Here is a 113,461-nt window from a genome sequence, read left to right as displayed (position 1 = left end):
CTGCCGGAGCTTGCTGCTTCTCCTGAGACGGTCGTCACAAACGCGAGAGGGGTCTTCGATCAGCCCATCGCCGAATACGTGGCGGGCCTCGTTCTAGCCATGGCCAAGGATTTCCGGGGCAGCTGGGAATTGCAGCGGCAACGTCGATGGAAGCACCGGGAGACAAAAAGGGTAAGCGGCTCCCGAGCCGTTGTCGTAGGGTCTGGACCAATTGGAAGAACTGTCGGCCGCACGCTCCAGGCGCTCGGCGTCTCCGTCGACCTCGTCGGCCGTACGGAACGTGCCCAGGACCCGGATTTCGGACGCGTCCACGGCAACGGCGCGCTGGACGGGCTGCTCGGCGAGGCCGACTGGGTCGTGTGCGTCGCACCGCTCACCGAGTCCACCCGCGGGCTCTTCGACGCCTCGGCCTTCGCGCGCATGAAGCCGGGCGCGCACTTCATCAACGTCGGGCGCGGACAGCACGTCGTCGAGCGGGACCTGGTGGCCGCGCTCACCGGCCGCCGGATCGCGGGTGCGGCGCTGGACGTCTTCGCCCAGGAGCCGCTCGACGGGGACAGCGAACTGTGGGACGTGCCCGGGCTGCTGGTCTCCCCGCACATGAGCGGGGACACGATCGGGTGGCGGGACGACCTCGCCGAGCAGTTCCTCGACAACTTCGACCGCTGGGAGGCAGGGGAGCCCCTGCTGAACGTGGTCGACAAGGACCTCGGCTACGTCCCCTCGACCTGAGCGCCCCGGCCGCGCACCCTGATCGAACCGTCCCGCTCCCCCGACCTCTCCTCGCCTCGGCCTCTCCTCTCCCTGACCTCGCCTCGCCCGACCTCTCACTTTCCCTGACCTCTCAGTGGCGTCCCATGACGGCCCCGAGGGCCCCGGCGGTCCTCGCGGTACCGCCCGCCGGTTCCGCGAGGGCCGCCTCTCCTCTCCCGATCCGTCCGACGGGCACCGCGGCGGCGTCCACGCCGCGGGACCCGCCGGCCATCCGGCAACCCCGGCCATCCGGCCACGACTTGAAAGGCACCCATGTCGGATCTCAGCAGCCTCACCGCCGTACGGCTCCTCGACGGATTCAGCAGCGGAGACCTCTCCCCCGTCGAGGCCACCCGCGCCGCGCTGGAACAGGCCGAGAAGGTGCAGCCCCATGTCAACGCCTTCGTACGGATCGACCACGACACCGCGCTCGCCCAGGCCCACGAGTCCGCGGAGCGCTGGCGCCGTGGCGAACCGCAGGGCCCGCTCGAAGGCGTGCCGGTGACGGTGAAGGACATCCTGCTGCTGCGCGGCGGTCCCACGCTCCGCGGCTCCTGGTCCTCCTCGGCGGACGGCCCTTGGGAGGAGGACGCCCCGTCGGTCGCGCGCATGCGGGAGGCGGGGGCAGTCTTCGTCGGCAAGACCACGACGCCCGAGTTCGGCTGGAAGGGCGTGACGGACAGCCCCCGGCACGGCGTGACCCGCAATCCGTACGACGTCTCCCGTACGGCCGGGGGCTCCAGCGGCGGCGGCTCGGCCGCGGTGGCGCTCGGCGCGGGCCCGCTCACCCTCGGCACGGACGCGGGCGGTTCGGTGCGCATCCCCGCCGCCTTCTGCGGGATCTTCGCCCTCAAGCCGACGTACGGCAGGGTGCCGATCTATCCCGCGAGCGCCTTCGGCACCCTCGCGCACGTGGGCCCGATGACCCGGGACGCGGCGGACGCGGCGCTGCTGATGGATGTGATCTCGGCGCCGGACGCCCGCGACTGGTCGCAACTCGCGCCGCCGCAAGGCAGTTTCCGCGAGGCGGTGAAGGACGGGGTGCGCGGGCTGCGCGTCGCGTACTCGCCGGACTTCGGCGGCCGGGTCGAGGTCGAGCCCGCGGTCGCCGCCGCGGTGCGGCGCTCGGTGGAGCGGCTGGAGGAGTTGGGTGCGGTGGTCGAGGAGACCGACCCCGGCTTCGACGACCCGATCGAGGCCTTCCACTCCCTGTGGTTCGCGGGAGCCGCGCGCGTCACCCAGCACTTCACCGAGGAGCAGCGCGAGGCCATGGACCCGGGTCTGCGGGAGGTCTCGGAGGACGGGGCCGCGCGCAGCGCCCTCGACTATCTGGCCGCCGTGGACGTACGGATGGCGCTGGGCAAGCGCATGGGCCTCTTCCACGAGACGTACGACCTGCTGGTGACGCCGACCATTCCGCGCACGGCGTTCGAGGCCGGCGTGGAGGTGCCGGAGGGCTCCGGGTACCGGCGGTGGACGCAGTGGACGCCGTTCACCTACCCGTTCAACCTGACGCAGCAGCCCGCCGCGTCGGTGCCCTGCGGGCTGGACGGGGACGGGCTGCCGATGGGCGTGCAGCTGGTGGCCGCACGCCACCGGGACGACCTCGTGCTGCGGGCCTCGCACGCGCTGTACGAGGCGGGGGCCGCGGACCTGCCGGCCCCCGCCCTCGCCGGGTCGGAGTGACCGCGGCCGGCCCCGGCGGACCGGGCGGTCCGGCGGGGCCGGCATGGCGCGTGGGTTCGGCCCGGCCGGGCCGAACCCCCCTACACCCTGCGGAAGTTGAGGGTCTCGCCGAGCGCGCCAGCCCGCCACAGGTCCTGGCAGGCCTCGGCCATCGCGTCGAGGCCCTCGACGATCGAGCCCCAGACGATGCCGGGCACCCAGCCGGCGTCGCCGTTGATGAGCAGGTTGTTGCGCTCGTAGAAGAGCGCCAGGTCGATCACGGTGGACCGGGTGGCGTGGGCGGCCTCGCTGCCCCGCTGCTCGGCCGCCGCCTCATAGCCGTACGAGGACGTGCTCAACTGCGTGTCGGTGAAGGTGAAATAGCACAGATCGCCCGGAATCGGGGTGATCGTCGGGTTCTCGAGGGGCGGCTCCTCGGGAGCGAACGGCGGGATCAGCGCATAGATCTCGTTGCGGGCATACTTCGCGTGGTAGACGTCGCCGCCGAGCGGCAGCGCGTTCCACACGGCCTCGCAGGTGATCGGGGCGCGGTCGTCGAGCAGCTTCGCCGTGCAGCTCACTCCCCGCTTGTCCAACGACACTTCAATGAACCGCTCGGCCATCGTGCCTCCGGGTCGTGCAGTGGTGGTTCGTACGTGTCAATGGTGGCGCAGCGGTCAAGCCCACAACGAGCAGGTCAAGGGCTGAAAACGATCCGCATATCTTCCGAATGCCTGGGTAGCTGCGCGCCCATGGCTCCACCACGAGGGAAAAACACCGGAAATGCCGGGAATACCGGCAGAAGTCTGGGACGCCGTTCGATGCTCGCGGGTGCGGCATCGCTGGCGGCTCTCGGAACGCTGGGCACCACCACGGCGTGCAGCCGCGTGGCCAGCGCCAAAGCCGGAAACGGGGGCGGTCTGCTGGAGAGACTGCGGGCACAAGGAAACGTCAGGCTCGGCATCGCCGGGGAGCAGCCGTACAGCTACATCGACGAGAACGGTGAGCTGACCGGTTCCTCCCCGGCCATCGCGCGGATCATCTTCAAGCGCCTCGGCATCGAGAACGTGCAGCCGCTGCCCACCGAGTTCAACTCGCTCATCCCGGGCCTCAACTCCCAGCAGTTCGACGTGGTCGCCGCCGGCATGTACATCAACCCGGACCGGTGCCAGCAGGTGATCTTCGCCGACCCCGAGTACGAGATGCGGGACGCCTTCATCGTGCGCAAGGGCAACCCCAAGGGCCTGCACAGCTACAAGGACATCGCCGAGAAGGGCGCCAAGCTCGCCACCGGCGTCGGCTATGCGGAGATCGACTACGCGGTGGACGCCGGGGTCAAGAAGAGCGGGATCAAGCTGCTTCCGGACCAGCTGGCGGGTCTGCTGGAGGTCCAGGGAGGCCGCGCGGACGTCTTCGCGGGCACCGCGATCACCGTCCGGAACGTGGTGAAGCAGTCCAAGAGCGGAAAGACGGAGTACACCGACGACTTCGTGCCGACTCTGGACGGCAAGCCCGACCTCGGCACGGGAGCCTTCGCCTTCCGCAAGAGCGAGAGCAATCTCCGCGACGCCTTCAACGAAGAGCTCCACAAGATGAAGAAGAGCGGCGAGCTCTTCCGCGTCATGAAGCCCTTCGGCTTCGTCGAGCGGGAGATGACGACCAAGACCGCGAAGGAGCGCTGCAAATGACGGACCTTACCTGGGGTCTGTGGGAGCTCCTGCTGAAGGGCGTCTGGCTGACGGTCCAGCTGACCGTCTTCAGCGCCCTCCTCGGCGCCGCCGTGGCGTTCGTGGTCGGAGTCGCCCGCACCCACCGGCTGCGTGCCGTGCGCTTCATCTCCGGTGCCTATATGGAGATCTTCCGCGGCACCTCGGCCCTGGTGCTGATGTTCTGGATCTTCTTCGTGCTGCCGGTCGCCTTCGGCTGGCAGCTCGTCCCGATGTGGGCGGCGATCCTGGCGCTCGGCCTGTCGTACGGCGCGTACGGATCGGAGATCGTGCGCGGCGCGCTGGCGGCCGTGGCACCGGCGCAGCAGGAGGCGGGCATCGCGCTCAGCTTCAGCCCGTGGCAGCGGCTCACCAAGATCGTGCTGCCGCAGGCGTGGCCCGAGATGATCCCGCCCGCGAACAACCTGCTGATCGAGCTGCTCAAGGGCACCGCCCTCGTCTCGATCATGGGCGTCGCGGACATCACCTTCGGCGCCTCGCTGGTGCGCAACGCGACCGGGCAGAGCGCCCCCGTCTACACGATCATCCTGGTGATGTACTTCGTACTCGCCTTCGTCCTCACCCGCGGCATGCGCGTACTGGAGCGCCATGCGAAGGCGGGCATCGGCCAGGCCCCGGCCGGCAGGAGCCCCGGTGCGCGGCGCGGGGCCGCCGTGCCGCGCCAGGCCGACGCCTCCCGTGACGTTCCCACCGCCGGAGGTGCCTCATGACTTGGGACTGGTCCGCAGTCAGCGATTTCATGCCGCGCCTGTGGGACGGCGTGGTGCTCACGCTCGACGCGCTGGTGCTGGGTTCGCTCATGGCCTTCGCGCTCGGTCTGGTCTGGGCGCTCGCCCAGCGGTCGAGCCTGAAGATCGTGACCTGGCCCGTGACCGCGATCACGGAGTTCATCCGCAACACCCCGCTGCTGGTGCAGCTGTTCTTCCTCTACTTCGTCATGCCCGAGTGGGGAGTCACCCTCACCTCTCTGACGGCCGGCGTCATCGGTCTGGGGCTGCACTACTCGACGTACACGGCGGAGGTATACCGCGCAGGCATCGACGGCGTGCCCGTCGGCCAGTGGGAGGCGTGCACGGCGCTCAGCCTGCCGCGCACCCGCACCTGGAGCGCGGTGATCCTGCCGCAGGCGATCCGCCGCGTGGTGCCCGCACTGGGCAACTACGTCATCGCGATGCTGAAGGACTCGCCGATGATCGCGATCATCGGCGCGCTCGAAATGCTGGGCCAGGCCCGTCAGTTCAGCGCCGAGACCTTCCAGCCGACCGAGCCGGTCACGGTCATCGGCATCGTCTTCATCCTGATCGCATACCCGGCATCCCTGCTGATGAGAGCTCTGGAGCGTCGACTTGTCCACTGAGAGCAGCACTTCGAAAGAGACCAAGAACCCGAGCGTCGACGGCAGTGAGCTGATCCAGTTCAAGGACGTCACCAAGCGGTTCGGAAGCAACGTCGTACTCGACAACCTGTGTTTCGACGTCTCGTCCGGCAAGCACGTCACCCTCATCGGCCCCTCGGGATCGGGGAAGACCACGATCCTGCGGCTGCTGATGACGCTGGTGAAGCCGGAGGAAGGCACGATCAAGGTCGCCGGCGAGTACCTCACCCACGAGGAGAAGAACGGGAAGCTGGTGCCCGCGGGCGAGGCGCACTCGCGCGAGGTGCGCAAGAAGATCGGCATGGTCTTCCAGCAGTTCAACCTCTTCCCCAACATGAAGGTGCTGCGGAACATCACCGAGGCGCCGGTGCACGTGCTCGGCCTGTCCAAGGACGAGGCGGAGCAGCGTGCCCGCGAGCTGCTCGAACTCGTCGGCCTGACCGAGCACATCGACAAGTACCCGAGCCAGCTCTCCGGCGGCCAGCAGCAGCGCGTGGCCATCGCCCGCGCGCTGGCGATGCGTCCGCAGGTGCTGCTGCTGGACGAGGTCACCTCGGCGCTCGACCCCGAGTTGGTGGCGGGCGTGCTCGACGTGCTGCGGGACATCGCGCACACCACGGACATCACCATGCTGTGCGTCACGCACGAGATGAACTTCGCCCGCGACATCTCCGACGACGTGCTGATGTTCGACGCGGGCCGGGTCATCGAATCGGGCCCGCCTGCCCAGATCTTCAGCGATCCGGAGCACGAGCGGACGCGGGAGTTCCTTAGCGCCGTGCTGTAGCGCCGGCGGCGCGGACGAGCCGACGCGGGGCCGTACCCGGGATGCCGGGTACGGCCCCGCGCGCGTGCCCGCTCCGCGGCCGTGACACATGCCCGCCCCCGGCCGTAAGGGGAAGGCGGCGCGCACCGGGGCGCCGCCCGCGGCGCAGGCGGAAACGCGGCACGCACCGCACGTCCGGCACCTCCCCGCGTACGCCAGAACGCATATGCCAAATAGCGTCAACGAGCCCCTGCCGACGACCCGTTGACCGCTATCGTGAGAAGCGGACGTGACCGGACGCGACGGTCACGACGCAAACGGTCACACCTCCAGGGAGGTCCGTCGTGGCGCTGAGGCCGGAGCAAACCGCGCCGTTCCACTCGGTGCGGTACGCGCTGCGGGTGCTCGAGGCGATCGCCGCGCACCGCGACGGCGTCACGGAAGCGGACCTCTCCCAGGAGACCGGGCTGCCGCCGGGCCATCTCGCGCATCTGCTCGCCATGCTCTGCCGTGAGAACTACGCGGAGCGGCTCTCGGACGGCGGCTACGTCGTGGGCGAGTCGCTGGTGCTGCTCGGCTCGGGCGGCGACCGCGAACGCGCCCTGGACGAACGCCTTCAGCGCACTCTCGCCGATCTGCGCGACACGGTCGGCGCGGCGGTCTACCTCAGCCGCTACAAGGACGGCGAGCTGGAGGTCACGGGGCACGCGGACTCCCCGGCGACGCCCGCGGTCAACGAGTGGGTCGACTTCCGTTCGGCGCTGCACGCGACCGCGATCGGCAAGTGCCTTCTGGGGCAGCTCGATCACAACGGGCGCAAGGACCATCTCGCCCGCCACAGAACCGCACGGCTCACCTCTCGTACGATCACCGACGAGAGGCTGCTGCTCAACACGCTGGACAGACAGCCCCCGACGGTCCCCGTGCTGGACCTACAGGAGTACGCGGTGGGCACGGTGTGCGCGGCGGTTCCGGTGACCGCCGGTTCGTCGGTGGGATGTCTCGCGCTGTCGCTGCCCGTCGAGCACGCGCACAGGCTGCGTCAGGCGGCGGAGACGCTGAGCCGGAAGGCGGCTCCGGTCATGCTGTCGCTGGCCATCTGAGTCCTGACCGTGCTCGGTCATCAGCACCCCGGCGGAGGGGGTAGTATTTCTCTCGCCGGTCTGCGAAGGCCGAGCAGGCGCCGTTAGCTCAGTTGGTTAGAGCAGCTGACTCTTAATCAGCGGGTCCGGGGTTCGAGTCCCTGACGGCGTACCGGGTTCGTCGTCGTACGAACACCAACCTCCTTGGCCCTGACCGGCGTTGGTAATCCGCCGGTCAGGGCCACGTGTGTGTCTGCCCCGCCCCGGGCGTCCCGCGGGCCTCCCGGACCGGAGCCGCTCAGGCGGTGAATCCCCCGTCGACCGGCAGCACCACACCGCTGATGTGGCTTGCGCGATCGCTCAGCAGGAAGGCCGCGGTCTCCGCGACCTCCGGTCCCGTCCCGGCCTTGCGCAGCGGCGTCGCCGCGATCCGCGCCTCAACGCCTCCGGGGATCGCCCGTCGCGTCTCGGCGAGCATCGGGGTCTCGGTCGGGCCGGGAGCCAGTACGTTCACGCGGATTCCGAGCGGCCCGAAGTCGTGGGCCGCGGTGCGGGTCAGGCCGATCACCGCGTGCTTCGTGGCCTGGTAGGCGCCCATGCCGGAGCTGCCGCGCAGCCCGCCGATGCTGCTGACGTTGACGATCGAGCCGAAGCCCTGACGCTCCATGACGCGTATCTCCTCGCGGATGCACAGCCAGGTGCCCTTCACGTTCACGGCCATGATCCGGTCGAACTCCGCCTCGGTGACCGCGTCGAGGCGTCCGCCCTGTGTCGTGGCGGCGTTGTTGAACGCGCCGTCGAGCCGCCCGAACCGCGCGACGGTCGCGTCGGTGAAAGCGGCGACGCTCGCCGCGTCGGAGACGTCGCCGGCCGTGAACGCCACGTCGTGCCCGGCGGCGGTGAGTTCGTCGGTGAGCGCGGCGAGCGGCTCCTTGCTTCGTGCGACGAGCATGAGGGCGGCCCCGTTCTCGGCGAGGACGCGCGCCGCGTCGGCGCCGATGCCGGCGCTGGCGCCGACGAGGAGGACGACCTTGCCGTCGAGCGGCGGAGTGCTCATGAGACCCGGCTCCTGTCTGTGCTCTCTGTGTTCTCTGTGCTGTCCCGGCTGCCCCTGCTGTCCTTGCTGTCCCTGCTGTTCACGTCGGCCCTGCCCGCCGTGCCCGCCGTGCCCGCCGTGCCGTCGGTACCGGACGGGTGCGCGGCGCCCCGCAGCGCGAGCATCGCGCGTGCTTCGTCCGGTGCGGCGATCTGCTTGTCCAGGCCCTCGACGAGGGCGCGGATCTTCCTGACCTGCTGGGCGTTGCTCTCCGCGAGCCGTCCCCTGCCGATCCACAGGCTGTCCTCCAGCCCGACCCGAACATGGCCGCCGAGCAGGGCGCTGTGCGTGGCGAACTGCATCTGGTCGCGTCCGGCGGCGAAGGCGGAGAAGGCGTAGTCGTCACCGAAGAGCCTGTCGGCGATGCGCACCATGTGCTCCAGGTTCTCGTGGTGGGCCCCGATGCCGCCGAGTACGCCGAAGACGCCCTGGATCAGCAACGGCGGCTTCGCCAGGCCCCGTTCGAGGAAGTGGGCGAGGGAGTAGAGGTGCCCGATGTCGTAGCACTCGTACTCGAACCGCGTGCCGAAGGCGCCGAGGGTGCGCAGGATGTGCTCGATCGAGTCGAAGGTGTTGATGAACGGCTGGGAGTAGGTGTTGAGCACGTAGGGGCGCTCCCAGTCGTGCTTCCAGTGGGTCACCCTGTCGGCGATGCCCGAGTACACGAAGTTCATCGAGCCCATGTTCAGCGAGGCCAGCTCGGGCCGCAGCCGTACGGGGGCCGCCAGCCGCTGCTCCATCGTCATCGACGGCGAACCTCCGGTGGTGATGTTCACGACGGCGTCGGTCCGCTCCGTGATGTGCCGGACGATCTCCTCGAAGACGTCGGGCTCGAACGTGGGCCGCCCGTCCGGGCGCCGGGCATGCAGGTGCACGACGGCGGACCCGGCCTCGACCGCGCCGAGCGCCGCCTCGGCCACCTGCTCCGCGGACAGCGGGAGATAGGGGCTCTGGGACGGCACGTTCACGGAACCGGTCACCGCGGTGGTGATGACCACCTTCCCGGCCGCGCGCATCAGTCCGCCTCCCCGGCGGCGGCCGGTCCGCGCACGTCCGCTTCCCGGAAGGCCGCGACCAGGCCGCGTGCGGCCTCCGCCAGCATCGACGTGTCGTTGCCGAGCAGCACGAAGTCGCAGCCGTCGCGCACCGCTTGGGCGGCCCGCCCGGGTGCGCCGCCGAACGCGAGCCCGCAGCGCTTCCCCGCGGCGTGCGCCGCGTCCTGCGCCGAGCCGATCAGCTTCAGCACCTCCGGAGCGGAAGGCGTCGACCCCATCGACATCGACAGGTCCGCGGCGCCCACGAAGACCGCGTCGACGGAGTCGAGAGCGAGTATCCGCGATGCGGCACCGACCGCCTCCACGCTCTCCAACTGCGGTATGCACAGCACGTCGTCGTTGCCCGTGGCGAGATAGTCGGCGTTCGGGCGCAGCCCCCACGCGCCGGCACGGCTGGTGCCGCCGGCGCCGCGCACGCCGTGCGGCGGGAACCGGCAGGCCCGCCCGACGGCGTCGGCCTCCTCGACGGTGTCGACGTGCGGCACGAGGACGCCCATGGCGCCCGCGTCGAGGATCTTCTGGATCGTCGACGCGGTCTTGTCCGGCACCCGGACGAGGGGCGTCATTCCCAGCGCGGCGGCCGAGTTGATCAGCCGGTACGCGGTCTGGAGGTCGAGCGGTGCGTGCTCCAGGTCGATCACGACGAAGTCGAACCCGGCGAAGGCCATGATCTCGGCGGGCTCCCCGGAGGCGATCTTCAGCCATGTCCCGAGCGGTGTGGTGGCACGGTCCGGCGCGAACAGCCCGCCGCCCGTGCGTCGTCGGCCGCTCACGGCATCGGGTAGTCGTCGGCGTTGAGCACCCAGCCCGGCTTCTGCGAGAAGTCCCTGCGCGGCGGGCTGAAGATGTCGATCAGCTGGTTCACGCCGGGATCGCTCGCCTCGGAGGTGTGCACGGTGGGCGGCGGGATCACCGCGAGGGACGGGCTGCCGAGCCGTACGTGCTCGTCGTCGCGCCAGGCCGTCGAGTCGTTCAGCCAGGGGGTGCGGATGTGGTGTACGTACTGGCCCTGCACCGCGAGCGAGAGCTGCTCGAAGTCGTCGTGGGTGTGCGGTGAGAGCTTCTGCGGGTCGCGCGGACCGGCCGTCTCCGGAAGGAAGTTGACCATGAAGGACCGGGTGCGGAAGATGCGCCCGAACCGCGCGGGGTCGTCCGGCACGGCGGCGAGCGGATAGAACCGCACGCCGGGCGCACCAACGGGCTCCGGCCACCGCTCCAGCAGCGCGACGCGCGGGTGGTCCTGCGCGTAGGCACCGGCGTTGACGGCCCGGTCGCGCCATTCCGGTTCGCCGGCCTCGGCCAGCCGGACGAGCGGCCCGTCGCCGTGCACGGTGAGCCGCGAGGCACCGGGCGGTACGACGACGAGGCCGGGCGACTCCACGAGCGTGGCGCCGTCGCCGGTGAGCACCGTGAAGGCGGGAGACGCGGCGGTGACCAGCACGGCCAGCTCGCCGTCGAGCGTCCCGTTGTCGAGGTCGTCGCCGTCGCGTGCCTCGGTGTGGGCGAGGACCACGTTCTGGGCGCGGACGACGACGGTACGGGCGTCGGGTCCTGAGGAGCCGGATGCCGAGGAGCCGGATGCCGAGGAACGGGGTCCCGAGGAGCCGGGCGCCGCAATCCCCGCTGCGGACGGGGCGGTTGAGCCGTCGGCCGAGGCGCCGGTTGAGCCGTCGGCCGACGCGCCTGTCGAGCCGTCGGCCGAGGCGAGGCGGTGCAGGTCGAAGTACTGCGCGGCCGCTATCGCCGCTCCGCCGTCGGGCGGTGGCGCGGCCGTCGCGGTCGCCGTCGCGAGCGAGGAACGGGGGTCGTCCTTTTCGTACACGGTGCTGTCCTTTCGCTCAGGCGTCGAGGTCGAGCAGGTAGGCGGGGTTGTCGCGGACCATGAGCCGCAGGTCCTTCTCCGGCAGGCCGAGGTCGAGCAGCGCACCGGCGACCCGCAGCCACGCGTCCACCGGCCTGGGGTTGGCCGCCTGCCCGAAGTCCGAAGCCAGCACGATGTGTTCGGGCCCGAGCGTCTCTATCCACGTCAGCAGCTGCTTCGGATCCCACTTCTGGAGGCCCTCGGGGTCGTACATCCCGACCTCGTGCTCGACGAACGCGCCGAGCCCCACGAGCTCGCGGCACAGGCCGGGTTCGGCGCCGATGACGAAGTCGGGGTGACTGACGACCATCCGCTTCAGGCCGCGCTCCTTGGCGGCCTGGAAGAGCGTGCGGATGTACTCCGGGTACATGTGGCCGCCGTTGACGACGGCCCCCTGCTCCTTGATCTCGTCGAGGATCGCGGCGGCCTCGGGCTTGAGCGCGCCGCTGTCGTCGACGATGTCGATGCGCTCCAGGGTCAGCGGCACGGTGGTGGTCGGGAACGCACCGTCCTCGGGGTGGCAGTCGATGTGCCGGCCCGAGGAGATGGTCGGGAACCACACGACCTTGCCGCCCATGCGCAGGCACATCCGCACCGCGTGGACGTTGAGCCCGCCGACGGTGCTGTTGAGCGCGATGCCTCCGTAGGCGGAGGCGGCGACCTCCTTGAGGCGTCCCTTCATCGCCAGGATGTCCATCTGGGTGTTGTGGTGATGGGACTTGGCGACCATGGCGCGCATCCCGATCCTGGCGCCGTCCTGCGCTGCCTCGACGTGGTCGAAGCGGCGGGGGAACGGGCTGGGCCCGGAGTGGACGTGCATGTCGACCAGGCCGTTCAGCACGGAGGCGATGGCGGGACTCTCGCTCATGGAACCACCTTGGATCGTATTGTGAATTCGTTGTTCACTATAAGAGCAGTGTCAACCCGTTACCAGAGTCTTGTGCGGTACTGGGCACATGTTTAAGGTGTGGGCGTTTCACTTCGTGAACATGCAGTTCGAAGACACCGGAGTGGCACCGGCCCAAGAGCTGCGGTGGCCATCAACCCGACCCGGGAGGACGACGATGTCCGCACTGCCCCCCGCGGAGCCGCGCTCAGCAGCCTTGGACGCTCCCCGCCCGAAGCCCTCGCACGGTCCGGATCCCGCCAAGGTGCGCGCCGCCGTGCGCGGCGGGACGCTCGCCTACTTCGTCGACCAGTTCGACATCTACCTGCCGATCGTCGTGCTCGCCCCGGCGACGGTCTACTTCCAGTCGGTGAACCTGAGCGCGAGCACGACGGCCATGCTGTCGTCGCTGGTCTTCGCGTCGACGCTCATCGGCCGCCCGCTCGGTGCGGTCATCTTCGGTCACTTCGCCGACACCGTCGGGCGCAAGCGCACCACCCTGGTCGCCGTCGGCGGCTTCGGCGCGACCACGCTGGCGATCGCCTGCCTTCCCGGGCACGAGACGATCGGCACGTGGTCGGTGGGCCTGCTGATCGCGCTGAGGTTCGTCGACGGGATCTTCCTCGGCGGCGAGTACACGACCGCGGTACCGCTGGCGATGGAATGGAGCCCGCGGCACAAGCGCGGCCTGTACGCGTCGATCATCACCTCGACCTCCCCCGCCGCGTACGCGGTGATCGCCGCGATCACGCTGCTTCTGCTCCAGCAGCTCCCGGCCGTGGGACCGCACAGCAGCTACGTGCAGTGGGGCTGGCGGGTGCCCTTCGTCATCGGCGCGCTGCTGGCGGCCGCGCTGTTCCGCTACTACCTCACGCAGGTGCACGAGCCGCCGAGGGAGGTCACCGGCGAGCGGCACAGGCTCCCCCTCGTACGGCTGGTGGCGCGCTATCCGAAGTCGCTGGCCCAGGTGTTCGTGCTGATGACGGGCACCTGGCTCGCGACCAACATGGAGGCCGCCGTGACGCCCGCGCAGTTGAAGGAGCATCTGCGGCTGTCGAGCGAGCAGGTCACGCTGACCATGCTCGTGATCAACGCCTCGGCGGCGCTGTCCTATCCGCTCTTCGGCCTGCTGTCCCAGCGCATCGGCAGGCGGCGCTTCTACATCGGCTACGGCCTGGCGGTCATGGTGATCGGCGCCGGCTCCTACTCCCTGCTGATGGAGTCCGACGGCGGCCCGGTCGCGACGCTGTCCTGGGCCGTCATGATCGGCGTCTTCACCGTGGGCACCTTCGGACCGATCGCCGCGTACCTCACCGAGCGCTTCCCGGCGAGCATCCGTTCCACGGGGTACGGCGTCGGATACAGCCTCGCGCTGATCGCTCCGGCGTTCTACCAGTTCTATCTCCAGCAGTTCGACGGCCACGTGCCCGCGCACCTCGCCCCGGGCGTCCTGTTCGCGCTCGCCGGGGCGCTGATCAGCCTCGGCGGGTTCCTCGGCCCGGAGACGAAGGACGTCGACATGGCCGACGACAGGACGATCCCGGCACTGTCCTGACGGGTTCTCTCCTGACCGGTACGGCCTGAACCGGCCGTCGGATACCGGCCGAGGGATACCGGACGCGCTGCCCGGCGGCCCTACGCCTGCCGCTCGTCGAGGTCGTCGGGCCGGTAGTGGCCGCCGAGTTCGTGGGTCAGCTCCCGCGCGGTGCCGACGACGACTCGCAGTTCGGGGGTGTCGTCGGACATCGACAGGGTGTTGTCCGGGCCGACGATCGCGATCGTGGCGCAGATGCCGTACTCGTCGAACACCGGCGCCGCCACCGCCACGACGCCGGGGGTGCTCATCGCGGAGCAGTGACCGGTGGCGCGCACCCGCTCGACGTCGGCGCGCAGCTCCTCGCGTGCCTGCCCGGGAAGGTTCGCCATCAGCCGCTCCATGGACAGCTGGTCGGCGTGGTAGGCGAGGAATACCTTGCTCTGCGCCGTGTCCAGCGGCAGGTGGCTGCCGACCCGTACGGACACCACGACCACGGCGGAGACGTTCTCCTCGACCCGGGAGACCACGGGCCCGGTGAGGCCCCAGAGGCTGAGCACGGTGCTCGACTGCGTGGCGCGCGCGAGCGCCTTCATGTGCCGCGCGGCCAGGTCGATCACGCGGCGGCGGCCGATGGCGAAGGCGCCGAGTTGCAGGAGCAGGCCGCCGGGCACGTAGCCGCCATCGGCGCTGCGCTCCAGCAGGCCCGCCGCGACGAGAGACGTGCAGTACCGGTACGCGGTGGTGCGGTTGAAGCCGAGCCGCTCGGCGACCTCGCCGGCCGTCACCTCCGGGGTGGCCGGCTCGAAGAGCGACAGGATCTGGCTGACCCGGCTCACCGCCTGGATGTCGGCCTGGTCGCCACGGTCCGCGCGCGGGGCGTCGGACGACCGCGTCGCCTTGGTCACGGGAGCCTCCGCCGGATGGTGATCGAGGGCCTGACTGCCGAATCTGACGGCCCTGTTCACGAAGTGAACAGGGCCGTCAGATTACCCGAGCCCGATTCGGCCCGCCGCCGCCGAGGTCGACTCCGCCGGGCTCCACGGTCCGCCCCGGTGGCCGGTCCGGACTGCCGCCGCTTCCGCGCTGCTCAGCGCCCGATGCGTCTCCCTTACCCATCCCGTACGCAAAATTGGTCTGGACATGACCGGTTGGGCGCGCTACATTCGCGGCCTGGTCTAGACCGTTGAACGTCATGTGCGCACTCCGCCCCCCACGATCACCTGGAGAGACATGCGCAAGAGGATCACAGCGGCCGTCATAGGACTGGGACTTGGCGGTGCGGCCATGTTCCTGACCGGCGGGCCCGCACAGGGCCACGGCTTCAGCACCGACCCCGCGAGCCGCCAGGCGAACTGCGCCGACGGCAAGGTCACCGGCTGCGGCGCCATCGAGAACGAGCCACAGAGCGTCGAGGGCCCCAAGGGCTTCCCGGAGGCCGGGCCCAAGGACGGATCCATCTGTTCCGCCGACAACGCGAGCTTCAAGGAACTCGACGACCCGCGCGGCGGCGACTGGCCGGCCACACAGCTGAAGGCGGGCGCGAACCACACCTTCAAGTGGTCGATGACGGCACAGCACTCGACGACGGACTTCAAGTTCTATGTCACCAAGGACGGTTGGGACCCGAGCAAGAAGCTCACCCGCGCCGACCTGGAGTCCAAGCCCTTCCTGACCGTCGACATGGGCGGCAAGAAGCCACCGGCCGAGTGGACGGGCGAGGGCAAGCTGCCGGAGGGCAAGTCGGGCAGGCACCTGATCCTCGGCGTGTGGACGATCGCCGACACGGCGAACGCGTTCTACTCCTGCTCCGACGTGAAGTTCTGAGCCGGCGCCCGGAGTTGTGAACCCGCACATGCGGTTCGTGCGGTTCGCACGTCTCCTGCGCTGAAGTTCTCCCGGACCACGGGTGTCCACTCGTCCCCGGCGGGCACCCGTACGAACCCGGCCGAGGGCGGCCTCGTCGCAGACCTCGTCGCAGACGGGGCCGCCGCCGGCTTCCGCAGGACCCACGGGGGAGAACGGGACCCGAATTCCCGTGACGGCCCCGCAGGGAGGGGTCCCGGCCCGGTCGCATACCCGCAGCGGCCGGGCCGGCCCCCGTCCGGGCCACGGGCACGGCGCGTACCGGCGGCCGTCGCCGTGCGGCCTTCCCGGTGCGCCTCCGCCGGTGCCCCGACGTGCACGCCTGCCACGCGGACGCGCCACGGGGCTCATCCGCGTGGCGCGTCCGCGTGGCGGGCCCCCGGTCGATCCGACAGACTCCCCCCATGCAGCCCGCCACCCTCACCGCCAGGGCGCTCGGCCGTGCCCTCGTCTCGCGTCAACTCCTCGCCGCGCGGGAGGGGATGACCGCGCTGGAAGCGGTCGAGCATCTGGTCGGCATGCAGGCGCAGGCGCCCAGGCCGCCCTACTTCGGGCTGTGGTCACGGCTCGTGGACTTCCGCGCGGCGGAGCTGTCCGGGCTGCTGCGCGACCGTGCGGCCGTACGCGTCAGCGTCATGCGCGGCACCGTGCACCTGGTGAGCGCGGCCGACTGCCTCCAACTGCGCCCGCTGACCCGGGTGTTGTACGAGCGTCTGGTGAGGTCCGACCGGAGCCGCCGGCTGAGGAGCGCGGACCCCTGGGACGTGGCCGCCGCGGCGGACTCCCTCGTACGGCAAGAGCCGCGCATGGCCCGCGAGTTGGGCGGTCTGCTGCACGAACGCTGGCCGGACGAGGAGCCGGAGGCGCTGTCGCGTGCGGCCCGCAGCCTGTGCGACGTGGTGCAGATCCCACCACGCGGCCTCTGGGGACGCTCGGGGCAGCCCTCCTACTCGGCCGTGGAGACCTGGCTGGGACGGCCCGTATCGCCCGAGCCGTGCGTCGAGACCGTACTGCTGCGGTATCTGGGCGCGTTCGGGCCCGCGACCGTGATGGACGCCCAGACCTGGTCGGGGCTGACGCGGCTCGGCGAGGTGATGGAGCGGCTCCGTCCGCAGCTGCGCGTCTTCCGCAGCGAGAGCGGGCGGGAGCTCTTCGACCTGCCCGACGCGCCGCGGCCGGATCCCGAACTGCCGCTGCCGGCACGCTTCGTGGCCGAGTACGACAACCTCGTGCTCTCCCACGCCGACCGCACGCGCGTGATCGGCGACGCCGCCCGCAAGCTCATCGCGAGCCGCAACGGCCAGGTGCCCGGCACCGTGCTGCTGGACGGGCAGGTGCGCGGCACGTGGAAGCTGGAGCGGCCGCGGAAGGGCGCGTCGACGCTCACCGTGACCCCGTTCCTGCGAAGGTTCACGGGCGACGAGGAACGCGAACTGGCCGCCGAGGGCGAGCGGTTGATGGCCTTCGCGCGGCACGGCGGCGCGGGCGCCGGAGGCGGCGCGGACACCGAAGGCGGCGCGGGCGCCGAAGCCCCGGGGGGCGCCGGGGCCGTACCGGGCTCCGGAGGCGTAACGGCTCCGGACGCCGAGGAGTTCGCCGTCGTCTTCGCCGACGCCGCGGTGTGACCGCGCCCTTCGGACGGGCGGCCGGGCCGCGGGGCGGATCGGGTGCGAATGGCACGACGATCGACCGTCCGAGAACTTACTCACAGACCACACACAATGTGTCCATTCCGATGACACCTCCGTCACAGGAAACCCGGCAATCACTCGGCAAACGTGACGAACTGCCCCTTACCGCCCTTGCGTTCGAGCCTGGAGTCGGAGAACCTACCGACGTCTCCAGCCGCCGTGCAGCCCTGCGAATCGACGGCCGGCGAGCGGGCGCGGCCTGGGCGCAAGGGCCGCCTCCGTAGCTCCGCGCGACGGCAGGCCGGGGTCCCTCCCCACGGAACCGGGCGCCGCCCGCGCGCAGTCTCTGTACGAAGCAGCCGACGCCTGCCGCGCCGGGGGCCGCGGGAAAGGACGCGGGAAGTACGACCACCACGCAGCCTGCTGCGTCCAGGGGGAATGACCATGACCTCGACCGGTTCCGGCGGCCGACAGCCGGGACACGTGCAGGCCGCCGACGACGACCCGACACGGACGACCCAGCTGCGCATACCCGCGCACATGAGACAGAGAGCCAGAGGCACACTCGGCCGCGGGCTGCGCTGGACGCCCGAAGAGCTGCCGCGCTACGACTACGAGCACTACAGCCGCCTCGCCGGTCCGCTGACGCAGCCCGCCAAGGACAAGCCCTACCGCGTCGCCTACCGCAGCCTCCTGTCCGAGGAGCCGCACCGAATACGCGCGGCCACGCTGCTCTGCCTCGCGCCGCTGCTCTCCGCCGGACTGCTGCTGTGGCTGATGCAGCCGCAGCACTGGACGCGCCGCGACGACGGCGCCGTCTCCGACCTCGTGCTCAAGCTCGACATCGTGATGCTGGTCTCGATCGGCCTCATCGAGCTGTTCCGCACCCTCAACGTCCTCTCCAACGCCCACGCCACGCTCGTCGCGCGCGACCCGGTTCCCGTGGTGCCCGAGACCGGCACCCGCGTCGCCTTCCTCACCTCCTTCGTCCCCGGCAAGGAGCCGCTGGAGATGGTGACGAAGACCCTCGAAGCGGCCGTGAAGATACGCCACCGCGGCCTGCTGCACGTATGGCTGCTCGACGAGGGCGACGATCCGGAGGTGAAGGAGGTCTGCCGCCGGCTGGGCGTGCACCACTTCACGCGCAAGGGCGTGCCCCGCTGGAACAAGAAGAAGGGCCCGCACCGGGCGAAGACCAAGCACGGCAACTACAACGCCTGGCTGGCGGCGCACGGCGACCAGTACGACTACTTTGCTTCCGTCGACACCGACCACGTGCCGCTGCCCAACTACCTGGAGCGGATGCTCGGTTACTTCCGCGACCCGGACGTCGGATTCGTCATCGGCCCGCAGGTCTACGGCAACTACGACAACTTCGTCACCAAGGCCGCGGAGAGCCAGCAGTTCCTCTTCCACGCGCTCATCCAGCGCGCCGGGAACCGCTACAACGCGCCCATGTTCGTCGGCACCAGCAACGCCGTGCGCATCAAGGCCATCAAGGGCATCGGCGGCCTGTACGACTCCATCACGGAGGACATGGCCACCGGCTTCGAGATGCACCGGCACCGCAACCCGGACACGGGCCGCAAGTGGCGCTCGGTCTACACCCCCGACGTCCTCGCCGTCGGCGAAGGCCCCAACGCCTGGACGGACTTCTTCACACAGCAGCTGCGCTGGTCGCGGGGCACGTACGAGACGATCCTCAAGCAGTACTGGCGCGGCCTGTTCACCATGCCGCCCGGCAAGCTCTTCAACTACACGCTGCTGATGATCTTCTACCCGATCGCGGCGCTCAACTGGATCCTCGCGGCGCTGAGTTGTGCGCTGTTCCTGGGCCTGGGCGCCTCGGGTGTGCAGATCGACCCGACCATCTGGATGGCCCTGTACGGCAACGCGACGGCCCTCCAGATCGGCCTGTACGTGTGGAACCGGCGGCACAACGTCTCACCGCACGAACCGGAGGGCTCCGGCGGCCTCGCCGGGATGCTCATGTCCGCGCTGTCGGCTCCCATCTACGCCCGGTCCCTGTTCGACACGGTGCTGCGCCGCAAGAGCAAGTTCGTGGTCACCCCGAAGGGCAACTCGGCCAGCCCGGACACCCTCTTCGGCACCTTCCGCGTGCACCTCTTCTTCATCCTAGTCTTCGGCGGCTCGCTGGGCGGTTCGTTCTACCTGGGCCATGACCACCCCGCGATGCTCACGTGGGCCGCGCTCGCCCTGCTGATCACCGCGGCGCCGATCGTGGGCTGGCGCGTGACCGTACGGGCCGAGAAGAAACGGCGGAAGCAGCGGCGGCACCGGCACCGTCAGGGCGGCCCGCTGCCCGCACCGTACGAGGCCGAAGGGGGCACGGAGCCCGCTTCCGCGCGCGGGGACGACCGGTACCGGGACGACCGGCACGGGGACGGCGGATACGGGGACGGCGGATACGGCGAGGCGTACGGCGGGACATACGACCCGTACAAGGACGCGTACGAGGACCGCGCGTACGACGACAGTCCGTACGACGACGCTGCGCATGAAGACCGCCCGTACGAAGACCGCCCGCCTGAAGACCGTCCGCCTGAAGACCGCGCGCACGAGGACCCGCAGGGCGACGCCCGCGGGGGTCCGGCACCCGGCACGCAGCAGCCCGTACCACTGCACACCGCCCTTGGGGGACGTGAACGATGAAGTACCGACCGAGCCGACGCACGCGCCGCACAGCGATAGGCGCGACCGTGGTGCTGGTGATCGCGGGATTCAACGGCCCCGCGCTCTACGGCATAGCGTCGGCGAAGTACCACGACTACAAGATCAACCAGCCCGAGTACAAGGCGGCGAACGGCCACTGGAAGATCGTCGACGTTCCCAAGAAGTACCGCGTGAACACGATTCATGCGGCGCTGCTGCACACGGGGAAGGTGCTGCTGGTCGCCGGATCCGGCAACGACGCCAAGCAGTTCAAGGCCAAGTCGTTCCGCACGGTCCTGTGGGACCCGGTCAAGAACACCTTCAAGAACATCCACACGCCCAACGACCTCTTCTGCGCTGGGCACACCCAACTCCCCGACGGGAAGCTGCTCGTGGCGGGCGGCACACGTCGGTACGAGAAGCTCGGCGGCGACGTGAAGAAGGCCGGCGGGCTGATGTTCGTCCACAACGAGAATCCGGACCGTGCCAAGACCGTGAAGGCCGGCACCCGCTTCACCGGCCGCCACAACGGCAAGACCTTCGAGGCCAAGGACAACCTCCTGGTGCCGCGCGCCAAGAAGAAGAAGGACCCGGCCACGGGCAGGGTCAAGGTCACCGGCAGCGTGGCCCGTGTGTATGTGGAGGCCGTCAAGCGGGGCAAGAAGTACCAGACCGGCACCGAGGACAACTACCGCGTCAGCGGGCTGCGCGGGGCAGAGCACAAGAACATCTACGGCATCGCGCAGAAGCTCTCCTTCGACAAGAAGGACTTCCAAGGCATCAAGGACAGCTACGAGTTCGACCCGGTAGCCGAGCGCTACATCACGACGGACTTCATGCACGAGGCCCGCTGGTACCCGACGCTGACCACGCTCGAGGACGGCAAGGTGCTCTCTGTCTCCGGCCTGGACGACATCGGCCAGGTCGTACCCGGGAAGAACGAGATCTACGACCCGAAGACGAAGAAGTGGGAGTACCTCCCCCGCAAGAGGTTCTTCCCCACCTACCCGGCACTGCATCTCACCGACGACAACAAGATCTTCTTCTCCGGTGCCAACGCCGGGTACGGCCCCGCCGACAAGGGGCGCACCCCCGGCATCTGGGACCTCCAGACCAACGGCTTCCGCAAGATCCCCGGCATGAGCGACCCGGACAAGCTGGAGACGGCGATGTCCGTGCCGCTGCCGCCCACCCAGAGCCGCAAGTACATGGTGCTCGGAGGCGGCGGTGTCGGCGAGTCGAAGAAGGCCAGTGAGAAGACCCGCATCGTCGATCTGAAGGACCCCGCGCCGCACTTCCGCGACGGGCCCGACCTGTACGCGAAGGCCCGCTACCCCAGCAGCGTCATCCTCCCCGACGACAAGATCCTCACCACCAACGGCTCCGGCGACTACCGCGGCCGCAGCGACACCAACGTCCTCAAGGCGGAGATCTACGACCCTTCGAGCAACACCAAGAAGCCCGTCGCCGATCCGCTCGTCGGCCGCAACTACCACTCGGGAGCGATGCTGCTGCCCGACGGGCGCGTGATGACCTTCGGCTCCGACTCGCTCTTCGCCGACAAGGCCAACACCAAGCCGGGCAAGTTCCAGCAGGAGATCGACATCTACACGCCGCCGTACCTCCACACGAAGGGCAAGCGGCCAGAGTTGAAGAACGGCGACGGCGCGGACGGGAGCGCGAGCGGAGGCGTGAACGGGGGTTCGGGCGGGGGCGAGCAGACCGTACGGCTGGGCGGCACGACCTCGTTCCGCAGCAAGGACGCCGCGTCCATCAAGAAGATGCGGCTGATCAGGCCGAGCTCCTTCACGCACGTCACCAACGTCGAACAGTCCTCCGTGGCGCTGAAGTTCAAGCGGACCGCGGACGGAGTGACGGTGAAGCTGCCCGAGGATCCCTCGCTGGTGCCGCCCGGTTATTGGATGGTGACGGCCGTCGACGGCAAGGGGAAGCCGTCGAAGTCGGTGTGGGTGAAGGTGCCCCGCTCGGCGACGGCCCAGGCACCCAGGACGACGCCGCTGTCGCCCTAGGAACGCGGGCCCGGCGGCCCGGAGGGCCGGTCTCCGCCCTTCCGCAGCCTCCGGCCCCCCGGGGCTCCGGCCCCGTACCCCGAACCATTCCCCAACCCCCCACCCTGCTCCCGCCGGGCCGCCCAACGGCCCGGCGGGGCACGGGGGTTGATGCGTGGGAAAAGTCCGTGAGGCATGTCGCGGCCCTGCGCTACCGTGCGCGGGTGAGCGCGACGCATATGGCGGATCTGGCCGGCGGCCGCGCCCCGGACGGGAGCCCCGTCAAGAACCCCGTCAAGAACGCCGTCGACGTGCCGGGCCCGCGGTGAGCGGCCCCCTGGTGGTCGCCGGCGCCGGCATCGTCGGCGCCTCGGTGGCCTATCACGCGGCACGGGCCGGTGCCGACGTGACCCTCGTCGACGCCGGGCGGCCCGGCGCGGGCGTGACGGCGAACTCGTTCGCGTGGATCGGGCTCGGGCCGTCCGCCGTGCGCACCGGCCCGGCAGCCGCGCTGCGCGCGACCGCGACGCAGGAGTACCACCGGCTGGAGGCCGAGCTGCCGGGACTCCCGGTGACCTGGTCCGGCTCTCTGTCCTGGGGCGCGGCGGACGGCGTGCCGGAGGCGGGTCCCGGAAGGGAGATCGTGGACGCGGCCGCCGTGGCGGCGCTCGAACCCGCCCTGCGGCAGCCCCCGGAGTGGGCCGTCTGGGCACCCGGTGACGGCGCCGTCGATCCGGTGGGCGTGACCGAGCGCCTGGTCGAGGGTGCCCGCGCACATGGCGCACGGGTCCTTACGGACACCCCGGTCACCGCGCTCCGCCGGGACGCGACGGGCCGGGTCGCCGGGGTCGATACGGCCGCGGGGCCCCTCTCCGGTGCGACCGTGGTGCTCGCGGCAGGGGTGGCCACGGCCGCGCTGGGCGCGCAGCTCGGCGTGCGCGTACCCGTCGGTCCGTCGCCGGCGACGCTCTTCCAGTTCCGCGCTCCGGACGGTCTGGTCCGCACCGTGGTCAACAACCGGGACTTCGATCTACGGCAGTCCGCCACGGACCGGCTGCTGGCCGCCGCGGACTCGCCCGAACCGACTCTCGCCGCCGTCCGGTCCGCCTTCCGCGGCGCCGCGGACGTCGAGCTGCTCGGCACCCGGCTCGGCCTGCGCCCCGTGCCGGCCGACGGGGAGCCGATCGTCGGCCCGGTCGCCGCCGTGCCGGGCCTCTATGTGGCGGTGCTGCACTCCGCGGTCACGCTCGCCCCCGCCGTGGGCCGCCTGGTCGCGCGGGAGCTGGTCGACGGCGCCGTCGAGCCGTCGCTGGCGGGCTGCCGCCTCGACCGCTTCTAGGGCCGGTCGTCAACTCTTCGAAGCCCGGCCCTGGTTGCGCGCCAGCGACAGCGCGTAGGACGGCCACCACTGACCCGCCTTCGGCCCGCCCTTGCACTCGCCGTCGGATTCACCGGGCCGCTTGATCCACAGATAGCCGTCGACGATCTGGTCGCCGGTCCTCGTGGTCGGCGCGGCGCCCAGGGCCCTTCCCTTCGGGTTGCACCAGGCCTCCTCGTCGCCGCCGGCCGCGCCGGAGACCGGGCCGTTGCCGTTCCGGCTGGTGTCGATGACGAACGGCTTGTTGCCGACCATCGGGCTGAACCTCTTGCCGTACGCCTTGTTCGACGCCGTCGTCTGGTAGTTGGAGACGTTCAGCGAGAAGCCGTCGGCGGTGTCGATGCCCGCCCGCTTCATCGGCTCCACGAGGGCGCCCGGATCGCGCACCCAGTCGGGGTTGCCCGCGTCCAGATAGACCCGTGCGTCGGGGAGGCTCTGGAGCTTGCCGACCGCCTCGTTGAGCAACTCGTAGCGCTCGTCGGTGTACTGGTCCGGGGTGCAGCCCTTCATCAGCACGTGCGGGATCGCGTCCGGCTCGACGATCACCGTCGCCGGGCGCTTGCCGATGCCCTTCATCACCTGGGCCAGCCAGGCACGGTAGGCGCCGGCGTCGGCGGCGCCGCCCTTGGAGTACTGGCCGCAGTCGCGGTGCGGCAGGTTGTACAGGACCAGCAGCGCGTCCCGGCCGGCCTTCGCCGCCGCGGTCGTGATCCTCTGCGTCTGCCCCTCGGGGTCGTCTGTGCCGATCCATTCGGCGACGGGCTGCCGCGCGATCTTCCGCATCAGCGACGCCTGCTCGCTCTTGCCGTCCTCGCGGTACGCCTCCGCCTGCCGTGCGGCGTTGCCGTCCGGGTCGACCCAGTACGGCGTGACCGACTTGGGGCGCTGCCCCACGTCACCGCCGCCTCCGGCTCCGCTTCCGCCCTCGTCGCCCGTACCGGATCCGGACGAGCATCCGCCCAGCAGCAGCCCGGCCAGCGCCGCCACCGCACACGCCGCCGCGGCACCGCGACCGAGAACGCAACTGCCCCTGCCGTACATCGACTTCCCCCTCGACGGGCCTTCCCCCTCGGTGCGGCCTGCTCCCTCCGGCAGGCACCCGCAACCGGACGGCCATCGTGTCACAGCGTCCTCACGTGTCGCCCCGGTCCCATAGGGCCGTTACCGTGCCGTTCCACTCGCGTACAGGACGGCCGTTCAGGCGCGCGGGGTCCAGCGGGCCGGCCGTTCCGGGAGCGCGGCGATCAGATGCGTTCGACGAGGTCCGCGATGGAGTCGACGACGCTGGAGGCCCGGTAGGGGAAGCGGTCGACCTCGTCGGGCTTCGTCAGCCCCGTCAGCACCAGGAACGTCTCAAGTCCGGCCTCCATACCGGCCCTTACGTCCGTGTCCATCCGGTCGCCGATCATCGCCGACGTCTCCGAGTGCGCCCCTATCGCGTTCAGTCCGGCGCGCATCATCAGCGGATTGGGCTTGCCCACGAAGTACGGATGCCGGCCGGTCGCCTTGGTGATCAGCGCGGCGACCGACCCGGTGGCGGGCAGCGCGCCCTCCGCCGACGGACCGGTCTCGTCGGGGTTGGTGGCGATGAACCGCGCCCCGTCGTTGATCAGCCGGATCGCCTTCGTCAGCGCCTCGAAGCTGTATGTACGGGTCTCGCCCAGCACCACGTAGTCCGGGTCGGCGTCCGAGAGCACGTACCCGATGTCGTGCAGCGCCGTCGTCAGACCGGCCTCGCCGATCGCGTACGCGGTGCCGCCGGGGCGCTGGTCGTCCAGGAACTGCGCGGTCGCGAGCGCCGACGTCCAGATGTTCTCCGTCGGCACGTCGAGGCCGATGCGCCCGAGGCGGGCGTGCAGATCGCGCGGCGTGTAGATCGAGTTGTTCGTCAGTACGAGAAAGGGGCGGCCCGACTCCTTCAGTCGCTTGATGAACGCGTCCGCTCCGGGAACGGGCACGCCCTCGTGCATCAGCACACCGTCCATGTCGGTGAGCCACGACTCGATGGGCTTTCGCTCTGCCACGTGACGGCTCCTGCCAGGGGTCGGATCGGCCTCGCGGGAAGTGCGGGCGGGCGGCGGCACGCGGGGCGGTCGGTCCCGGTGCCACGTTCAGCCTAACCGGCGGTGGCGGGCGCTCCCGGAGTGCGCCCGAAGAGCGGTGCGAGCACGAGCTGCGCGGCGCCGTCCGCGACCGTGCGGGCGCCTTCGGGGACGACCTCGACCCGTACTCCGGCCGCGCTGCCGGCGCTCGTGGAGGGGGCGCCCGCCCATGAGCCGGGACCGGAGCCGGGCCCGGGTCCTCCCCCGGCGTGGGACCCCGCTCCGGTACGGGCCCCCGGTCCGGCGGCTGATCCCGCTCCGGCACCTGATCCCGCTGTGGCACCTGATCCCGCTGCGGACGCGGCCCGCAGCTGTGCCGCGACCCCGTCGAGGTAGACGTCCGGATCGGCCAGCACCGTACGGCCGCCGAGCAGCACACGGTCCACGTCGAGCAGCCTGACCAGGTTCGCCGCACCCACGCCGAGCACGCGTGCGGCCTCCGCGCTGTCACCGCGCCGTACGGCGTCCAGGCACAGCGCCTCCAGGCAGCCGTTCCTGCCGCAGCGGCACGGCGGGCCGTCCAACTGGACCACCTGGTGGCCGAATTCGCCCGCGCCGTTCCTCCTGCCGCGGTGGATGCGCCCGTCGAGCACGAGGCCCGCGCCCAGCCCCGTACCGAAGTGGAGATACGCCAAGGACTCCTTGCCGCGCAGCGAGAGTCCGAGCGCGGCGGCGTTGGTGTCCTTGTCGACGACGACGGGCATGCCGAGGCGCCGGGCCAGCGCGTCCCGCAGCGGGAAGCCCGCCCACCACGGAAAGCCGGTGACCTGGCGCAGCACACCGCGCACGTGGTCCAGCGGGCCGGGCGCGGCGACACCCACGCCGACGACGCTTCCCCACCGTCCGCCCGCGCCGAACGGCCCGGCGCCCTCGGCGACTTGGGCTGCCTGCCCGGCCGGTACGTGCTCGTCCGGCGCCGTTTCGGCCTCGTCCGCCGGCGGCTGCTCCTCCCAGCGGGCGGACGCCTCCGGCTCCTCCCCCTCACCGGGTTCCGCCGCCTCACCGGGCTCCTCGGCTGCGGCGCTCCCCGCTGCCGCCGCCCCGGCCACCGCGGCCGCCACGTCCTCCTGTTCCGGCTCCGGCTCCGGCTCTCCCTCCCTCCCGGGCTCCGTCTCGCCGCCCGCGTCCTGCCACAGCTCCCCCTCCTCCTCGACGGCCCGCCGCGCGTCCGCCTCCTGGACCGCCGGTTCCACCACGGCCGCGCTCCCCGCGCCCGCCCCCGGATGGCTCGCCGACCACACCTCGCCCTCGGACGCCTGCTGCCACAGCTCGCCGCCCGTGGCTCCCTCCGGTCCCGCGCCGCTCCGCGCACCGGCGCCCAGCGCGGGAAGCCCGGCGCGGATCAGCCCGTGCACCGCCGACTCGACGGCGTCCAGCAGCGACTCGGCGTCCCCGCCCATGTCCAGCGGCGCGGTACGGCCCGCCACGACACCGCCCGACAGATCGACGAGCACCGCCGTCAGCTGGTCGCGATCGAGCTGTATCCCCACCGCGTGCCGCGCGCCCGGCGCCAGCCGCAGCACCGTGCTCGGCTTGCCGCCCGTGGAGGCACGGCGGCCGGCCTCGGTGACCAGCCCGTGCGACCGCAGCCGCGCCGTGATCTTGCTCACCGCCTGCGGAGTGAGCCCGGTGCGCAGCGCCAGTTCACCGCGGTCCGCGCCGTCCGGGCCCGCGAGCCGCAGCAGCCCGAGGACACGGGCCGCGTTCCTGCCGTACGGCACGGACGGTCCCCAGCCTCCGTCGAGGGAGGATGTGCTGCTCGGGGCCGGTTCGCTGCTCATGGGGCCATTGTCCGTGCGGCTTGCGCTTACGCAACCGCGTTGCGAAAGTGGTTTCCATGGACCGTACGGAAGCTGCCCCTCCTCCCCTGCGCGTCGGCCTCATCGGATACGGCCTGGCCGGCTCCGTCTTCCACGGGCCGCTCATCGCCGCCACCCCCGACCTGACGCTCGACACCGTCGTCACCGGACACCCGGAGCGGCGCGCCCAGGTCCACGCCGAGCACGGCAGCGACATGCGTACGCTCGCCACCACCGACGAACTCTTCGCACGCGCCGGCTCCCTCGACCTCGTCGTCGTCGCGTCCCCCAACCGCACCCACGTCCCCCTCGCCCGCCGCGCCCTCGAAGCGGGCCTCCCCGTCGTCGTCGACAAGCCTCTGGCGGCGACCGCGGCGGAGGCACAGCAGCTGGCGTCCCTCGCGGCCGAACAGGGGCTGCTGCTCTCGGTGTTCCACAACCGCCGCTGGGACAACGACTTCCGTACGGTCCGCGCGCTCATGGCCGACGGCGCGCTCGGCGACCGCGTCCACCGCCTCGAGTCCCGCTATGAGCGCTGGCGCCCCGAACTCAAGGGCGGCTGGCGCGAGTCCGGCGACCCCGCCGAAGTGGGCGGCCTCCTCTACGACTTGGGCAGCCACCTCGTCGACCAGGCGCTCACGCTCCTCGGGCCCGTCACGGCCGTCTACGCGGAGGCCGACGTGCGCCGCCACGGGGCCGAAGCCGACGACGACGCCTTCATCGCCCTCACGCACGCCGGCGGCGTCCGCTCCCACCTGTGGATGAGCGCCGTCGCCGCCCAACTCGGGCCGCGCTTCCGGGTGCTGGGCAGCGAAGCGGCCTACGTGAAGGACGGACTCGACCCGCAGGAGGCCGCGCTGCGCGAGGGCGCCCGCCCAACGCCCGGCAGCCGGTGGGGAGTCGAACCCGAGATCGCCTGGGGCACCATCGGCGACCTCGACGCGCGCCGCCCCGTCCCGACCCTGGACGGCGATTACCCCGCCTACTACGAGGGGATCGCCACCGCACTCCGCGAGGGCACCTCGCCACCGGTCACGGCGGCCGAGGCCCTGGCCGTCATCCGCGTCCTGGAAGCGGCCCGCACATCCGCTCGCGAATCCCGGGTCGTGACCACGGGCCTGGCCTGACTCTCGCCCGGGCGCCCGGGCCGCGCCTCTCCTGACCTCACCCGGCCCGAGCGGGGCGCGCCCGCCGTCCGGGCCCCCGGGCCCGGACGCCTGCGTCGTCCCGGGCCGTTGGGGCTGACGGGTCTGACGGGTCTGATGGGGCAGACGGGGCAGACGGGGCCGAGCCCAGGTCGCCGGGGCGGCTATGCCGCGCGCAGCTCCTGCCGCTGCCGCCCCAGCCCGTCGATCTCCAGCTCCATCACGTCACCGGCACGCAGATACGGCTTCGGCTCAGGGAACCCCATGGCGACGCCCGCCGGCGTCCCCGTACTGACCACGTCCCCCGGCCGCAGCGTCATGAACTGGCTGAGATAGCGCACCACTTCGGCGACCGGGAAGATCTGCTCGGCCGTCGTGCCGTCCTGCCTCAGCTCGCCGTTCACCCACAGCCGCAGCCCCAGCGACTGCGGATCGCCGGCCTCGTCCGCCGTCACCAGCCACGGACCCAGCGGGTTGAACGTCTCGCAGTTCTTGCCCTTGTCCCACTGCCCGCCGCGCTCCAGCTGGAAGGCCCGCTCGGAGACGTCGTTGGACACCGCGTACCCGGCGACCGCCGCCAGCGCCTCCTCCTCCGAACCGAGATAGCGCGCCGTACGGCCGATCACCACGGCCAGCTCCACCTCCCAGTCCGTCTTCTCGCTGCCCCGGGGCACCAGCACCGTGTCGTACGGACCGACCACCGTGTCCGGCGCCTTCATGAAGAGGATCGGCTCCTCAGGGATCGCTCCGCCCGTCTCCCGCGCGTGATCGTGGTAGTTCAGCCCGATGCAGACCACCTTGCCGATACCGGCCACGGGCGCACCGACACGCAGCCCCTCCGGCTCCAGGGCAGGAAGCCCGCCGGGCGCCCCGGCGGCCCGACGCACCCGGCCCAGCGCCGCGTCGTCGGCGAGAAGCGCACCGTCGACGTCCGGTACGACATCCGACAGATCCCGCAGCACTCCGGTGCCGTCCAGCAGAGCCGGACGCTCCGCCCCCACCGGTCCGACGCGCAGCAACTTCACGTCCCACTCCACTCCGAGGTCGGGCTCGGCGGACCGCCGGCGGAGGGCCGGCCGTCGCCGAAATGTCTGGATCAGAGCGGCCGATCCTCCAAGAGGGAGTTCAGATACACAACCCCGTGTTCATGTAGTGGACCTCCTGACCCGACGGGCCGACGGAGCGGCGCCCGCACCGGGCACCGTCTCCACCCGTCCCGCGCCCAGAGCGGCCCGCTCCACCGCCGTCCACGTCGTGGTCGTCACCACGTACAGCGCCGCCGCCAGCGGCACCACCGCGACCGTGATCAGCGTCCCGAACGACAGCAGCGGCAGCGCCCGCGCCACGGCGCCACCCGGCGCCGGCGCACCCGAAGTCAGCGTGCGGCCCGCGGCCGTGACCGGGACCGAGGCAGGAGCGGCACCGGCGGTCGCAGCCGCAGTCGCGGTCGCAGCCGGGGCAGCGGCCCTGGCCGCCATGAGCCTGCGCGTACGCACATAAGTCCACGTCGCCACGGCGGCCACCAGCACGAACAACCCCGCGTACACCAGGCACGGGCCGCCCAGGACACCACCCGCCTCCACCGCGTCCCACAGCCGCCCGCCCAGCGGCGCGCCCAGCAACGTATGGCCGAGCAGCGCCTCATCCGTCGTGAAGAGGTGGTACATCGCGAAGAACACCGGCAGCTGCAACAACATCGGCAGACACCCCGCCACCGGCGAGGCCCCCTCCCGCTCCTGCAACCTCTCCAACTCCCGCCGCAGACCCTCCTGATCACCATCATGATCCCGCTTCAGCTCCGCGATACGAGGCGCGAGCCGGGCCCGTACGCGCTCACCCCGTACCGCCGCACGCGCCAGCGGATGCAGCGCCAGACGCACGCACAGCGTGCACGCGACGATCGCGGCAGCCGTCGCCGAAGCGCCGAAGAACGGAGCGAGGAGAGCGGAGAACCGCTCCACGAAAGCAGCGAAAAAGGACATGCTCGAACCCTCCACGGGTCTCGTCGTGCCTGATCGGAAACACCGGTGCGCACGCACCGGCGCGGAAGACAGACCGGCGTGACGAACCGCGCAGACGCAGGCTCGGCCCCGTACCCGCGGTCGCGCCCCGAGCCGGGACCGGCCCGGACCAGGGCGACGACGACACCGCCGCCGCGTCACGAAGGCGGCGGAAGGAGACGGAAGAGGCGGGAGGCGGAAGGAGAAGAACGGAGAGCGAGCGCTACACGGCCGTCGCGATACGACAGCCCGGCGCTCGCGGACGCGGACGCCCCACGGCGTCCGGATCACGCTGCGGAAGAAAAGCCGTGCGCAGCTCACGGTCCCGGATCGCCGTACGGACCCGGCCACGCGGCACCCGCGGCACGGCGACCGCGACAGCGACGGCGGCACCCACGACGGCGCGGCACACCAGCACCACAGTCGCGGCGGTCGCGGCGGCCGTCAGCGCGGACGTGAGACCCGCACCCGAGCACAGGAACCCGAGGACCGGGAACAACGACGCGGAGACGCCCAGGCGCAGACGCATGCGGGGACGCACACGAGAAAGCACGCGGGGGCGCACACGCCGAGCCTCCGGCATCGTGCTCACACCGGCGTCGATCACGCGCTCCGCCACCTCCCCGTCCGTAGCCGTCCCCGTGGCAACTCGCCCTGCCCGTACGAGAGTTCCCGGCGAGAGCCCCGTACGGGAGTTCCGTACTCAGGCCCCGTACGAGAGCCCGGCAGGAGAACTCCGAACAACCGTACCGCCCGCCCGAACCCGGCCGCCCGCCACCGCCGCGGGACCGCGACCGGCCGCCCGCCACCACGCGAACCCCCCGGTGGATAATCGGCCCCATGAGCAGCAGCGCCCAACCTCCGCACGGACGCCCCCCGCACACACGACTGATCCTCGCCACCCGCAACGCGCACAAGGTCACCGAACTCCAGGCCATCCTCACCGACGCCGGCATACAGCTGGAACTCGTCGGCGCCGACGCCTACCCGGACATCCCCGACGTCAAAGAGACCGGCGTGACCTTCGCCGAGAACGCCCTCCTCAAGGCCCGCACCCTCGCCCAGGCCACCGGCCTGCCGGCCGTCGCCGACGACTCCGGCCTCTGCGTCGACGTACTCGGCGGTGCCCCCGGCATCTTCTCCGCCCGCTGGGCCGGACGGCACGGCGACGACAAGGCCAACCTCGACCTGCTGCTCGCCCAGCTCGCCGACATCGACCCCCGGCACCGCGGCGCCCACTTCGCCTGCGCCGCCGCCCTCGCCCTGCCCGACGGCACCGAACGCGTCACCGAAGGCCGCCTCCGCGGCACCCTCCGGCACGCCCCCTCCGGCACCGGCGGCTTCGGCTACGACCCGGTCCTCCAGCCCGACGGCGACACCCGCACGTGCGCGGAGCTGAGCCCCGAGGAGAAGAACGCGATCAGCCACCGCGGCCTCGCCTTCCGCGCCCTGGCGGGGGAGATCCGCGAACTGCTGGGCTGAGCAGGCTCCGGCGGCCCGCCGCGCAGCACCCCACGGAACGAGCCCCACCCCCATGACCAGGGGCGGGGCTCGAATCGTGCGCGAGGAGGGACTCGAACCCTCACGCCCGCAGGCACCGGGACCTAAACCCGGCCCGTCTGCCAGTTCCGGCACTCGCGCTCGCCAGCGCAGTCTACTGCCGCGCGGGACCGGCCGGTCCCGCTCCCCGTCCGCGGTTGCGACCGCACCAGGTGCCGGTCACGGCGTGGCAGTTCGGGCAGAGATAGCGCAGGTTCTCCGGCCGGTTGTCGCGCCAGTCTCCGTTGATGTGGTCGATCTGCAACGTCAGCCGTTCCCCCTGCCAGGAACCGGAGTTGGCGCAGCGGGCGCACTCATACGGCACCCGCAACTCGTCGAGGGCGCGGCGCAGCCGCTCGTGTCTGACGCGCGGGAGGCCCTCCGGACGGATCCGGAGCACGTGCTGAGCGATTCGCTCCGGCGGGCCCGCCCGCCGGGTGCGCCTCGCGGGTCGCCGGAAATGACCGTCGTCCAGGCCGAGCCTGTGAGCACGTCTCCGGACCTTCATGCGATTCGCTTCGTTCACGGGCATGCCCAGCTCCCGCAGCACGTCGGCATAGGAGCCGCACCGTGCCACCGCCGCGCGCAGGGCCGGCTCGGGGACGGCGACGCGCGCGTGGGAGAAGTGGGAGACGTCCGCTCCGGCGTCACGGAGCATCCTGCGCAACGCGGCACGGGAGCGGCCGTCGTCGGGCACGCCGAGGGCGCGTGCGAGGCCGCGCAGGCTCCGTGCCGACCGGGCCGCCGCTCTCAACTCATCGTCCGCGAAGGGCAGTTCGGACGGTGCTCGGTTCAGGCCCGGGAAGTGACTCACGTCCAGGCCCGCCGCCGCGATGCGGCGCCGGATGTGCGACAGCGTCCCGGTGGAGGGAGCCGCGCCCAGCTTGCCGACGACTTCACGGAGCATGGTCGAGGAGGCCACGGCGTCCGCGATCTGCTCGTCCGAGTACCTGGCCCAGGGACTGACCCGCGTGAAGTGGCCGGTGTCCAGCCCGTGTTGCGCCACAGCTCGCTGCAACGTACGGCGGCCGCCTCCGCTGACGTGCACGCCGAGCGCGCGCATCAGCTCCGTCCAGTTCGAGACCGCGGCCACCGCCTCCGCGAGCTCCTCCCGCGTGTACTTACTCCCCCGCATCGCACCCATCGCGCCCCCGTGCTTCCCGCCCGTCGACCGGACCCCGGCCGGACCCCCTGCCGGACCCCGGCCGACGACGTCCGTCGTGCCCTCGTACAGATCGTCGCCGTCTCGCACAGTTCAAGGAGGGAAAGCGGCCGCGGTTACACCGATCGAGGCGCACCCCGTCCCCGCCCGGCGCCCTCCGCGCCCTGGGCGCCTTCGAGGCCCGCACCCCCGGCGGCCGTGTGCACTGCGTACACACACTGTCGCCCTGTGCACTTCCCGCCGCCACCGCGGGGAGCGCACAGGGCGTGACTCGTGCCTTCTGCTGCTCCGGTTCGAGCTACTGCTCCAGTTCGAGGTCCTTGATCAGCTTGGCCACGTGTCCCGTCGCCTTGACGTTGTACAGCGCGCGTTCCACCTTGCCGTCGGCACCGACGATCACGGTGGAGCGGATGACTCCGGTGACGGTCTTCCCGTAGAGCTTCTTCTCGCCGAAGGCGCCGTACGCCTGCATGACCTCCTTCGAGGGGTCTGCGACGAGCGTGACGCCCAGGTTCTCCTTCTCGCGGAACTTGGCGAGCTTCTCGGCCTTGTCCGGGGAGACACCGATGACGTCGTAGCCGGCTCCGGCGAGCAGGTCGAGGTTGTCGGTGAAGTCGCAGGCCTGCTTGGTGCAGCCGGGCGTCATCGCCGCGGGGTAGAAGTAGACGATGACCTTGCGGCCCTTGCGGTCGGCGAGCGAGACCTGCTTGCCGTCCGCGTCCGGCAGTTCGAAGTCGGGGGCGGTGTCGCCGGGCTCCAGTCGCTCACTCATCTGTGCTCCTCGGTGTAGCTGTCGTCGGTCCCGAGAGTAGCCGCAGCCCCGTGTGCCGGGGGTGCCGCGGGGCGGCCGGTGGGCCGAGCTGACAGACTGTACGGCAGGCCTGCCGTACAGCGGCGTGCCCGTACGGCCGGCGCCGCCGGCGCCGCCGGTGCGTGCGGGGCGAGTTCGGCGCGGACGGCACGGGGAACGCGCAGGACTGTGCGTGGCCGTGCGGCCCGGGCGGCGGCCCGACTGCTGTGGTCCGGGCCGTGGTTGGCGGTGCGGGCCGCGTGCGAAGGCAAGGCGTACGGCTGTGCCGTGGTGTGCGGGCCGCCGTGCGGCGGGCAGGAACGACGGATCGATTCGACGGAGGCGGCGCGGTGCCACAAGGCAGGACTCCCGCGGACATCGAGGCGGACATCATCGGCAGGCGGCGCGAACTCGCCGCGACACTCGATGAGATCGCGGTGCGCGTGCACCCCAGGACGATCGCGGGCGACGCGAAGGCGAAGGCGGCCGCCGCGGTCGACCGGACCGCGGGCCGCGCGTATGTGGCGGCGAACCGCGCGGTGGCGGACGTGCGGTCGAAGTTCGTCGACGAGAAGGGTTCGCCCCGCCTGGAGCGGGTGATTCCGGTGGCTTTGGTCGCAGTGGCCGTGGTGGGCGGCCTGTTCGCCCTGTCGGCACGGCGCCGCGGGCGCTGAGGCGCTGATATACGGTCTAGCCGTGAGTTCCGAATCCTCTACCGGTCATGCGGCCCCCGGTGCGGAAGCCGGCGTGGGCTCGGGCATGGCGCGCCACGACAAGCTGCCGATCCGGATGCTGCACGACCGTGTGCTGGTCCGTACGGACATCGAGGAGGGCGAGCGGCGCTCCTCGGGCGGGATCGTGATTCCCGCGACGGCGGCGGTGGGCCGCCGGCTCGCGTGGGCGGAGGTCGTCGCCGTCGGGCAGAACGTCCGTACCGTCGAGCCGGGCGACCGCGTGCTCTTCGATCCGGAGGACCGGGCGGAGGTCGAGGTGCGTGGCGTGGCGTACGTGCTGATGCGGGAGCGCGATCTGCATGCGGTGGCCTCGGAGCGGCTTCAGGGTTCCGAGGATTCGACCGGGCTGTATCTCTGACCCGTCCCTGATCCGTTGTCTGACCCGCCGCGGATCCACCGAACCCTCCGGGCCCGCCGAACCTTCCTGATCCGCCGGCCTCTCCGGGCCCGCTGAGCGCACCGGGTCCACGGCTCGCTCCACCGCTCGCTCCTCAGCCGCTCACACCGCTCAGCCGCTCACACCGTCAGGTCCCGTCCCCTTCGGGCAGCTCCGTCATGCGGGCCGCCGAGGCGGGTCTTCCCGTCGTGTTGCCGCCCTGCCAGCCCTGGTCTCCGCCGGGGCCGCCCGTGTTGCCGTTGTCGGCGCCGCCGTTCTGCCCGTCGGTGTTGCCGCCTTCGAGGCCGCCGGTCGGCGGTGTGCCCGGGTCGGTCGGCGGGTCCGTCGGCGGAGGGGTGGGCGTGCCGCCGTCGGTGGGCGGTGTGGTGGGGCCGGTGGTGGGCGGTCCGGAGGTGCTGGGGCCGCCGTCGGTGGGGGGCGTGCTGGGTTCGTCGCTGTCGGGCGGTGTGGTGCTGGGGATCTCGGCGCCGCCGCCGGTCTTCAGGTCGAAGTCGCGTACGGGCTTTCCTTCGAGGGCGGCCTTGGTGTAGTCGCCCCAGATCTCGGCGGGGAAGCCGCCGCCGTTGACGCGTTCCAGACCGGTGGCTCCGTAGAGGGGCTTCTGCACGCCGGTCTCGGAGTTCTGGCCCATGACGCTGATGACGGTGGCGAGTTCGGGTGTGTAGCCCGCGAACCAGGCGGCCTTGTCCTCCTCCGCGGTGCCGGTCTTGCCCGCCGCGGGCCGCCCGGCGCTCTGTGCCGCGGTGCCGGTGCCGCCCTGAACGACCTTGCGCAGTACGGCCGTTGTGGAGTCGGCGGCGCGGCGTTCGACCTCTTCGGACACGTCGCGGTCGGGCAGTTCGATGACTTCGCCGCCGTGCGTGGCCTTCTCGACGAGGCTGTAGCGGCCGCGCTTGCCGTGGTTGGCGAGTGTCGCGTACGCCTCGGCCATGTCGGTTGTGGAGGCGGTGGCGACGCCGAGGGCGATGGAGCCGTCGTCGGGCATGTTGGGGGTCTTCTCGGGGAGGCCCAGGTCGACGGCGGTCTGCTTGACCTTCTTCGGGCCGACGTCGACTCCCATCTGCGCGAAGACGGAGTTGACGGACTTGTTCATGGCCTTGCTGACGGGGATCTGCCCGTAGGACTTCTTGTCCTCGTTCTCCGGCGCGTAGTCGGTGCCGTGTCCGTCGCTGATCACTTCGCGCTTGTTGGTGCCGTCGTAGACCGTGTCGGCGTTGATGCTGCGGCCGTCCTGCGTCTTGGCGTCGTTCTGGAGGGCCGAGGTGAAGATGAACGGCTTGAAGGTGGAGCCGACCTGGTAGTCGCGGCGCGTGGCGTTGTTGACGTACTGCTGGGTGTAGTCGATGCCGCCGTACATGGCGACGATCTTCCCGGTCTTGGGGTCGACCGAAGTGCCGCCCGCGCGCACGTACTTGTCGACCTTGCGCTTCTTCTTGTCGAGCTTGGACATCAGCCGGTCGTCGACGGCTTCGCTCATCGCCTTCTGCCGCTTCGGGTCGAGCGTGGTGGTGATGCGGAAGCCGCCGGCCGCGAGCCGGCGCTCGTCGATGATCTCGTTGCTTATCAGGTAGTTCTTGACGGCTTCGACGAGATAGCCGCGCTGGCCGGACATTCCGGTGGCGGGCTTGGCGCGTCCGGGCCTGGGGAACTCCATGGAGTCGCGTTCGCCCCTGCTGATCCAGCTCTTCTTGACCATGCCGTCGAGCACGTAGTGCCAGCGGGCGACGGCGCGGCGGTGGTTCTCGGGGTGCGCCTCGGTGTCGTAGGCGTTGGGCGAGTTGACCAGCGCGGCGAGGTAGGCGCCTTGGGCGGTGGACAGGTCGGACACGTCCTTGCCGTAGTAGGCCTGGGCGGCGGCCTGGATGCCGTAGGCGTTGCGGCCGAAGTAGCTGGTGTTGAGGTAGCCCTCGAGGATGTCGCTCTTGCTGACCTCGTTGTCCAGCTTCAGCGCGATGAAGAACTCCTTGGCCTTCCGCGTGAGGGTCTGGTCCTGGTTGAGGTAGTAGTTCTTCACGTACTGCTGAGTGATCGTGGAGCCGGACTGCTTGCCGCCGCCGGTGACCATGTTCCAGCCGGCGCGGAGCATGGCCTTCGGGTCGATGGCCGACTCCTGGTAGAACTCGCGGTCCTCCGCGGCCAGTACGGCCTCCTGCACGCTCTTGGGGACCTGCGCGAGGTCGATGTTCTCCCTGTTGACCTCGCCGTCGCGGGCGATCTGGGAGCCGTCGGAGTAGAGGAAGACGTTGGTCTGCGCGGCGGCCGCCGCGTTCGCCGGGGGGATGCTGACCAGCAGATAGCCGGCGACGAGGACGCCGCAGCCGAGGACGACGAGGATCATCGTCGCGCCCAGCGCCCACCGCCAGGTGGGGACCAGCCGGCGAAGCCCGGTCCTGCCCCCTCCGGCGCTCACCGTCGCTTTCGGCTCGTCGCTCATCTCTTCTGGGACCCCTCGTCCGAATTCGGGCGATCCGGTCGTTACGCCCTTGGTCGTAAGCGCGCCTGGCTCGATCGTCCTGCTCACCGGGGTCGGTCGTACGCGAGCGCGGCCCCGTCACTGTACGTGCCGCCGACCTGCGACCGTGCACGCGGATATTCGTTGGCTGCCCGCTTCCCGGGTGGGCTAGGCTCCCTCGTTTCCCAATCGTGAGAAAGCCGCGGGGAACCACTACTGGGATAGACGGAGAAGGGCTTCAAAAGGATGCGCCTGAGAGGCGTCTATTTCGCGGTGGCGGCGGGCAGTTTCCGCCGCTACGCCACATACCGGGTCGCGACGGCGGCCGGGGTTTTCACCAATACCGTCTTCGGCTTCGTCCTCGCGTACACGTTCACGGCGCTGTGGAGCGAGCGCCCGCACCTCGGGGGCTACACCGAGTCGCAGGCGCTGACCTTCGTGTGGACGGGCCAGGCGATGCTCGCTGCGGCGGCGCTGATCGGCGGCGGCTTCCAGGAGGAGCTACAGGAGCGCATCCGTACGGGAGACGTCGCCATCGACCTCTACCGGCCCGCCGACCTCCAGCTGTGGTGGCTGTCGGCGGACCTCGGCCGCGCCCTGTTCCAGCTGCTGGGCCGCGGCATCGCTCCCATCGCCGTGGCCGCGCTCTGCTTCCGGCTGGCGCTTCCCGCATCGCCGTCGACCTGGGCGGCCTTCCTGGTCGCGGTCGCGCTCGGCGTCGTCACGGGCTTCGCGCTGCGCTATCTCTTCGCGCTGAGCGCCTTCTGGCTGCTGGACGGTACGGGGCTGAACATGCTGAGCACGCTGCTGAGCATGTTCTTCTCGGGGATGCTGCTCCCGCTGACGGTCTTCCCCGGCTCGTTCGGCGAGGTGGTGCGGCTGCTGCCGTGGGCGGCGACGATGCAGGTCCCGGCGGACGTGCTGCTCGGGCAGTACGAGGGGGCGGGGGTGCTGTCGGCGTTCGCCTTCCAGGCGGCGTGGGCGGCGGTGCTGCTGGCGGCGGGCAGGGCGTTGCAGTCGCTGGCCACGCGGAAGGTGGTGGTCCAGGGTGGCTGAGCTTCCGGAGGCGCCGGCGCCGGGGGTGCCGCGGCCCGCGCCCGCGGGGGATGCGCACGCGGGGGCTGCGCACGCAGAGGCCGCCGGTGCCGGCGCCGCGGATGTACGGGCCGGGGACGCGCGGGCCGGAGACACACCGACCGGAGACACACGGGCCGGGAACGCGCGTATCGCGGGCCCGGCGGGCGGCGAGCCGGCGGCCGAGGGTCCGCTCGACCGCCTCTGGTGGGGCGTGCGCGCGTACTGCTTCATCGCCGCGATGTGGGTGCGCTCGACGATGGTCTACCGGGCGTCGTTCGTGATGCTCGCCGTGGGCAGCTTCGCCACCTCGGTGCTCGACTTCGTCGCCATCATGATCATGTTCTCCCACGTGGACGTGCTCGGCGGCTTCGCCTTCCGCGAGGTCGCCCTGCTCTACGCCACGTCCGCGACGTCCCTCGGCCTCGCCGACCTGCTGCTGGGCTCCTTCGACCGCATCGGCACCCGCGTACGCGACGGGACGATGGACACCATGCTCGTCCGGCCCGTACCGGCACTGGCACAGGTGGCCGCGGACCGGTTCGCGCTGCGGCGGCTGGGCCGCATCGGGCAGAGCGTGCTGGTGCTGGGCTGGGCGCTGAGCGGCGTGGAGCTCGCGGGCGGCGCGTGGGCGCCGCTGCTGCTGGCGGTGACGGTGCTGAGCGGCACGGCGATCTTCGGGGCGGTCTATGTCGTGGGCGGCGCCTTCCAGTTCGTCGCGCAGGACGCCGCGGAGGTGCAGAACTCCTTCACGTACGGCGGCGCGACGCTGCTGGAGTACCCGCCGACGGTCTTCGCGAAGGACCTGGTCCGCGGCGTCACGTTCGTGATTCCGCTCGCCTTCGTCAACTGGCTGCCGGTGCTGCGCCTGCTGGGCCGCGACGATCCGCTGCGGCTGCCGGGCTGGGCGGACTTCGCGGGCCCGGCGGTGGCGGCGGCCTGCTGCGCGCTGGCCGGGCTGGCGTGGCGGGCGGGACTGCGCGCGTACCGCAGCACGGGCAGCTGACGGCGGCGCGCGGCGCACGAACGGCGTGCAAGCGGCCTACGGACGGAAACGACCGGCGCCGGAAGAGAACCACAAGGGAACCGGAAGAGGAGGGGCGTCAAGGAGTGTCCATGACCGATGACTTCATCGTGCTGGAGGACCTGGAGAAGGTCTTCCAGGTGCGCCGCAGAAAGGGCAGGCTGCGCCGCGAACGCCACGAGGTGCGCGCCGTGGACGGCATCTCCTTCGCCGTCGCACGCGGCGAGATGGTCGGCTACATCGGCCCGAACGGCGCCGGGAAGTCCACCACGATCAAGATGCTCACCGGCATCCTCACGCCCAGCGGCGGCCGGCTGCGCGTCGCCGGCATCGACCCGTCCCGTGAGCGCACCAGGCTGGCCCGCCGCATCGGCGTCGTCTTCGGCCAGCGCACCACCCTGTGGTGGGACCTGCCGCTGCGCGACTCCTACGCGCTGGTGCGCCGCATGTACCGCATCCCCGAGGCCCGCTACCGCGCCAACCTGGAGCGGTGCGTCGAGCTGCTGGACCTGGGCGGCCTGCTCGAAGTGCCCGTACGGCAGCTGTCGTTGGGGCAGCGCATGCGCGGCGACATCACGGCCGCGCTGCTGCACGACCCGGACGTGCTGTACCTGGACGAGCCGACGATCGGCCTGGACGTCGTCAGCAAGTCGACGGTGCGCCGCTTCCTCGGCGACCTCAACGCCGCCGAGGGCACGACCGTGCTGCTGACGACGCACGACCTCACCGACATCGAGCAGCTGTGCAAGCGCGTGATGGTCATCGACCACGGACGGCTCATGTACGACGGTGCGCTGACGGGCCTGCACGAGGTGGGCGAGAGCGAACGCACGCTGGTGGTCGACCTCGAACGCGAACTGCCGCCCATCGAGGGCGTCGAAGGTGCCCGCACGGTACGGACCGAGGGCCCGCGCCAGTGGCTCGCCTTCCCGGCCTCGGCGAGCGCGGCCCCGATCGTCTCGCAGATCGCCGACGGCTACCCCCTGGTGGACCTGTCGGTACGCGAACCGGCCATCGAGGACGTCATCTCCCGCATGTACGGCGGCAAGTGACGCGCTCCGCGCAACAGGAACGGGGGGGGCACCGGCGCGCACCCGCCACGCAAACCAGAACGGGTGGGCGGGCGGGAAAAACCCCGTACCCAAGAAGGAGGTGCGGCCCGTTACGAACGACGCCCGACCGGCGAGGTCACGTCACGTCAAGTCCTGGCCGGCGACGACCCCTTCAGCAGCTTCAGGTCCAGCGCCTCCGCCATCGCCCGGAACCCGTTGTCGCTCGGGTGCAGATGGTCGCCCGAGTCGTACGCGGGCCGCAGCCGGTTCGGGTTCGCCGGGTCCCGCAGGGCCGCGTCGAAGTCGACGACCTCGTCGAAGACCTTGCCGGAGCGGATCTCCTCGTTCACCCGCTGCCTTATGTCGTCCAGCTGCTTCTGGTAGCCGCGGTGTCCGCCGAAGGGCGTGAGCGTGCCGCCGATGACGCGGAGGTTGCGCGCGTGCGCGTACTTCACCAGCTGCCGCAGACCGTCGGCGATCTTGCGGGGGTCCCGCTGCCGGGGCGGCTTGATGATGTCGTTGAGGCCCATCTCGACGACGACGGACTTGACGCCGGAACGCGACAGCACGTCGCGCTGCATGCGGGTCAGGCCGCTGGGACCGTTGTTGGGCGAGTACCGGGGCCCGTCGACGAGGACGCGGTTTCCGCTGATGCCTCCGTTGAGCACGCTGAAGCGGGGCGCGTTCCGCTCGGTGCGCAGCCGTTCGGCGAGGAAGTCCGTCCAGCGGCGGTTGGCGCCGGGGCTGGAGCTGATGCCGTCGGTGATGGAGTCGCCGAGGACGGCGACGGCGCCGCGCGTCTGGTTGCTCCACACGTCGACCGCCGTGAGGTAACGCCAGTACGGGCTCTGCTCGGTGAAGGCCGTCCCCGAGGTCTCCTCGGCCTTGTCGCCTCGCGCCACGTAGCTGGTCTGGCGTGCGTAGGGGTGGTACGTGACGGGCCCGGACCGCTTCGGGGAGTACGTGGTGACGAGGAGGTCCGCGGCGTGCGGCACGTTGAGCCGCACGGGGTCGCTGGTCGCCTTGCGTCCCGGGGGGATGGTCACCGTACGGGAGTTGGCGAAGGTCAGCCTGCGCATGGTGCCGGTCGCGGCCGTCGGGTTGCTGGGTGCGGCGGCGAGGGCGAGCGTCGCGTGGGAGACGGTGAGGGGTTTGGTGCCGTAGAGGTTGGAGAGGGTGATGCGGGCTCCGGAGCCGCCCACGGAGGTGTGGACGACGTTCCGTATCGACATCTTGGGATAGCCGTCGCGGGTGTTGGGCTCCGCCGCCACCGCGGCGGCGGCCCAGGTGCCGACCCAGTTGCCGGAGGAGGCGGGTGCCGCGTTGTCACGGGTGCCCTGCGTGATTCCGTCGAGGCTGCCGTCGTCGCTGCCCGCGCCGATGAAGACGGCGGTCGATACAAGCACAACGATCGCCGCCAGACCGGCGAGCAGGGCATAACCCATGTTCCTGGTCACGCTCGGTGTGTCTCCTCGGGGCAGGCGGAGCCCGAGGCTCCGAGTGGTCGCGGTCAAATGATCCCACGATCGCGGCGCGACCCCTCCCCCAGGGGCTGCCGGGCCGGGGACGGCCGGATCGGTCGTCCGCAGTGACAGACGCCGAATGTCCGGGCTTCGTTCCACCTGTCAGGCACCTTGGGACACTGTAGGGGGGACCGGCCGAACGGTGGAGTGGATGGATCAGGGAAAAGCGGGCAAGGCCGCCGCAGGCGACCCCGGCGAAGTGAGAGCAATCACAGGCGGCGCGGCGGCGTCGCGTTCCGCGGGCCCCGGCTCCAACGGCCGTACGGGCGGCGGCACTTCGGACCCGCCGGGCACCTCGGACAGCCCGGACGGTTCGGGTTCTCCGCGCACGCCGGACACATACGGGCCTACGGGCGCCCCGGGTTCCGCGCACCGTACGGGCCCCTCCGCGGGCGGCGCCCGGCGTTCTCCCAACCCGGGCCCGCTGGGCACGTTCACCGCCGCCGACGAGGAACGGCAGCGCGGCGTGCGAAGGATGAAGGGCATCGCGGCGGGAGCCCTGCTGCTGATGGCGGTCGTCTTCGTACTCGCCAAGTGGGGACAGCACGAGGGCGCCGGAGCCTGGACGGGATATGTCGCCGCCGCCGCAGAAGCGGGCATGGTGGGCGCGCTCGCCGACTGGTTCGCGGTCACGGCGCTCTTCCGCCATCCCCTCGGCCTGCCCATTCCGCACACCGCGATCATCCCCACCAAGAAGGACCAACTCGGGCACACGCTGGGCGAGTTCGTCGGGGAGAACTTCCTCTCCAGCGACGTCGTACGCACCCGGCTGCGCGCGGTGGGCATCGCCGGCCGCCTCGGCGCGTGGCTCGCGCAGCCGGAGCACGCGGACCGCGTGACCTCCGAACTGTCCACGGCGCTGCGCGGCGCGCTCGCCGTGCTGCGCGACTCCGACGTACGGGCCGTGGTGGGCGAGGCCGTCACGCGCCGCGCCGACGCTCAGGAGATCGCGCCCGGTCTGGGCCGGATGCTGGAGCGGGTCGTCGCCGACCAGGGCCACCGGCGCGTGGTGGATCTGATGTGCGCGCGTGCGGCCGAATGGCTGGAGGAGCACAGCGACTCGGTGATGGAGGCCGTCACCGGCGGCGCCCCGGGCTGGACTCCGCGCTTCGTCGACCGCCGCGTCGGCGACCGCGTCTACCGGGAGCTGCTGCGCTTCGTGACGGAGATGCGGGACATGCCCTCACATCCGGCGCGCGGCGCGATCGACCGGTTCCTCACCGACTTCGCCGCGGACCTGCGGTCGGATCCGCAGACGCGTGAGCGCGTGGAGCGGCTCAAGAGCGACGTGCTCGGCCGCGGCGAGGTGCAGGACCTGATCTCCTCGTCGTGGAACTCCGTACGTTCGATGATCGTCGCCGCCGCGGAGGACGAGCACAGCGAACTGCGCGTACGGGCAAGGGCGTCGCTGCTGTCGCTGGGGCAGCGGGCCGCCGCGGACGGGCGGCTGCGCGGCAAGATCGACGGCTGGATCGAGGACGCCGCGGTGCACGTCGTCACCACCTACCGGGACGAGATCACGTCGCTGATCACGGAGACCGTCGCCGGCTGGGACGCGGAGCACACGTCGAGGAAGATCGAGGCGCACATCGGCCGGGACCTCCAGTTCATCCGGCTCAACGGCACAGTCGTGGGGTCCCTGGCGGGACTTGGGATCTATGCGCTGGTGAACCTGGTCCTGTGAACCGCTGAACCGCTCCTGTGAACCCTGTGAACCGGGTCGGCCGGTGCGGGGAGACGTCAGCCGGTGCACACCTTGGAGAGCTCGTCCGCAGCCTTGCCCACGGGACGCACGTCCGGCTCGCGCCCCTCGTCGACGGCCTTCTGGGCGTCGTCGACTGCGGTGCTCATGTGGTCGACGGCCTTGTTCACATCGGAGTCGCCCGTGCTGTCGTCTATCTTCTTCAGGTTCTTGTCGATGCGGTCGATCGCCTGCCGGGCCTGCTGCGGGTCCTCGGATGCGCCGGAGACGGCCTGCTGGAGATCGTCGGCCGCGTCGGCGACGGTCACGGCGGTGTTGGCGCAGCTGACCGCCTTGTCCAGGGCACTGCACCCGGTCAGCGCGGTGACGGTGAGCGCGGTGGCGCCGAGAACGGCGAGCACGAGGGAACGGCGCACGGGGACCTCTTCTTCTGTGTCGTCGGACGGGCCGCGCGGTATGACCCGCGCGGCCCGTACCCCGTTAGACGCGTAAAGCACACGCAAAGTTCCCCGGCTCCGACTGCCTTTCCCACGCGGCGAGTTGGGCACGTCGCACGCGGCGGTTCCGGCCTCAGCGGCCGAGCGCCTGCTTCTGCTCCCCGTCCAACTGCGCGCAGCCCTTGACCGACAGATCCAGCAGCTCGTTGAGCTCCTCCCGCGCGAACGGCTCGCCCTCGGCGGTCCCCTGCACCTCGACGAAGCGCCCGTCGCCGGTGCAGACCACGTTCATGTCGGTCTCGGCGCGTACGTCCTCCTCGTAGCACAGGTCGAGCAGCGGCTCCCCGCCCACGATGCCGACGCTGACCGCGGCGACCGTGCCGGTCAGCGGCTGCGCCTTGCTCTTGACGAGCTTCTTCTCCTGCGCCCATCCGACCGCGTCGGCCAGCGCCACATAGGCGCCCGTGATGGCGGCGGTCCGGGTGCCGCCGTCGGCCTGTAGCACATCGCAGTCGAGGACGACCGTGTTCTCCCCGAGCGCCTTGTAGTCCACGACCGCCCGCAGGGAACGCCCGATCAGCCGGGAGATCTCGTGGGTCCGGCCGCCGATCTTCCCGCGCACGGACTCACGGTCGCCGCGGGTGTTGGTGGAGCGCGGCAGCATCGCGTACTCGCCCGTGACCCAGCCCTGGCCGGTTCCCTTCCGCCAGCGCGGCACCCCCTCCGTGACGCTCGCGGTGCACAGCACCCGGGTGTCGCCGAAGCAGATCAGAACGGATCCCTCGGCGTGCTTGCTCCAGCCGCGGTCGATGGTGATGGGGCGCAACTGGTCAGCCGTACGGCCGTCGATACGAGTCATGGGGCGAGCCTAGAGGGTGTCCCGCCGGCGGCGGTCGACCAGGGATCGCGGGCGCCAACGCGGGCGCGCCGCAAGGACGTTCACGCTTGCCCGGGCGGAAGCGCCGCACGGCGGGCCTCACATCATGTCCTCGATCTCCCCCGCGATCGGGTCGGCGTCGGTGCCGATGACGATCTGCACGGCCGATCCCATCTTCACGACCCCGTGCGCACCGGCGGCCCGCAGCGCGGCCTCGTCGACGAGCCCGGCGTCGGCGACCTCGGTACGGAGACGAGTGATGCAGCCTTCGATCTCGGAGATGTTGTCCAGCCCGCCGAGCCCGGCGACGATCCGTTCGGCCTTGGTGCTCATGTCCTTCTCCTGCCTCCGCGCCGCCCGCGTGCGGTGCGCCCACGCACACCTCAGGGGCCGGGTCCACACCAGTATGGGCCAGCCGGCGGCACCCGCCCGGCGGGCCACGGGCGCGTGCCCGCGCCGCACCGAAGGGCCTCCGGCGAGGCCGGGCGTGAGACTCCCCATAGCACCGGGTACGTATGCCGCCTTATCCGATCAAACCCCGCATAGCGCCCGCTTTCCGCGCTGCTGCACCCGTGTTACAAGAGGTCTAAACCACTCAAGGGGTCCGCTCCCAACGGTCCGACCTCCCGGAGGCCACTGGAGGAAGTCATGACCACGGCTACCGACGCCCGGACAACGGGCCGGGGCTCGGCCGCGATGGCTGTCGCACAGCGCATCGGCCGGAGCCTCATGCTCCCGATCGCCACACTGCCCGCCGCGGCCCTGATGGTCCGGCTCGGCCAGGCCGACATGCTCGGCCGCCCCGGCTTCCCGGACTTCCTCAACCGCATCGCGCAGTTCCTCGCCAAGGGCGGCGGCGCACTGATCGACAACATGCCGCTGCTGTTCGCGGTCGGCATCGCCGTCGGATTCGCCCGTAAGTCGGACGGATCCACGGCTCTGGCGGCGGTCGTGGGCTACCTGGTCTTCAAGAACGTCCTCGGCGCCTTCAAGGACGGCAACCTGCCCAAGGTCGAGAAGGTCGTCGCCGGAAAGGTCGGCACCGTCGCGCCACCGGTCGACGCGGGCGTGCTCGGCGGCGTGGTCATCGGCATCGTCGTCGCGCTGCTCTACCAGCGCTACTACCGCAAGAAGCTCCCCGACTGGCTGGGCTTCTTCGGCGGCCGGCGCCTCGTGCCGATCCTCTCCGCCTTCGCGGGCCTGCTCATCGGCGTGGTCTTCGGCTACATCTGGCCCGTACTGGGCACGGGCCTGCACGACTTCGGCGCGTGGCTCGTCGGCTCCGGAGCCGCGGGCGCAGGCGTATACGGCGTGGCCAACCGGGCGCTCATCCCGATCGGCATGCACCACCTGCTGAACTCCTTCCCCTGGTTCCAGGCGGGCTCGTTCAAGGGGCAGCACGGCGACATCGCGCGCTTCCTGGCGGGCGACCCCAGCGCCGGGCAGTTCATGACCGGGTTCTTCCCGATCATGATGTTCGCGCTGCCCGCGGCGTGCCTCGCGATGTACCACTGCGCACGGCCCGAGCGCCGCAAGATCGTCGGGGGCCTGATGATCTCCCTCGCGCTGACCGCCTTCGTCACGGGCGTGACGGAGCCGATCGAGTTCTCGTTCATGTTCATCGCGCCGCTGCTGTACGCGATCCACGCCGTGCTGACCGGCGTCTCCATGGCCCTGGTGTGGGCGCTGGGCATGAAGGACGGCTTCGGCTTCTCCGCGGGAGCCATCGACTTCATGCTGAACCTGGGCATCGCCACGAACCCATGGGGCCTGATGCTCGTCGGCCTGGTCTTCGCGGCGATCTACTACACGGTCTTCCGCATCGCGATCGTCAAGTTCGACCTGCCCACGCCCGGCCGCGAGGCGCCGGAGCCCGAGGAGGCGGAACGCGAGCGGGAGCGGGAGGCCACGACCAACAAGGGCCAGGTCGGGGACGGCGTGCCCGCCGCCGTCGCCGTAGCGGACCCGGCCGCCGACAAGGCCATGGACAAGGAGGAACGGCCCCTGTCCCGGGAGAAGGCGGCGCAGAACACGCAGTCGCAGCCGCCCGGTCCGGACTCGGGCCGCGGCCCGGACGACGACGGGGACGACGACCAGGACAGGACGCGCGCCCGGACCTGACCCGGTCCCGTGACGCCCGCGCCCGCAGCCGACAAGGCAGCGGGCGCGGTGCTGTGTGCGCGGGCCCTGCCGGGGTCGGGAGCCCGGGCCGCCCGGGTCAGGAGCCCGAGGCCGGAGCCGGAGGGCGGAGCCGGAGCGTGGCGCGGGCGTCGAAGCGGGGCGCGGGAGCCGGAACGTGGCGCGGGTGTCCGGCCGGGCCGGGGACCGGACCGGCCGGTGCGTTCCCGCTAGAGCTCGTAGACGGCGCCCGGCCTGGCCAGCTCCACGGGGCCTTCGAAGGTCTCCTTCGCGTCCCGCAGATTGACCTTCGGGTCCGTCCACGGCGGTACGTGCGTGAGCACCAGTCGTTCAACGCCGGCCTCCTGAGCGCAGGCCCCCGCCTCACGGCCGTTGAGATGCAGGTCAGGGATGGATTCCTTGCCGTCCGTGAACGACGCCTCACACAGGAAGAGCCCCGCTCCGCGCGCCAGTTCCGTCAGCGCACCGCACGTCCCCGTGTCACCCGAGTAGGCCAGCACCTTGCCGCTTTCGCGGTGCGTGACGCGGAACGCGTAGGACTCCACGGGGTGCGAGACCTCTTCCGTACGGACGGTGAAGGGGCCCGACTCGAAGACGCCGCCCGCCGTCAGCGTGCGGAAGTCGAAGACCTCGCTCATGGCGGAGTCGGAGGGGGTGTCCCCGTACGCGACGGTGAGCCGGCGCTCGGTGCCCTGCGGTCCGTGCACGGGGATCGGCTCGCAACGTCCGCCCTCGTGACGGTAGTAGCGCGCCACGAAGTACCCGCACATGTCGATGCAGTGGTCGGGGTGGAGGTGGCTGAGCGCGATGGCGTCCAGATCGTAGAGACCGCTGTAGCGCTGGAGCTCGCCGAGTGCGCCGTTGCCCATGTCGAGAAGCAGCCGGTGGCCCTCGGCCTCGACGAGATAGCTCGAACAGGCGGACTCCGCCGATGGGAACGACCCGGAGCAGCCGACGACGGTGAGCTTCATGAAGCGGGAACCTCCGTTGGCGGCTGTGGGGTTTTTCGAGCGTAAGCCGCTGGGCGCCGCCTTTGGACTCAAGAGCGTGCTGGTGTGGGCGGAATCACCAGCGCGGGGTACGGTCGGCACTCTGTGCGGTGCCGCCGCGCGCCGGCGCACGGAGCGTACGCAGGTCCGGGAGGCGAGGCGGGCGTGGAGACTTGGTGGTGGCTGGCGCTGGGGGCCGTCGTGGCGTTGTCACTTGTGGCGGCGATGATCGACGGCGGGGCCAGGCTCGGCCGCCCCTTCTCCCGTCTGTACGCGGGCCGTCGACGCCGCGGACGCGGTGTGCGTGACGTGCCGCTGCCGCACCGCGGGCCGCGTCCCGGTGAGATCTGGTGGACGCGCGAGCCGCTGCTGGTCCTGGTGCTGGCCGTGCGCATCGACGGGGCGCGTGTGGCGCGCGTCACCGCGGAACGCCCGTGCCGCGAGGGCGAATACCGGCTGCCGGAGACGGCGGAGGCGAGGCTGGCGCTGCCGCCGGGGACGGTCGCGGACGCGCCGGGGCGGGTGACGGCGCTGTGCACGGACGCCGCGTGGGACGTGGCGCTCCGCGAGTTCGCCAAGCGGGCCGGGGAGATCGACCAGGAGACCTGGGCGAAGGTGCGTCATCTGGCCGACGAGCAGTCCCGCGCCGGGGAATGAGCCGCAGCGGTACGGCGGGACGTCACCACGGGGAGCGCCCGTCCCGGGACGCTTGCCGCTCGGCCCGCCCGTACGGCCTTGCCGCGGGCGGGAGTTGGAGGCCCCGGACGGACCGGTCCGCCGCTCAGGCCCAGAGCTGGCCCTGAAGGGCCTCGACCGCGGCCTCGGTGGATTCGGCGGTGTAGATGCCGGTGGAGAGGTACTTCCAGCCGCCGTCGGCCACGACGAAGACGATGTCGGCGCTCTCGCCCGCCTGTTGGGCCTTGCGTGCGACTCCGGCGGCGGCGTGCAGCGCGGCACCGGACGACACGCCCGCGAAGATGCCCTCCTCGGCGAGGAGTTCACGGGTACGCCGTACCGCGTCCTCGGAGCCGACGGAGAAGCGGCCGGTGAGCACGGACTCGTCGTACAGCTCCGGCACGAAGCCCTCGTCGAGGTTGCGCAGGCCGTAGACCAGGTCGTCGTAGCGCGGTTCGGCGGCGATGATCTGGACGCCCGGGCGCTGTTCGCGCAGATAGCGGCCGGCGCCCATGAGGGTGCCGGTGGTGCCCAGGCCCGCCACGAAGTGGGTGACGGAGGGCAGGTCGGCGAGGATCTCGGGGCCCGTGGAGGTGTAGTGCGCCGCGGAGTTGGCCGGGTTGCCGTACTGGTAGAGCATCACCCAGTCCGGGTTCTGCTCCGCCAGCTCCTTGGCGACGCGTACGGCCGTGTTCGAACCGCCCGCCGCGGGCGAGGAGATGATCTCGGCTCCCCACATGGCGAGCAGCTGGCGCCGCTCCTCGCTGGTGTTCTCCGGCATGACGCACACGATGCGGTAGCCCTTGAGGCGGGCCGCCATCGCGAGGGAGATGCCGGTGTTGCCGGAGGTGGGCTCCAGGATGGTGCAGCCCTGGGTCAACCGGCCTTCCTTCTCGGCCTGTTCGACCATGTACAGGGCGGGGCGGTCCTTCACGGAGCCCGTCGGGTTGCGGTCCTCCAGCTTCGCCCAGATGCGCACGTCCTCCGACGGCGACAGGCGAGGCAGCCGCACGAGCGGGGTGTCACCGACCGCGTCGAGCGGGGAGTCGTAACGCATCAGAGCATTCCCGCGCGGCGACGTGTGCCCGAGCCGCCGGCGACGGCCGGGAGGATCGTCACGTTGTCGCCGTCGCTGAGCTTCGTGCTGATGCCGTCGAGGAAGCGGACGTCCTCGTCGTTGAGGTAGACGTTGACGAAGCGGCGCAGCTCACCGCCGTCGACGAGCCGGTCCTGGATGCCCGCGTGGCGGCTCTCCAGGTCGTCGAAGAGCTCCTTGAGAGTGCCGCCCTCCCCCGTCACGGACTTCTCGCCTTCGGTGTAGGTACGGAGGATGGTCGGGATGCGGACCTCGATGGCCATTGAAGCTCCTGTGGGTGGACGGCTGGCAGGACGATGTGCGGGCGGGTGCGGGACGGGCCCGTGACCGCGTGTGCGTATGTAGGGAAGAGCGGCGGGGCCGGTCCGCCGGGTCCGTGCCGGCCGTGGCGGGGACTGGCCGGCTGCCGCTGTCAGGCGTGGACGTACGCGGGGCGCCGCGGCGCCCCCAGCGCACTGGCGAGACGACAGAGGTCGACGTGCAGGCGCCCGACGAGCAGCATGCCCCGGGTCTTCTCAGAAGCACTCACGTCGTGGACAACCATGGGCTCATCGTAACGATTCCCACCCCGGTGACCGGATGCGGGTCCCAGGATGTGGACCGTACCGTCCCATGATCCGGCACATCCGGTTCGGCCTGCGGAAACGACCCCTCGCGGTGCCTGCCGGGACCGGTCTCAGGCCGGTCCCTCACCGTCCACGATCTCCACGTCCTCCTCGGTGACCTCGCCGTCCACGATGCGGAACGAACGGAAGGAGAAGGGGCCTTCGTCGTTGCCGCTCTCGGCGGTGGAGACGAGCACGTAGTGGGCACCGGGCTCGTTGGCGTAGCCGATGTCGGTGCGCGAGGGATACGCCTCGGTCGCCGTGTGAGAGTGGTAGATGACGACCGGCTCCTCGTCGTTGTCGTCCATCTCGCGGTAGAGACGCAGCAGATCGGCCGACTCGAACTCGTAGAACGTCGGCGAGCGCGCCGCGTTCAGCATCGGGATGAAGCGCTCCGGGCGGTCCGATCCCGCGGGCCCGGCGACGACGCCGCACGCCTCGTCCGGGTGGTCCTTGCGGGCGTGGGCGACGATCTTGTCGTGCAGCTCCTTGGTGATGGTCAGCATGACCGGAAGGATATGCGGGCCCTTCCACGCGCAGACCGGCCGGTCAGGGCTCGTCCGTGCCCCTCGCGGGCGCCGGCTCGCGCACGAAGGTGCCGGGGTCGCGCGCCTTGAGCACGAAGTACGCGACGACGAGACCGGCGGCCCATACCGGCGCCCCGTACAGCGAGACGCGCGAATCGGGGTCGAAACCCATCAGCACGATCACCGCGCCGATGAAGCCCAGGGAGAGCCAGCTGGCGTACGGCGCGCAGGGCGCCCGGAACGACGAGCGCGGCAGCAGCCCGCGGTCCGAGGCGCGGCGGTAGCGGATGTGCGCGGCGAGGATCATGATCCACGCCCACATGCCGGAGATGGTGGCGAAGGAGACGACGTAGTCGAACGCCTTCGACGGCCACTGGTAGTTGATCCACACGCCGGCCGTCATCAGCACCGCGGAGACGGTGGTGCCCAGCAGGGGAAGGCCGTTGCCGGCGAGGCGGGTGAAGTGCCTCGGCCCCTGCCTGTTGAGCGCGAGGTCGCGCAGCATCCGGCCCGTGGAGTACATGCCGGAGTTGCAGGACGACAGGGCGGCGGTGAGCACGACGAAGTTGACGATCGCGGCGCCCGCGGGCAGGCCGATCTTGCCGAACGCCGCCACGAAGGGGCTGGTGCCCGGCTCGAACGCGGTCCAGGACACGACGGACAGGATCACGGTGAGGGCGCCGATGTAGAACAGCGCGATCCGCCAGGGCACGGTGTTTACGGCGCGGGGCAGCGCCTTCTCCGGGTTCACGGACTCCCCCGCCGTGACCCCGACGAGCTCCACCGCGAGGAAGGAGAACATCACGATCTGAAGCGTCATCAGCGTCCCGCCGACGCCCTCCGGGAAGAAGCCGCCGTCCGCCCACAGATGCGCCATGGACGCGCTGTCCCCGGCGTCGGAGAAGCCGAGGGTGAGGACGCCGACGCCGATGAGGATCATGCCGATGATCGCCGTGACCTTGATCATCGAGAACCAGAACTCCAGCTCGCCGAAGATCTTCACGGAGATCAGATTCGCCCCGTACAGCACGAGCGTGAAGACCAGCGCCGAGACCCACTGCGGTACGGACGGCCACCAGAACTGCACGTACGTCGCCGCCGCGGTGACCTCGGTGATGCCGGTGACGACCCAGAAGAGCCAGTACGTCCAGCCCGTCGCGAAGCCGAAGAAGGGGCCGAGGAACTCGCGCGCGTACTCGGAGAAGGAGCCGGAGACCGGCCGGTACATCAGCAGTTCGCCCAGCGCCCGCATGATGAAGTAGATGACGGTGCCCGCCACGGCGTAGGCGAGGATCAGGCTGGGACCGGCCTTGGTGATGGCCTTGCCCGCACCGAGGAAGAGGCCCGTGCCGATCGCGCCGCCGATGGCGATCATCTGGATCTGGCGGCCGCCGAGGCCGCGCCGGTAGCCCTCCTCGGGAGGGGCGCCGCCGCCCGCCGTCTTCGTGGTGCCGCTGCCGGGGCGGGGAGCGCCGCGGTCGTCGACCTGCTCGGAGGCCATGGGTGCGCCTTTCTCCGGGACTTCGGGACTTCCGGTCACCGGGACATCGGACTTCCGGTCTCCGGGACTTCCGGTCAGGGCCGGAGCCAACATCATGTCCACGGCCGGTCGCGGGGCCGGGGCATGGAGAGACGGCGGGCGGCGGATGCCATCCGTTCAGGGGACGGCACGCACGCACCGGCGGCACGGCCCGTGCGTACGGACCGAAGGAGACCGAAGGAGGGGACGGCGCACGGCCGTTGCCGGGCGCGGACCTCAGGGCGCGGGACTCACACTCGCCCGCACCGCGCAGGCATCACCGCGCGGGCGTCACGCGCGGGATTCACACTCGCCCGCACCGCCAGGTGTCAGGGCGTCAGGACGTCAGCGTCTCGACGAGGCTCTCCTGAAGGCCGCCCAGCCACAGATACGCCATCACCATGGGCTTGCGCGGGTCCTCGTCGGGCAGCGCGTACAGCTCGCTGCTGTCGTCGTCCCTGACCTCCAGCCGCGTACCGATCGCCAGCCGCAGGTCGTTGAGGGCGCCGAGCCACTGCTTGGACTCCTCGGGCTTGAGCGTGAGCACCGCGCCCGAGGTGCCGCCCGCCCCTTCGGGCCCGGAGGGCCCAGGGTCGGGGCTGAGGGAGTCCAGGGCGCGCACGACGGCGAGTCCGTCCTCGCGCTTGCGTGCGCGCAGGTCGTTCTCCGTGAAGCGGCGGAACTCGGCGGACGCACGGTGCTCTTCCTCGCCGTTCTCGCCCGGTTCGGCGTTGGGGCCGCCGCCGTAGGCGTCGGGGAAGAGCCGGGCCAGCGCCGCGTCGGACGGCGGCTCGCTGGGGCCCTCGGCGAGAAGGGCGCTCAGCGGGTCCTCGCCGTCGGCGGGTTCGTCGCCCGGCCCGATCAGCTCCAGCAGCTGCACGGCCAAGCTGCGCAGGATCGAGATCTCGACCTCGTCGAGGGCGATGGCGGCGCCCCCGTCGCCGGTGGCCTCGAAGTGACCCGCCATCAGCGGTCCTGCTGAAGGGTGGCCCACAGGCCATAGCCGTGCATCGCCTGCACGTCGCGCTCCATCTCTTCGCGGCTGCCGGTGGAGACGACAGCCCTGCCCTTGTGGTGGACGTCCATCATCAGCTTCTTCGCCTTGTCCTTGGGATAGCCGAAGTAGCTCTGGAAGACGTAGGTCACGTAGCTCATGAGGTTGACCGGGTCGTTGTGCACGATCGTCGCCCAGGGCACGTCGGGCTCGGGCACCTCCAGGGGCGCCTCGGACGACTCGGGCTTCTCGATCTCCGTAGGGGCAACACTCACGGGTCCCATGCTGCCACTCAGAGGCGTCGGGAGGCCAAACGGCGACGACCGATATCGTCACACTGACGAGATCTGTTGTACGCTCGTTGACCGCACCGCCCCTGCCCCAGGGGCTCTCCGAAGCGAGGAGTCAGTAGAAGTGAACCGACAGGGGACCTCGGACGGGGGGCTGCCGGTCAACGTGCCGTCGACGGCCCTCTTCACCGACCAGTACGAACTGACCATGCTCCAGGCCGCGTTGCGTGCCGGCACGGCCGAACGGCGGTGCGCCTTCGAGGTGTTCGCGCGTCGGCTGCCGGAGGGCCGGCGCTACGGGGTCGTCGCCGGGACGGGCCGCGTGCTGGACGCGGTGGAGAACTTCCACTTCGACGACCGGGTGCTCCAGTACCTGCGCGAGCGGCACATAGTCGACGGGCCGACCCTGGAATGGCTCGCGGACTACCGCTTCCGCGGCGACATCCTCGGCTACCCCGAGGGCGAGGTGTACTTCCCCGGCTCCCCCGTGATGCGGGTCGAGGGCAGCTTCGCCGAGTGCGTGCTGCTGGAGACGGTGATCCTCTCGATCCTCAACCACGACTCGGCGGTCGCCGCGGCGGCCTCCCGCATGGCCGTCGCCGCGGGCGGACGGCCGCTGATGGAGATGGGCGCGCGCCGCACCCACGAACTGTCGGCCGTGGCCGCCTCCCGCGCCGCCTACCTCGGCGGCTTCGCCTCCACATCCGACCTCGCGGCCGGCTTCCGCTACGACATCCCCACCGTCGGCACCAGCGCGCACTCCTTCACGCTGCTGCACGACAGCGAGCGCGACGCCTTCACCGCGCAGGTCGACTCGCTCGGCAGCGGCACGACCCTGCTCGTCGACACCTACGACGTGACCGAGGCGGTGCGCAGCGCCGTCGACATCGCCGGGCCTGAACTGGGCGCCGTACGCATCGACTCCGGCGATCTGCTGCTGCTCGCCCACCGGGTGCGGCAGCAGCTGGACGAACTGGGCGCGACCGCCACGAAGATCGTGGTCACCAGCGACCTCGACGAGTACGCCATCGCCTCGCTCGCGGCGGCGCCCGTCGACGCGTACGGGGTCGGCACCCAGCTGGTCACCGGCAGCGGCCACCCCACCTGCGCGATGGTCTACAAGCTGGTCGCGCGCGCCACGTCGGCGGAACGGGACGCGCCGCTCGTGCCCGTGGCGAAGAGGTCGATGGGCGGCAAGACCTCGGCGGGCGGGGCGAAATGGGCCGCGCGCAGGCCCGACGAGGACGGCGTCGCCGCGGCCGAGGTCGTCGGCACGGGGCCGGTGCCGGAGGAGCTGAGGGAGCACCGGCTCCAGGTGCCGCTCGTGCGCGGCGGCGAGACCGTCGCCCGCGAGCCGCTCGACACCGCACGCGAGCGGCACACGCAGGCGCTCGCCGGACTGCCGATGTCGGCGATGCAACTCTCGCGCGGCGAGCCGGTGTTGCCGACGGAGTACGCATGACCGGGGTACGGGCGGCGGCGGTGACGGCGGCGGTCCCGGCGGCCGTGTCGCCGGGGCGCGTGAGGGCCGTGCGCGCGCCGCACGGCCGGGTGCGCGTGGGACCTCCCACGGAAGCGGCTGATTCTCTAGGGTCGTGCCGACCGCGCATCCCCCGACCCGCCGTCCCCCGAAAGGCATCCTCATGCACCGGGCACTGATCGTCGTAGACGTGCAGAACGACTTCTGTGAAGGGGGCAGCCTCGGGGTGAACGGGGGCGCGGACGTGGCCGCCGCCATCACCGATCTCATCGGCGACGCCTCCGCCGGCTACAACCACGTGGTCGCCACCCGGGACCATCACATCGAGCCCGGCGGCCACTTCGCCGAGAACCCCGACTTCGAGCACTCCTGGCCGCCGCACTGCGTCGCCGGGACGGAAGGCATCGGATTCCACCCGAACTTCGCGCCCGCCGTCGCCGCCGGAGCGATCGACGCGGTCTTCAGCAAGGGCTCGTACTCGGCCGCCTACAGCGGCTTCGAGGGCGCGGACGAGAACGGCACGCCGCTCAACGACTGGCTGAAGCAGCGGAACGTGGACCAGGTCGACGTCGTCGGCATCGCCACCGACCACTGCGTACGGGCGACCGCCCTCGACGCGGCCTCCGAGGGCTTCCGCACCCAGGTGCTGCTGAACCTCACGGCGGGTGTCGCACCCGTCACGACTCAGCACGCGCTCGACGAGATGCGCGACGCGGGCATCGAGCTCTCCGGTACGCCGGTCCTGCGGTAGGCGGCCTGCGGTAGCCGGGCCGGCGCCCGGCCCCGGCCCACGCGGGCTCGAGCCCGCGCCGCGTCCCGGCGCGGTCGGACACGACAGCGACAGCCCGGCGGCGAGAGCACGGCGGCCCGACGGCACGAGACGGCCACGCCCGGGACGCCCGCGGCACACCCCCGGCGGCGCCGCACGCGCCCCGCGGGCGCACGCCCGTGGCGCACGCCCGGCAGGGCTCTCCGCGGGGCTACCCCGTGCGGACCCCGCGGTCCGAGGGGCGCAGCAGGGACTCGATCGGGTGCCAGGACTCGCGGTCGTCGCCCGGGCTCGTGCGCCACACCAGCCCGTCGGGATGGTGCAGCACGGCCGTGATCTCGTCGGCGGACGGCGGCTCCGCGTTGCCCCGCAGGTAGACCGCCCGCATGCCCAGGTTCCGCAGCCGGGTCAGGGCGCGGGCCCGGTTGAGCGAGTGCACGAGCACGCGTACGCGCGGCTCGTCGCCGTACCGCCTGGCGGTCACGGCACGCACCGTATGGGCCTCGTCCGCGTGCGCGGACCAGCTCCGCCGCTCCGGCATGAGGCCGTCGTGCGGGCCGCCCCTGCGGCCCTGCCGTACGGGGCCGGGCTGCCGGTCCTCAGCGACCGGTTCCGGGCCCGCGTCCGGGGTCGCCCCCGTGTCCGGCTCCGCGTGCCTGGCTGCGCGCTGGGCCGGGACCGGAAGGGTGAGCGCGACGATCACGCTCCCGTCCGGCAGCTGGACGAATCCGCCTCCAGCCATGATCAACAACACCCCCGCGAGACTGTTCCGGTGGACCTCCGAGGAGGCCCGTCACAGGCATCTAAACGCGATCGGCCGCTGCCCGCCAGGGGGGCAACGGCCGATCATGTTTTGACCTGCAACGATGCAAATTAATTTGTGGAAGGTCTCACTTGGAGGGTGATCGTCTTACCCGAGCGGGGCTGCTTGACGATCTTGAGCTGGGTTCCGGTGTCCGGAACCTTCACTCCCTGTGTCGGGTTCGACTTGTACCAGTACGTCCCGTTGTGATCGTCGAAGACCGATACGGCCTTCTTGGGGCCGACCGTCACCGCTTCTCCGTCGTTGTGAAGCTCGATCCCGCCTGTGGAGTATTTTCCGAAGGGCGAGTCGTACGCCTGCATCCGGTTGCGCAGCGGCTTGCCGTCCGCCCACACCGCCGGTTTCGCATGCGCGTCCACCGGCAGGATCAGGCCCTTGCCCGGGTGGGCCGAGACGTTGTTGTCCAGCTGAGACGTGTCCCAGAGCCAGACGAGCAGACCCTTCTCGTACGCGTAGCGCTCGACCCAGTCGGGCTTCGTGGAGGCCCAACCGAAGTTGTACGGGCCGTAGTTGAGCGCCTTGTCGTACGAGACGTGGTTGCGGTTCTCGGCGATGTAGAACTGCGCGTAGGGCTTCGTGAAGGACTCCCCGATGCGCGAGAACCCCTTCTTCTCCCAGCCGTTGTCGCTGTCGCCCTCGGCGCCGTCCTCGAAGAGCTTCTTACCGTCCGCGGTGACGCTGATCGCGTCCGCGGCAAAGCCCTTCTGAGCCACTCCACCATCCGTCAGATAACGGAAGCGAACATCAATCTTCTTCCCTGCGAACTTGTCGAGAGGGAAGGAGAGATCGCGGTAGGACTTCGAGACACCGGTCAGCCCGGGCTGGTCGCTGCCGTCGTGCGGGAGGGGCTTTCCGTCGGCCGTGCCGTCGATCGGCGTCCAGTTCTCGCCGTCCGTGGAGACCTCGGTGTAGAGGAAGTCGTAGTTCTCCTCGATGTCCCACCAACCCTGAAGGTCCAGCGAGGCCTTGGACTTGCCCGTCAGATCCACGCTGCGGGTCAGGGTGTTGCGCAGGTCGTCGCCGCTGCCGCTCCACCACTGCTTCTCGCCCTCCGCGGGCTTGGTGATGGTGGTGGTGACGTCCTTCTCCGGCAACTCCACGACCAGCGCCTGCTTGTTCTTCGTCTGGTAGGAGTGCGTGCCCAGCGTGTGCTGCGACTTGGTGGCCGCCTTCGCCTTGTCGTAGTCCAGCCAGCCGAGTTGGAGCTTGTCCCACGCGCTCATGTCGCCCGCGGAGTCGCCGATGGCGTCCTTGCCCTTGTTGAGCCAGGAGCCCACGGACATGATCGACCAGAAGCCGACGGAGTTCTCGCCCTCGCCGGTGGTGTCGTAGTGGTCCGGCAGACCGAGGTCGTGGCCGTATTCGTGGACGAAGACGCCGAGTCCGCCGTTCTCGGGCTGCGCGGTGTAGTCGCCGACCCAGATGCCGCTCTTGCCGATCTCGGTGCCGCCGGCCTTGTTGTCCTCGGGGCCGGTCTTGCCGGCGTCGCTGCCGTACGCGTACCAGCGGTGCGCCCAGATGGCGTTCTCGCCCTCGGCTCCGCCGCCCGCCGACTCGTCCTCACCGGCGTGGACGAACTGGAAGTGGTCGATGTAGCCGTCGGGTTCGTTGAAGTTCCCGTCCTCGTCGAAGTCGTAGCGGTCCCACTTGTCGTACTCCGCGACCGCGTCGGCGATCTCCTTGTCGCTCTTGCCGGCCGCCTTCTGGTCCTCGACCCACTTCTCGACACCGTCGCGTATGGCGTCCCACACGGTGGGGCAGTTGGTGTCGCCGCAGTAGTTGGAGCCGTAACGGGCCTCGTTGTAGTCGACCTTGACCCAGTCGGAGACCGTGCCGTCGACGGAGTAGCGGCCGGAGGACTGCTTCTCGTAGTAGCTCTTGACCGAGTCCTCGGTGTCGCCCGAGAAGTAGGTCTTCTGGAAGTGCTCCTTGTCGAAGTCCTTCTTCCAGTAAGTGGAGTTGTCCTTGTCGCGGTCCGGCGCCGGGATCTTGTTGTGCAGGGGGCCGGGGTCGCCGCCGTACTCGTCGTCCACCTTGTCGCCGAACTCGACGAGGATGGTGAATATCTTGTCCGTCTTCTGACGTGCCAGCTCGACGTACTTGCCGTCGTCGAGCTTCACCACCTCGGAGCCCTTGCGCTGGACCTTCTCGGCGTCACCCCGTGCCAACTGCTCCAGGGCCGCCTGGCGTTGGGCATCCTGCTTCTTGTCGAACGGGCCCCTGAGGTTGTCCTCGCTGTGCCCGTCCCGGGCGCCGCCGGGCGCTCCGGGCTGCGCCGCCGCGGACTGCGGCGCAGGGTGTGCCGCCTTCGCCGCGGAACCGGGCGCCTGCTGGGCCTGTGCCGCACTCGCGGGTATCAGTGCGGTCGCGCCGATCGCCGCGACGGCTACCGTCAGCGCCCCCAGCCTCGGTCTTTTGGATCTCCGTCTGCCGTTCACCTCTGCGGTGCCCTCCCCTGTGGAGTGTGATGGACAGAGGTATTGGACAGCAGCGGAGTGAGAAAAGACAGACCCTGATACCACCTCGACACGTGGATTCGCGAACTGGTCCCGTGCCGCCGGACGGGCCGCCCGGCGCACCGCCCAACCGGCCGCCGGTGTCCGCCAGTCGGGACGGACGGGCCGCCGTGCGACTGTGCGCCCCCTGTGCGACTTCGACGTGTGCGGGCTCACGCTTACCGTGGTGTCCGTCCGGGAATCCCGGACCGTAGAGTCGGATGACGGGCACTGCGTGCCTTGTTCGTTCCGGCCCGACCGACGGCCCAACTCCCGACACGTCTCCCCGAGGACGGATCACGCCATGCCGCGTCCGACCCCCGCACAGCTCGCTTATGGTTCGGTCACCGTCGTCTGCTCGACCCTCGCGATGCTCCTGCTCTCCCGGACTCCATCGGGGCCGGGAGTCGCGCTGATCGCCGTGGTCGCACTCGCCGTCGGTGTGCTGGTGGCACTCACCGCTCCGGGAGTGCGGACGGCCCGCCGCGTGCGTACGGACTCGCCGTCGCGCGCCAAGTCCGCGGTCAGGACCGCCCGTACGGCCACGGCCTCCCGCATCCACGCGCGCCACGACGCCGCTTCGGCGGCCGCACGGGCACGGGCGGCACGGCGCGTGGCGGAGCCTTCGCTGCGCTCCTGAAACCGGCACCTGTTCGGGCACGGGCCGACGGGACCGGGACCGGCGGAGTCCCATCGGCCGTCCGGCGTCCGCGCCTTCCCGTGCCGCGGGTCAATCGGCCGCCACGACCACCGTCTTGGCCGCCTTGTCATGCAGGCACTGCTGATACGGCTTGTCCCAGGTGCAGAAGAGCACGTTCGCGAGCCAGAAGACGAAGCCGACGCACGGCACCAGCGGCGGCACGTGGTAGACGAGGGAGCGCAGCCAGCCGGGGGCTCCTCGCGGCACGCTGCCGTCGGCGAGCACCGCGACCCTGATGCGCATCAGCTTCTTGCCCACGGTCTGGCCGGAGTTGGTGAGCATCAGCCCCTCGTAGATCAGGTAGACGAGCGTGTAGACGGCCTGCTGGCCGTAGGCGCGCCCGTCGTCGCCCGTGGCCCAACCCCCTTGCGCGAACGTCATGATGAGGCCGACCGGGATCCCGATGAGCAGGGCGTCGATGATGCGCGCGAGCAGGCGCCTGCCGCGTGAGGCGAGGGGCGGCATGCCGGCGAAGGGGTCGGCGGCTCCGTTGATGTCGCCGTACGGGTTGGAGGCGTAGGGGCCGCGGTCGTACGGGCCGCCGCCCGCGGAGTCGCCGTACCTCGGCGGCTCGCGGCGCTGCCCGGGGGCCTGGCCCCAGGCCCCGTCCGGGTCCTGGTCCTGGCCGGGCGGCTCCTTCTTGCGGAACGGGTCGTCGCCGGGCTGATCCGTACTCATGCGCCGAGTGGACCGCGGCACGGGCCGCCTCGCACCCGGCGTGCGTCATCGGGGTGACGAGGGGTGGGGTGCGCGAGAGCCCCGGGCACAGGGTGTGCGCCGCCCGTGCTCCTGCCGTACGCCTACGGTCATACGGGCTCAGCGGCGGGCCGCGGTCGGAGATCGATCTCGCTCAGCGGCGGACCGCTCCAAGGCCGACCTCCCTCAGCGGCGGGGCTCCCTCAGAGCCGGATCTCGCCCGAGTCCTTGGAGACGAAGGTGCCCGCGAGCTTGTCGTGCCAGCACTGGCGCCAGGGGCGGTCGAAGACGCACCACAGGACGTTGACCACGCCGACCACCAGGGCGGACAGCACACCGTAGGTCAGCCAGCGCGTCAGCGCGCTGCCGAAGCCGGGCTTGTCCTGCTGCTCCATGGTCAGCACCCGCAGCCCGAACAGCTTCTTGCCGAGGGTGCGGCCCCAGCGGCTGGTCGGCAGCACCTCGTAGAGCAGGCCGAACAGGAGGAGGGCGCCGAGGACGAGGGCGAGATAGCCGCCCGTCGTGCCGTCGATCAGCCAGACGGTCCGGGTCTCGCCCGCGTTGCGCACCGCGTCGATCTTCCCCTGCACGTGGTCCACGGCCTCGCCGACGAACGGGAACGCGACTGCTGCGGCCACGGCGCCGGTGAGGACGCCGTCGACGAGGCGGGCGGCGAAGCGCTTGCCGAGCGCGGCGGGACGCGCCTCCATCTGTGCGGACTGGAAGGGGTCCGCGACCGGCGGGCGCCACGGCACCACGCCTTCCTGACCGTGGGCGCCCTGCGGGTCGGGGCCGGCGCCCGGAACGCCGCCGGGACCGCCCTGGCCGCCCTGGCCGCCCGCCAGGTCGTGAACCTGCTGGGCCCACGACGGCTGTGCGGGGCCGGGAGACGGGACGCCGCCCTGCTGCGGTACGGCGGGCGGGGCCTGCGGAGGGGCCGCCTGCTGAGGGGCCTGCTGCTGGGCGGGGGGCTGCTGCGCGGGTGCGCCCTGGTGCGGGACGGAGGGAGCCGAAGGTGCCGAGGGCGTGGAGGGTGCCGCGGCGGACTGCGCCGGGGACGCGGGCGCGGACTGTGACGGTGACTGCGACGGTGGCTGCGACGCGGACGGTCCGGACTGGGCGACCTCCGAGCGCCGCAGGCCGACAGTGTGCTCGGGCTGACAGCTGCCGCCCTGCGCGGCGACGCCGCCGCTCGCGTCGCGGGCCTCCTGCGCCGCCTGCCCGAGCGCCTCGGGGCTCATCGCGCGCATCTGGAACGTGCCGTCACGCTGCGGCGTGCCCGCCGGTCCCGCAGCACCCGCGGGGCCCTGGGGATCCGCCGCGGGAGCCGCCGGGGCAGCGGGGTCCGCGGGCGCGTCCCCGCCGGTGCCCACCTCGTCCCCCGTACGTCCCCAGCCGCCGCGGGGATCGGCCGCCGCGAAACCGGCACCGGCAGCGGGGTCGGCCGCGGGCTCGGCGCCGCTCTCGCCGCGCCCCCACGAGACGCGCTCCTCGCTCTGCCCTGTGAAGCCCGCCTGGTGCGAGGCGTCGGCCTGCCACGCCGACGCCGGCTCGGGACGCTGCCCGTACAGCCGGCTCGGGTCCTCCCAGTCGATGGCTCCGGCTCCGGCCTGTGCGACCTCGCCCCGCGGACGTACTTCGAGCTGTGAGAGGCCGCCGGTGTCCTCGTCGAGGAAGACGGGACCGGTCTCCTCCGCGGGAGCCGGCTCCTCGCGGGTGGGCGGCGCGACCGCCGAGGACGACACCGCCGCCGACGGGGGCGTGGGCATCGCGTCGCCCTCCTGCGGTTCGGGGCGGCTGGTGCCGGGAACCCACGAAGTGCCGTTCCAGTAGCGGATGTAGCCGGGGATGGACGGGTCCGGATAGAAGCCAGGGGCAGGGTTGCCGCCGGACGATCCTGAGAGGGGCGAGCTCATAGTGTCCAGGTCCCGTATCTGTTCGACCGTCGTGTCGTCTTGTGGCTTGTACTTGCTACGCAGTTGACCGGCGCGGCGCAACCGTGAAGCGTAGTGTCCACATCTACCAGACAGGGTCGGCAACTTGCCCACCCGAGCCGGACGCGTACGCCGTTCCCGGAGGAAGTATGACGCCAACACGCGAAACCGGCACGGACTGGGCCCTCTTCAGTGCATGCCAGGACAGGCTGCGCGACTGATCGCGGGATCACGAAAGGGCGGTCCGATGAACGTCGTCGTCGAATGCGAACTCGAGATCCGGTTGGTGCTCTCGCCGGAGCACGGCCTTCCCGTACAAGCGCGCCTCACCTACCGGGCGGACGATCCGTACGCCGCACACATCGCCTTCCACGTCGGCTCCGGCGCCCCCGTCACGTGGACGTTCGCACGTGAACTGCTGGTCGAGGGCGTCTTCCGCCCCTGCGGCGAAGGCGACGTACGGGTGTGGCCCACGAAGGTGCAGGGGCGCGACGTGATCTGTGTGGCGCTCTCCTCACCGGACGGCGACGCCCTGCTGGAGACGCCCGCGGGAGTGGTGTCCGGGTGGCTGGAGCGGACTCTCCGTGCCGTGCCGGCGGGTGCGGAGGGCGAAGTGCTGGGCCTGGAGAGCGCGTTGGCGGAGCTGTTGCGCGGGCAGCACGGCGACGGCGTGTGTCTGACCGACCCGTCACCGTCGGACGAGGCAGTCGACGGCGATGTGTGAGGCTGATTTTCCCTGCGACTTTCACTCGATCCGATGAATCCACGTCGAGCGTGAAAGTCCCACGCACGGAAGGAAGTTGGGAGCGGCCGAGCGCGGGCCGCCCGTCCCTCACGGCCCCGACGTCCACGGAGCCGTCCCCGGGACTGCGCGGGTACCCGAAAGGCGTCAGAGGACCTTGCCGGGGTTGAGCAGGCCCAGCGGATCGAAGACCTGCTTGATGCTGCGCTGCAACTCCAGCTGTTCCGGGCCCAGTTCGCGGGCCAGCCACTCCTTCTTCAGTACGCCCACGCCGTGTTCGCCGGTGATGGTGCCGCCCAGCTCCAGGCCGAGCGCCATCACGGCGTCGAAGGCCTCGTGCGCGCGGCGCGTCTCGTCCTCGTCGTCCGGGTCGAAGCAGACGGTCGGGTGGGTGTTGCCGTCGCCGGCGTGGGCGCACACGCCGATGGTCAGGCCGTACTTCTCGCTGACGGCGGCGGTGCCCTCCAGCATGTCGGCCAGCCTCGTACGGGGCACGCACACGTCGTCGATCATCGTCGTGCCCGGCAGCGCCTCCAGCGCCCAGTGCACGCTGCGCCGGGCCTGCAACAGCAGCTCCGACTCGGCGGGGGTGTCGGCCGGTACGACCTGGCTCGCGCCCGCCGCCTCGCACAGCGCGCCGACCGCCGCGAGGTCGGCGGCGGGATCGTGGGTGTCGAACGCGACGAGCAGCAGCGCCTCGGTGGAGTCGGGAAGTCCCATGTGGGTCAGGTCGTTGACGGCGCGCAGCGTGGTGCGGTCCATCAGCTCCATCAGCGACGGCACATGACCGCTCTCCATGACCCGGGCGACCGCGTCTCCCGCGGCCCGCGCCGAGGGGAACTCGGCCGCCAGCGCCAGCTGTTGCGGCGGCCGCGGCTTCAGCGCGAGCGCGGCGCCCACGACCACGCCGAGACTGCCCTCGGAGCCCACGAACAGCCGCGTCAGGTCGTACCCCGCGACGCCCTTCGCGGTGCGGCGGCCCGTGGAGATCAACCGGCCGTCGGCCAGCACGACGTCGAGGCCCAGCACGTACTCGGCCGTGACCCCGTACTTCACGCAGCACAGTCCGCCCGCGGCCGTGCCGATGTTGCCACCGATGGTGCACTGCTCCCAACTGCTGGGGTCCGGCGGGTAGTTCAGGCCGTATTCGCCGACCGCACGGGAGAGCGCGGCGTTGACCACGCCGGGCTCGACGACGGCGACGCGGTCGGCGGGGCTGATCTCCAGGATGCGGTCCATGCGGAGCAGGGAGAGCACGATGCAGCCGTCGGAGGCGTTCGCCGCCCCGGAGAGTCCGGTCCGGGCGCCCTGCGGTACGACGGGGACGCGAAGAGCCGTCGCCGTAAGCATCACGTGCTGCACCTGCTCGACCGTGCGCGGCAGCACGACGACGGCGGGGGTGCCCGCCTCGCAGAAGTCGGCCATGTCGCGGGCGTAGGAGCCGGTCACGTCGGGGTCGGTGAGTACGGCGTCCTCGGGCAGGCCGTCCCTGAGCCGCTGGGTCAACTCGCTCATGGACAAAGCGTCGCACCTGCTCGCGGCGCCGGGAAGGGCCGGCTGCCGGGCCCTGCGCGGGCGGCGCAGGGGCGGGACCCTCCGGGGGCGCGCCGTGTGCGGTGGCGCGGGTTTCATGTGGGCGATGACGGTCGTCAGGTGTCAGCGGTCAGCGGTCAGCGGTCAGATGACAGGTGACGGATGGCAGACGACGGATGACGGATGACAGGTGACAGGTGACAGATGGCAGTCGTCAGGTGACGGATGACAGATAACGGATGACGGCTGGCAGATAACAGCTGACAGATGACAGATTTCAGAAATTGTCAGCTGCCAGGCGCCTTGGCCCCCGGAGCCAGGACCCCGGACGCGGGGCGCGCCCGCCAGGCCCCGGGGCAGGACTCCGGGGCGGGGTTCCCGGGCGCACCCCGGAGCCCCACCCCGCCAAGGCACGCCCCGCCAAGGCACGCCCCGTCAACGCACGCCCCGCCGGTCGGCACACGTCACCGGCACACGTCAGAGGTTGCCGCGACGCTCCTGCTCCCGCTCGATCGCCTCGAAGAGCGCCTTGAAGTTGCCCTTGCCGAAGCCCATCGAGCCGTGCCGCTCGATCATCTCGAAGAAGACCGTCGGACGGTCCTGAACGGGCTTGGTGAAGATCTGGAGCAGGTAGCCGTCCTCGTCGCGGTCGGCGAGGATCTTCAGCTCGCGCAGCGTCTCCAGCGGCACCCGGGTCTCGCCGACCCACTCGCCGAGGGTGTCGTAGTACGAGTCCGGGGTGTCCAGGAACTGAACACCGGCCTCGCGCATGGCCCGTACGGTCGCGACGATGTCGTTCGTGGCGAGCGCGATGTGCTGCACGCCGGCGCCGCCGAAGAACTCCAGGTACTCGTCGATCTGGGACTTCTTCTTGCCCACCGCGGGCTCGTTGAGCGGGAACTTCACCTTGCGGTGGCCGTCGGCGACGACCTTCGACATCAGCGCGCTGTACTCGGTGGCGATGTCGTCGCCCACGAACTCCTTCATGTTCGTGAAGCCCATGACCTTGTTGTAGAAGGCCACCCACTCGTTCATCCTGCCGAGTTCGACGTTGCCCACGCAGTGGTCGATGGCCTGGAAGTTGCGCTTCCGCGGCTCGACGAGGGGCTTCGCCGCGGCGTAGCCCGGCAGGTAGGCGCCCGAGTAGTCGGAGCGCTCGACGAGGGTGTGGCGGGTCTCGCCGTACGTGGCGATGGCGGCGAGCACCGCGGTGCCGTGCTCGTCCTTCTCCTCGTGCGGCTCGACGAGGCCGGTGGCGCCCTGGGCGACCGCGTGCTCGTACGCGGCGCGCGCGTCGGGGACCTCGATGGCCAGGTCGATGACTCCGTCGCCGTGTGCGGCGACGTGCTCCGTCAGGAAGCGGCCCCAGTCGGTGGAGACCTTGACGACGGAGGTGAAGACGAAGCGGGCGCCGCCGGATTCGAGGACGTAACTGGCGGTCTCGCGGCTGCCGTTCTCCGGTCCGGAGTAGGCGACGAGCTTCATGCCGAACGCCGTGGAGTAGTAGTGGGCCGCCTGCTTGGCGTTGCCGACGGCGAAGACGACCGCGTCCATGCCCTTCACCGGGAAGGGGTCGGCCTGCCGGGCGCCCTCTTGAGGTGTCGCAGCGGGAGTTGCGTGGGTGGTCTCAGTCATGCCTCAAGGCTCCCCCCGTACCACAAGGTGCGCAATACTTTGCGTAATCACTGGTCATGCTGTGCAGTCGTACCCGGCATAGGCCCGACGATCTGTACAAGGTGCTCAGGAAACCGGCCACGGGTCACGGAAACGGCGTCGGGTCAAGGCCCCGGACGGGGGCAGGACAAGCCCCCGGGGACGGGCCAGGGAAGGGCCGGACACGGCCGGGACCGGAAGGGAAGGGGAGGAAAGCTGTGGGGATCGACCGGCTCGACGGACGGCTGCTCGAACTGCTCGCGGAGGAGCCGAGGATCGGCGTGCTGGAGGCGTCGCGGCGGCTCGGCGTCGCGCGCGGCACCGTGCAGGCACGGCTGGAGCGGCTGCGGACCGCGGGCGTGATCCGCGGTTTCGGCCCCGACGTGGACCCGGCCGCGATCGGCTATCCCGTGACCGCCTTCGCCACCCTGGAGATCAAGCAGGGCCAAGGCGCGGACGTACGGGCCCACTTGGACTCCGTCCCCGAAGTGCTGGAGCTGCATACGACGACGGGGCACGGGGATATGCTCTGCCGCCTCGTCGCACGGTCCAACGCTGATCTCCAGCGGGTGATCGACCGCGTCGTGGGCTTCGAGGGCATCGTGCGGGCGTCGACGGCCATCGTCATGGAGAACCCGGTTCCGCTGCGGATCGTGCCGCTGGTCCGCCAGGCTGCGGGGGCCGACGGCCTCGGTCCGCCCCGGTGACCGGAATGCCCGGGCGGGACGGAACGGGACGGTCGGGGCGGAACGGCGGGCCGGGACGGGGCTTCACCGAGTCGTAACGCGTCGTTCAGCGCTCACGGGGCAGAAGAGCCCGCGGTCGCCGTGTGCGGCGGCGATGACCGTACGGAAGCGGCCGCGGACGCAGAGGGACCGTGACGCAGAGGGACTGTGACGCAGAGGGACTGTGACGCAAAGGGACCGTATGGAGCGGAACGGAATGGAACGACGGAAACGGAACGACGGAGAGGCTTCGGTGACGTGACGACGCGAGGGGGAGCGGAGTGAGCTTCTGGGAGTATGTCGGCAACCGCCACATCCAGCTGCTGGCGGATTCCCTCCAGCATGCGAGCGCGGTGTTCCAGTGCATGGTGGTCGCGACGGTGCTCGGCGTCGCGATCGGTGTGCTGACGTACCGCAGCGAGTGGGCTGCGGACCTCGCCAACACGGCCGGGGCGACGATCCTCACGGTGCCGTCGCTGGCCCTGATCGGTCTGCTGATCCCCCTCGTCGGGCTCGGTGTGGCGCCCACGGTCATCGCGCTGGTGCTGTACGGGCTGCTGCCGATCGTCCGTAACGCGATCGTGGGACTGCGCGGCGTCGACCCCGCACTGATCGACGCCGCCCGCGGCATCGGGATGTCACGCACCCGGCAGCTGCTGAAGGTCGAACTGCCGCTGGCCTGGCCGCCGATCCTCACCGGTATCCGCGTCTCCACGCAGATGCTGATGGGCATCGCCGCGATCGCCGCCTTCGCGTCCGGGCCCGGCCTGGGCAACTCCATCTTCCGCGGCGTGGCCTCGCTCGGCAGCGCCAACGCCCTCAACCAAGTGCTCGCCGGGACTCTCGGCATCGTCGTGCTCGCCCTGCTCTTCGACGGCGCGTACGTCGTCGTCGGGCGCCTTACCACCCCGAGGGGGATACGTGCCTGAGACCGCCCCGCAGAGCCCTGGCGCCGAGACGTCCGCCCCGGAGACGTCGGCGTCCGAATCGTCCGCGCCCGAATCGACAGGACCCGAATCGACCGCGGCATCCGCCGGAGCCGCCAGGGCTGCCGGGTCCGCCGGCGCCGGCGGCACCACCGGCGCGACCATCCGCCTGGAGGGCCTCACCAAGCGCTACTCCGGCGCCTCCGCGGCCGCCGTGGACGACGTCAGCCTGGAGATCAAGGCCGGCGAGACCGTCGTACTGGTCGGGCCGTCCGGCTGCGGCAAGTCCACGCTGCTGAAGATGATCAACCGGCTGATCGAGCCCACCTCGGGCCGTATCCGCATCGACGACGAGGACGTCACCGGCATCGACGCGGTCAAGCTGCGCCGCAAGATCGGTTACGCGATCCAGTCGTCGGGCCTCTTCCCGCACATGACGGTCGCGCAGAACATCGCCCAGGTCCCCAGGATGCTCGGCTGGCCGAAGGCGAGGATCCAGGCGCGCGTGGCGGAGATGCTGGACCTGGTCGGCCTCGACCCGGCCGAGTTCCAGGGCCGCTATCCGCGGCGCCTGTCCGGCGGACAGCAGCAACGCGTCGGCGTGGCAAGGGCGTTGGCGGCCGATCCGCCCGTGCTGCTGATGGATGAGCCGTTCGGCGCGGTCGACCCCATAACGCGCGACCACCTTCAGGACGAACTGATCAGGCTCCAGCACGAGTTGCGCAAGACCATCGTCTTCGTCACCCACGACTTCGACGAGGCGATCAAGCTGGGCGACCGCATCGCGGTGCTGCGAGAGCACTCGCACATCGCACAGTTCGACACCCCGGAGGCCATCCTCACCAACCCCGCCGACGACTTCGTCTCCGGCTTCGTCGGGGCGGGCGCGGCGCTGAAGCGGCTCAACCTCACCCGCGTACGGGACGTCGCGGTCGTCGACTTCCCCACCGCGACCGTCGAGGAGCCGGTGGAGCGGATCTCGGAGATGCTCGGCACCGGCACGACCAACGAGGTGCTGCTGCTCGACCCGAAGCAGCGCCCGTACAAGTGGCTGCGGCGCGGCGATCTCACCCACGCCAAGGGCTCGTTGGCGCGTGCGGGCACCCTCGTGCACGACACCGTCACTCGGGACGCGACGCTGCGGGACGCGCTGGAGGCGGTGCTCACCGACAGCGGCGGGCGGGTCGCGGTGACGGGCAGGCGCGGCGAGTACACGGGCGTCGTGGACCTGGAGACCCTGATGAACTGCGTGCACGAACTCCTCGACGCCGACCGGCTGGAGGCCATCGAGCACCGGCACAGCCGCAGCGACGCGGAGGCCAGGCGCACCTACGCGGCGCAGGAGGGCCTCACATCGTGAGCGGCACGCCGACACCGACACACGCAGCGGAAGGGCACGGGCAGCCGGAATCCGACGCTCAGGACGCACGGCCTGACGGCGGCGGCGCCGAACCGGCCCCGGCGGCAGGGCTGTTCGCCGACGAACGGCGCCGCGACCGGCTCACGTGGCAGAAGCTGACGGTGCTGCCGGGCGTGCTCGCGCTCGTACTGCTCGGCACATGGCTGTGGTTCCAGAGCGCCGAACTCGACACCATCGCCCGCAACGCCCTCGCCGGCGGCAACGTCACCCTGCGCCTGCGCGAGCACATCGAGATGACCGTGATCTCCACGTTCTTCGTGCTGATCATCGCCATACCGCTGGGCATCGCCCTCACCCGCCCGAGGCTGCGCAAGGCGACACCCTTCGCCATGGCGGTGGCCAACCTGGGGCAGGCGGTGCCCTCGCTCGGGCTGCTGGTGCTGCTGGTGTTCTGGCTCAGCATCGGGCAGACCACGGCCGTCGTCGGCATGGTCGTCTACGCCGTGCTGCCCGTGCTCGCCAACACCATCACGGGGCTGCGCAACATCGACCCCGGGCTCACGGAGGCCGCCAAGGGCATCGGCATGTCCCCGCTGGGCGTGCTGTCGAAGGTCGAACTGCCCCTGGCCGTACCGCTGATCCTCGCGGGCGTGCGCAACGCCCTCGTGCTCAACGTCGGTACGGCCACGCTCGCCACCTTCATCGGCGGCGGCGGCCTCGGCGACCTCATCTCCTCCGGCATCACCAACCAGCGGATGCCGGTGCTGATGCTCGGCTCGGTACTCACCGTCGCACTGGCCCTGCTGGTCGACTGGATCGCCTCACTCGTCGAACTGCTGCTGCGCCCGCGCGGCCTGGAGGGATCGGACTGATGCTGCGCAGGCACGGGCGTACGCACGCACTAGCCGCCGGGCTCACGTCGCTGGCGCTCACCGGCACGCTCAGCGGCTGCGGACTGGTCAGCGGCAGCCCCATGAGCGACCGGGTGCAGCCGGGGAGCGTGGGAGCCGGGCAGCCCCTCAAGGGTGCCCAACTGACCGTCACCTCCAAGGAGTTCACCGAGCAGATCATCCTCGGCAAGGTCATGGGGCTGGTCTTCCGCGCCGCCGGCGCCGACGTCGTGGACCGCACCGCCGTGCAGGGCTCCATCGGCGCGCGCTCCGCCGTGGAGTCCGGCACGGCAGACGGCATGTACGAGTACACGGGCACCTCCTGGATCACCTACCTCGGCCACACCAAGCCGGTGCCCGATCCGCTGGAGCAGTGGAAGGCCGTGCGGAAGGAGGACCGGGCCAAGGGAGTCGAATGGCTCGCGCCCTCGAAGCTCGACAACACCTACGCGCTCGTCGTCAGCGACAAGCTCCAGAAGAAGTACGGCACGAAGAACCTCTCCGACGTCGCCGAACTGACCCGCAAGAACCCGAACTCGGCGAGCATCTGCGTCGAGAACGAGTTCGCATCCCGCCAGGACGGCCTGAAGGGCATGGCGAAGAAGTACGGCATGCGCTTCCCCACCGGCCAGGTGCACAAGATGGCCGGAGGCGTCGTCTACACCCAGACCGCACGCGGCAAGCCGTGCGTCTTCGGCGCGATCGCCGCGACCGACGGCCGCATACCGGCGCTGAAGCTGAAGATCCTCGGGGACGACAGGAAGTTCTTCCCCAACTACAACGTCGCGCCCGAGATGAACAGCGAGACGATGAAGCAGCACCCGCAGATCGCGAAACTGCTCGCCCCCATCACGAAGGCGCTGGACAACAAGACGGCGCAGAAGCTCAACGCGAAGGTCGACGTGGACGGCCAGGATCCGCACGACGTCGCGAAGGACTGGCTGGTGCGGGAGGGCTTCATCAAGGCGGGCTGAGCGGGGCCGCGACCGCGGCGGGACGGCGGCTGCGGCGGGGCGGCGGCACGGTGGCTGCGGCGGGACGGCGGCTGCGGCGGGACGGCGGCTGCGGCGGGGCGGCGGCTGCGGCGGGGCGGCGGCACGGTGGCTGCGCGGCGCGCGGCGCCGGGGCGGCTGCGCGACGGCTTCGGCGGGGTGACCCGCGGCAGTCGGCGCGCTGGGCGGGGCGCTTCCTCAAGCGGTCGGCAGGCCCTCAGCAGGCGGGCACCCGGCCTCCGCCCTTCAGCGCCCGCAGGGCCTTCACCGCACCGCCGAGCGTGTCGACCGGCACGAGCCGCAGCCCCTTCGGCCGCTCCGCCACGGCGTCGGCGCACTCGGCACGCGGTACGAGGAAGACGCTCGCGCCGTCCCGCTTCGCGGCCTTCGTCTTCAGCGGCACCCCGCCCACGGGGCCCACCGTGCCGTCCGCCTTGATCGTGCCCGTACCGGCGATGACGCGCCCGCCGGTGAGACCGCCACCGGTGCCGCCCCGGCCGCCGTCGCCGCCGCCCAGTTTGTCGATGACGCCGAGCGAGAAGAACAGCCCGGCGCTGGGGCCGCCGACGTCCGCGAGGCGCAGCGTGACCCGTACGTCCCGGGGCGACTTGTGCAGATAGCGAAGGGCCGCCTTGACCGCCGCGTTCTGCGACTCGCGCATCTCGCCCCTGTTGTGCTTCTCGATCTCCTTGAGGTTGTCGCCGACCGGATAGACCGCATCAACCGGCATCGCCGCCCTGTCCGTACGGAACCAGGCCTCCGCGACCTCCGGCAGCCGCACCGTCGCGCCGGGCTGCGTCGCGGCGATCGTCGTCATCAGCAGCTTCCCCTCGCCCGGTCCGGTCTTGCGGCCCTTCTCACCGGAGAGCGTGATGACGGGCTTGTGCTTGCTGTCGCCGATCACGTCGGCCGTCAGGCCCGGCTGCGCGAGCGCGAACGGCAGCGGCGCGAGAGCCACCACCGCGAACAGCGCCGCCAGCGGTACGGCACAGACGAGAAGCGTGCGCTGCCGCCCCGTGAGCCGCCGCGGGCTCAGCCGGCCGAGTACGGCACCGAAGCGGGAGGGCGACGAAGGACCAGGGACCGGTGTGTTCACCCCGGCAACCTAACAACAGCGGGGCCCGGCGGCGGCCGGGCCCCTGAGCCGGAGCGGACGGGCCCCTGAGCCGGAGCGGACGGGCCGCGGGCTCAGCGCAGCGCGTCGGAGACTTCCCGGGCGGCACGCACCACGCGCTCCCCCACCTGCGGCGGCACCGCGTCCGTCAGCATCACCACGCCCACGCTGCCCTCGATGCCCGTCACGCCCCGCACGGGCGCGGCGGCACCTCCGGCTCCGGTCTCCAACTCGCCGTGCGTGAGCACGAATCCGGGCCCCGGCTCGCTGTCGTGCCCGCGCCCCGCGAGGATCGCGCGCCCGGCGGCGCCCTTGTCGAGGGGATGGCGGAAGCCGGTGCGGTACGCGACGTGGTAGTCCGTCCAGCTCGGCTCGACGACCGCCACCGCGAGCGCCTCCGTACCGTCGGCCAGGGTGAGATGCGCGGTCGCCCCGACCTCCTCGGCCAGCGACCGCAGCGCGGGCAGCGCCGCCTCGCGTACGAGCGGATGCACCTGCCGCCCCAGTCTCAGCACACCCAGCCCGACGCGGGCACGTCCGCCCAGGTCACGCCGTACGAGAGCATGCTGTTCGAGCGTGGCGAGCAGCCGGTAGACGACGGTGCGGTTGACGCCCAGCTTGTTCGACAGCTCCGTGACGGTCAGGCCGTGATCGGTGTCGGCGAGCAGCTTGAGGACGCGCAGTCCCCGGTCCAGCGTCTGAGAGGTCTCCGCAGTCACGGACGCGCTCCTCTCCTATGGGTCGGTGGGGGCGGCGGCGCCGGGCAGGAGCGGAGCCAGGGGCGTCGCCAGGGGGCGGCTCGTGGGGGGATCCGGCGTGGGCCGCACCGCAGCCGGTCGGGGGTCCGGCCATGGCGGGGATCACGCTCTGGCCTTGCAACTTAGCGACCGTCTCCGCTGACCGGAAGAGTGCGTCCAGAATCCGGTCACTTCTTCTTTGTGCTCGGCGCTGGGCGCTTCGCGCTTGGCGATTGGCGATTGGCGCGCTGGGTTCCGCTCGGCGCTGGGCGCTGGGCGCTCGACGCTATGCGCTATGCGATTGGCGCTGGGCGCTGGGCGCTGGGCGCTCGATGCTGGGCGCTTGGTGCTTGCTGCTCGGCGCTGTGGGGGTTCGGTTCCGCTCGGCGCTCGGCGCGTTCGGTTCCGCTTGGCGCTCGGCGCTGTACGCGTTCGGTTTCGCTTGTACCTGGGCCTGGGCTTGCGCTGAACGGCGCGCTCGCCACCCGGCCCTCAGGGCCCGGCGCAGCGTTACCGCATGCGCGTGGCCCACTCCCGCACCTTCGCGATGCGCTGCTCGATCTGGCCCGCCGTCGCCTCCGCGCTCGGCGGCCCCCCGCACACCCGCCGCAGCTCGTTGTGGATCACGCCGTGCGGCTTGCCGCTCTGATGGACGTACGCGCCGACGAGGCCGTTCAACTGCTTGCGCAACTCCAGCAGTTCCTTGTGCGTGACGACGGGCCGCCGGTCCGCGGGCAGCTCCAGCAGGTCCGCCTCGTCGTCGGGCTTCTTCCTGCTGTGCGCGATCTGCTTGGCCTGCCGCTTCTGCAACAGCGCCTGCACCTGGTCGGGTTCGAGCAGCCCGGGGATTCCGAGGTAGTCCTGTTCCTCGTCGCTGCCGGGGTGCGCCTGCATGCCGAACTCGGCGCCGTCGTACATGACCCGGTCGAAGACCGCGTCCGACTCCAGCGCCTCGAAGGGGAGTTGGTCCTGCTCGCCGGTGTCCTCGTCCTCTTCGCGTTCGGCTTCCTTGAGGAGGGCGTCCTCCTCCGCGTACGGATCGTCCTCCTCGGCCTTCTTCGGCTTGTCGAGCACATGGTCGCGTTCGACTTCCATCTCGTGCGCGAAGGTCATCAGCATCGGGATGGTCGGCAGGAAGACCGACGCCGTCTCGCCGCGCCGCCGCGACCGTACGAAACGGCCCACCGCCTGCGCGAAGAACAGCGGCGTGGAGATCGTCGTCGCATAGACGCCGACGGCGAGACGCGGCACGTCCACGCCCTCGGAGACCATGCGGACGGCGACCATCCAGCGGTCGTCCGAGGCGCGGAAGTCCTCGATGCGCTGCGAGGCGCCGCTGTCGTCGGACAGCACCACGGTGGGATCGGCGCCCGTGACCTCGCGCAGCAGCCTCGCGTACGCACGCGCGGAATCCTGGTCGCTGGCTATGACCAGCCCGCCCGCGTCCGGCACTGCCCGGCGCACCTCGCTCAGGCGGCGGTCCGCGGCGCCCAGCACGGACGGCATCCACTCGCCGTGCGGGTCGAGGGCGGTGCGCCACGCCTGGGAGACGGCGTCCTTGGTCATGGGCTCGCCGAGGCGCGCCTCGATCTCGTCGCCCGCCTTGGTGCGCCAGCGCATGTTGCCGCTGTAGGAGAGGAAGATGACGGGGCGCACGACGCCGTCGCCGAGGGCGTTCCCGTATCCGTAGGTGTAGTCGGCGACGGAGCGGCGCACGCCGTCGGCGTCCTCCGCGTAGTCCACGAACGGGATCGGGTTGGTGTCGGAGCGGAACGGCGTGCCCGTGAGCGCTAGCCGCCGCGTCGCCGGCTCGAACGCCTCCTGGCACGCCTCGCCCCAGGAGCGGCTGTCGCCGGCGTGGTGGATCTCGTCGAGGATGACGAGGGTCTTGCGCTGCTCGACGCGGTTGCGGTGCAGCATCGGGCGCACGCCGACGCCCGCGTACGTCACCGCGACCCCGTGGTACTCCTTGCTCAGCGGACCCGCGCTGTAGTCCGGGTCGAGCTTGATGCCGATCCGCGAAGCCGCCTCCGCCCACTGCTTCTTGAGGTGCTCCGTCGGCGCCACGACGGTCACCTGCTGCACGACGTGGTGGTGCAGCAGCCAGGAGGCGAGGGTCAGCGCGAAGGTCGTCTTGCCCGCGCCGGGGGTGGCGACCGCGAGGAAGTCCCTCGGCTGCTGCTGGAGATACGCGTCCATCGCCCCTTGCTGCCAGGCGCGCAGCTTGCCGGCCGTGCCCCAGGGGGCGCGGCCGGGGAAGGCGGGCGACAGGTGGTGGCTGGAGGAGGAGGTGCTGGTAGTCACGGTCTCCGGAGGGGTCGGGTGCGTGGTCCTACGCGGGATCGTGCGCATGGTCGTCGTCGTACGCGTCGTACGGGTGCTCGTGGTCGTGCGCGCGATCGTCCGCGGGGCCGCGCGTCGGCGCGAGGCCGTTTCACCCTACCGGCGGCCGGTGACAGCCTCCGCGGGGAGTCCGGTTCCGTACGTATTGCCGCGTACGGAAGGGGAGTTGCGGGGGCGGGGCGGGGCGCGCGGGCGCGGACTAGGTGGGAGGCCCGGACGGGGCGGGGCGCGGGCTTCGCGGCCGCGGGGCTCACGGCCCGAGCGGCTCACGCCTCTCAGGAGGTCAGCAGCACGCCCCCGTACGACACTCCCGCGATGACGATCCACGAGCACAGACCGAGTGCCGCGACCCTGCCCCCCGTACGGGCCAGGGTCGGCAGGTGCACGGCGCTGCCGAGGCCGAACAGGGCTGCGGCGAGCAGCAGTTCCTGAAGCGTGTCGGCCAGGGAGAGGGCGCTCACAGGCAGCACGCCGGTGGTACGTACGGCGACCATCAGCAGGAACCCGGCGACGAACAGCGGGACGAGCGGCGGACGCGAGGTCCGCGCGGCGGCGCCGCCTCCGTTCGCGCTTCTGGTCGCCGTTCCGGTTCCGGTCCCGTTCTCAGTCGCGCTTCCGTTTGCGGTAGCGGTCCCGGTCGTGGCCGTGGTTCCGGGCGTGGCCGTGGTTCCGGGCGTCCCGGGTGCGCCCGCTTGCCGCCGCGCCCGTACGGACAGCACCACCGCCGCCACCAGCGGGGCGAGCAGCGCGACGCGCATCAGCTTCACCAGCACCGCCTGCCCCAGCGCGTGCCCTCCGGCGGTCTGCGCGGTGGCGACGACCTGCCCGACGTCGTGCACTCCGGCGCCGACCCAGCGTCCGAACTGCCCCGCGTCCAGGCCCAACGGGTGGTGCAGCAACGGCAGTACGGCGATGGCGAGCGTTCCGCACAGCGTGACGAGGGCGACTGACGTGGCGACGTCGCGCTCCTCGCTCTCCCGTACCTCGCTGACCGCGCAGATCGCGGACGCGCCGCAGATCGAGTAACCGGTGGCGATGAGGAGCGGCTGATCGCCGGGGAGCCCGAGTCGCTTGCCGAGCCACAGCGTCCCGGAGAAGGTCGCCGCGACGACGACGAGCACCATGGCGACGGTCGCCCAGCCCAGGCCGAGTACGTCGCCGACGCTCAACTTCAGCCCGAGCAGTACGACTCCGAGCCGCATCAGCCGCTTACCGGCCAGCGACAGACCGGGGCGCGCCGCCCCGTTCACCAGAGCGCGCACTCCCGGCAGATGGGCGGCGAGGATGCCCAGCACGACGGCGGCCGTCAGCTTCGGCACGGCGGGGACCGCGAGGTGCACGGCACCGGCCGCGGCGACGCCGAGCGCGGCGAGGGCGAGGCCGGGCAGCTTGCTGACGGGGCGGGCGGACCGGGTGGGCGGAGCCTGCGGAGCGGACCGTGCCCCGGCCCCGGCCACTGAGGCGGCCGCGGAGGCGGGTTGGGGCGCGGGCGCGGATTCGGGCGCGGGTACGGACGGGCGGTGATCAACCGGTGCCGACCGGCGGTGGCCAGCCGACGCGGACGGGCGGTGGTCCCCCAGCAGCGCCATCAGCGGTCCGCCGGCAGCTCGTACACGCGGCGCACGCTGCTGCCGAGGCGTGAGACGTCCGCCCCGTAGATGTGGATCGAAACGGCCTTCTCCTCGCAGCCGTTCCACACCTTGTGTATGTCGCCGGGCGGCGCGAATCCGCAGACCGCGCCCACCGGGTTGATCACGTCCTCGGTGGCGACGAGCCGTGCGCTGCCGCCGGGCTCCTCGGCGGGCAGCAGCCGGTAGCGCCGTTCGTGCTCCTCGCCGCGGTGCACTCCGGTGACGCACCACGAGACGTGGTCGTGCACGGGCGTGCACTGGCCGGGCAGCCAGACCAGCGCGACGAGGGAGAAGCTGCCGTCGGGCTCGGCGTGCAGCAGATGCTGCCGGTAGCGCTCGGGATCGCCCTCGTACTGCTCGGGCGTGAGCAGCGCGTCCGGACCGCCCGCGGTCCCGATCCCGGTCCCGGCGTCGTCGCCGCCCGCGGCGGCACCCGCACCGAGGTGCGGTGCGAGCTTCTCGCCGACGAGATAGGCCGTCACGTCCGGCGCCATGCCACGCGCGACCACTTCACGTACGTCCCGTACGAGCGCGTCGATCCGCGCCGTCGTACGCGGCGCGGCGGTGGCGGCGGGTACGGCGGCGCCCGCAGCGGCGTGCGCGGTGTGATGCTGCGTCGAAGTGGCCATGTCCGCAGCGTGCCGCCGCCGACACATCACGTCCAACGACGGTTTGTTGGCCGCACGCCAACTACTGCTTATGGACGGGAGCCGGGCCGGACCGTCCGGGGCGGTCTCTGGATCAGATGTCAGGTGACCGGACTTCAGGTGACGGAGGTCAAGTGACGGACTTCAGGTGACGGATATCGGCTGGCAGATGTCAGATTTCAGCTGACAGATACCAGCTGACGGATTTCAACTGGCAGGTTTCAGCTGACAGATATCAATGACTGTCAGCTGCCCCCGGCCACCGGCCCCCGGGTCCGACCCCGGACCCACCCCCGGGGGCCGCCGCGCGAACGCGCCTAGCAGCCCACCCTGTTGCCGGCCGCCGTCCTCAACTCGTCCAGCACCAGCGCCGTCGCGGGGATGTCGAGATGCTCGCGCAGCACGTACGCGGAGACCTGCCGCCGCGAGGCCGGGTCCAGCGCCCGCCCCGTGACCTTCTGGTGCACGAGGAACGAGAGCACCAGCCCCGGCATCATCGCGATGCCGAGCCCTTCGGCGACGAGGCTCTGCACGACGAGGATGTCGTCGGTGGTGAAGGCCACGTCCGGCGCGAAGCCCAACTCGGCGCATTCGTGCAGGAAGTTGGCGCGGCAGCGCAGACATCCCGCGATCCACCGCTCGTCCGCCAGCTCCGCGAGCCGCACCGCACGCCGCCGCGCCATGGGATGCCCGGCGGGCAGCAGCACGGTCAACTGGTCCTCCATCAGCGGGATCTCGACCAGTTCGTCCGGCACCTGCTCATGGAGCCCGGGATAGGTGAAGGCGAGGGTGATGTCGCACTCGCCGTCGGCGACGCGGCGCATCGAGTCCGGCGGCTCCGCCTCCTGCAACTCGACCCGTATGCCCGGGTGTTCGGCCGCCAGCCGGGCCAGCGCCTCCGGTACGAGGGTGGCCCCGGCGCTGGGGAAGGCGCACATCCGTACGCGGCCGGACCGCAGTCCGGTGATCGCCGACATCTGCTGCTGCGCCGCGGAGATCCGGTCGAGGATCACGCCCGCGTGCCGTTCCAGGGCCTCCCCGGCCTCGGTGAGCCGCATCCGCCGCCCGACGCGTACGAACAGGGGCGTGCCGACGGACCGTTCGAGCGCCTTCATCTGCTGCGTGATCGCGGGCTGTGTGTAGCCGAGCGCCCGCGCCGCCGCCGAGTACGAACCGGCCCGCACCACTTCGTGGAACGTCCGTATGTGCCGCGAGTCGAACATGGCCGAACCATAAGCGGATTTTGGGTCCCGGCGACATCCCGGCACCGGCGCTTGGAGAACGGCGGGCAGGGCAGGACCGGCGCGCGGCGACAGCTTGCGGGCGGGAGCGGCGGTGGCCTCAGCCGCGCTCCCGCAGCCGCCCCGCGACGCCCACGCCCACCGCGCACACCAGCGCCGACGCCGCGTAGACCGCGACGAAGGCGAGCGGGCGCCCGTCCGTCGCGGACGCCGCAGACGCCGCGACTCCGCCCGCACCACCCGCACCACCCGCTCCGCCAGAACCACCCGCACCGCCGCCCGCAGCGCCACCCGCGCCCACGTGCACCGATCCGCCCCCGCACAGCGCGAACGCGGCGCCCGTGACCGCCAGCAGCACCACGTTCGAGAGGCTGTCGGACATCTGGAGCGCCGCCGAGTTCTTCCCCGCCTCCTCCGGTGCGGACAGCTGGAGCAGCAGCACGCTCGTGGAGGAGATCACCAGACCCATGCCGTAACAGGACACCGCCATCGCGACGGCCAGCGTCCACACCGGCACGGCGGGCGCGAGCGCCAGCGGCGCGTACGCGATGCCGCCCGTCACCAGCACCATCCCCGCCCGCATCAGCCGTTCACGGTACGGGCGGACCCGCGGCCGTGACTGCGTGAAGGAGCCCAGCGCCCAGGTGCCGCCGCCCGCCGCCATCGCCAGCCCGGCCATGGTGACCGACAGCCCGCGCTGGCTGACGAGCATGAGCGGTACGAAGCTCTCCGCGACCACGAAGCCGCCCGCCGCGATGCCGCGCAGCAGCACCACCGCGGGCAGTCCGCGCGCCGCCCGGTACGTCCCGGGGGGCAGCAGCCGCAGCGCCGCCGGTACGAGCAGCGCGGCGCCCGCGACGGCGGGCAGCACCGCGACGAGGGTCAGCCGCTGCCCCGCGTACTGCAACAGCCCGGCGCCGGCGGCCAGCAGCACCGCGTACCGCAGCCGCCGCCGGTCCTCAGGCCCTCCCGCCGTCTTACGGCCGGGCGGCGGACCGGACGCGGAACGCCGCAGCGCAGGCATCATCACCGCGAGCGGCACCGCCACCAGTACGGGAATCCCGAGGAACACCCAGCGCCAGCCCAGGTGCTGCGTCACGGAGCCCGCGATCAGCGGCCCGACCACGGCGGGCACCACCCACGCCGCGGCGAACGACGCCATCACCGTGGGCCGCAACCGCTCCGGATAGGCGCGGCTGACGGTGACGTACAGCGCGACGATGACGAGTCCGCCGCCGACGCCCTGAAGTGCCCGCCCCAGCACGAAGATCCACATGCTGACGGCCGTACCGGAGGCCACGAGTCCCGCCGCGAAGGCCCCGATGCCCGCCGCCACCGGCGGCAGCGGGCCGCGCCGGTCGGACCACTGGCCCGAGACGACCATGCCGAGCAGGGACGTGGTGAAGAGGGCGGAGAAGGCGAAGGCGTAGGCGGACACTCCGTGCAGCTCGTCGGCGGCCACGGGCATCGCCGTGCCGACGGCGGTCGCCTCGAAGGCGATGAGGAAGATCACGGAGACGATGCCGAGGGTCAACGCCCGGTATCCGCAGCTGAGTACCGTCTTCTCGCGGGTACGGGGCGACGGCGACGGCGACGGCGCCCCGAGGGTGGTCTCGGGTGCCGTGGCGGTCAGACCCGTACCGGCTGGGCCCGGAGCGGCGGGCACGGGTTCCGGGTCCGGGACCCGCGCGGGGGCTCCGGCCGTGGCGGGGCCCTGGGCCGGAGCATGGACGGCGGCGGCTGCCGCCGCGTGCGCGGAGGCAGCCGAACGGCCCCCGGGCGGGGGCGAGTTGCCCGACGAGGACGAGTCGTCCGACGAGGGCGAGTTGCCCGACAAGGACGAGTCGGCGGACGAGGGCGAGTCGGCGGACGAGGGCGAGTTGCCGGACGACGGCAGGCCGGCGGTCCCGTCCACCCGGGAGCGGTCCGTCCCGCCGCCCAGCGGGCCGCCGAACGGGCCGTCCACCGGCCCGCGCACCGGCCCGTCGCCGGGGCTGCCCGCCGGGCTCTCCCGCGGCCCGTCCGCCGGTCCCCCGCCCGGCTCGTCCCCTGATGAAGTCATACGGGGCACGCTAAGCCGCAGGGGCCGCCGCGGCACCTGGCTTTCGGCGCTGACGGAGTCGGCCTTTCGCCCTAGGGCACGTCCGGACGTTCACGAGCGAGGCCGGATCGTCAGCGGGCTGCCGAAGGTCCCGCGATGCTCGGCACCGACCGCCGAACTCGGCGGAGGGCTCGGTCGACTGAGAGGACACGAAGACGTGGATGTGTATGACGCCGTGGACAGTCGCAGAGCCGTGCGGGCGTTCAGCGACAAGCCGGTGCCCCGAGAAGTGCTGGAACGAGTGCTGACCGCGGCCACGCGGGCCCCGTCGAGCGGGAACCTCCAGCCGTGGCATGTGTACGTCGTGACCGGCGAGCCCTTGGCCGAACTGAAGGAACGCGCGACGGCCAGGGCGCTGGCGGGAGATCCGGGCGACGAACGGGAGTATCCGATGTATCCGGCCGTGCTGGCGTCGCCGTATCGGGACCGCTTCTCCGCTGCCGCCGCCCAGCGCTACGAGGCGCTGGGAATCGAGCGCGACGCCCAGGACAGGCCCAGGAGGATCGCCGCGTTGAACTCGGAGGCGTTCGGGGCGCCGGTCGTCCTGTTCTGCTATCTCGACCGGAGGATGGGGCCCGGACAGTGGGCCGACGCGGGGATGTACCTACAGACGGTGATGCTGCTGCTGAGGGCGGAAGGGCTGCACAGCTGCCCCCAGGTCATGTGGACCATGTATCGCGAGACCGTCAGCGAGGCGGTCGGAGCGGACGACGGGCTCGTGCTGCTCTGCGGTGTCTCGCTGGGCTTCGAGAAGGAAGGCGTGCCACCGCTGCGTACCGGGCGGGCGGAGATGAAGGAGACGGTGACCTTCCTCGGAATCTGACCGCCGAGCGGTCAGGACCGCCCGGACGCGCACCGCCGGGCCGCACCACCGGGCCGCACCACCGGGCCGCACCGCCGGGCCGAGTGCGAGCGCCCCATGGCACCGGCGCCGAGTCCCGTCCACCCGAACTCCCCACTCCCCGTCGCGCGAACTCCCCGCCATGCCCGAACTCCCCGTCACGGCAGTGCCGTTCCGCTCCGCGGCGGCCCGGCACGTGGCGACGGCCCGACCGTACGCCGACGGCCGTGACCTGCACATACGGCGGCCCTCCTCACTCGGCCCACGGCTCCACATCCCCGGTGGCCGCACGTCCTGACGGCTGCACGCCCCCACTTGGGGCACGCTGAGGGGTATGCCGCACTTCTCCTCGTACGACGGCGCAGAACTGAGCTACCGCCTGCTCGGCGGCGATCCCCCGGGCCGCGAGCGCCCGCCCGTGGTGTGCCTCGCGGGAGGCCCGGCGCGTGACGCGGCGTACCTCGGCGACCTCGGCGGCCTCGGCGCGTACCGGCGTCTGGTGCTGCCCGACGCGCGCGGCACCGGAGACTCCCCGGCCGCCGCCGACCCCGGCGAGTACTCCTTCCCCCGCCTCTCCGAGGACGTCGAAGCCCTCCGCGCCCACCTCGGCCTCGACCGCTTCGCCCTCCTGGCGCACGACGCGGCGACGGCCACCGCCCAGACGTACGCGGCGGCCCACCCGGACCGCCTCACCCACCTCGTGCTGCTCAATCCGGGCTCCCGCCTCCAGGGCGAACTCCCCGACGACGCACGGGAGATCTTCAACTCCCGTGCCCAGGAGGGCGACTGGTGGGCGGAGGCGCACACCGCCGTCCAACTCCTCGACCAAGCGGCCGACTTCGACGAGGTCCGTTCGCTCCTGTTCCGCGCCGCGCCCATGGCGTACGCACGCTGGGACGAGCCCCAGCGCGCCCACGCCGCCGCCGAGGGCGACCAGCTCAACCCGGTTCCACGAGCGGGCTTCTGGCAGGGCGTGGACGAACCTGCCCGCCTCACCGTCCTGGATGCGCTGCGCGACGTCGACGCCCCCGTCCTCGTCGTCACGGGCGACCTCGACGCGGTGACGGGCATGCGCGCGGGCGAGGCGGTCGCGGAGTCCTTCCCGAACGCCCGCCTCCACACCCTGAAGGACACCGGCCACTACCCCTGGATCGACTCCCCGGGCTCTTTGGTCCGCCTCCTCCAGGACTTCCTCCCGGCCTGACTCCCGCCGGGAGAGACGACGCGATCGGAGAGGACAGAGCGATCGGAAAGGACGAAGGCCGGACCTCAAAGACCGGCCGGGTCGGCCGTCAGATCGCGCGCGATGCCCGTGACCGCCGCGGAGATCGCCGCCACCCACACCGGGAGTACGTCCTGGCCGAAGCGTGCCGTAGGGGCGGCGAGGGAGACCGCCGCCACCGGATTGCCGTCCGGGGCGTGCACCGCCATGCCGACGGCCGTCAGACCGGTCTCCGTCAGGCCGTTGTTGACGGCGAAGCCGCGCTTGCGCACGAGGGCCAGTTCGCGGCGCAGCCGCCGGAGACCGCCCTGTGCGGCCGGGAGTTCCGTGGGCTCAGGGGACTCAGGGGACTTCGTCGACTCAGGGGCCGCGGGCTCCGGGGCCGTAGACGCCGCGGAGTCCGGGGCCGCGGAATTTGGGACCGGAGAATCCGGGGCCGTAGAGGCCGGAGAATCCGTGCCCGCGTCGGCCCCGTACAGCCGCTCCAACTCCCCCTCCTCCAGGGCCGCCAGCAGCACCTTCCCCCCGGAGGCCAGGTGTGCGGGCAGTGCGAGGCCCGCGCGGTCGCCGACGCGCAGCACGCGGTCGCATTCGACGGTGGCGAGGAACCGTACTTCCGTGCCGGCGAGCACGACGAGGTTCGCCGTCTCGCCCGTGCGCTCCACCAGCGCGTGCAGGTGCGGCTGGGCGACGCGGCGCAGCAGTGCGACCGGCGCCTCGGAGACCTCGGTGGGGCGCAGCACCGGTCCCGCGCGGTAGCGGCGGTCGTCGATCTGTTCCGCGAAGTCGCGGTAGACGAGCATCGCGAGGAGCCGGTGGGCCGTCGAGCGTGAGACGCCGAGCTGCTCCGCGGCGTCGGTGACGCGCAGCGGGCCCTCCTGCTGGAGCACCTGCGCGAGGTGCAGCGCGTGGTCGACGGAGCCGATGGCGTACGGTGGCTTGTTCTTCACAACAGAAAAGGCTATCCCGCAGAAGAGAACGCCGGGCAGTCTGCCTGGATATGAGCCGCTTCACATCCGGGGCGACCGCTCCCGCTCCCCCGCCCGACGGCCGGCCCGACGCCACGCCCGACGCCGTGCCCGACGCTGTGCCCGCGGCCACCCGCAACGGCGCCGCGCTCGTCACCGTCCTGTGCTGGGTCATCGTCGTCTTCGACGGCTACGACCTGATCGTCTACGGAACGGTGCTGCCCCGTCTCCTCCAGGAGCCGGGCTGGGAGCTGTCCAAGTCCGCCGCGGGGCTGCTTGGTTCGCTCGCCTTCGCGGGGATGCTCGTCGGAGCGGTGCTCGCGGGAAGGTTCGCCGACCAGTACGGAAGGCGCCGCACGATCCTGGCCTGCACCGTGTGGTTCTCCGTGTTCACCGCGCTGTGCGCCCTCGCGCCGGGGCCCGGTGCCTTCGGCGCGCTGCGGCTGCTCGCCGGTGTCGGCCTGGGCGGGCTGGTGCCCAGCGCCAATGCGCTCGCCGCCGAGTACGTACGGGCCCGCAACCGCTCCGTCGCCTCCACGCTGATGATGTCGGGCGTGCCGATCGGCGGGGTCCTCGCGTCGGTCACCGGAATCTTCGTGATGCCGCGCTTCGGCTGGCAGGCGATGTTCCTGATCGCGCTGCTGGGGCTGGCGGTGGTGGTGCCGGTGTGCGTGAGGCTGCTGCCGGAGTCGGCCGTGTGGCTGCGGACGGAGGGCCGTGACGAGGAGGCCCGGGCGCTGGAGAGGCGGTTCGCGCTCCCGCGGGGAGAGGGTCCCGCCCCCGCCGCCGGTCTCCCTGCCGACTCCCCCGCCGGGCCCGCTGCCGACTCTCCTGCCGGACCCGCCACCGACCCCGCCACCGACCCCGCCTCCGACCCCGCGTCCCGGCCGGGGTCCGAACCCGTCTCCGGACCCGCCGCCGGGCGGCCCGGACTCCCGGGCCGCAGGCGCCCGTTGAGGGCGCTGCTGCGCGCCCCGTACACCGCCGCCACGATCGTCTTCTCCCTCGCGACGGTCACCACGCTCTTCGCCTGGTACGGGCTGGCGACCTGGCTTCCGCAGCTGATGGTCGAGTCGGGGTTCGACCTCGGCTCGTCCCTGACCTTCCTCCTCGCGCTCAACCTCGGCGCGGTCACCGGCTCGCTGCTCACCGCCTGGGCGGGCACGCGCCTCGGCCCCGTGCCGACGGCCGTGACCGCGGCCGGGCTCGCGGCGGCCGGGCTCGCCGTGCTGCTGCTTCATCCGGCCACGTGGATCTCGTACGGGGCGCTCGTGCTCGCCGGTGTCGGCACGCACGGAACGCAGTGCCTGATCATCGCCGCGGTCGCCGACCACTATCCGCCGCGGCTGCGCGGCAGCGCCCTCGGGTTCTCGCTGGGCTTCGGCCGCATCGGGGCCGTGCTCGCGCCGCAGACCGGCGGCTGGCTGCTGGCCGCCGGACTCGGCGTCGACTCCGACTTCCTGGTCTTCGCGCTCGGCGCGGCCGTGGCGGCCCTGCTGCTGACCCTGCCGCGCGGTACGGGCGCGACCACCCCAGGCCCCCTGACCGCACCCGCGAACTCCCCGGCCTCATCCCGTACGGCACCCGCACCCGCAACCGCGCCCGCGACCCCGTCGCCCGACGACAGCGAAGGAGCACCGCAATGACCACCGCACCGGTGCGCATCACCGCGACCGAAGGACCCGGCCAGCCCGAACGCACCCCGGAGCTGGAGGAGTTGTACAGCGGCTTCGAGTCGGAGCTGCTCGTGCCGCTGTGGACCGAGATCGGCGACCTGATGCCGAAGGAGCCCAACCCCCGTGCGCTGCCGCACACTTGGCGGTGGCAGAAGCTGCTGCCGCTGGCGGAGCGCGCCGGGCGGCTCGTGCCCGTGGGCCGTGGCGGCGAGCGGCGCGCCATCGCGCTCGCCAATCCGGGCCTGGGCGGCTCCCCGTTCGTCACGCCCACCCTGTGGGCCGCGATCCAGTACCTCGGCCCGCGTGAGGACGCCCCCGTGCACCGGCACACCCAGCACGCCTTCCGCTTCGTCGTCGAGGGCGAGGGGGTCTGGACGGTCGTCGACGGCGACCCGGTGGCCATGCGCCGGGGCGACTTCCTGCTCACGCCGGGCTGGCACTTCCACGGCCACCACAACCAGAGCGACGCCCCGATGGCGTGGCTCGACGGCCTGGACATTCCGCTCTCGCACTACACCGGGTCCACCTTCTTCGAGTTCGGGCCGGACGAGGTCGGCGACCGCGGTACGCCCGAGCGCTCGCGCTCCGAGCATCTGTGGGCGCATCCGGGGCTCACTCCGGTCTCGGCGGCCGGTTCCCCGCAGCCCAGTTCGCCCATCGCGGCGTACCGCTGGGAGCACACCGACCGGGCGCTCAACGACCAACTCGCCCTGGAGAAGGAGGGGTTCGCGGGCGTCGTCGAACCGGGCCACGCCGCCGTCCGCTTCACCAACCCCACCACCGGCGGCGATGTGATGCCCACGATCCGCGCCGAGTTCCACCGGCTGCGCCCCGGCACGGTGACGGCGACGAGGCGCGAGGTGGGTTCGTCCGTCTACCAGGTGTTCGACGGCGGCGGCACGGTACGCGTCGGGGAGCGCGAATGGGACGTCGCACACGGCGACTTGTTCGTGGTGCCGTCCTGGCAGCCGCTGACCGTGGCCGCGGGGACGGGCGGCGACGGGTCGGACGGCGGCGGGCTGGACCTCTTCCGCTTCAGCGACACCCCGGTGTTCGACCGGCTCCACCAGTCCCGGACCCGCATAGAGGACGCACCCGCGTAGCGGCGCGCGCCCCGCACAGAACAGCTCGGGACGCCACGGCCGGTCCGCGTCGGACCGTACGAGTACGGACACCGGCACCCGCACCCGCACCCGCACCCGCACCCGGGACGCGGACGACCACGAGCGAACGAACGCACGGACACCCAGAACGCACGCACACCCGGCAGGAAAAGGAACCACCCTTGAAGCTCGCCACTCTCCGCACAGCGGACCGCCGCACCGAAGCCGTACGCGTCGACGACGACGGCAACTGCACGGGCCTCGGCTTCGCCGACGTCGGCGAACTCCTCGCCGAGGAAGGCTGGCTGGACACCGCGGCGACCGCCGCACCCGCCTCCGGCACGGCGCGCCCCGTACACGAGGCCGACCTGGCACCCGTGGTGCCGCGTCCCGGCAAGGTGATCTGCGTCGGGCTCAACTACCGCAATCACATCCTGGAGATGGGACGCGAACTGCCCGACCACCCCACGCTGTTCGCCAAGTACGCGGACGCCCTCATCGGCCCGCGCGATCCTGTGGAGCTGGCGGAGGAGTCGGAACAGACCGACTGGGAGGCGGAGTTGGCGCTGGTCGTCGGCCGGACGGTGCGCCGCGCGGACGACGCCCGAGCCCGGCGGGCGATAGCCGGGTTCACGGTGCTCAACGACGTCACCATGCGCGACTGGCAGTACCGCACCAAGCAGTGGCTCCAGGGCAAGACCTTCGACAGCACGACGCCGGTGGGCCCGTACCTGGTGACGCCCGACGAACTCCCGGGCGGTACCGCGCCCGCCCTCACCATGACCTGCTCCGTCGACGACGAGCCGATGCAGAAGGCCGACACGTCCGATCTGGTCTTCGGCCCGGTGGAGTTGGTGCGCTACATCTCCACGGTCGTCACCCTGCGCCCCGGCGACATCATCGCCACCGGAACGCCGGGCGGCGTGGGGCACGCACGTAAACCCCCGCGGTATCTCACCGACGGCTCGCGCCTGGTCACGGAGATCAGCGGCATCGGGCGGCTGGACAACACGGCACGGAGGGCCGCGAGTTGAGCGGGCTCCGCACGCCGCCGCAGACACCGCCGGACGCCGTGCGGCGCTGGATGGACGACGGCACGGCGCGCTTCCTCGCCGCCGTCGACGCCCTGCCCGACGCGGAGTTCGCGGCGGCGACGGCCCTTCCCGGCTGGAGCCGCGCCCATCTCGTCGCGCACGTCCACTTCAACGCGGAGGCGCTGCTGCGGCTGCTGCACTGGGCCCGTACGGGCGAGCGCACCCCGATGTACGGGAGTGCCGGTCAGCGCGGCGCCGAGATCGAGGAGGGCGCGGCCCGCTCCCCGTCCCGGCTGCGGGAGCTGGTGCACGCCTCCGCACGCGAACTGGCCGGCGGCGTCGACGGGTTGCCGGACGAGGCGTGGGACAACGAGGTCGTCACCGCTCAGGGCCGCACCGTGCCGGCCCGCGAGGTGCTGTGGATGCGCACACGTGAAGTGGCCGTGCACACCGTCGACTTGGACGTGGGCACGGGCTTCGCGGACCTCCCGGAAGACCTCAACACCGCTCTCGTGGCGGACGCGGCACGCAAGCACAGCACCGCCGGCAGCGAGGCCGCGGCGCTGGCGGCCTGGCTCACGGGCCGTGCGGCGAAGGCGCCTCGCCTGGGGCCGTGGCTGTAGCGGCGGCCGTCGCCGGAGCCGGGGACGGGCGCAGGACCGGCCGCGGCACCGGGCGAAGAGGGCGGGACGAGAGCGGCGAGAGGGCGGGGCAGGCGGAAGAGGTACGGCACATGACGGACGCGGAACACACGGCGGACGCACGTGAGATGGACGCCGGGGACAGGGACGAAGCCGACGTGAACGCGGAGGACCTGGACGTGAACGTGAACGCGCAGGACATCGGCGCCGTGAACGCCGAAGGCGCCGAGGACGTGAACCTGGATGTGGACGCCGAGCACGTGGACGTGAACGTGAACGCCGAAGGCGCCGAGGACGTGGACGTCGTCGTCGCCGGCGGCGGCATCGCCGGCCTGGCCGGCGCCTACGCCCTCGCCACCGCCGGGGACGGCCTCCGCGTACGGGTGCTGGAGCGTGCGCCCGACTTCACCGAGATCGGCGCCGGACTGCAACTCGCCCCCAACGCGACCCGTGTGCTGCGCCGTTGGGGTCTGCTGGACGAGGTCGTCGGACTCGGCGTGCTGCCGCGCCGGCTGGTCTTCCGCGACATGCTCGACGGCACCGAGCTGACCCGTCTCGACCTCGACGACCGCTTCGAGGCCCGCTACGGAGCGCCGTATGTGCTGATCCACCGCAGCGACCTGCTCCAGGTCCTCGTCACGGCCTGCGAACGGGCCGGCGTCGACCTCGTACCCGATCACGACGTGCGGAGCGTGCGTACCGAAGGCGACCGTGCAGTCGTGCACGCGGCCGGTGCCCGCACCCTCCACCGTGCCCAAGTGGCCCTGGCCGCCGACGGGTTGCGCTCCCGTCTGCGCTCCCGCATCAGCGACGACGAGCCGGTGCCCTCCGGCTATGCCGCCTACCGCGGGGCGTTCCCCGTCGCCGAGGTCGCCGACCGGCTCGGCGAGGACGCGCTCCGCGACGTCGTCGTCCACATCGGTCCCGGCTGCCACCTCGTGCAGTACCCGCTGCGCGCCGGGGAGATCTTCAACACCGTCGCCGTCTTCGCCTCGCCCGCCTTCCGCCGCGGCGAGAGCGAATGGGGCGGCCCCGACGAACTCGACGCGGTGTTCGCCGGTGCCTGCGAGGGGGCGCAGCGCGGCGTGAAGTCCCTGTGGCGCGACCGGCGTTGGCCCATGTACGACCGTGAGCCCATCCCGGAGTGGACCGCGGGCCGCCTCGCCCTCACCGGCGACGCGGCGCACCCCATGCTCCAGTACCTCGCCCAGGGTGCGTGCCAGGCGCTGGAGGACGCGGCGTGCCTGGCCGCGGAGACCGTCCGGCACCGTGCGCCCGGGGGCGGCTGCGACTGGCCGCGCGCGCTGCGCTCGTACGAGGCCGCCCGTACGGTCCGTACCGCCGAAGTGCAGTCCGCGGCCCGGGCGTGGGGCGAGACCTGGCACGTCGACGGCTTCGCCCGCACCCTCCGCAACACCCTCTTCCGCGACCGGGATCCGGCCGACTTCCGCCACATCGACTGGCTGTACGGGGCCCAATAGAATCCGCGCATGGCGTTGAACGGGGAGCAACGGCGGATCGAACTGTCCGAGCTGGTACGGCAGTTGCGTACGGAGTTGAAGGCCGCGGCGGCGGAGGGCGCTGAGGCGGGCGAGCGGCTCCAGTTCGAACTGGGCCCGGTGGAGGTCGAGGTGACCGTCGCCGCGGGCCGCGACCGGACGGCGAACGGCAAGGTGCGCTTCTGGGTCGTCGAGGCGGGCGGCGACGCCAGGTTCACCGGCTCGCAGACCCAGCGGATCACGCTCACCCTGCACCCCAGGGACGTAGGACCGGACGGCACGACCCGCTCGCCGCTGATCGGCGGCGACGAGCTCCATGGCGAGCTCTGACGCGGAGAGCGCCGGCGCCACCGCATGGACGGCGCTGCCCAACGGCCGGGTCGCCGAGATCATCGCCGGCAGGCGGGACGCCCCCGGCGGCCGTGGCTCCGGGTATCTGATCGCGCCCGGCCTGGTGTTGACGTGCTCGCACGTCGTCGAGGACGCCTCGGAATTGCGCGTGCGGTTCAACGCCGGCGGGCCGCAGCAGCGGGAGTTCGAAGCGGCGACGGCCTGGCGCCACGAGGGCATCGACGTCGCCGTACTCACCCTCGACGACTCGTGCAGGCAGGAGGTCCGCCCCGAGTCCTTCGCCCGCATCGGCGACCGTACGGAGCGACTGGACTGCGACGCGAAGGGCTTCCCCCTGTTCAAGCTGCGCCGCGACGAGGCGGGCGGGGGACGGTACCGCAACGTCGACCACATGCAGGCCAGGTGCGCACCGCACGCCAACTGGCGTGACCGCACACTGGAGTTGAGGGTGAGCGAGCCGCCCGACCCGTACGCGGACCCGCGCGAGCCGGGCGAGCGGGGCGGCCGGTACGAGCCCTGGGCCGGCATGTCCGGTGCCGTGGTCTTCAGCGCGGGCCGTGTCGTCGGCGTGGTCACCCGGCACCACGCCGCCGAGGGAGGCCGCCTCACGGCCAGCCGCGTCGACAGCTGGCACGAACTCGTCCCCCGTGACCGGCTCCGGCGCCTGGAGACGCTGCTGGGCTGCGGCAGCCTGGACCCCGCCGCCCTGCCGGCCGTGGTGACCGGCGACGACGCCGAGGGCGCCCCGCAGCTCCCCGAGGGCGTCCACACCCACTCGCAGGAGCTGGCCAGGGGCACCAACCAGCGCAAGTACCTGACCAGCGAGCAGGTTCCGTTCGTCAGCCCGGGGACGGACCACCGCGCCGACCCGGACAATCTCCTGGACGACCTGGCCGCACTGTCCGCTGCGGGTTCGAGGCCCGGGGACCTCGGAGTGGTGCTGGTGGGCGCGGCGGGCAGCGGCAAGACGCGCACCTGCTTCGAGGTGGCGGAGAAGGCGGCCGAGGACGGCTGGACCGTGCTGCACCTCGGGCGGGACGCCGCCGTTCCGGCCGAGGAACTGGCCGACGCCGTCGGCGCGTTCCATTCGGCCGGCCGTGACGTCCTGCTCGTCCTGGACTACCTCGACCGCTACACCCCGCTCGACGCCGGCTTCACCGACATGGTCGAGGAACGGCGCACCCGCCGCGCCCGGTTGGCGTGCATCGCCTCCCTCCGCCCGGGCGCGGTGCAGTACGCCGAGGACCGCGAACAGCTGCGGCTCTTCGAGCGGATCGAGGTCTGCCAGGAGGAGTCCCATCAGGAGGCGGTGACCCGCGGCATCGTCGAGAACGCCGCGCCGGCGGCCGTCAAGGCGCTCGGCGCAGCCGAGGTCGCCGCGGTGTGCGGGCCCCGTCCCGTGCTCGCCCTGCTGATCGCGAGAGCGATCGAGTACCGGTTCCTCGACGGCGAGCGGGACGTGCTGCGCCTCGCGGGGCTGCGCAACGACCGTGATCTGTCGTACTGGCTGCGGCAGCGCACCCGCGAGGACTTCTCCGACGGCCGCACGCGGCTGCTGGCCTCCGCCGTCGCCGCCACCGCCTGCCCGCAGGGACGGGACGCCGTGGAGGACGCCGTCGCCGCCTTCCTGGAGCACCACGACGACCGGGGCTTCGAGGACGGCGAGGTCGGCGTCGTCGGGCATCTGAAGGACCTGAGCTGGCTGGTCGGCCCGGACCGCGAACTCGACGTCATGCACGACTTCGTGGCCGACGAGCTGCTTCAGCAGGCGCTGCTGCCGAACAAGACCCGGCTCGAAGGCAACACGGCCGCCAGGATGTTCTCCGCCCTGCTCGTCTCCGTGCGCACCTTCGGCCTCGCCGCCGACCACATACGGCGGTGGAGCACGGACCTCGATCCGGGCAAGCGGGAAGACGTCCGGCGCGTCTGCGACAACTGGCTCACGAGGAAGGGAGCGACCGGACTCGCGGAGCGCCTGGCCGCCGAGGCGGACCCGTCGGAGAGCGCCCGTACGCTGCTGGCTCTGCTGGCGGGCGCGCCATGGCAGTCGGGCGCCGTCGAGGCGTGGGACACGCTCGTGGAACCCTGGCTGGCCAGGGCCGCGGACGAGGCGCCGCATCTCACGCACTCGTTCCTAGCCGCCGCCGTGCGCGACACCTCCGACGCGGTCCCCGAGCGCCTGTCCGCCACGGCCCTCGCCTGGGTCGAGGCGAACCCGGGCATGCGGTACGAGGCCCGGGCGGTGCTCGAAGCGCTGCTGCGGGCGACGGGTCTCTGCGAAGCGCACCGTTCCGCAGCCGCTCGGCTGGCGGCCGGCTGGCTCGGCGAGCACGGCACCGTCCGGGGCAGCCGCCCCCTCGCCCTCACCGAGTCACTGCTCGGCCGCGACGACCTGCCGGCGGACATCGCTCAACAGGCCGTCACGAAGGGCCTGTCCGTGGCCGACTCGCACCTCGCGGTGCCCGCGTCGGCGCATGTGCTCGACGCGCTGCTGCGCCCGTCGCGGCTCGTCCCTCTGGAACCCGGCCCGTATGAGGCGGCGTTGACGCTCGCGTTCAGCTGGCTGAGGCGCCATCCCGATTCGGACGCGGCCTCGTTCGTGCTCGCGCCGCTGCTCCAGCAGACCGGACTGGAGGAGGGGCGGTTGCGGCGGGTCTTCGACCGTTCCCTCAACTGGCTCGCCGGGCGCCGGACTTCGCCGCTCGCCACCTTCGTGCTGCGGCACCTGCTCAAACACCCCGAACTCGACCGGCAGCGCGCCGAGGACGCGGCCCGCATCGCCATGGACTGGCTCGGCACGCGCGGCGACGGCCCGGACGCCACCTATGTGCTGGCCCCCCTACTCCTGCGCCCCGATCACGGGCAGGACCCGGAGCACATCGCCGGCCTCGCACTGCGCTGGCTGGAGGACCATCACCCGTGGCAGGAGGCGCACTTCGTGCTCCGCGGCGTACTGGAGCAGCCCCGCCTCCCGGCAGGGGCACCCGAGCGGATCGCACAGTACGCGCTGTCGTGGCTGCGCACCGGCGCCCACGGCACGGCGGACAGCGCCAAGTCGGCGCTCGCACCGCTGCTCATGCGCCGCGGCCTCCCCCACGGCGACGACTTCTGCTCGGCCGCGGTCCGCTGGCTCGGAGCCGAGTCCAACCTCGGCTCCGAGGAGGCGAGTTTCGTACTGAAGCCGTTGCTGAGGCATCCGGCGCTGGGCCCGCACACGAAGGACGCGGGCGAACTCGCCCTCCGCTGGCTGGAGACGCACCCCCGATCGGAGAACGTGTCGTACGTCCTCGAACCGCTGCTCCTGCTGCGGGACTTCGAGGGCGTGCCCGGCGCCCCGGAGGCCGACGGCCCGGTCGGCATCGCCTTCGAATGGCTGGCGGAGCACGGCACTTCCCGGACGGCACGCTTCGTGCTGGCCCCGCTGCTGCACCCGGCGAGGGCAGGGGTGCGGGCCGTGCCGCAGGCCCTCGCCTGGCTCGGCCCGGCCGGCGGCGGCACGCTCCGCGAGGCGTCGCACGTGCTGGAACCCCTGCTGAAGTGCCCCGGTCTCGACGAGGCGTCCACCGCCGAAGCGGCCGAACGTGCCCTCGAATGGCTGGAGATCCACCACTCGTCGAGCAACGCGGAACATGTCGCCGCGCCGCTGCTCCACGTCCCCCTGCCCGAGGGGACGCTGCGCGCCCGAGTCGTCGGGCGGGTGCTGGAGTGGGCCGACGACGGCCACTTCGCCCTGTCGCACGACATGCTCCGCGCCCTGTGCAGACAGGGGCCGCTGCCCGTCGAGCAGGGCTCGCGCATCGCCGAGCACGTGGCCGAGCAGAGCAGGCAAGCGCCGGGCGTCAGCAACGGCGCCGTCGAACGGCTGGGGGTCGCCCTGCGCCGCCAGGACATCGGGGAGCGGCAACTCGCCCCGCTCGTGGACCTGGCGGACGAGTGGCTGGGCATCGAGCGGCACATGCACTCACGCGGCTCCACGCTGCTCAAGCCCCTGCTGAGCCGCACGGATCTGGACGCCGCGCAGGCCCGCAGGGTCACCGACCGCGCCCTGGAGTGGCTCGGCAAGCGCGGCGACACCACCTTCGCGGGCGTGATCCTCGGGCTGCTGCTCCGCCGCCGGGAGACTCCCGCGCCTGCGAACGACCGTGCTCCGGGGGAGACTTCGGCCTCCGAGCCGGTACAGGCGGCTTTCGCCTGGCTCGCCGCCCACCCGTCGCACGCATACGCCGGCGCCGTGCTGTCGGCGCTTCTTGAACGGCCCGGTCTCCTGACGCGAGCGCAGCAGGAGGAGTGCGCACGCCTGGCCGCCGACTGGCTCCGCACGACGGACCACCCCGACGCGGCTCCCGCCCGTGATCTGGCGGCGCTGCTGGAGGGGCTGCCGGAGGACGCCCGTAGCACGGTCCCGGGGGAACGCGGGACCTGAACCGACGCCGGATCCGGGGCCGGATCCGGGGCCGGATCGGGACTGCCCGCACGGCCGGGACGCGTGGTCGGGACGCGTGGTCAGATCCCCGGGTCGTAGTCGCTCACCAGCCCGCGCGCACGCGTCAGCCGCTCCTCGTCCATCGGGCACGAACGACGCGCCGCAGTGTCGAAGTGGACGCCCGTCAGCACGGTGACGGCCGCGGTCTCGCCCGTGACGACGTTCTCCATCCGGTGGCAGAAGCGGATCACCTTCTCCCGCACCTCCAGCAGCGCCGAACGCACCACGACCACGTCCCCGGCCAGCAACTCCCGCTGATAGCTGATGCGTTGGTCGACGGCGACCATGCCGCGGCCGCTGTCGCGCAGATACCCGGGGGTGACGCCGAAGCTCGCGAAGAGCTGCCAGGTGGCCTCGTCGAACTTCCCGACGTACCACATGACGTTCATGTGCCCCATCTGGTCGCAGTGCCACGGGTAGACCGTCCCGCGGTACGTCTCCGCCCACCCGGCTGCGGCATCGGCGCCCTCGTCGGCGGCCATGGCCTCGTCTCCCTCGCTCGCTCCCGGTGCGCCGTACTCCGCCGCGCCCGTACGTCCGGACACCCGTACGCGGGCACGTCCACGTCCACGTTCCGCACCCGCACCCGCACCCGCACCCGGAACGGAACGCACGGCACGTTAGCCGACGTTAACCGTGCAGGCGAGGCCGCCCGCCCCGGGCCCCGCACGGTGGCCCCGCACGGTGGCCCCGCACGGTGGCCGCGACTCGCAACGCGCCTTGGGCGAGGGGGCGGGTGACGGCCCGTAAAGTCGGGCGCATCCGTCGCCGGCGACGCGGCCCGGCCTCCTCCGCCGCCGCTCCCGGACGGCCTTCTCCAGTGACACGGGACGCGGTGTCCCGGAGCACGGACCGCCGCTGCCGCCGCGGGATCGGAGCGAGAGATGAGACGGTCCCGCGCCCGGGTGCCGGCAGGAGCGACCGCGCGGAGCGACGCCTCCCGTCCGGCCGCTGCCGGCGGCGGCGACCGGGTACGGGGATACGTCGGGACTCCCCCGCTGCCGGACCGTCCCGCCCTGCACGAATCGGACCGGTCCCAGGCCCAGAGGACGCTCGCCCCCTCCCCCGTCCTCGGCCGCGGCCAGCCCCTGGCGGGTCTCGCGGGGCTGACGTTCCTCGTGCCGGTGTTCTTCGTCCTGTCCTTCGGCACGGGCGGGCCCGAGGCGTCGCTCGAAGTCCTCGCTCCCCTCTCCACCTTCGCCCTTCCGGCCATGGCCACCATCGCCTTCTGGTGGGAGGACTGGCCGGGCAGCACGCTGCGGGCGGGCTGGTCGGGCCTGACGGACACCTTGATCGTCATCGCCGCCGGGGTGGGCCTCACCCTCGTCGGCCAGGCCGTCGTCGCGGGAGTCGACACCCGCAGCCTCTTCGACCCGGAACCGGGCGCCGACCATGTGGAGACCTTCCCCCACACCATGAACGTCGCAGCGGGCGTCTTCACCGTGCTGCTCCAGCTGACCCTGGTGTGCGAGGGGTGGCCGTTCCGCCGACTCGGCCGCCTCGCCTCGGGGTTCGCGGCGTTCGTCGTGGCGTGCGTCGCGGGGGCGGGCGCCTACCTGCTGCTGGTGCACCTCGAGACCCCACCGAAGGACGGCCTCCGCGATCCGGGCGGCCCCGTCGCATCCGTCGCCTACGGGGCGTGGCTCACCGCGCTGGGCGCCTGGCAGCTGGTGTTCTACGTGGTGCTGCGCGGATGGCCCTTCACCGCCGTACGCCGCAGAGCCGTACGCCTTCCGGTTGCCAACGCGGCGGTGATCGCCTGCGCCTGGGCCTGCTACCTGCTGATGCGGCACGCGCTGGACATGCCCGACCCGCAGGTGACCGCGGCCTGCGGCTGCGGCGTCGCGGCCGTCCTGCTCGTGGCGATGCTCTTCGACCGCTGGCCGTGGACCCGGCTGAGCATGGTGCCCGGCCGCACCGGCGTGGTGATCACCTCGATCGCCGTGGCGGGGCTGATGTATTGGTCTCTGCGCTCCTACGCGGCGACGTTGGACTGGGGGCGCGCCCACCCGGAGGACTGGGTCGCCTTCAGCGCCCTCAACGCCGTGGCCGTGGGAGTCATCCTGCACGTGGCCGTCTGGAAGCGATGGCCGGTGGCCGTGGAATCCGGTGCGGGAGCGCGCCCGGGCGGCGGCACCCGACCCGCCCTCTGATTCGTGATCCGACTTCTGAGAGGAACGACCTGATGGACATGGAGATCAGGCTCCGGGTGGACGGGGACGAGCACCGGCTCACCGTGGACACCCGCACCACCCTGCTGGACGCCCTGCGCGAACGGCTGCACAACAACAGTCCCAAGAAGGGCTGCGACCACGGGCAGTGCGGCGCCTGCACCGTCCTGCTCGACGGGGAGCGCGCGCTGAGCTGCCTCGCGTTGGCCGTAGCCCACCAGGACGCGGAGATCGTGACGGCGGCGGGCCTCGCCGACGGCGACGAACTGCACCCGTTGCAGCGCGCGTTCATCGACCACGACGCCTTCCAGTGCGGCTACTGCACCCCGGGCCAGATCGTCTCCGCGGTGGGCATGCTCGCCGAGGCCGACGCCGGCTGGCCCAGCGCCGTGACCGGGGACACCGGCGCCGGCAAGGTCACGCTGGACGACGAGGAGATCGCCGAGCGCATGAGCGGCAACCTCTGCCGCTGCGCCGCCTACGCCAACATCCGGCCCGCGATCAAGGAGGTGGCGCAGTGATCCCCTTCCGCTACGAGAGACCGGACGACACGGCCGCGGCCGTCGATGTGCTGTCGAGCGAACCGGGCGCCGCCTACCTGGGCGGCGGCACCAACCTCGTCGACCTCATGAAGCTCGAAGTGGCCAGGCACGACGTCCTCGTGGACGTGCGAGGGCTCACCCCGGCCACGATCGACGACCTGCCCGGCGGCGGCCTGCGGATCGGGGCGTCCGTCTCCAACAGCCGGCTCGCCGCCGACCCGCGCGTACGGCGCCGGTATCCGATGCTGTCGCAGGCCGTGCTCGCGGGAGCCTCCGGGCAGCTGCGCAACATGGCGACGTGCGGGGGCAACCTCATGCAGCGCACCCGATGCGTCTACTTCCAGGACCTCACCACGCCCTGCAACAAGCGCGAGCCCGGAACGGGCTGTTCGGCCGCCGAAGGCCACAACAGGGACCACGCGATCCTCGGCGCCTCGCCGCAGTGCGTCGCCACTCACCCCTCGGACATGGGGGTGGCGCTCACCGCGCTGGACGCCGTGGTGCGGGTGCAGGGACCCGACGGCGAGCGGGCCGTGCCGTTCGGCGACTTCCACCGCCTGCCCGGAGACACCCCGCAGCGCGACACCCTGCTCGGACACGGCGAGCTGATCACCGCCATCGACCTGCCGCACCTGCCGTCGGCGTCCCGGTGCCGCTACCGCAAGATCCGTGACCGTGCGTCATACGCCTTCGCCCTCGTCTCCGCAGCCGTGGCCCTGGAGGTACGGGACGGCGCCGTGCACGAGGTCCGCATCGGCCTCGGCGGCGTCGCGCACAAGCCGTGGCGGGCGAGTACGGCCGAGGAGACGCTCCTGGGACGGCCCGCCACCGCGGCCTCCTTCCTGGCGGCAGCCGAGGCCGAACTCGCCGGCGCGCGCCCCCTGCCGGGCAACCGCTTCAAGGTGCCGCTGGCCCGCAACGTCGTCGTAGGCATGCTGAACGACCTGGCCGAGGAGCAGCTGTGACCACCACCCGCACCCCCGCAGTCGGCACTCCCCTGAGCCGTCTCGACGGCCCGCTCAAGGTACGGGGCATGGCCACGTACGCGTACGAGCACGAGGTGGACGACCCGGCCTACCTGGCCCTGGTGCTCTCCTCCGTCGCGAGGGGCCGCGTCACCGCCGTGGACGACTCGGCCGCTCTGGCCGAGCCGGGCGTCCTCACCGTGCTCACCCACGCGAACGCGCTCCGGCTCGCCGACGACGACCCGGAGCTGGCGGTCCTTCAGTCCGCCGAGGTGTCGTGGCGCAACCAGGTCGTCGCCGCGGTGGTCGCCGAGACCGTCGAAGTCGCCCAGCACGCCGCGGGACTCGTGCGCGTCACCTACGAGGAGCTGCCGCACGACACGGAGATGCGCTACGACGAGGACGCCCTGGAGAAGCCGGGCTCCCACGTCGGCCTCTTCGGCACCGCCGAGGGAGAGCTCAACAACGGCATGCCCAATGCCGACAGCGCCTTCGGCGACGTCGAGACCGCGCTCGCCGAGGCCCCCGTCGCCGTGGACGCGACGTACACGCTGCCGCACGAGTTCCAGAACGCGATGGAGCCGCACGCCGCGATCGCGCAGTGGACGGGGGAGGACACCGTCACCATCCACTGCGGTTCGCAGGGCGTCACCGACGCGCGCCGCTGGATCGCCATGACGCTCGGGCTGCCGCCGGAGCACATCCGGCTCGTCTCCCCGCACGTCGGCGGCGCTTTCGGCTCGAAGACGTTCCCGCAGTCGTACGCCGTACTGACCGCGATGGCCGCGAAGATCGCCGGCCGCACGGTCAAGCTCGCGCTCACCCGCCGGCAGATGTTCTTCATGACCGGCTACCGGGCGCCCTGCCGGCACCGGGTTCAGCTGGGTGCCGGCCGGGACGGACGGCTCACGGCGATCGCCCACGACTCGGTGCAGCAGACCGCCCGCACCAAGAAGTACGCGGAGCAGATCGCCGTCGTGTCGCGCACGATGTGGGCCGCGCCGAACCGGCGCACCACCCACCGGCTCCTGCCGCTCGACGTCTCCGTGCCGACGATCATGCGGGGTCCCGGCGAGACACAGGGCACGTTCGCGCTGGAGTCCGCGATGGACGAGATGGCGATCGAACTCGGCATGGACCCCGTGGAGTTCAGGATCCTCAACGAGCCCGACGCGCACCCCGAGTCCGGCCTGCCCTTCTCCAGCCGGCACGTCGTGGAGTGCCTGCGCGAGGGCGCCCGGCTCACCGGCTGGGAGCGGCGCGACCCCACACCGAGGTCCCGTCGCGAGGACGGCTGGCTCGTCGGCACCGGAGTGGCGGCCGGGCAGCACGTGGCGCCCCAACTGCCGGGCAACTCCACCCGGATCCGCGCTTCCCGCGACGGCGGCTACACGGTGTCGATCGCGGCGGCCGACCTGGGCACCGGCACCTGGACGTCCCTCGCCCAGATCGCCGCCGACGGCCTCGGCGTCGACGTCGGCGCGGTGACGATGCAGATCGGCGACACCGACCAGCCGCCGGCCTCGGCCGCCGGATTCTCCTCCGGGACCAGCAGCTGGGGCGCGTCCGTCGTCGCGGCGACGCGGGAGATGCGGCGCCTCGTCGAGGAGGAGCACGGCGGCACGATCCCGGCCGACGGGCTCGACATCACGGTGGACGCGCCTGCCAACCCCTACGCCTCGCAGTACGAGATGTACTCGTTCGGGGCCCAGTTCGCGGAGGTGCGGGTCCACGAGGAGACGGGGACCGTGCGCGTCCCGCGGCTGGTCGGCGTCTTCGACGCGGGCCGCATCGTGAACCCCAGGACGGCCAGGTCGCAGCTCATCGGCGGCATGACCCAGGGCATCTCGATGACGCTGCACGAAGCTGGCGTGGTCGACGACCGCTTCGGCCAGGTCGTCAACCACGACCTGGCGGGCTATCACGTCGCCGCCAACGCCGACGTCGGATCCGTCGAGGCGCACTGGATCGACTCGGCCGATCCCTACACCAATCCGCTCAGCACCAAGGGACTCGGCGAGGTCTGCGTCGTGGGCACGGCCGCCGCCATCGCCAACGCCGTCCACCACGCCACGGGCCTGCGCATCCGCGACCTCCCCATCACGCTGGAGAAGCTTCTGCGGCAGGAGCCGCGACGCCTTCCGTAAAAGACAGGTGCACAAAAAGAAAAGCCCCGGATGAATTGACATCCGGGGCTTGATTCTGCGTATATTCGAGTCTTAATGCCTTCGCCAGAAATGGCATTAAACGAAATCATCTACGGGCACCATATCGCGTCGGGAGCGGAATTGTCAACCGAGGAAATGCGGAATGAACAGCAATTCGTCACCGGCCTCTACGACCGGCTCGATCAACTCAGGGAGCAGGCCGAGGAGTCGGTGCGCGGCGCGCTCGTGCAGGCCGGGAACAATTTCCAGGCCAGGCTGGAACGGGACGTGCTGGTGGCCGAGCAGTCCGGGCTGCTGAGCGCGATCAACGCGGGAGAGAACGGACTCTGTTTCGGACGCCTCGACTTCCGGGACGGCCGCAAGTACCACATCGGGAGAATCGGGATCCGGCAGGACGACGAGTCCCGTACGCCGCTGGTGATCGACTGGCGGGCCGAGGTGGCACGCCCCTTCTATCTGGCCACCGGGCACTCCCCGATGGGCCTGCGGCGCAGGCGGCACATCACCACCGAGGGCCGCACCGTCACCGCGCTCCACGACGAGCTGATGGACCTCGGCGACCCGACCCGCACCGGACACGAGGGCGCGGACGCCGACGAGGTGCTGCTGGCCGCGCTGGACGCCGCCCGCACCGGCCGCATGCACGACATCGTCCGCACCATCCAGGCCGAACAGGACGGCATCATCCGCGCCCCGCACCGCGGCGTCATGGTCGTGGAGGGCGGCCCCGGCACCGGGAAGACCGCCGTCGCGCTGCACCGCGCGGCGTACCTGCTCTACGAGCACCGCGAACTCCTCGCCCGCCGCGCCGTGTTGATCGTCGGCCCGAACCCGGCCTTCCTCGGCTACATCGGCGACGTGCTGCCCTCCCTCGGCGAGACCGGAGTGCTGACGGCCACCGTGGGCGAGCTGTTCCCCGGCGTACGCGCCACCGGCACCGACAGCCCGGCCGCCGCCGAGGTCAAGGGCCGCGCCGGGATGGCGGACGTACTGGCGAAGGCGCTGCGGGACCGGCAGACCGTGCCCGAGTGGGCCACGGACATCGACCACGACCAGTACGGGACGCTCCAGCTGGAGCGCGCCATGGCCGAGGACGCGCGCTGGCGTGCACGCGAGAGCGGGCTGCCGCACAACCTGGCCAGGCCCGTCTTCTCGTTCCACGTCATCGACGCGCTCACCGCGCAGCTGACGGAGCGCATCGGCGCCGACCCGTTCGGCGGGCCCAATCTGCTCGGGCCGGACGACATCGCCGAGCTGGGCAAGGACATCGCGAGGAGCCCCGAAGTGCACGCCGCCATCGACGAGTTGTGGCCGCAGCTGACTCCGCAGGAGTTCGTCGCGGACTTCCTCGCCGAACCCGTACACCTCGACGACGAGTCGGCCGCGCTGATCCGTCACGAGGGCGGCGCCGCCCGGGACCGGGCGTGGACCGCGGCCGACGTGCCGCTGCTCGACGAGGCCGCCGAGCTGCTGGGCGAGGACGACAGCGCCGCCCGCGCCGCGGCCGCGGCCGAGCGGCAGGAGCAGATCGCCTACGCGCAGGGGGTGTTGGAGCTCTCCCGCGGCTCGGAGACCTACGAGTACGAGGACGAGGAGTCGGAGGTGCTCGCGGCGCACGACATCATCGACGCCGAGCGCATGGCCGAACGGCACGAGGAGGCCGACCTGCGCAGCGCGGCCGAGCGTGCGGCGGCCGACCGCACCTGGGCGTTCGGCCACATCATCGTCGACGAGGCGCAGGAACTGTCCGCCATGGCCTGGCGGTTGCTGATGCGGCGCGTCCCCACGCGCTCCATGACGCTCGTCGGAGACCCGGCGCAGACCGCGGAGACGGCCGGGCTCGGCTCCTGGGAGGCGATCCTGGAGCCGTACGCCGGGGACCGCTGGACGCACGTACGGCTGAAGGTCAACTACCGTACGCCCGCCGAGATCATGGACGTGGCGGCCGGGTTCATGCGTGCGCACGACCCGTCGTTCGCCCCGCCCGACTCGGTGCGGTCGACCGGCGTGCGTCCCTGGGCGCTGCGGGCCGGCGAGGACGCTCTCGCCGCCGCGGTGGGGCGGGAGGCCGCCGCGGCACGGGAGCACGCGGACGGCGGGCGGGTGGCCGTCGTCGCGCCGGCGGTGCTGCACGCGTCGCTCCTCGCGGAGCTGCCGCAGGACACGGGTCACGGGCCCGCGATCGACCTCACCCGGGACGTGGTGCTGCTGGACGCGCGGCAGGCGAAGGGGCTGGAGTTCGACACGGTGCTGGTCGTGGAACCGGCCGAGTACGGGGTGAGCGATCTGTACGTCGCGCTGACCCGCGCCACACAGGGCCTCGGCGTGCTGTACACCGGTGAACTGCCCAAGGGGCTGGGGGAGTTGGCGGAGCGGTGAGCGGCGGGGTCCGGCCGGCGCGCCGGGCCGGGGCCGGGGTCGGGGTCTGTCGTGGCCGGGGCCGGGGCGCGGCCAAGGGGCGTGGCCGGGCCCGGAGCCGGGGCCGGGGTGCGGCCACAGCCGGGGTGCGGCCACGGCCCGCCTGGCGGAGTCCGTCCGATACGCCGCGACGGCAGCGGCACGCCTCGCCTGAAAAACCCCTCGCAGGCAGGGCCGTGTCCGGATTACCGTCCGGACAGCGACGTACTGGGCAGGGGGCGCGGGTGAGGCACAGCCGGCAGGTGCTCGTCTTCGACGCGGACGACACGTTGTGGGAGAACAACGTCCTCTTCGAGCGCGTCATCGAGGACTTCCTGGACTGGCTGGCGCATCCCACGCTCGACAGGCGCGAACTCCGCGCCGTACTCGACGACATCGAGCGGGCGAACACCGTCGCCCACGGCTACGGCACGCAGTCGCTGCTGCGCAGTCTCGCCGACTGCGTGACGCGGCTGCGCAGCCGCCCGGCCACGGCGCGCGAGCACGCCGAGATCAAGGAGCTCGCCGCGGCGCTCGTCGACGACCAGGTGGAGCTGATCCCGGGAGTCGCCGAGACCCTCACCGCGCTGGGCGAGCGCCACGACCTCCTGCTGCTCACCAAGGGCGACCCGGACGAGCAGCAACGCAAGATCGAGATGTCCCAACTGGCCCACTACTTCCGGGAGATCGGCATCGTCCCGGAGAAGAACGACGCGACGTACCGCGGCCTCATCGAGACCCACGGCCTCACCCCGGCCACGAGCTGGATGATCGGCAACTCCCCGAAGTCGGACATCCTCCCCGCCCGCCAGGCGGGCATGAACGCGGTCTTCATCCCCAACCCCCACACGTGGGTACTGGAGCACGGCGAGCTCGACCACTCCGACGCCCAGGTCCTGCACCTGAAATCCTTCCACGAACTGACGCGGCACTTCTGAGCCCCGCCCGAAGGGGAGGAATGAACGCCACACCACCAGGCACACCGCCAGGCACGCTCCCAGGCACTCCGCCAGGCGCACCGCCCGCGCTGCCCCGCGACCGTGCGCTCACCGCGCCCACCGTCTCCTGCGTCTTCGTCTGCCACGACGCCGCGGGCCGCGTCCTGCTGGCCCGTCGCGGCGCGGGTGCGCGGGACGAGCCGGGCACCTGGGACACGGGCGCGGGTGCGCTGGAGCACGGCGAGACGTTCGAGGAGGCCGTCACCCGCGAGGTGCGCGAGGAGTATTCGGCGACCGCGCTGTCCGTCGAGCCCATCGGCGTACGCAACATCCTGCGGGGCAGCCCCGTATCGCACTGGGTGGCGGTCGTCTTCGCCGTCGAGGTCGACCCCGCGGAGGTGGCCGTGGGCGAACCGCACAAGTTCGACGCCCTGAACTGGTTCGCCGCGGACCAGCCGCCCAGCCCGCACCACTCCCAACTCCCGGCGACCCTGGGCCTCTTCGGCGATCACGTACGTGCACGTGCGGCACGTACCGCAGGGGCACATACGCGCGCCGCGGAGACCGGCCGGATCTGAAAGGCAGGACCATGTTCGCTGTGCCCCTGGGCGAAGACGGCGCCGAACTGCGCCCGCTCGAACCGTGGCAGGCCGAGGAGTTCCTCCACCACATGGACCGCGGACGGGAGTTCGTCGGACAGCACATCGGACTGGCCGACGCCGTAGCGGACTTGGAGTCCAGCCGCGCCTACCTCCAGTCGTACGCCGACAAGACCGCCGCCGACACCGGCCGGATCTACGGCATATGGACACCCGGCCAACACCACGGCGCGGGCACGCTCGTCGGCGGAGTCCTCTTCCGCATCATGGACGTCCCCAAGGGCTGCGCCGAGGTGGGCTGCTGGCTGGAGCCCGCGGCGGCGGGCAAGGGCCTGGCGACCAGGGCCGCGCGCGTGATCATCGACTGGGCGGTGGAGCAGCGCGGCATCCACCGCGTCGAATGGGTCGTCTCCACGGCGAACTTCCCCAGCATCGCCGTGGCCCGCCGCCTGGGCATGACGAAGGACGGCGTGCTCCGCGAAATCTCCCCTTACCGAGGCAAGCGCCTCGACCTGGAGGTCTGGTCCATCCTCGCCCCGGAATGGCGCGAGGTCCGCCAAGGAGCGACCGCTCCCCGTTCCAGCGATGGGTAAAGCACCTGAGCATGCCGGCCTCCGGTAGGCACCAGGAATTCACCCACCCCGTAGCATGCAGGCCATGGACGAACCACAGATGGAGCCCATCAGCCGCGAAGAGATGCAAGACCGTTGGCAGTCCGCAACGCCGCGGGAGCGACGCGACATGATGCGTCGCGTGCTCGCTTCGGAGAAGAACACCCCGGAGGGCGCAGCTCGTGACCGCCGTAGGAAGTTGATCGTCTATACAGTCGTCGGGCTCGTCATCGCCTGCTCGTTCGCATACCAGCTCCTGACCAAGTAGGTCACGGCCGGAGGTGACCTCAGCCGCTTACGTAGCGACTTAGCGCCAACGCAGCGAGCAGCAGCACGATCGCGGTCCACGAGTAGGCAACTTGCTGCCGACGCCATCCGAGGAAGCCGGCCCAAGCGGCCCCCGAAACCAGCACGGTGATGAGCAGACCACCGACAGTGAAGTCACCTGTGAACAACGAGACGACCAGAATCGCCCAGTACCCGAGAGCGAACAAGCTCCCGGCGATCAGCCCGGTTATGTAGAGAAATCGGTTCGGATCGGCTTCGTTGTCCATGCGCTGGTTCCTCCGGTCGGGGGCGTAGGTAGGGTCTACCTTAGACCGTTGGCTGAAGCGGTCAGTCGTGCCCGAGGACGGGGGACCAATGGGATTCAAGGTAAGCGCTGACGACCTGGAGTTGTACCGGTGGATGATCAGCCGGGCCGGGCAGGATGCGATGGCAGCCAAGCAATATCTCGACCAGCACGGGAAGATCTCATCCCCGGACCAGGGGTTGTTCACGCGGCCGTTTCAGTTCCACGATTCGCTGCACAGCGACGTCGCGAAGGTCCTGAACCGACTCCACACGCTCCTCGAGAGTTCATCACGCGAACTTGCTAAATCTGCCGACTACTACCGCAGAACTGACACTCAGGAGGCCACAAAGATGGATGGTCTCCAGCCTCCCGCCAAGCGCTGAGGTGGTGGCATCATGGCCTTTACAGACGTTGCAGAGCCGACTAGCCATCTCAAGCCCCCCCAAGAACCCGCCGAGTTTCATAGCCCGTTGGAGCTTCTGAACAAGGCGAGCGACCTCATCAGCCCTACCTACTGGGTGACGGAGGTTCTGGAAGCATCCACCGGCTTCAATCCTATGGACAAGGCCAAGGAGTACTTTGCCGGGGATTGGGAGGCCTACGCAAAGTGCAGCGAAGTGTGGGGCAACCTTGGGAAATTGTCCAAAGACATTGCCAGGAACATCGATGCGGGAAATGGCGAGCTCGATGGCACCTGGGACGGCAATGCAGCCGACGCCGCGTTCAACTACTTCAAGCGCCTAGCCGATCGTTGTGACGAACTAGAGTCAGACCTCAGCACACTGAAGACTCAGTACTACGTCGTCTCGCATGGCGTGTGGTCTACAGCAGAAGCAGTCGGCGCGATCCTTGGACAGATCGGCGACACGGCCGCCACAGCAGCCATCTCCTTCGCGGCCGGAACACTGACATCTTGGACCGGTTGGGGCGCTGCGGTCGGCTACGGTGTTGCCGCCTACGAGATTCTGCGAATCATCGACTTGTGGGGTGATGCGACCAAACAAATCAACAATACTCAGTTGATAGTCAACAGCGCTGTGGGGGTCCTTGAATCGGTCGGTGGTGAGCTGTCCGGCAAGCTACATGACTTCCCACTTCCGGGATCCGCATATGACAACCCTGTGGTCTAACCAAACTGGACCGAGGACTGATTACGTATGAGCGGCTCAAGTGAGCGAGCAAACCCTAACGCCGAAGTAGGGGACGAGGACTTCGTAAGCGCTGCCCGTGACCGAGTTCAGGCCCGGGCCCTACGAAAGCAGTTGCAGCAGCTCGCTGGTGGCGGGGCAGGTGACACGCTCCAGGAAATGGCTAAAGAGGTCCTGTCCGGTCGTGTAGGCCTGCGAGAAGCGCTTCGAGTCCCTGCCTACTCGGAAGCTCTCGGTGAACGAGTGCGCGCTGCTAGGGAGGAATGGGAAAGCATGAGTCCTGATGAGCAGAAGGCGCAGCAGGACGAGGCTCAGCGCTTCCTCGATGCTCAACGCGATGAGATCGAAAGCGAAGAACAGGGACAGCAGAAGGGGACCGGTCGGCCACCGAAGCACAGTAGCCGCGGCTGGGAGCTTTGACCCATCGGGCGTGACGCTGAGGTCCGATTGCCGCCAGCGGGACGGCCGCGCCCGGACCAGGCTGAACTCATGACCCCAGAGACCCCGTACATCCCTCAGCCCATCCCCGAGCCCGCGCTCAAGGAACTCCGGCACATGGACGACGCGGGCCGTCCGCTGCGTCCGTACACCGCGCGGGAGGACGGCATCCCGCTCAACTGCGTTGGCAGCCCCCTGCGTTGCTGCCTGCGCGCCATCGAGCCCGGCGAGCGGGTCGCGCTCGTCTCGTACGCGCCGCTCCGCCGCTGGGCGGCGGCGACCGGCGCCGACCCCGGCGCCTACGACGAGTCGGGCCCCGTGTTCATCCACGCCGAGGAGTGCGAGGGCCCGCGCGACGACGCGGGCTACCCCTTCGCACGCCCGGGCGCCCTGCGCACCCTCCGCCGCTACAACGCGGCAGGCCACATCGTCGGGGGCGCCCTGTTCGAGATCCCCCATGACACCGCTCGCGGCTTCAAGCGGGCCCTGGCGGAGGCCTTCGCCAACCCGGAAGTGGCGCTGGTGCACGTGCGGGCCGTGGAGTACGGATGCTTCCACTTCGAGGTACGCAGGCCGTAGTCCCGGCGAGCCGATAGCAGCCGTGGGAGCAGCTTGAACAGCTCAATCAGCCAGATCGTGATCAAGATCCTGGATATCGGCGGCACGCTCGCAGCCGCGGTGGTCGCCCACGGGAGACTGCTCCGCGGGCTTGTCACCCGTCACTCGAAGATCACCCGAAGTCACGCTGAACTTTGTGCGCTGCACTCGATGAACTGCCAGGTGGAGCTGCCACGCCTGATTCTGAAGGTCGAGGGACATCGACGCTGACGGTGTCGACTATGTCACCGAGTTTGTACACATACCAAGGGAACTCCTGCGGGGTCGGAGTGCTGAGGTTGAAGATCAATATGCGCCCGGCTCTTGGCAAGGGGCAATAAGCCTCAGCCACTGCGAACTCAAGTAATGTGCCGCCCGCGGGACCTGACTCCTCATTCGATGCAACTGCTCCGTCGACAGGCAATCTCGTAGTCACACCCGAGAAGGCTGTTACGACTGGACCGCAGTTCGACGCGACCTGATGCACGTCCTTGCTGGAGTCCTGCGAGACGATCTCCTGGATTCCGTCCGCAGCAACTTGGGCATCAGCAGTGCCGAGAGGCTCACTGCGAACCACCAGTGACGCGCTGCTCACCCGGTCGTCTTCGGTGGCCAGCACGCAGAAGTGGGCGAAGACAGCGCCGTCGTTCTCCGCGTCTTCAGCGATCTTCTTGTACCAGGAACCCATCAGGGCGCGACGTTCTTCCCCACCGCCGGGGAAGATTTCTTGACCAAGCTGTCGCAGATACTCTTCGCGCTCTTCGTCAAGGTATTCGAGGCCGATGGACCAGAACTCCTCCGGGACCTCCCACGTGATCTGAGGTCCGTCTTCAACGAGGGCCTGCTCCCCATCAGTCATGGGCCGCTGCACCCCCTCCTGCACGCCTCATCCGACCTTCCTCAGCAAGGTCTGTGCAAAGGCGATGCGACGATCGATCAACTCACCCGCGTACCAGTGAGATCCCGACGATTTGTATTCCAAAGCCTTCGGGCCCAATCCACGGCGGCGCCACACGGTTCGCCTGGGCGGCTGCCACGTCAGGCTGTCCCACGTACCGGAATCCATGAACCCCACCACGACGCTGATCAGGGTCAGTGGAATCCATAGCGGAAGAAACAGGATGAAGAGCGCCCACCCGAGGAACGTTCCGCGGCAGCCGGTGAAGACCTCCCCGGAGGAAGACACTTCGAGATGCCATGCACGGCGAAGGCCCGAAGCAGACCTCCCCTTCCGGATCCGGCACAGGTTCTGCCGCTGAGCGTCGTCCACGACGTAGGAGCGGCTGTCGCCTTCGACGCTCGGATCGGGGCGGATCACGCAGAGCAGTTCCTGTCCCTGCGTGGCCGCGTGAAGTGCGAACTTCCCCTGTTTCCCCGGGGCATATCCGCCTGCTTTCCGTGCGGCCACGGAAGCGGCGACGTCCCTGGACGTCACCTGTGAGCCACCGTCAGGCTTCGCCGATCCCACGGCAGCAGCGCTAGAACGCGGAGAGGAAGGATCACCCGCGACGATCCAGGCCGCGGGACGCCGGCTGCGGTCGCTCCCGATTTCCACAAACGTCTGCCACGTACGTTTGGGTCCTTGTTCGATGTCTCGTAGTTCGATTGCGAATTGGTTCTGCTGCATGTGCCTTCCTCAACCGGTTCCAGCCGCAGGGGCATCATTCTGCAAGGACTCGTACCCCCTCACGATCGATGTCCGAGCACCAAGGGCTGCTTGCGGCCCACGTGACCACCAGGACATCGGATCGAGGGTGCCATCCGCACGAATCGCCGCTTTGATACTGGGCAGTTCACTCAACGGGCCTTTGGTGAGTGGCATGCCGAGGAGCTGCCCCTTGAGGGATGTCTCCGACCCCTGGGCGACATGAGCCGTCCAGGCGAGTTTCGCCCGATCTGCAATCCCGGTCGGCTTGAAGTGCGCGACATCGTCCGCGCCTCCGAACCTGGCGAACTTTCCAGCAGTCAGCGTCGGCCTGACGCCTCCCGACGCATCCGCGACCTTGTTGAAGACGTTGGCACCCTTCATCATCAGGTCGCCATGTGGCCCGACCTTCACGCCCTTCGACGCTGCCGAGGCGAACTTCCCGAAGGGCAGAGCCCCGACACCGTCGAGAACGAGTGTGGATGCGGAAACATTCGCTCCACCTACCTTGGCGGCGCCATGGGCCGCCATGGCACCAAGTGACGTGGCGCCAACGGCTTTCGCCGCACCGTACGGGGTCACCGGATCGGGCAGGCACGTCTCGTCGTAGTGGACCCGCGCACCGGAGAACACGGCGTCGCTGGAGACGTGGACCAGGCGGCAACCGCGTGCCACCGCCGCGATCGCCAAGCGGATGGAGCCGTCGGCGGTCACCGACCAATCGCTGTAACCGCTCGTCGCGTCGATGACGGCAGCGGGAGCGACCTCGGCCAGCAGTTCGTCCACGAACTCGGCGCTGCGGAGGTCCAGTTCGTACCACGAGGCTCCGGAATCGCCGCCGGGCCGCGACCAGTACGTCGCAGCCGTCTCCCAGCCCGCACCCACCGCCTGCCGCACGAGCTCCGCCCCAAGGAACCCGCTTCCACCGACGATCAACACCTTCATCGCTTCACGGTAGGACAGCACAGGACAGCGCTTCGCTGCGAACGCCCGTGGCGCGAAGGGGTCTTGATAACGCGACACCCACCTCATGTAGCGTCGCGAGCCAGGCCCTCGACCACTGGGGCAGCGACAACGGGGAGAGCAAAGCTGTGGGTGGAGAGTTCCGAATCGACATCCCGCGCGTCGAGAAGATGGTGGACAAACTCGGCGAGTCCACCGAGCGGATGCAACAGGCGCGTACCCGGCTGAAGAAGGTCGGACCGAAGACGCTCGGCACCGACGGCCTCGACGAAGCGTGCGACACCTTCCAGTCGGAGTGGGAGGACGGCATCAAGCGCATCGAGGACAGCGCTAAGGACATCAAGGACCGGCTGAAGACGACCGTCGACGCGTACAAGGCCGGCGAGGAAAAGGAAACCAAGACCTACGGGCAAGGCTGAGCGGGAACGGGGGAGACATGTCCTACCGCAGCATGTTCATCGAGGACGACAGCAGTTGGCCCGGTCTAGGGTTCAACCCGGCCAAGGGCGACACGGAGGCGATCGACCTCCTCGCCTCGGACGTAAAGGCCGTCGGCGACGAGCTCGAAGAGCTGGACAACCTGATCAAGTCGGTGGGCGAGCGCGGCGGTGCCTGGGAGGGCGAGGCCGCCGAACGGTTCACCAAGAAGCTCGGGGAACTGCCCAAGTACCTGAAGCAGGGCACCGATTCCATGCACGACTGCGCGAAGGCGCTGCGCAGCTGGCACGGAAAGCTGCAAGAGTTCCAACGGCGCGCGGAGCGCACCGAGGCGGACGCGGTCGAAGCACGCAAGCAGGCCGATCGTGAAGCGAAGGAATACACGGCGCTTTCCCAGAAGTACGCGGGCAAGGTGATGCCCGCGGAGCAAGTGGAGCGGGCCAACGCCGAGTTGGACGGTGCCAAACAGGCAGCGGACAAGGCCAACGACCGCCTGGACGAACTCATCCGTGAAGGCGAGAGAATCCTCTCGAACTGGAAGGACCGGGCTGGTGAGGCCGAGCGCGCGATCCTGAAGGCCTCCGAGAACCACCCCCCGGACCTCAGCCTCTGGGGCCGTATCACCGACGCCCTTTCAGAAGGCTGGCGGGACTTCAAGGACTGGCTGGTCGACAACGCGGACCTGCTCTCCAACATCTCCGCAGGGCTGGGAGCGGCAGCGCTGGCGCTCCAGTGCATCCCGGTGGTGGGGAACGTCGCGGGAGGCATCGTGGGTGTGGCGGCCGGCATCTGCGCGGCGGGCGCCATGGCGGGACATTGGATGGGCAACGCACGGGGGAACGGCACCCCGGGCTGGAAGGTCGGCCTGGACGCCTTGGGAGTCCTTCCGATGGGCAAGGGCCTGGGCCAGGTCATAAGCCCTGCCGTGAAGGGAGGCGGGCGGCTCGCACAGGGCGCGAAGGGAGTCGGCGACGGTCTTCGGGAGTCCTTCAGCCAGGCGAAGATCATCCGGCCTGCGGAGCAGCAGGTCGCCAAGATGTTCGGGAAGCCCTTCGATCCGAAGACCGCGCCGAAGGTCACCGCCGCCGTCGACCGGGCCAGTCAGATCACCGTGAAGAGCGGCACGTTCGTCCACGGTGCCGCGACCGGAGCCTGGGACAGCCTGACCGGGAACGACTCCGGCAAGACGGCTGCCGCCCCGACTTCCGCGAACGGCAAGCAGTTCCACAGCGCCCTCGCAAAATGAGGTATCGAAGATGTCGAAAGAAGCCCAGGCCACCAAGTTGCGGGACCTGACAGGGCAGTTCACCGGAGGGCGAGCCGTCCGCGGTCTCTTTGCCATCCAGAAGGACGACTCGCTGGGCCCGGAGACTCCATGGCCCCGACGCCCCCGGATCCTGGAGGGGAAGCAGCGTCCAGGTTCGATACTGCGGCGTCCACTCGCCGCCGTCGGCACACTGCTCGGCCGTGCGGGGAACTGGCCGAGTCTCACCGATTCGGGCTCCTTGCAGCCCTGGACGAACGAGCGGCGAGAGGAACTGCGCCGGCAGTCCACGTCGGCGAGCGGCGACGGCCAGGAATCCTGCCAGCAGTTCGGACCGTGGGAGAGCATCAGCGGCACCCTCGTACGGGCGGTCCAGCCCAGGTCGAAGACTCGTTTCCGCAACTTCCTGGTGGTGACGGACGACAGCCTCTTCGTTCTGCACGTGCAATCCGGGCTCCGTTTGAAGAGCTTCGCGAACGTCGGGGAAGTGGGGTGGCGCATCGACCGCCGTCAGCTCGCCTGGACGAGGGACGCGAACGCGAAACTGGCTGCCAACGGCTTCCAACTCGGCTTCACAGACGGCAGTTGGATGTCGGTGGGCGCTGACCCGGTGCCGGGGTTTCCACAGTTCACCGGCCTGTTCCCGGAGACTC

At 71.2% G+C, this 113,461-nt stretch carries 103 protein-coding genes, 2 tRNA genes and 2 pseudogenes (2 of these 107 only partly in view); 58 read left to right on the top strand and 49 right to left on the bottom strand.

Annotated elements, in window-relative coordinates; translation table 11 throughout:
* Nucleotides 1-732, top strand: the 3' portion of a protein-coding gene (locus tag HCC61_RS00755) for a D-2-hydroxyacid dehydrogenase (RefSeq protein ID WP_169133253.1). It extends 234 nt beyond the left edge of the window; only the last 732 of its 966 coding nucleotides appear in the window; its start codon lies off the left edge, out of view; its stop codon occupies nt 730-732.
* A gap of 294 nt (nt 733-1,026) precedes the next feature.
* Nucleotides 1,027-2,439: an amidase gene (locus HCC61_RS00750; protein WP_169133252.1), complete on the top strand. Its 1,413-nt coding sequence runs from the start codon at nt 1,027-1,029 to the stop codon at nt 2,437-2,439.
* An 80-nt stretch (nt 2,440-2,519) separates the two neighbouring features.
* Here the strand turns inward: HCC61_RS00750 and HCC61_RS00745 are convergent, their stop codons facing one another.
* Nucleotides 2,520-3,041 (bottom strand): DUF3830 family protein, encoded by a 522-nt coding sequence (locus HCC61_RS00745; protein WP_169133251.1) that lies wholly within the window; start codon nt 3,039-3,041, stop codon nt 2,520-2,522.
* Between the two features lie 198 nt (nt 3,042-3,239).
* Between HCC61_RS00745 and ehuB the strand changes: the two genes are divergently transcribed.
* From ehuB to HCC61_RS00715, 6 genes are all read left to right on the top strand, one after another.
* On the top strand, nt 3,240-4,106 hold the full coding sequence (gene ehuB / locus HCC61_RS00740) for an ectoine/hydroxyectoine ABC transporter substrate-binding protein EhuB (RefSeq protein WP_240968335.1): 867 nt from the start codon (nt 3,240-3,242) through the stop codon (nt 4,104-4,106).
* Complete coding sequence (gene ehuC, locus HCC61_RS00735; RefSeq protein ID WP_169133249.1) at nt 4,103-4,855, top strand: ectoine/hydroxyectoine ABC transporter permease subunit EhuC; 753 nt, start codon at nt 4,103-4,105, stop codon at nt 4,853-4,855. Before ehuB ends, ehuC begins: the two co-directional genes overlap by 4 nt.
* Nucleotides 4,852-5,502: an ectoine/hydroxyectoine ABC transporter permease subunit EhuD gene (ehuD, locus tag HCC61_RS00730; protein WP_169133248.1), complete on the top strand. Its 651-nt coding sequence runs from the start codon at nt 4,852-4,854 to the stop codon at nt 5,500-5,502. Before ehuC ends, ehuD begins: the two co-directional genes overlap by 4 nt.
* Nucleotides 5,492-6,307 carry an ectoine/hydroxyectoine ABC transporter ATP-binding protein EhuA gene (gene ehuA, locus HCC61_RS00725; RefSeq protein ID WP_169133247.1) on the top strand — a complete coding sequence of 272 codons (816 nt, stop codon included), beginning with the start codon at nt 5,492-5,494 and terminating at the stop codon, nt 6,305-6,307. Before ehuD ends, ehuA begins: the two co-directional genes overlap by 11 nt.
* A gap of 323 nt (nt 6,308-6,630) precedes the next feature.
* The gene (locus tag HCC61_RS00720; protein WP_169133246.1) at nt 6,631-7,389 is read left to right on the top strand and encodes an IclR family transcriptional regulator C-terminal domain-containing protein; all 759 of its coding nucleotides are present in this window, start codon (nt 6,631-6,633) and stop codon (nt 7,387-7,389) included.
* A gap of 77 nt (nt 7,390-7,466) precedes the next feature.
* Nucleotides 7,467-7,540 (top strand) — tRNA-Lys (locus tag HCC61_RS00715).
* A gap of 126 nt (nt 7,541-7,666) precedes the next feature.
* Here the strand turns inward: HCC61_RS00715 and HCC61_RS00710 are convergent.
* The 5 genes from HCC61_RS00710 to HCC61_RS00690 are packed head-to-tail and all read right to left on the bottom strand — an operon-like array spanning nt 7,667 to nt 12,248.
* On the bottom strand, nt 7,667-8,425 hold the full coding sequence (locus tag HCC61_RS00710) for an SDR family NAD(P)-dependent oxidoreductase (RefSeq protein WP_169133245.1): 759 nt from the start codon (nt 8,423-8,425) through the stop codon (nt 7,667-7,669).
* A complete protein-coding gene (locus tag HCC61_RS00705) occupies nt 8,422-9,480 on the bottom strand; it encodes a 3-keto-5-aminohexanoate cleavage protein (protein WP_169133244.1) in 1,059 nt (352 codons plus the stop codon). Before HCC61_RS00705 ends, HCC61_RS00710 begins: the two co-directional genes overlap by 4 nt.
* Nucleotides 9,480-10,292, bottom strand: a complete 813-nt coding sequence (locus HCC61_RS00700; RefSeq protein WP_169133243.1) for an aldolase/citrate lyase family protein — start codon at nt 10,290-10,292, stop codon at nt 9,480-9,482. The genes HCC61_RS00705 and HCC61_RS00700 overlap by 1 nt, the downstream gene beginning before the upstream one ends.
* The gene (locus HCC61_RS00695; RefSeq protein ID WP_240968334.1) at nt 10,289-11,341 is read right to left on the bottom strand and encodes a hypothetical protein; all 1,053 of its coding nucleotides are present in this window, start codon (nt 11,339-11,341) and stop codon (nt 10,289-10,291) included. The genes HCC61_RS00700 and HCC61_RS00695 overlap by 4 nt, the downstream gene beginning before the upstream one ends.
* Before the next feature lie 16 nt (nt 11,342-11,357).
* Nucleotides 11,358-12,248, bottom strand: coding sequence for a DUF6282 family protein (locus HCC61_RS00690; protein ID WP_169133242.1), 891 nt, complete (start codon nt 12,246-12,248; stop codon nt 11,358-11,360).
* Between the two features lie 196 nt (nt 12,249-12,444).
* On the opposite strand from HCC61_RS00690, the gene HCC61_RS00685 reads away from it, so the two are divergent.
* Nucleotides 12,445-13,821: an MFS transporter gene (locus HCC61_RS00685; protein ID WP_169133241.1), complete on the top strand. Its 1,377-nt coding sequence runs from the start codon at nt 12,445-12,447 to the stop codon at nt 13,819-13,821.
* Nucleotides 13,822-13,901: 80 nt separating this feature from the next.
* On the opposite strand, the gene HCC61_RS31385 is transcribed toward HCC61_RS00685, so the two are convergent.
* Complete coding sequence (locus tag HCC61_RS31385; RefSeq protein ID WP_169133240.1) at nt 13,902-14,708, bottom strand: helix-turn-helix domain-containing protein; 807 nt, start codon at nt 14,706-14,708, stop codon at nt 13,902-13,904.
* A 325-nt stretch (nt 14,709-15,033) separates the two neighbouring features.
* On the opposite strand from HCC61_RS31385, the gene HCC61_RS00675 reads away from it, so the two are divergent.
* From HCC61_RS00675 to HCC61_RS00655, 5 genes are all read left to right on the top strand, one after another.
* A complete protein-coding gene (locus HCC61_RS00675; protein WP_169133239.1) occupies nt 15,034-15,627 on the top strand; it encodes a lytic polysaccharide monooxygenase auxiliary activity family 9 protein in 594 nt (197 codons plus the stop codon).
* A gap of 443 nt (nt 15,628-16,070) precedes the next feature.
* Nucleotides 16,071-17,291: a winged helix DNA-binding domain-containing protein gene (locus tag HCC61_RS00670; protein WP_169133238.1), complete on the top strand. Its 1,221-nt coding sequence runs from the start codon at nt 16,071-16,073 to the stop codon at nt 17,289-17,291.
* Nucleotides 17,292-17,741: 450 nt separating this feature from the next.
* Nucleotides 17,742-19,970, top strand: coding sequence for a cellulose synthase catalytic subunit (locus tag HCC61_RS00665; RefSeq protein ID WP_240968333.1), 2,229 nt, complete (start codon nt 17,742-17,744; stop codon nt 19,968-19,970).
* Nucleotides 19,967-22,000 carry a kelch motif-containing protein gene (locus tag HCC61_RS00660; RefSeq protein ID WP_169133237.1) on the top strand — a complete coding sequence of 678 codons (2,034 nt, stop codon included), beginning with the start codon at nt 19,967-19,969 and terminating at the stop codon, nt 21,998-22,000. Before HCC61_RS00665 ends, HCC61_RS00660 begins: the two co-directional genes overlap by 4 nt.
* 304 nt (nt 22,001-22,304) lie before the next feature.
* Complete coding sequence (locus HCC61_RS00655) at nt 22,305-23,318, top strand: FAD-binding oxidoreductase (RefSeq protein ID WP_169133236.1); 1,014 nt, start codon at nt 22,305-22,307, stop codon at nt 23,316-23,318.
* Between the two features lie 9 nt (nt 23,319-23,327).
* On the opposite strand, the gene HCC61_RS00650 is transcribed toward HCC61_RS00655, so the two are convergent.
* The 4 genes and pseudogenes from HCC61_RS00650 to HCC61_RS30380 form a co-directional block, all read right to left on the bottom strand.
* On the bottom strand, nt 23,328-24,398 hold the full coding sequence (locus tag HCC61_RS00650; protein WP_169133235.1) for a glycoside hydrolase family 6 protein: 1,071 nt from the start codon (nt 24,396-24,398) through the stop codon (nt 23,328-23,330).
* Between the two features lie 203 nt (nt 24,399-24,601).
* Entirely contained in the window at nt 24,602-25,381 is a 780-nt protein-coding gene (locus HCC61_RS00645; protein ID WP_169133234.1) for an HAD-IIA family hydrolase, read from the bottom strand.
* Between the two features lie 386 nt (nt 25,382-25,767).
* Nucleotides 25,768-26,292 (bottom strand): annotated as a pseudogene (locus HCC61_RS30385) (ROK family protein); the annotation flags it as partial.
* A 531-nt stretch (nt 26,293-26,823) separates the two neighbouring features.
* Nucleotides 26,824-27,240 (bottom strand): annotated as a pseudogene (locus tag HCC61_RS30380) (MarR family transcriptional regulator); the annotation flags it as partial.
* 56 nt (nt 27,241-27,296) lie between these two features.
* Between HCC61_RS30380 and HCC61_RS00635 the strand changes: the two are divergent.
* On the top strand, nt 27,297-28,385 hold the full coding sequence (locus tag HCC61_RS00635; RefSeq protein WP_169133232.1) for a Gfo/Idh/MocA family oxidoreductase: 1,089 nt from the start codon (nt 27,297-27,299) through the stop codon (nt 28,383-28,385).
* Nucleotides 28,386-28,567: 182 nt separating this feature from the next.
* On the opposite strand, the gene HCC61_RS00630 is transcribed toward HCC61_RS00635, so the two are convergent.
* The 3 genes from HCC61_RS00630 to HCC61_RS00620 all read right to left on the bottom strand — a co-directional run bounded on the left by HCC61_RS00630 (nt 28,568) and on the right by HCC61_RS00620 (nt 30,932).
* Nucleotides 28,568-29,428 (bottom strand): fumarylacetoacetate hydrolase family protein, encoded by an 861-nt coding sequence (locus HCC61_RS00630; protein WP_169133231.1) that lies wholly within the window; start codon nt 29,426-29,428, stop codon nt 28,568-28,570.
* 120 nt (nt 29,429-29,548) lie between these two features.
* Nucleotides 29,549-30,385 carry a membrane protein insertase YidC gene (gene yidC / locus HCC61_RS00625; RefSeq protein WP_169133230.1) on the bottom strand — a complete coding sequence of 279 codons (837 nt, stop codon included), beginning with the start codon at nt 30,383-30,385 and terminating at the stop codon, nt 29,549-29,551.
* A 241-nt stretch (nt 30,386-30,626) separates the two neighbouring features.
* Nucleotides 30,627-30,932, bottom strand: a complete 306-nt coding sequence (locus HCC61_RS00620; protein ID WP_169133229.1) for a DUF6412 domain-containing protein — start codon at nt 30,930-30,932, stop codon at nt 30,627-30,629.
* A 311-nt stretch (nt 30,933-31,243) separates the two neighbouring features.
* On the opposite strand from HCC61_RS00620, the gene rdgB reads away from it, so the two are divergent.
* Nucleotides 31,244-31,885: an RdgB/HAM1 family non-canonical purine NTP pyrophosphatase gene (gene rdgB, locus HCC61_RS00615; protein ID WP_169133228.1), complete on the top strand. Its 642-nt coding sequence runs from the start codon at nt 31,244-31,246 to the stop codon at nt 31,883-31,885.
* A gap of 77 nt (nt 31,886-31,962) precedes the next feature.
* Here rdgB and HCC61_RS00610 read toward each other — a convergent pair.
* The 3 genes from HCC61_RS00610 to bcp form a co-directional block, all read right to left on the bottom strand.
* Nucleotides 31,963-32,044: transfer RNA gene (locus tag HCC61_RS00610), tRNA-Leu, on the bottom strand.
* A 13-nt stretch (nt 32,045-32,057) separates the two neighbouring features.
* Nucleotides 32,058-33,077, bottom strand: coding sequence for an HNH endonuclease (locus HCC61_RS00605; RefSeq protein WP_169133227.1), 1,020 nt, complete (start codon nt 33,075-33,077; stop codon nt 32,058-32,060).
* 325 nt (nt 33,078-33,402) lie between these two features.
* Nucleotides 33,403-33,876, bottom strand: a complete 474-nt coding sequence (gene bcp / locus HCC61_RS00600; protein WP_169133226.1) for a thioredoxin-dependent thiol peroxidase — start codon at nt 33,874-33,876, stop codon at nt 33,403-33,405.
* A 368-nt stretch (nt 33,877-34,244) separates the two neighbouring features.
* Between bcp and HCC61_RS00595 the strand changes: the two genes are divergently transcribed.
* Both HCC61_RS00595 and HCC61_RS00590 read left to right on the top strand, forming a co-directional pair.
* Nucleotides 34,245-34,568 (top strand): DUF3618 domain-containing protein, encoded by a 324-nt coding sequence (locus HCC61_RS00595; RefSeq protein WP_169133225.1) that lies wholly within the window; start codon nt 34,245-34,247, stop codon nt 34,566-34,568.
* A gap of 85 nt (nt 34,569-34,653) precedes the next feature.
* Nucleotides 34,654-34,986 carry a co-chaperone GroES gene (locus HCC61_RS00590; protein ID WP_169133793.1) on the top strand — a complete coding sequence of 111 codons (333 nt, stop codon included), beginning with the start codon at nt 34,654-34,656 and terminating at the stop codon, nt 34,984-34,986.
* 166 nt (nt 34,987-35,152) lie between these two features.
* On the opposite strand, the gene HCC61_RS00585 is transcribed toward HCC61_RS00590, so the two are convergent.
* The gene (locus HCC61_RS00585) at nt 35,153-37,459 is read right to left on the bottom strand and encodes a transglycosylase domain-containing protein (protein WP_169133224.1); all 2,307 of its coding nucleotides are present in this window, start codon (nt 37,457-37,459) and stop codon (nt 35,153-35,155) included.
* A 264-nt stretch (nt 37,460-37,723) separates the two neighbouring features.
* Here HCC61_RS00585 and HCC61_RS00580 point away from each other — a divergent pair, with 264 nt between their 5' ends.
* The 3 genes from HCC61_RS00580 (at nt 37,724) to HCC61_RS00570 (ending at nt 40,627) form a co-directional block, all read left to right on the top strand.
* Nucleotides 37,724-38,533, top strand: a complete 810-nt coding sequence (locus tag HCC61_RS00580; RefSeq protein WP_169133223.1) for an ABC-2 family transporter protein — start codon at nt 37,724-37,726, stop codon at nt 38,531-38,533.
* A 259-nt stretch (nt 38,534-38,792) separates the two neighbouring features.
* Nucleotides 38,793-39,557 (top strand): ABC-2 family transporter protein, encoded by a 765-nt coding sequence (locus tag HCC61_RS00575; RefSeq protein ID WP_169133792.1) that lies wholly within the window; start codon nt 38,793-38,795, stop codon nt 39,555-39,557.
* Nucleotides 39,558-39,667: 110 nt separating this feature from the next.
* Complete coding sequence (locus tag HCC61_RS00570; protein ID WP_169133222.1) at nt 39,668-40,627, top strand: ATP-binding cassette domain-containing protein; 960 nt, start codon at nt 39,668-39,670, stop codon at nt 40,625-40,627.
* A 146-nt stretch (nt 40,628-40,773) separates the two neighbouring features.
* Here HCC61_RS00570 and HCC61_RS00565 read toward each other — a convergent pair whose 3' ends face one another.
* Nucleotides 40,774-42,072, bottom strand: a complete 1,299-nt coding sequence (locus HCC61_RS00565; protein ID WP_169133791.1) for an SGNH/GDSL hydrolase family protein — start codon at nt 42,070-42,072, stop codon at nt 40,774-40,776.
* Nucleotides 42,073-42,301: 229 nt separating this feature from the next.
* Here HCC61_RS00565 and HCC61_RS00560 point away from each other — a divergent pair, with 229 nt between their 5' ends.
* Nucleotides 42,302-43,834, top strand: coding sequence for a DUF445 domain-containing protein (locus HCC61_RS00560; protein ID WP_240968332.1), 1,533 nt, complete (start codon nt 42,302-42,304; stop codon nt 43,832-43,834).
* Between the two features lie 56 nt (nt 43,835-43,890).
* On the opposite strand, the gene HCC61_RS00555 is transcribed toward HCC61_RS00560, so the two are convergent.
* The 3 genes from HCC61_RS00555 to HCC61_RS00545 form a co-directional block, all read right to left on the bottom strand.
* Entirely contained in the window at nt 43,891-44,268 is a 378-nt protein-coding gene (locus tag HCC61_RS00555) for a hypothetical protein (RefSeq protein ID WP_346776952.1), read from the bottom strand.
* Between the two features lie 154 nt (nt 44,269-44,422).
* Nucleotides 44,423-45,148, bottom strand: a complete 726-nt coding sequence (rph, locus tag HCC61_RS00550) for a ribonuclease PH (protein WP_169133221.1) — start codon at nt 45,146-45,148, stop codon at nt 44,423-44,425.
* Between the two features lie 117 nt (nt 45,149-45,265).
* Nucleotides 45,266-45,499 (bottom strand): PTS glucose/sucrose transporter subunit IIB, encoded by a 234-nt coding sequence (locus HCC61_RS00545; RefSeq protein WP_169133220.1) that lies wholly within the window; start codon nt 45,497-45,499, stop codon nt 45,266-45,268.
* A 315-nt stretch (nt 45,500-45,814) separates the two neighbouring features.
* Here HCC61_RS00545 and HCC61_RS00540 point away from each other — a divergent pair, with 315 nt between their 5' ends.
* The gene (locus tag HCC61_RS00540) at nt 45,815-47,287 is read left to right on the top strand and encodes a PTS transporter subunit EIIC (protein WP_240968330.1); all 1,473 of its coding nucleotides are present in this window, start codon (nt 45,815-45,817) and stop codon (nt 47,285-47,287) included.
* A gap of 227 nt (nt 47,288-47,514) precedes the next feature.
* Here the strand turns inward: HCC61_RS00540 and HCC61_RS00535 are convergent, their stop codons facing one another.
* Nucleotides 47,515-48,276: an MBL fold metallo-hydrolase gene (locus HCC61_RS00535; RefSeq protein WP_169133219.1), complete on the bottom strand. Its 762-nt coding sequence runs from the start codon at nt 48,274-48,276 to the stop codon at nt 47,515-47,517.
* 183 nt (nt 48,277-48,459) lie between these two features.
* Between HCC61_RS00535 and HCC61_RS00530 the strand changes: the two genes are divergently transcribed.
* Nucleotides 48,460-48,951, top strand: a complete 492-nt coding sequence (locus HCC61_RS00530) for a type II toxin-antitoxin system PemK/MazF family toxin (RefSeq protein WP_169133218.1) — start codon at nt 48,460-48,462, stop codon at nt 48,949-48,951.
* A 124-nt stretch (nt 48,952-49,075) separates the two neighbouring features.
* Here HCC61_RS00530 and HCC61_RS00525 read toward each other — a convergent pair whose 3' ends face one another.
* The 7 genes from HCC61_RS00525 to clpS all read right to left on the bottom strand — a co-directional run bounded on the left by HCC61_RS00525 (nt 49,076) and on the right by clpS (nt 53,994).
* Nucleotides 49,076-50,026 (bottom strand): cysteine synthase, encoded by a 951-nt coding sequence (locus tag HCC61_RS00525; RefSeq protein WP_169133217.1) that lies wholly within the window; start codon nt 50,024-50,026, stop codon nt 49,076-49,078.
* A complete protein-coding gene (locus HCC61_RS00520) occupies nt 50,026-50,328 on the bottom strand; it encodes a MoaD/ThiS family protein (protein WP_169133216.1) in 303 nt (100 codons plus the stop codon). Before HCC61_RS00520 ends, HCC61_RS00525 begins: the two co-directional genes overlap by 1 nt.
* A gap of 149 nt (nt 50,329-50,477) precedes the next feature.
* Nucleotides 50,478-50,609, bottom strand: a complete 132-nt coding sequence (locus tag HCC61_RS00515; RefSeq protein ID WP_346776951.1) for a putative leader peptide — start codon at nt 50,607-50,609, stop codon at nt 50,478-50,480.
* 132 nt (nt 50,610-50,741) lie between these two features.
* Nucleotides 50,742-51,176 (bottom strand): M67 family metallopeptidase, encoded by a 435-nt coding sequence (locus HCC61_RS00510; protein WP_169133215.1) that lies wholly within the window; start codon nt 51,174-51,176, stop codon nt 50,742-50,744.
* Nucleotides 51,177-51,219: 43 nt separating this feature from the next.
* Nucleotides 51,220-52,698 carry an amino acid permease gene (locus HCC61_RS00505; protein ID WP_169133214.1) on the bottom strand — a complete coding sequence of 493 codons (1,479 nt, stop codon included), beginning with the start codon at nt 52,696-52,698 and terminating at the stop codon, nt 51,220-51,222.
* A gap of 355 nt (nt 52,699-53,053) precedes the next feature.
* A complete protein-coding gene (locus tag HCC61_RS00500) occupies nt 53,054-53,683 on the bottom strand; it encodes a DUF2017 domain-containing protein (RefSeq protein ID WP_169133213.1) in 630 nt (209 codons plus the stop codon).
* Nucleotides 53,683-53,994: an ATP-dependent Clp protease adapter ClpS gene (gene clpS / locus HCC61_RS00495; RefSeq protein WP_206321921.1), complete on the bottom strand. Its 312-nt coding sequence runs from the start codon at nt 53,992-53,994 to the stop codon at nt 53,683-53,685. Before clpS ends, HCC61_RS00500 begins: the two co-directional genes overlap by 1 nt.
* A gap of 130 nt (nt 53,995-54,124) precedes the next feature.
* Here clpS and HCC61_RS00490 point away from each other — a divergent pair, with 130 nt between their 5' ends.
* Together HCC61_RS00490 and HCC61_RS00485 are read left to right on the top strand one after the other, a co-directional pair.
* Nucleotides 54,125-55,462 carry a nicotinate phosphoribosyltransferase gene (locus tag HCC61_RS00490; RefSeq protein WP_346776950.1) on the top strand — a complete coding sequence of 446 codons (1,338 nt, stop codon included), beginning with the start codon at nt 54,125-54,127 and terminating at the stop codon, nt 55,460-55,462.
* Between the two features lie 181 nt (nt 55,463-55,643).
* On the top strand, nt 55,644-56,231 hold the full coding sequence (locus HCC61_RS00485; protein WP_169133210.1) for a nicotinamidase: 588 nt from the start codon (nt 55,644-55,646) through the stop codon (nt 56,229-56,231).
* Nucleotides 56,232-56,460: 229 nt separating this feature from the next.
* Here the strand turns inward: HCC61_RS00485 and HCC61_RS30375 are convergent, their stop codons facing one another.
* Nucleotides 56,461-56,790, bottom strand: a complete 330-nt coding sequence (locus HCC61_RS30375) for a hypothetical protein (protein ID WP_240968383.1) — start codon at nt 56,788-56,790, stop codon at nt 56,461-56,463.
* Nucleotides 56,791-57,122: 332 nt separating this feature from the next.
* The gene (locus HCC61_RS00475; protein WP_169133208.1) at nt 57,123-59,510 is read right to left on the bottom strand and encodes an immune inhibitor A domain-containing protein; all 2,388 of its coding nucleotides are present in this window, start codon (nt 59,508-59,510) and stop codon (nt 57,123-57,125) included.
* 361 nt (nt 59,511-59,871) lie between these two features.
* Between HCC61_RS00475 and HCC61_RS00470 the strand changes: the two genes are divergently transcribed.
* Complete coding sequence (locus HCC61_RS00470; protein ID WP_169133207.1) at nt 59,872-60,207, top strand: hypothetical protein; 336 nt, start codon at nt 59,872-59,874, stop codon at nt 60,205-60,207.
* Between the two features lie 90 nt (nt 60,208-60,297).
* On the opposite strand, the gene HCC61_RS00465 is transcribed toward HCC61_RS00470, so the two are convergent.
* Entirely contained in the window at nt 60,298-60,945 is a 648-nt protein-coding gene (locus HCC61_RS00465; protein ID WP_169133206.1) for an RDD family protein, read from the bottom strand.
* A 221-nt stretch (nt 60,946-61,166) separates the two neighbouring features.
* A complete protein-coding gene (locus HCC61_RS00460; RefSeq protein WP_169133205.1) occupies nt 61,167-62,879 on the bottom strand; it encodes an RDD family protein in 1,713 nt (570 codons plus the stop codon).
* Nucleotides 62,880-63,144: 265 nt separating this feature from the next.
* Here HCC61_RS00460 and HCC61_RS00455 point away from each other — a divergent pair, with 265 nt between their 5' ends.
* A complete protein-coding gene (locus HCC61_RS00455) occupies nt 63,145-63,621 on the top strand; it encodes an SsgA family sporulation/cell division regulator (RefSeq protein ID WP_169133787.1) in 477 nt (158 codons plus the stop codon).
* Between the two features lie 165 nt (nt 63,622-63,786).
* Here the strand turns inward: HCC61_RS00455 and HCC61_RS00450 are convergent, their stop codons facing one another.
* Nucleotides 63,787-65,154 carry an FAD-linked oxidase C-terminal domain-containing protein gene (locus tag HCC61_RS00450; RefSeq protein WP_169133204.1) on the bottom strand — a complete coding sequence of 456 codons (1,368 nt, stop codon included), beginning with the start codon at nt 65,152-65,154 and terminating at the stop codon, nt 63,787-63,789.
* Nucleotides 65,155-65,649: 495 nt separating this feature from the next.
* Nucleotides 65,650-66,807 carry a 4-hydroxyphenylpyruvate dioxygenase gene (hppD, locus tag HCC61_RS00445; protein WP_169133203.1) on the bottom strand — a complete coding sequence of 386 codons (1,158 nt, stop codon included), beginning with the start codon at nt 66,805-66,807 and terminating at the stop codon, nt 65,650-65,652.
* Nucleotides 66,808-67,043: 236 nt separating this feature from the next.
* Here hppD and HCC61_RS00440 point away from each other — a divergent pair, with 236 nt between their 5' ends.
* The 5 genes from HCC61_RS00440 (at nt 67,044) to HCC61_RS00420 (ending at nt 71,700) form a co-directional block, all read left to right on the top strand.
* Nucleotides 67,044-67,532 (top strand): Lrp/AsnC family transcriptional regulator, encoded by a 489-nt coding sequence (locus tag HCC61_RS00440; RefSeq protein ID WP_169133202.1) that lies wholly within the window; start codon nt 67,044-67,046, stop codon nt 67,530-67,532.
* Between the two features lie 299 nt (nt 67,533-67,831).
* On the top strand, nt 67,832-68,479 hold the full coding sequence (locus tag HCC61_RS00435) for an ABC transporter permease (RefSeq protein WP_169133201.1): 648 nt from the start codon (nt 67,832-67,834) through the stop codon (nt 68,477-68,479).
* A 160-nt stretch (nt 68,480-68,639) separates the two neighbouring features.
* Nucleotides 68,640-69,836: a betaine/proline/choline family ABC transporter ATP-binding protein gene (locus tag HCC61_RS00430; protein ID WP_346777007.1), complete on the top strand. Its 1,197-nt coding sequence runs from the start codon at nt 68,640-68,642 to the stop codon at nt 69,834-69,836.
* Nucleotides 69,837-69,946: 110 nt separating this feature from the next.
* The gene (locus tag HCC61_RS00425) at nt 69,947-70,708 is read left to right on the top strand and encodes an ABC transporter permease (RefSeq protein WP_240968379.1); all 762 of its coding nucleotides are present in this window, start codon (nt 69,947-69,949) and stop codon (nt 70,706-70,708) included.
* 101 nt (nt 70,709-70,809) lie between these two features.
* Complete coding sequence (locus HCC61_RS00420) at nt 70,810-71,700, top strand: glycine betaine ABC transporter substrate-binding protein (RefSeq protein WP_240968378.1); 891 nt, start codon at nt 70,810-70,812, stop codon at nt 71,698-71,700.
* 235 nt (nt 71,701-71,935) lie between these two features.
* On the opposite strand, the gene HCC61_RS00415 is transcribed toward HCC61_RS00420, so the two are convergent.
* The 7 genes from HCC61_RS00415 to HCC61_RS00385 form a co-directional block, all read right to left on the bottom strand.
* Nucleotides 71,936-72,754: a hypothetical protein gene (locus HCC61_RS00415; RefSeq protein WP_169133785.1), complete on the bottom strand. Its 819-nt coding sequence runs from the start codon at nt 72,752-72,754 to the stop codon at nt 71,936-71,938.
* Nucleotides 72,755-72,906: 152 nt separating this feature from the next.
* On the bottom strand, nt 72,907-73,551 hold the full coding sequence (locus tag HCC61_RS00410; RefSeq protein ID WP_169133198.1) for a helix-turn-helix domain-containing protein: 645 nt from the start codon (nt 73,549-73,551) through the stop codon (nt 72,907-72,909).
* A gap of 528 nt (nt 73,552-74,079) precedes the next feature.
* A complete protein-coding gene (locus tag HCC61_RS00405) occupies nt 74,080-75,873 on the bottom strand; it encodes a DEAD/DEAH box helicase (RefSeq protein ID WP_169133197.1) in 1,794 nt (597 codons plus the stop codon).
* A gap of 314 nt (nt 75,874-76,187) precedes the next feature.
* Nucleotides 76,188-77,501: a putative sulfate exporter family transporter gene (locus tag HCC61_RS00400; protein ID WP_240968329.1), complete on the bottom strand. Its 1,314-nt coding sequence runs from the start codon at nt 77,499-77,501 to the stop codon at nt 76,188-76,190.
* Complete coding sequence (locus tag HCC61_RS00395; protein WP_169133196.1) at nt 77,501-78,172, bottom strand: cysteine dioxygenase family protein; 672 nt, start codon at nt 78,170-78,172, stop codon at nt 77,501-77,503. Before HCC61_RS00395 ends, HCC61_RS00400 begins: the two co-directional genes overlap by 1 nt.
* 335 nt (nt 78,173-78,507) lie before the next feature.
* Nucleotides 78,508-79,413 carry a LysR family transcriptional regulator gene (locus HCC61_RS00390; protein ID WP_169133195.1) on the bottom strand — a complete coding sequence of 302 codons (906 nt, stop codon included), beginning with the start codon at nt 79,411-79,413 and terminating at the stop codon, nt 78,508-78,510.
* A gap of 118 nt (nt 79,414-79,531) precedes the next feature.
* The gene (locus HCC61_RS00385; protein WP_169133194.1) at nt 79,532-81,493 is read right to left on the bottom strand and encodes an MFS transporter; all 1,962 of its coding nucleotides are present in this window, start codon (nt 81,491-81,493) and stop codon (nt 79,532-79,534) included.
* A gap of 196 nt (nt 81,494-81,689) precedes the next feature.
* On the opposite strand from HCC61_RS00385, the gene HCC61_RS00380 reads away from it, so the two are divergent.
* On the top strand, nt 81,690-82,355 hold the full coding sequence (locus HCC61_RS00380) for a nitroreductase family protein (RefSeq protein ID WP_169133193.1): 666 nt from the start codon (nt 81,690-81,692) through the stop codon (nt 82,353-82,355).
* Nucleotides 82,356-82,707: 352 nt separating this feature from the next.
* Complete coding sequence (locus HCC61_RS00375; protein ID WP_169133192.1) at nt 82,708-83,577, top strand: alpha/beta hydrolase; 870 nt, start codon at nt 82,708-82,710, stop codon at nt 83,575-83,577.
* A 65-nt stretch (nt 83,578-83,642) separates the two neighbouring features.
* Here the strand turns inward: HCC61_RS00375 and HCC61_RS30005 are convergent, their stop codons facing one another.
* A complete protein-coding gene (locus HCC61_RS30005; RefSeq protein WP_206321919.1) occupies nt 83,643-84,545 on the bottom strand; it encodes an IclR family transcriptional regulator in 903 nt (300 codons plus the stop codon).
* Nucleotides 84,546-84,595: 50 nt separating this feature from the next.
* Between HCC61_RS30005 and HCC61_RS00365 the strand changes: the two genes are divergently transcribed.
* The 7 genes from HCC61_RS00365 (at nt 84,596) to HCC61_RS00335 (ending at nt 95,290) form a co-directional block, all read left to right on the top strand.
* Nucleotides 84,596-86,209, top strand: a complete 1,614-nt coding sequence (locus tag HCC61_RS00365; RefSeq protein WP_169133191.1) for an MFS transporter — start codon at nt 84,596-84,598, stop codon at nt 86,207-86,209.
* Nucleotides 86,206-87,342 carry a cupin domain-containing protein gene (locus HCC61_RS00360; protein ID WP_169133190.1) on the top strand — a complete coding sequence of 379 codons (1,137 nt, stop codon included), beginning with the start codon at nt 86,206-86,208 and terminating at the stop codon, nt 87,340-87,342. The genes HCC61_RS00365 and HCC61_RS00360 overlap by 4 nt, the downstream gene beginning before the upstream one ends.
* Nucleotides 87,343-87,524: 182 nt before the next feature.
* Nucleotides 87,525-88,376, top strand: coding sequence for a fumarylacetoacetate hydrolase family protein (locus HCC61_RS00355; RefSeq protein ID WP_169133189.1), 852 nt, complete (start codon nt 87,525-87,527; stop codon nt 88,374-88,376).
* Nucleotides 88,373-88,999, top strand: coding sequence for a maleylpyruvate isomerase family mycothiol-dependent enzyme (locus HCC61_RS00350; protein WP_206321918.1), 627 nt, complete (start codon nt 88,373-88,375; stop codon nt 88,997-88,999). The genes HCC61_RS00355 and HCC61_RS00350 overlap by 4 nt, the downstream gene beginning before the upstream one ends.
* Nucleotides 88,990-90,498, top strand: coding sequence for an FAD-dependent monooxygenase (locus tag HCC61_RS00345; protein ID WP_206321917.1), 1,509 nt, complete (start codon nt 88,990-88,992; stop codon nt 90,496-90,498). The genes HCC61_RS00350 and HCC61_RS00345 overlap by 10 nt, the downstream gene beginning before the upstream one ends.
* Nucleotides 90,499-90,507: 9 nt before the next feature.
* Complete coding sequence (locus tag HCC61_RS00340; RefSeq protein WP_169133188.1) at nt 90,508-90,846, top strand: trypco2 family protein; 339 nt, start codon at nt 90,508-90,510, stop codon at nt 90,844-90,846.
* Nucleotides 90,833-95,290, top strand: coding sequence for a trypsin-like peptidase domain-containing protein (locus tag HCC61_RS00335; RefSeq protein WP_169133187.1), 4,458 nt, complete (start codon nt 90,833-90,835; stop codon nt 95,288-95,290). Before HCC61_RS00340 ends, HCC61_RS00335 begins: the two co-directional genes overlap by 14 nt.
* Before the next feature lie 80 nt (nt 95,291-95,370).
* On the opposite strand, the gene HCC61_RS00330 is transcribed toward HCC61_RS00335, so the two are convergent.
* Complete coding sequence (locus tag HCC61_RS00330; RefSeq protein WP_169133186.1) at nt 95,371-95,832, bottom strand: thioesterase family protein; 462 nt, start codon at nt 95,830-95,832, stop codon at nt 95,371-95,373.
* Between the two features lie 402 nt (nt 95,833-96,234).
* Between HCC61_RS00330 and HCC61_RS00325 the strand changes: the two genes are divergently transcribed.
* The 9 genes from HCC61_RS00325 (at nt 96,235) to HCC61_RS00285 (ending at nt 106,009) form a co-directional block, all read left to right on the top strand.
* On the top strand, nt 96,235-97,503 hold the full coding sequence (locus HCC61_RS00325; RefSeq protein WP_206321916.1) for a hypothetical protein: 1,269 nt from the start codon (nt 96,235-96,237) through the stop codon (nt 97,501-97,503).
* A gap of 32 nt (nt 97,504-97,535) precedes the next feature.
* The gene (locus HCC61_RS00320) at nt 97,536-98,042 is read left to right on the top strand and encodes a 2Fe-2S iron-sulfur cluster-binding protein (protein WP_169133185.1); all 507 of its coding nucleotides are present in this window, start codon (nt 97,536-97,538) and stop codon (nt 98,040-98,042) included.
* The gene (locus HCC61_RS00315) at nt 98,039-99,028 is read left to right on the top strand and encodes a xanthine dehydrogenase family protein subunit M (protein ID WP_169133184.1); all 990 of its coding nucleotides are present in this window, start codon (nt 98,039-98,041) and stop codon (nt 99,026-99,028) included. The genes HCC61_RS00320 and HCC61_RS00315 overlap by 4 nt, the downstream gene beginning before the upstream one ends.
* A complete protein-coding gene (locus HCC61_RS00310; protein WP_346776949.1) occupies nt 99,025-101,175 on the top strand; it encodes a xanthine dehydrogenase family protein molybdopterin-binding subunit in 2,151 nt (716 codons plus the stop codon). Before HCC61_RS00315 ends, HCC61_RS00310 begins: the two co-directional genes overlap by 4 nt.
* 156 nt (nt 101,176-101,331) lie before the next feature.
* On the top strand, nt 101,332-103,575 hold the full coding sequence (locus HCC61_RS00305; RefSeq protein ID WP_169133778.1) for an AAA family ATPase: 2,244 nt from the start codon (nt 101,332-101,334) through the stop codon (nt 103,573-103,575).
* Nucleotides 103,576-103,838: 263 nt separating this feature from the next.
* Nucleotides 103,839-104,531, top strand: a complete 693-nt coding sequence (locus HCC61_RS00300; protein WP_169133183.1) for an HAD family hydrolase — start codon at nt 103,839-103,841, stop codon at nt 104,529-104,531.
* Nucleotides 104,532-104,551: 20 nt separating this feature from the next.
* Nucleotides 104,552-105,109 (top strand): NUDIX domain-containing protein, encoded by a 558-nt coding sequence (locus HCC61_RS00295; protein ID WP_169133182.1) that lies wholly within the window; start codon nt 104,552-104,554, stop codon nt 105,107-105,109.
* Nucleotides 105,110-105,120: 11 nt separating this feature from the next.
* Complete coding sequence (locus tag HCC61_RS00290; protein WP_169133181.1) at nt 105,121-105,723, top strand: GNAT family protein; 603 nt, start codon at nt 105,121-105,123, stop codon at nt 105,721-105,723.
* Between the two features lie 64 nt (nt 105,724-105,787).
* Nucleotides 105,788-106,009, top strand: coding sequence for a hypothetical protein (locus tag HCC61_RS00285; protein ID WP_169133180.1), 222 nt, complete (start codon nt 105,788-105,790; stop codon nt 106,007-106,009).
* Nucleotides 106,010-106,028: 19 nt separating this feature from the next.
* Here the strand turns inward: HCC61_RS00285 and HCC61_RS00280 are convergent, their stop codons facing one another.
* Nucleotides 106,029-106,295 (bottom strand): hypothetical protein, encoded by a 267-nt coding sequence (locus tag HCC61_RS00280; RefSeq protein WP_169133179.1) that lies wholly within the window; start codon nt 106,293-106,295, stop codon nt 106,029-106,031.
* Nucleotides 106,296-106,383: 88 nt separating this feature from the next.
* Between HCC61_RS00280 and HCC61_RS00275 the strand changes: the two genes are divergently transcribed.
* The 4 genes from HCC61_RS00275 (at nt 106,384) to HCC61_RS00260 (ending at nt 108,480) form a co-directional block, all read left to right on the top strand.
* Nucleotides 106,384-106,698, top strand: coding sequence for a hypothetical protein (locus HCC61_RS00275; protein ID WP_169133178.1), 315 nt, complete (start codon nt 106,384-106,386; stop codon nt 106,696-106,698).
* A 12-nt stretch (nt 106,699-106,710) separates the two neighbouring features.
* Complete coding sequence (locus HCC61_RS00270) at nt 106,711-107,445, top strand: hypothetical protein (RefSeq protein WP_169133177.1); 735 nt, start codon at nt 106,711-106,713, stop codon at nt 107,443-107,445.
* Nucleotides 107,446-107,736: 291 nt separating this feature from the next.
* Nucleotides 107,737-107,883, top strand: coding sequence for a hypothetical protein (locus HCC61_RS00265; RefSeq protein ID WP_169133176.1), 147 nt, complete (start codon nt 107,737-107,739; stop codon nt 107,881-107,883).
* A 69-nt stretch (nt 107,884-107,952) separates the two neighbouring features.
* Nucleotides 107,953-108,480 (top strand): DUF1203 domain-containing protein, encoded by a 528-nt coding sequence (locus HCC61_RS00260; RefSeq protein ID WP_169133175.1) that lies wholly within the window; start codon nt 107,953-107,955, stop codon nt 108,478-108,480.
* 151 nt (nt 108,481-108,631) lie between these two features.
* Here the strand turns inward: HCC61_RS00260 and HCC61_RS00255 are convergent, their stop codons facing one another.
* Genes HCC61_RS00255 through HCC61_RS00245 form a run of 3 tightly spaced genes read right to left on the bottom strand, consistent with a single transcriptional unit; the run spans nt 108,632 to nt 111,088 of the window.
* A complete protein-coding gene (locus HCC61_RS00255; protein ID WP_169133174.1) occupies nt 108,632-109,357 on the bottom strand; it encodes a hypothetical protein in 726 nt (241 codons plus the stop codon).
* 27 nt (nt 109,358-109,384) lie between these two features.
* Nucleotides 109,385-110,125 (bottom strand): hypothetical protein, encoded by a 741-nt coding sequence (locus HCC61_RS00250; RefSeq protein WP_169133173.1) that lies wholly within the window; start codon nt 110,123-110,125, stop codon nt 109,385-109,387.
* A 9-nt stretch (nt 110,126-110,134) separates the two neighbouring features.
* Nucleotides 110,135-111,088, bottom strand: a complete 954-nt coding sequence (locus HCC61_RS00245; protein ID WP_169133172.1) for a sugar nucleotide-binding protein — start codon at nt 111,086-111,088, stop codon at nt 110,135-110,137.
* 146 nt (nt 111,089-111,234) lie between these two features.
* Here HCC61_RS00245 and HCC61_RS00240 point away from each other — a divergent pair, with 146 nt between their 5' ends.
* The 3 genes in view from HCC61_RS00240 to HCC61_RS00230 are tightly spaced (at most 17 nt apart) and all read left to right on the top strand, a layout consistent with a single transcriptional unit that may run on beyond the window.
* On the top strand, nt 111,235-111,525 hold the full coding sequence (locus HCC61_RS00240) for a hypothetical protein (RefSeq protein WP_169133171.1): 291 nt from the start codon (nt 111,235-111,237) through the stop codon (nt 111,523-111,525).
* A gap of 17 nt (nt 111,526-111,542) precedes the next feature.
* On the top strand, nt 111,543-112,790 hold the full coding sequence (locus HCC61_RS00235; RefSeq protein WP_206321915.1) for a putative T7SS-secreted protein: 1,248 nt from the start codon (nt 111,543-111,545) through the stop codon (nt 112,788-112,790).
* 10 nt (nt 112,791-112,800) lie between these two features.
* Nucleotides 112,801-113,461, top strand: partial view of a hypothetical protein gene (locus HCC61_RS00230; protein WP_169133170.1) — the 5' portion only. 62 nt of this gene lie beyond the right edge of the window; the window shows 661 of its 723 coding nt (coding positions 1-661); the start codon lies at nt 112,801-112,803; the stop codon falls past the right edge of the window.

It is taken from the genome of Streptomyces sp. HNM0575 (assembly GCF_012726265.1).
GTDB lineage: Bacteria > Actinomycetota > Actinomycetes > Streptomycetales > Streptomycetaceae > Streptomyces.
The sequence above is the reverse complement of the archived record's forward strand: the minus strand, read 5'-3'. Positions and strand labels throughout refer to the sequence as shown.

Excerpts from the sequence above, each read along its gene's own strand:
- HCC61_RS00385 (WP_169133194.1), bottom strand. The coding sequence starts at position 81,493 with ATGACTTCATCAGGGGACGAGCCGGGCGGGGGACCGGCGGACGGGCCG.
- HCC61_RS00660 (WP_169133237.1), top strand. The coding sequence starts at position 19,967 with ATGAAGTACCGACCGAGCCGACGCACGCGCCGCACAGCGATAGGCGCG.
- HCC61_RS00450 (WP_169133204.1), bottom strand. The coding sequence starts at position 65,154 with ATGAGCGAGTTGACCCAGCGGCTCAGGGACGGCCTGCCCGAGGACGCC.
- HCC61_RS00750 (WP_169133252.1), top strand. The coding sequence starts at position 1,027 with ATGTCGGATCTCAGCAGCCTCACCGCCGTACGGCTCCTCGACGGATTC.
- HCC61_RS00590 (WP_169133793.1), top strand. The coding sequence starts at position 34,654 with ATGGCGCGCCACGACAAGCTGCCGATCCGGATGCTGCACGACCGTGTG.
- HCC61_RS00320 (WP_169133185.1), top strand. The coding sequence starts at position 97,536 with ATGGACATGGAGATCAGGCTCCGGGTGGACGGGGACGAGCACCGGCTC.
- HCC61_RS00635 (WP_169133232.1), top strand. The coding sequence starts at position 27,297 with ATGGACCGTACGGAAGCTGCCCCTCCTCCCCTGCGCGTCGGCCTCATC.
- HCC61_RS00520 (WP_169133216.1), bottom strand. The coding sequence starts at position 50,328 with ATGGCCATCGAGGTCCGCATCCCGACCATCCTCCGTACCTACACCGAA.
- HCC61_RS00470 (WP_169133207.1), top strand. The coding sequence starts at position 59,872 with ATGCCGCGTCCGACCCCCGCACAGCTCGCTTATGGTTCGGTCACCGTC.
- HCC61_RS00675 (WP_169133239.1), top strand. The coding sequence starts at position 15,034 with ATGCGCAAGAGGATCACAGCGGCCGTCATAGGACTGGGACTTGGCGGT.
- HCC61_RS00340 (WP_169133188.1), top strand. The coding sequence starts at position 90,508 with ATGGCGTTGAACGGGGAGCAACGGCGGATCGAACTGTCCGAGCTGGTA.
- HCC61_RS00280 (WP_169133179.1), bottom strand. The coding sequence starts at position 106,295 with ATGGACAACGAAGCCGATCCGAACCGATTTCTCTACATAACCGGGCTG.
- HCC61_RS00605 (WP_169133227.1), bottom strand. The coding sequence starts at position 33,077 with ATGCGGGGGAGTAAGTACACGCGGGAGGAGCTCGCGGAGGCGGTGGCC.
- HCC61_RS00670 (WP_169133238.1), top strand. The coding sequence starts at position 16,071 with ATGCAGCCCGCCACCCTCACCGCCAGGGCGCTCGGCCGTGCCCTCGTC.
- rdgB (WP_169133228.1), top strand. The coding sequence starts at position 31,244 with ATGAGCAGCAGCGCCCAACCTCCGCACGGACGCCCCCCGCACACACGA.
- HCC61_RS00250 (WP_169133173.1), bottom strand. The coding sequence starts at position 110,125 with ATGCAGCAGAACCAATTCGCAATCGAACTACGAGACATCGAACAAGGA.
- HCC61_RS00505 (WP_169133214.1), bottom strand. The coding sequence starts at position 52,698 with ATGGCCTCCGAGCAGGTCGACGACCGCGGCGCTCCCCGCCCCGGCAGC.
- HCC61_RS00235 (WP_206321915.1), top strand. The coding sequence starts at position 111,543 with ATGTCCTACCGCAGCATGTTCATCGAGGACGACAGCAGTTGGCCCGGT.
- HCC61_RS00365 (WP_169133191.1), top strand. The coding sequence starts at position 84,596 with ATGAGCCGCTTCACATCCGGGGCGACCGCTCCCGCTCCCCCGCCCGAC.
- HCC61_RS00705 (WP_169133244.1), bottom strand. The coding sequence starts at position 9,480 with ATGCGCGCGGCCGGGAAGGTGGTCATCACCACCGCGGTGACCGGTTCC.
- HCC61_RS00560 (WP_240968332.1), top strand. The coding sequence starts at position 42,302 with ATGGATCAGGGAAAAGCGGGCAAGGCCGCCGCAGGCGACCCCGGCGAA.
- HCC61_RS00710 (WP_169133245.1), bottom strand. The coding sequence starts at position 8,425 with ATGAGCACTCCGCCGCTCGACGGCAAGGTCGTCCTCCTCGTCGGCGCC.
- HCC61_RS00400 (WP_240968329.1), bottom strand. The coding sequence starts at position 77,501 with ATGGCGCTGCTGGGGGACCACCGCCCGTCCGCGTCGGCTGGCCACCGC.
- HCC61_RS00330 (WP_169133186.1), bottom strand. The coding sequence starts at position 95,832 with ATGGCCGCCGACGAGGGCGCCGATGCCGCAGCCGGGTGGGCGGAGACG.
- hppD (WP_169133203.1), bottom strand. The coding sequence starts at position 66,807 with ATGACTGAGACCACCCACGCAACTCCCGCTGCGACACCTCAAGAGGGC.
- HCC61_RS00335 (WP_169133187.1), top strand. The coding sequence starts at position 90,833 with ATGGCGAGCTCTGACGCGGAGAGCGCCGGCGCCACCGCATGGACGGCG.
- bcp (WP_169133226.1), bottom strand. The coding sequence starts at position 33,876 with ATGAGTGAGCGACTGGAGCCCGGCGACACCGCCCCCGACTTCGAACTG.
- HCC61_RS00455 (WP_169133787.1), top strand. The coding sequence starts at position 63,145 with ATGAACGTCGTCGTCGAATGCGAACTCGAGATCCGGTTGGTGCTCTCG.
- HCC61_RS00485 (WP_169133210.1), top strand. The coding sequence starts at position 55,644 with ATGCACCGGGCACTGATCGTCGTAGACGTGCAGAACGACTTCTGTGAA.
- HCC61_RS00570 (WP_169133222.1), top strand. The coding sequence starts at position 39,668 with ATGACCGATGACTTCATCGTGCTGGAGGACCTGGAGAAGGTCTTCCAG.
- HCC61_RS00270 (WP_169133177.1), top strand. The coding sequence starts at position 106,711 with ATGGCCTTTACAGACGTTGCAGAGCCGACTAGCCATCTCAAGCCCCCC.
- HCC61_RS00745 (WP_169133251.1), bottom strand. The coding sequence starts at position 3,041 with ATGGCCGAGCGGTTCATTGAAGTGTCGTTGGACAAGCGGGGAGTGAGC.
- HCC61_RS00525 (WP_169133217.1), bottom strand. The coding sequence starts at position 50,026 with ATGCGTTACGACTCCCCGCTCGACGCGGTCGGTGACACCCCGCTCGTG.
- HCC61_RS30375 (WP_240968383.1), bottom strand. The coding sequence starts at position 56,790 with ATGCCGGAGCGGCGGAGCTGGTCCGCGCACGCGGACGAGGCCCATACG.
- HCC61_RS00275 (WP_169133178.1), top strand. The coding sequence starts at position 106,384 with ATGGGATTCAAGGTAAGCGCTGACGACCTGGAGTTGTACCGGTGGATG.
- HCC61_RS00290 (WP_169133181.1), top strand. The coding sequence starts at position 105,121 with ATGTTCGCTGTGCCCCTGGGCGAAGACGGCGCCGAACTGCGCCCGCTC.
- HCC61_RS00295 (WP_169133182.1), top strand. The coding sequence starts at position 104,552 with ATGAACGCCACACCACCAGGCACACCGCCAGGCACGCTCCCAGGCACT.
- HCC61_RS00650 (WP_169133235.1), bottom strand. The coding sequence starts at position 24,398 with ATGTACGGCAGGGGCAGTTGCGTTCTCGGTCGCGGTGCCGCGGCGGCG.
- HCC61_RS00420 (WP_240968378.1), top strand. The coding sequence starts at position 70,810 with ATGAGCGACCGGGTGCAGCCGGGGAGCGTGGGAGCCGGGCAGCCCCTC.
- HCC61_RS00305 (WP_169133778.1), top strand. The coding sequence starts at position 101,332 with ATGCGGAATGAACAGCAATTCGTCACCGGCCTCTACGACCGGCTCGAT.
- HCC61_RS00395 (WP_169133196.1), bottom strand. The coding sequence starts at position 78,172 with ATGGCCACTTCGACGCAGCATCACACCGCGCACGCCGCTGCGGGCGCC.
- HCC61_RS00265 (WP_169133176.1), top strand. The coding sequence starts at position 107,737 with ATGAGTCCTGATGAGCAGAAGGCGCAGCAGGACGAGGCTCAGCGCTTC.
- yidC (WP_169133230.1), bottom strand. The coding sequence starts at position 30,385 with ATGTCCTTTTTCGCTGCTTTCGTGGAGCGGTTCTCCGCTCTCCTCGCT.
- HCC61_RS00390 (WP_169133195.1), bottom strand. The coding sequence starts at position 79,413 with ATGTTCGACTCGCGGCACATACGGACGTTCCACGAAGTGGTGCGGGCC.
- HCC61_RS00500 (WP_169133213.1), bottom strand. The coding sequence starts at position 53,683 with ATGGCGGGTCACTTCGAGGCCACCGGCGACGGGGGCGCCGCCATCGCC.
- HCC61_RS00545 (WP_169133220.1), bottom strand. The coding sequence starts at position 45,499 with ATGAGCACCAAGGCCGAACGGATCGTCGCCGGGCTCGGCGGGCTGGAC.
- HCC61_RS00460 (WP_169133205.1), bottom strand. The coding sequence starts at position 62,879 with ATGAGCTCGCCCCTCTCAGGATCGTCCGGCGGCAACCCTGCCCCTGGC.
- HCC61_RS00255 (WP_169133174.1), bottom strand. The coding sequence starts at position 109,357 with ATGACTGATGGGGAGCAGGCCCTCGTTGAAGACGGACCTCAGATCACG.
- HCC61_RS00360 (WP_169133190.1), top strand. The coding sequence starts at position 86,206 with ATGACCACCGCACCGGTGCGCATCACCGCGACCGAAGGACCCGGCCAG.
- ehuD (WP_169133248.1), top strand. The coding sequence starts at position 4,852 with ATGACTTGGGACTGGTCCGCAGTCAGCGATTTCATGCCGCGCCTGTGG.
- ehuC (WP_169133249.1), top strand. The coding sequence starts at position 4,103 with ATGACGGACCTTACCTGGGGTCTGTGGGAGCTCCTGCTGAAGGGCGTC.
- HCC61_RS00465 (WP_169133206.1), bottom strand. The coding sequence starts at position 60,945 with ATGAGTACGGATCAGCCCGGCGACGACCCGTTCCGCAAGAAGGAGCCG.
- HCC61_RS00580 (WP_169133223.1), top strand. The coding sequence starts at position 37,724 with ATGCGCCTGAGAGGCGTCTATTTCGCGGTGGCGGCGGGCAGTTTCCGC.
- rph (WP_169133221.1), bottom strand. The coding sequence starts at position 45,148 with ATGACTCGTATCGACGGCCGTACGGCTGACCAGTTGCGCCCCATCACC.
- HCC61_RS00245 (WP_169133172.1), bottom strand. The coding sequence starts at position 111,088 with ATGAAGGTGTTGATCGTCGGTGGAAGCGGGTTCCTTGGGGCGGAGCTC.
- HCC61_RS00260 (WP_169133175.1), top strand. The coding sequence starts at position 107,953 with ATGACCCCAGAGACCCCGTACATCCCTCAGCCCATCCCCGAGCCCGCG.
- HCC61_RS00375 (WP_169133192.1), top strand. The coding sequence starts at position 82,708 with ATGCCGCACTTCTCCTCGTACGACGGCGCAGAACTGAGCTACCGCCTG.
- HCC61_RS00685 (WP_169133241.1), top strand. The coding sequence starts at position 12,445 with ATGTCCGCACTGCCCCCCGCGGAGCCGCGCTCAGCAGCCTTGGACGCT.
- HCC61_RS00665 (WP_240968333.1), top strand. The coding sequence starts at position 17,742 with ATGACCTCGACCGGTTCCGGCGGCCGACAGCCGGGACACGTGCAGGCC.
- ehuB (WP_240968335.1), top strand. The coding sequence starts at position 3,240 with ATGCTCGCGGGTGCGGCATCGCTGGCGGCTCTCGGAACGCTGGGCACC.
- HCC61_RS00285 (WP_169133180.1), top strand. The coding sequence starts at position 105,788 with ATGGACGAACCACAGATGGAGCCCATCAGCCGCGAAGAGATGCAAGAC.
- HCC61_RS00585 (WP_169133224.1), bottom strand. The coding sequence starts at position 37,459 with ATGAGCGACGAGCCGAAAGCGACGGTGAGCGCCGGAGGGGGCAGGACC.
- HCC61_RS00535 (WP_169133219.1), bottom strand. The coding sequence starts at position 48,276 with ATGAAGCTCACCGTCGTCGGCTGCTCCGGGTCGTTCCCATCGGCGGAG.
- HCC61_RS00620 (WP_169133229.1), bottom strand. The coding sequence starts at position 30,932 with ATGCGTCTGCGCCTGGGCGTCTCCGCGTCGTTGTTCCCGGTCCTCGGG.
- HCC61_RS00515 (WP_346776951.1), bottom strand. The coding sequence starts at position 50,609 with ATGGTTGTCCACGACGTGAGTGCTTCTGAGAAGACCCGGGGCATGCTG.
- HCC61_RS00540 (WP_240968330.1), top strand. The coding sequence starts at position 45,815 with ATGACCACGGCTACCGACGCCCGGACAACGGGCCGGGGCTCGGCCGCG.
- HCC61_RS00575 (WP_169133792.1), top strand. The coding sequence starts at position 38,793 with ATGTGGGTGCGCTCGACGATGGTCTACCGGGCGTCGTTCGTGATGCTC.
- HCC61_RS00325 (WP_206321916.1), top strand. The coding sequence starts at position 96,235 with ATGAGACGGTCCCGCGCCCGGGTGCCGGCAGGAGCGACCGCGCGGAGC.
- HCC61_RS00690 (WP_169133242.1), bottom strand. The coding sequence starts at position 12,248 with ATGAGCGAGAGTCCCGCCATCGCCTCCGTGCTGAACGGCCTGGTCGAC.
- HCC61_RS00510 (WP_169133215.1), bottom strand. The coding sequence starts at position 51,176 with ATGCTGACCATCACCAAGGAGCTGCACGACAAGATCGTCGCCCACGCC.
- HCC61_RS00565 (WP_169133791.1), bottom strand. The coding sequence starts at position 42,072 with ATGGGTTATGCCCTGCTCGCCGGTCTGGCGGCGATCGTTGTGCTTGTA.
- clpS (WP_206321921.1), bottom strand. The coding sequence starts at position 53,994 with ATGGGACCCGTGAGTGTTGCCCCTACGGAGATCGAGAAGCCCGAGTCG.